97 protein-coding genes and 1 pseudogene (2 of these 98 cut by a window edge) are annotated in these 115,343 nt (G+C 56.0%); 42 read left to right on the top strand and 56 right to left on the bottom strand.

Features of this window, described 5'->3' with window-relative positions; translation table 11 throughout:
* The 13 genes from B3729_RS15590 to glnE form a co-directional block, all read right to left on the bottom strand.
* Positions 1-811: the 5' portion of a hypothetical protein gene (locus tag B3729_RS15590; RefSeq protein WP_019364016.1), read on the bottom strand. Its footprint begins 269 nt before the window's first position; the window shows 811 of its 1,080 coding nt (coding positions 1-811); its start codon is at positions 809-811; its stop codon lies beyond the left edge, outside the window.
* Between the two features lie 85 nt (positions 812-896).
* Positions 897-1,853, bottom strand: coding sequence for a glycosyltransferase (locus tag B3729_RS15585; protein ID WP_286788323.1), 957 nt, complete (start codon positions 1,851-1,853; stop codon positions 897-899).
* Positions 1,854-1,898: 45 nt separating this feature from the next.
* The gene (locus tag B3729_RS15580) at positions 1,899-3,050 is read right to left on the bottom strand and encodes a glycosyltransferase (protein ID WP_286788322.1); all 1,152 of its coding nucleotides are present in this window, start codon (positions 3,048-3,050) and stop codon (positions 1,899-1,901) included.
* Entirely contained in the window at positions 3,034-4,791 is a 1,758-nt protein-coding gene (locus tag B3729_RS15575) for a carbamoyltransferase family protein (protein WP_219650949.1), read from the bottom strand. Before B3729_RS15575 ends, B3729_RS15580 begins: the two co-directional genes overlap by 17 nt.
* A 4-nt stretch (positions 4,792-4,795) precedes the next feature.
* Positions 4,796-6,247 carry a lipopolysaccharide kinase InaA family protein gene (locus tag B3729_RS15570; protein WP_286788321.1) on the bottom strand — a complete coding sequence of 484 codons (1,452 nt, stop codon included), beginning with the start codon at positions 6,245-6,247 and terminating at the stop codon, positions 4,796-4,798.
* On the bottom strand, positions 6,244-6,999 hold the full coding sequence (locus B3729_RS15565; RefSeq protein WP_010797057.1) for a lipopolysaccharide kinase InaA family protein: 756 nt from the start codon (positions 6,997-6,999) through the stop codon (positions 6,244-6,246). The genes B3729_RS15570 and B3729_RS15565 overlap by 4 nt, the downstream gene beginning before the upstream one ends.
* Complete coding sequence (locus tag B3729_RS15560; protein WP_286788320.1) at positions 6,996-7,727, bottom strand: lipopolysaccharide kinase InaA family protein; 732 nt, start codon at positions 7,725-7,727, stop codon at positions 6,996-6,998. Before B3729_RS15560 ends, B3729_RS15565 begins: the two co-directional genes overlap by 4 nt.
* Positions 7,727-8,533 carry a lipopolysaccharide core heptose(I) kinase RfaP gene (gene rfaP / locus B3729_RS15555; RefSeq protein ID WP_286788319.1) on the bottom strand — a complete coding sequence of 269 codons (807 nt, stop codon included), beginning with the start codon at positions 8,531-8,533 and terminating at the stop codon, positions 7,727-7,729. Before rfaP ends, B3729_RS15560 begins: the two co-directional genes overlap by 1 nt.
* Positions 8,530-9,651, bottom strand: a complete 1,122-nt coding sequence (locus tag B3729_RS15550) for a glycosyltransferase family 4 protein (RefSeq protein ID WP_286788318.1) — start codon at positions 9,649-9,651, stop codon at positions 8,530-8,532. The genes rfaP and B3729_RS15550 overlap by 4 nt, the downstream gene beginning before the upstream one ends.
* A gap of 73 nt (positions 9,652-9,724) precedes the next feature.
* Positions 9,725-10,792, bottom strand: a complete 1,068-nt coding sequence (waaC, locus tag B3729_RS15545) for a lipopolysaccharide heptosyltransferase I (protein ID WP_286788317.1) — start codon at positions 10,790-10,792, stop codon at positions 9,725-9,727.
* Entirely contained in the window at positions 10,793-11,827 is a 1,035-nt protein-coding gene (gene waaF / locus B3729_RS15540) for a lipopolysaccharide heptosyltransferase II (protein ID WP_219650782.1), read from the bottom strand.
* Between the two features lie 59 nt (positions 11,828-11,886).
* Positions 11,887-12,810, bottom strand: coding sequence for a branched-chain amino acid transaminase (locus tag B3729_RS15535; protein ID WP_010797051.1), 924 nt, complete (start codon positions 12,808-12,810; stop codon positions 11,887-11,889).
* A gap of 22 nt (positions 12,811-12,832) precedes the next feature.
* A complete protein-coding gene (gene glnE, locus B3729_RS15530) occupies positions 12,833-15,793 on the bottom strand; it encodes a bifunctional [glutamate--ammonia ligase]-adenylyl-L-tyrosine phosphorylase/[glutamate--ammonia-ligase] adenylyltransferase (protein ID WP_286788316.1) in 2,961 nt (986 codons plus the stop codon).
* Positions 15,794-16,025: 232 nt separating this feature from the next.
* Here glnE and aceE point away from each other — a divergent pair, with 232 nt between their 5' ends.
* The 3 genes from aceE to B3729_RS15515 all read left to right on the top strand — a co-directional run bounded on the left by aceE (position 16,026) and on the right by B3729_RS15515 (position 23,730).
* Positions 16,026-18,671, top strand: a complete 2,646-nt coding sequence (gene aceE, locus B3729_RS15525) for a pyruvate dehydrogenase (acetyl-transferring), homodimeric type (protein ID WP_122043458.1) — start codon at positions 16,026-16,028, stop codon at positions 18,669-18,671.
* Between the two features lie 27 nt (positions 18,672-18,698).
* Complete coding sequence (gene aceF / locus B3729_RS15520) at positions 18,699-20,693, top strand: dihydrolipoyllysine-residue acetyltransferase (RefSeq protein WP_286788315.1); 1,995 nt, start codon at positions 18,699-18,701, stop codon at positions 20,691-20,693.
* 349 nt (positions 20,694-21,042) lie between these two features.
* Complete coding sequence (locus B3729_RS15515) at positions 21,043-23,730, top strand: putative bifunctional diguanylate cyclase/phosphodiesterase (RefSeq protein ID WP_286788314.1); 2,688 nt, start codon at positions 21,043-21,045, stop codon at positions 23,728-23,730.
* 56 nt (positions 23,731-23,786) lie between these two features.
* Here B3729_RS15515 and B3729_RS15510 read toward each other — a convergent pair whose 3' ends face one another.
* The gene (locus B3729_RS15510; RefSeq protein WP_286788313.1) at positions 23,787-24,632 is read right to left on the bottom strand and encodes a 23S rRNA (adenine(2030)-N(6))-methyltransferase RlmJ; all 846 of its coding nucleotides are present in this window, start codon (positions 24,630-24,632) and stop codon (positions 23,787-23,789) included.
* A gap of 154 nt (positions 24,633-24,786) precedes the next feature.
* Here B3729_RS15510 and B3729_RS15505 point away from each other — a divergent pair, with 154 nt between their 5' ends.
* The 3 genes from B3729_RS15505 (at position 24,787) to selO (ending at position 31,455) form a co-directional block, all read left to right on the top strand.
* Positions 24,787-26,523 carry a potassium/proton antiporter gene (locus B3729_RS15505; protein WP_286788312.1) on the top strand — a complete coding sequence of 579 codons (1,737 nt, stop codon included), beginning with the start codon at positions 24,787-24,789 and terminating at the stop codon, positions 26,521-26,523.
* Between the two features lie 93 nt (positions 26,524-26,616).
* Positions 26,617-29,940, top strand: coding sequence for a mechanosensitive channel MscK (mscK, locus tag B3729_RS15500; protein WP_286788311.1), 3,324 nt, complete (start codon positions 26,617-26,619; stop codon positions 29,938-29,940).
* A 54-nt stretch (positions 29,941-29,994) separates the two neighbouring features.
* Positions 29,995-31,455: a protein adenylyltransferase SelO gene (selO, locus tag B3729_RS15495; RefSeq protein ID WP_286788310.1), complete on the top strand. Its 1,461-nt coding sequence runs from the start codon at positions 29,995-29,997 to the stop codon at positions 31,453-31,455.
* On the opposite strand, the gene B3729_RS15490 is transcribed toward selO, so the two are convergent.
* Entirely contained in the window at positions 31,439-32,344 is a 906-nt protein-coding gene (locus B3729_RS15490) for a LysR family transcriptional regulator (RefSeq protein WP_010797042.1), read from the bottom strand. The two genes, selO and B3729_RS15490, sit on opposite strands and share 17 nt — an antisense overlap.
* A 160-nt stretch (positions 32,345-32,504) precedes the next feature.
* On the opposite strand from B3729_RS15490, the gene B3729_RS15485 reads away from it, so the two are divergent.
* Positions 32,505-33,821 carry an MFS transporter gene (locus tag B3729_RS15485; RefSeq protein ID WP_286788309.1) on the top strand — a complete coding sequence of 439 codons (1,317 nt, stop codon included), beginning with the start codon at positions 32,505-32,507 and terminating at the stop codon, positions 33,819-33,821.
* Positions 33,822-33,875: 54 nt separating this feature from the next.
* Here B3729_RS15485 and hemE read toward each other — a convergent pair whose 3' ends face one another.
* The 11 genes from hemE to B3729_RS15430 all read right to left on the bottom strand — a co-directional run bounded on the left by hemE (position 33,876) and on the right by B3729_RS15430 (position 49,484).
* Positions 33,876-34,943, bottom strand: a complete 1,068-nt coding sequence (gene hemE, locus B3729_RS15480) for a uroporphyrinogen decarboxylase (RefSeq protein WP_286788308.1) — start codon at positions 34,941-34,943, stop codon at positions 33,876-33,878.
* 135 nt (positions 34,944-35,078) lie between these two features.
* On the bottom strand, positions 35,079-36,497 hold the full coding sequence (locus B3729_RS15475; protein WP_286788307.1) for an FAD-dependent oxidoreductase: 1,419 nt from the start codon (positions 36,495-36,497) through the stop codon (positions 35,079-35,081).
* 103 nt (positions 36,498-36,600) lie between these two features.
* Positions 36,601-41,049, bottom strand: a complete 4,449-nt coding sequence (gene gltB, locus B3729_RS15470; RefSeq protein ID WP_122043466.1) for a glutamate synthase large subunit — start codon at positions 41,047-41,049, stop codon at positions 36,601-36,603.
* A gap of 214 nt (positions 41,050-41,263) precedes the next feature.
* On the bottom strand, positions 41,264-42,868 hold the full coding sequence (locus B3729_RS15465; RefSeq protein ID WP_286788306.1) for an SPOR domain-containing protein: 1,605 nt from the start codon (positions 42,866-42,868) through the stop codon (positions 41,264-41,266).
* Positions 42,869-42,878: 10 nt separating this feature from the next.
* The gene (aroB, locus tag B3729_RS15460) at positions 42,879-43,982 is read right to left on the bottom strand and encodes a 3-dehydroquinate synthase (protein ID WP_286788305.1); all 1,104 of its coding nucleotides are present in this window, start codon (positions 43,980-43,982) and stop codon (positions 42,879-42,881) included.
* A gap of 49 nt (positions 43,983-44,031) precedes the next feature.
* The gene (gene aroK / locus B3729_RS15455) at positions 44,032-44,550 is read right to left on the bottom strand and encodes a shikimate kinase AroK (RefSeq protein WP_037030744.1); all 519 of its coding nucleotides are present in this window, start codon (positions 44,548-44,550) and stop codon (positions 44,032-44,034) included.
* 5 nt (positions 44,551-44,555) lie between these two features.
* A complete protein-coding gene (gene pilQ, locus B3729_RS15450) occupies positions 44,556-46,682 on the bottom strand; it encodes a type IV pilus secretin PilQ (protein WP_010797034.1) in 2,127 nt (708 codons plus the stop codon).
* 9 nt (positions 46,683-46,691) lie between these two features.
* Positions 46,692-47,216 (bottom strand): type 4a pilus biogenesis lipoprotein PilP, encoded by a 525-nt coding sequence (gene pilP / locus B3729_RS15445; protein ID WP_010797033.1) that lies wholly within the window; start codon positions 47,214-47,216, stop codon positions 46,692-46,694.
* Complete coding sequence (gene pilO / locus B3729_RS15440) at positions 47,213-47,836, bottom strand: type 4a pilus biogenesis protein PilO (protein ID WP_010797032.1); 624 nt, start codon at positions 47,834-47,836, stop codon at positions 47,213-47,215. The genes pilP and pilO overlap by 4 nt, the downstream gene beginning before the upstream one ends.
* On the bottom strand, positions 47,833-48,420 hold the full coding sequence (locus B3729_RS15435) for a PilN domain-containing protein (RefSeq protein ID WP_010797031.1): 588 nt from the start codon (positions 48,418-48,420) through the stop codon (positions 47,833-47,835). The genes pilO and B3729_RS15435 overlap by 4 nt, the downstream gene beginning before the upstream one ends.
* On the bottom strand, positions 48,420-49,484 hold the full coding sequence (locus B3729_RS15430) for a pilus assembly protein PilM (protein ID WP_019363985.1): 1,065 nt from the start codon (positions 49,482-49,484) through the stop codon (positions 48,420-48,422). The genes B3729_RS15435 and B3729_RS15430 overlap by 1 nt, the downstream gene beginning before the upstream one ends.
* Before the next feature lie 181 nt (positions 49,485-49,665).
* Between B3729_RS15430 and B3729_RS15425 the strand changes: the two genes are divergently transcribed.
* Positions 49,666-52,092 carry a penicillin-binding protein 1A gene (locus B3729_RS15425; protein WP_286788304.1) on the top strand — a complete coding sequence of 809 codons (2,427 nt, stop codon included), beginning with the start codon at positions 49,666-49,668 and terminating at the stop codon, positions 52,090-52,092.
* A 46-nt stretch (positions 52,093-52,138) separates the two neighbouring features.
* Here B3729_RS15425 and B3729_RS15420 read toward each other — a convergent pair whose 3' ends face one another.
* Positions 52,139-53,407: a malic enzyme-like NAD(P)-binding protein gene (locus B3729_RS15420; RefSeq protein WP_150348047.1), complete on the bottom strand. Its 1,269-nt coding sequence runs from the start codon at positions 53,405-53,407 to the stop codon at positions 52,139-52,141.
* Between the two features lie 515 nt (positions 53,408-53,922).
* Positions 53,923-54,141, bottom strand: coding sequence for a 50S ribosomal protein L31 (gene rpmE, locus B3729_RS15415; protein ID WP_010797026.1), 219 nt, complete (start codon positions 54,139-54,141; stop codon positions 53,923-53,925).
* 161 nt (positions 54,142-54,302) lie between these two features.
* On the opposite strand from rpmE, the gene B3729_RS15410 reads away from it, so the two are divergent.
* From B3729_RS15410 to B3729_RS15385, 6 genes are all read left to right on the top strand, one after another.
* Positions 54,303-56,522, top strand: coding sequence for a primosomal protein N' (locus tag B3729_RS15410; protein WP_074823508.1), 2,220 nt, complete (start codon positions 54,303-54,305; stop codon positions 56,520-56,522).
* Between the two features lie 129 nt (positions 56,523-56,651).
* Positions 56,652-58,391, top strand: a complete 1,740-nt coding sequence (gene argS / locus B3729_RS15405; protein WP_286788303.1) for an arginine--tRNA ligase — start codon at positions 56,652-56,654, stop codon at positions 58,389-58,391.
* A 10-nt stretch (positions 58,392-58,401) separates the two neighbouring features.
* Complete coding sequence (locus B3729_RS15400) at positions 58,402-59,097, top strand: SPOR domain-containing protein (protein ID WP_074823165.1); 696 nt, start codon at positions 58,402-58,404, stop codon at positions 59,095-59,097.
* An 86-nt stretch (positions 59,098-59,183) separates the two neighbouring features.
* Entirely contained in the window at positions 59,184-59,711 is a 528-nt protein-coding gene (gene hslV / locus B3729_RS15395; protein WP_010797022.1) for an ATP-dependent protease subunit HslV, read from the top strand.
* A 19-nt stretch (positions 59,712-59,730) separates the two neighbouring features.
* Positions 59,731-61,074 carry an ATP-dependent protease ATPase subunit HslU gene (hslU, locus tag B3729_RS15390; protein WP_010797021.1) on the top strand — a complete coding sequence of 448 codons (1,344 nt, stop codon included), beginning with the start codon at positions 59,731-59,733 and terminating at the stop codon, positions 61,072-61,074.
* Positions 61,075-61,137: 63 nt separating this feature from the next.
* The gene (locus B3729_RS15385; RefSeq protein WP_286788302.1) at positions 61,138-61,509 is read left to right on the top strand and encodes a DUF971 domain-containing protein; all 372 of its coding nucleotides are present in this window, start codon (positions 61,138-61,140) and stop codon (positions 61,507-61,509) included.
* Between the two features lie 3 nt (positions 61,510-61,512).
* Here B3729_RS15385 and B3729_RS15380 read toward each other — a convergent pair whose 3' ends face one another.
* Positions 61,513-61,791, bottom strand: a complete 279-nt coding sequence (locus tag B3729_RS15380) for a polyhydroxyalkanoic acid system family protein (protein ID WP_019363978.1) — start codon at positions 61,789-61,791, stop codon at positions 61,513-61,515.
* Between the two features lie 192 nt (positions 61,792-61,983).
* Here B3729_RS15380 and ubiE point away from each other — a divergent pair, with 192 nt between their 5' ends.
* Genes ubiE through B3729_RS15335 form a run of 9 tightly spaced genes read left to right on the top strand, consistent with a single transcriptional unit; the run spans position 61,984 to position 67,920 of the window.
* Complete coding sequence (ubiE, locus tag B3729_RS15375; RefSeq protein ID WP_010797018.1) at positions 61,984-62,754, top strand: bifunctional demethylmenaquinone methyltransferase/2-methoxy-6-polyprenyl-1,4-benzoquinol methylase UbiE; 771 nt, start codon at positions 61,984-61,986, stop codon at positions 62,752-62,754.
* A complete protein-coding gene (locus tag B3729_RS15370; RefSeq protein WP_122043478.1) occupies positions 62,754-63,371 on the top strand; it encodes a ubiquinone biosynthesis accessory factor UbiJ in 618 nt (205 codons plus the stop codon). The genes ubiE and B3729_RS15370 overlap by 1 nt, the downstream gene beginning before the upstream one ends.
* A 3-nt stretch (positions 63,372-63,374) precedes the next feature.
* Positions 63,375-64,973, top strand: coding sequence for a ubiquinone biosynthesis regulatory protein kinase UbiB (ubiB, locus tag B3729_RS15365; RefSeq protein ID WP_010797016.1), 1,599 nt, complete (start codon positions 63,375-63,377; stop codon positions 64,971-64,973).
* A 55-nt stretch (positions 64,974-65,028) separates the two neighbouring features.
* Positions 65,029-65,430, top strand: coding sequence for a phosphoribosyl-AMP cyclohydrolase (hisI, locus tag B3729_RS15360; protein WP_197872141.1), 402 nt, complete (start codon positions 65,029-65,031; stop codon positions 65,428-65,430).
* Positions 65,423-65,755: a phosphoribosyl-ATP diphosphatase gene (locus tag B3729_RS15355; RefSeq protein ID WP_010797014.1), complete on the top strand. Its 333-nt coding sequence runs from the start codon at positions 65,423-65,425 to the stop codon at positions 65,753-65,755. Before hisI ends, B3729_RS15355 begins: the two co-directional genes overlap by 8 nt.
* A gap of 19 nt (positions 65,756-65,774) precedes the next feature.
* Positions 65,775-66,017, top strand: a complete 243-nt coding sequence (locus B3729_RS15350; RefSeq protein WP_019363975.1) for a twin-arginine translocase TatA/TatE family subunit — start codon at positions 65,775-65,777, stop codon at positions 66,015-66,017.
* Between the two features lie 9 nt (positions 66,018-66,026).
* Positions 66,027-66,428: a Sec-independent protein translocase protein TatB gene (tatB, locus tag B3729_RS15345; RefSeq protein ID WP_019363974.1), complete on the top strand. Its 402-nt coding sequence runs from the start codon at positions 66,027-66,029 to the stop codon at positions 66,426-66,428.
* A complete protein-coding gene (tatC, locus tag B3729_RS15340) occupies positions 66,425-67,216 on the top strand; it encodes a twin-arginine translocase subunit TatC (protein ID WP_010797011.1) in 792 nt (263 codons plus the stop codon). Before tatB ends, tatC begins: the two co-directional genes overlap by 4 nt.
* Positions 67,213-67,920: a 16S rRNA (uracil(1498)-N(3))-methyltransferase gene (locus B3729_RS15335; RefSeq protein ID WP_286788301.1), complete on the top strand. Its 708-nt coding sequence runs from the start codon at positions 67,213-67,215 to the stop codon at positions 67,918-67,920. The genes tatC and B3729_RS15335 overlap by 4 nt, the downstream gene beginning before the upstream one ends.
* A gap of 66 nt (positions 67,921-67,986) precedes the next feature.
* Here B3729_RS15335 and mdoH read toward each other — a convergent pair whose 3' ends face one another.
* From mdoH to pip, 4 genes are all read right to left on the bottom strand, one after another.
* A complete protein-coding gene (mdoH, locus tag B3729_RS15330) occupies positions 67,987-70,587 on the bottom strand; it encodes a glucans biosynthesis glucosyltransferase MdoH (RefSeq protein WP_286788300.1) in 2,601 nt (866 codons plus the stop codon).
* On the bottom strand, positions 70,580-72,079 hold the full coding sequence (locus B3729_RS15325) for a glucan biosynthesis protein G (RefSeq protein ID WP_100217696.1): 1,500 nt from the start codon (positions 72,077-72,079) through the stop codon (positions 70,580-70,582). The genes mdoH and B3729_RS15325 overlap by 8 nt, the downstream gene beginning before the upstream one ends.
* 231 nt (positions 72,080-72,310) lie before the next feature.
* Positions 72,311-72,748, bottom strand: coding sequence for a D-aminoacyl-tRNA deacylase (gene dtd / locus B3729_RS15320; protein WP_010797007.1), 438 nt, complete (start codon positions 72,746-72,748; stop codon positions 72,311-72,313).
* Positions 72,745-73,710: a prolyl aminopeptidase gene (gene pip, locus B3729_RS15315; protein WP_286788299.1), complete on the bottom strand. Its 966-nt coding sequence runs from the start codon at positions 73,708-73,710 to the stop codon at positions 72,745-72,747. The genes dtd and pip overlap by 4 nt, the downstream gene beginning before the upstream one ends.
* A gap of 102 nt (positions 73,711-73,812) precedes the next feature.
* Here pip and B3729_RS15310 point away from each other — a divergent pair, with 102 nt between their 5' ends.
* Positions 73,813-74,238: a hypothetical protein gene (locus B3729_RS15310; RefSeq protein WP_010797005.1), complete on the top strand. Its 426-nt coding sequence runs from the start codon at positions 73,813-73,815 to the stop codon at positions 74,236-74,238.
* A 67-nt stretch (positions 74,239-74,305) separates the two neighbouring features.
* Positions 74,306-75,130 carry an isochorismatase family protein gene (locus B3729_RS15305; RefSeq protein ID WP_286788298.1) on the top strand — a complete coding sequence of 275 codons (825 nt, stop codon included), beginning with the start codon at positions 74,306-74,308 and terminating at the stop codon, positions 75,128-75,130.
* Positions 75,131-75,177: 47 nt separating this feature from the next.
* On the opposite strand, the gene B3729_RS15300 is transcribed toward B3729_RS15305, so the two are convergent.
* The 8 genes from B3729_RS15300 to ftsY form a co-directional block, all read right to left on the bottom strand.
* The gene (locus tag B3729_RS15300; protein ID WP_073449575.1) at positions 75,178-75,687 is read right to left on the bottom strand and encodes a YbhB/YbcL family Raf kinase inhibitor-like protein; all 510 of its coding nucleotides are present in this window, start codon (positions 75,685-75,687) and stop codon (positions 75,178-75,180) included.
* 11 nt (positions 75,688-75,698) lie between these two features.
* Entirely contained in the window at positions 75,699-76,256 is a 558-nt protein-coding gene (locus B3729_RS15295; RefSeq protein ID WP_150348056.1) for a lipocalin family protein, read from the bottom strand.
* A complete protein-coding gene (locus tag B3729_RS15290; protein WP_019363965.1) occupies positions 76,253-76,510 on the bottom strand; it encodes a hypothetical protein in 258 nt (85 codons plus the stop codon). Before B3729_RS15290 ends, B3729_RS15295 begins: the two co-directional genes overlap by 4 nt.
* A gap of 38 nt (positions 76,511-76,548) precedes the next feature.
* Positions 76,549-76,845 carry a hypothetical protein gene (locus B3729_RS15285; RefSeq protein ID WP_139208711.1) on the bottom strand — a complete coding sequence of 99 codons (297 nt, stop codon included), beginning with the start codon at positions 76,843-76,845 and terminating at the stop codon, positions 76,549-76,551.
* A 113-nt stretch (positions 76,846-76,958) separates the two neighbouring features.
* On the bottom strand, positions 76,959-77,813 hold the full coding sequence (gene rpoH / locus B3729_RS15280) for an RNA polymerase sigma factor RpoH (RefSeq protein ID WP_010796999.1): 855 nt from the start codon (positions 77,811-77,813) through the stop codon (positions 76,959-76,961).
* A 189-nt stretch (positions 77,814-78,002) separates the two neighbouring features.
* Positions 78,003-79,013 carry a permease-like cell division protein FtsX gene (gene ftsX, locus B3729_RS15275; protein ID WP_010796998.1) on the bottom strand — a complete coding sequence of 337 codons (1,011 nt, stop codon included), beginning with the start codon at positions 79,011-79,013 and terminating at the stop codon, positions 78,003-78,005.
* Positions 79,010-79,681, bottom strand: a complete 672-nt coding sequence (gene ftsE, locus B3729_RS15270; RefSeq protein WP_010796997.1) for a cell division ATP-binding protein FtsE — start codon at positions 79,679-79,681, stop codon at positions 79,010-79,012. Before ftsE ends, ftsX begins: the two co-directional genes overlap by 4 nt.
* On the bottom strand, positions 79,678-81,174 hold the full coding sequence (gene ftsY, locus B3729_RS15265) for a signal recognition particle-docking protein FtsY (protein WP_286788297.1): 1,497 nt from the start codon (positions 81,172-81,174) through the stop codon (positions 79,678-79,680). The genes ftsE and ftsY overlap by 4 nt, the downstream gene beginning before the upstream one ends.
* 152 nt (positions 81,175-81,326) lie before the next feature.
* Between ftsY and B3729_RS15260 the strand changes: the two genes are divergently transcribed.
* From B3729_RS15260 to B3729_RS15235, 6 genes are all read left to right on the top strand, one after another.
* A complete protein-coding gene (locus B3729_RS15260; RefSeq protein WP_010796995.1) occupies positions 81,327-82,694 on the top strand; it encodes a M16 family metallopeptidase in 1,368 nt (455 codons plus the stop codon).
* Entirely contained in the window at positions 82,691-84,148 is a 1,458-nt protein-coding gene (locus B3729_RS15255; protein WP_286788296.1) for a M16 family metallopeptidase, read from the top strand. Before B3729_RS15260 ends, B3729_RS15255 begins: the two co-directional genes overlap by 4 nt.
* A gap of 2 nt (positions 84,149-84,150) precedes the next feature.
* Positions 84,151-84,723 (top strand): 16S rRNA (guanine(966)-N(2))-methyltransferase RsmD, encoded by a 573-nt coding sequence (rsmD, locus tag B3729_RS15250; protein WP_286788295.1) that lies wholly within the window; start codon positions 84,151-84,153, stop codon positions 84,721-84,723.
* A 10-nt stretch (positions 84,724-84,733) separates the two neighbouring features.
* Positions 84,734-85,759 carry a hydrolase gene (locus tag B3729_RS15245; RefSeq protein WP_286788294.1) on the top strand — a complete coding sequence of 342 codons (1,026 nt, stop codon included), beginning with the start codon at positions 84,734-84,736 and terminating at the stop codon, positions 85,757-85,759.
* A gap of 212 nt (positions 85,760-85,971) precedes the next feature.
* Entirely contained in the window at positions 85,972-86,457 is a 486-nt protein-coding gene (gene coaD / locus B3729_RS15240) for a pantetheine-phosphate adenylyltransferase (protein ID WP_010796991.1), read from the top strand.
* 116 nt (positions 86,458-86,573) lie between these two features.
* Positions 86,574-86,825: a YfhL family 4Fe-4S dicluster ferredoxin gene (locus tag B3729_RS15235; protein ID WP_010796990.1), complete on the top strand. Its 252-nt coding sequence runs from the start codon at positions 86,574-86,576 to the stop codon at positions 86,823-86,825.
* Positions 86,826-86,909: 84 nt separating this feature from the next.
* Here the strand turns inward: B3729_RS15235 and B3729_RS15230 are convergent, their stop codons facing one another.
* The 3 genes from B3729_RS15230 to B3729_RS15220 form a co-directional block, all read right to left on the bottom strand.
* Positions 86,910-87,272 carry a multidrug transporter gene (locus B3729_RS15230; protein ID WP_074823208.1) on the bottom strand — a complete coding sequence of 121 codons (363 nt, stop codon included), beginning with the start codon at positions 87,270-87,272 and terminating at the stop codon, positions 86,910-86,912.
* A gap of 88 nt (positions 87,273-87,360) precedes the next feature.
* Complete coding sequence (gene lgt, locus B3729_RS15225; RefSeq protein ID WP_286788293.1) at positions 87,361-88,173, bottom strand: prolipoprotein diacylglyceryl transferase; 813 nt, start codon at positions 88,171-88,173, stop codon at positions 87,361-87,363.
* Positions 88,174-88,197: 24 nt separating this feature from the next.
* A complete protein-coding gene (locus tag B3729_RS15220) occupies positions 88,198-88,980 on the bottom strand; it encodes a sulfite exporter TauE/SafE family protein (RefSeq protein ID WP_074823211.1) in 783 nt (260 codons plus the stop codon).
* 94 nt (positions 88,981-89,074) lie between these two features.
* Here B3729_RS15220 and B3729_RS15215 point away from each other — a divergent pair, with 94 nt between their 5' ends.
* Positions 89,075-89,821: an NRDE family protein gene (locus B3729_RS15215; protein WP_150348062.1), complete on the top strand. Its 747-nt coding sequence runs from the start codon at positions 89,075-89,077 to the stop codon at positions 89,819-89,821.
* 12 nt (positions 89,822-89,833) lie between these two features.
* Here the strand turns inward: B3729_RS15215 and ptsP are convergent, their stop codons facing one another.
* The 4 genes and pseudogenes from ptsP to ilvA all read right to left on the bottom strand — a co-directional run.
* Positions 89,834-92,113 (bottom strand): phosphoenolpyruvate--protein phosphotransferase, encoded by a 2,280-nt coding sequence (gene ptsP / locus B3729_RS15210; RefSeq protein WP_074823217.1) that lies wholly within the window; start codon positions 92,111-92,113, stop codon positions 89,834-89,836.
* A 294-nt stretch (positions 92,114-92,407) separates the two neighbouring features.
* Positions 92,408-92,881 carry an RNA pyrophosphohydrolase gene (locus B3729_RS15205; RefSeq protein WP_010796984.1) on the bottom strand — a complete coding sequence of 158 codons (474 nt, stop codon included), beginning with the start codon at positions 92,879-92,881 and terminating at the stop codon, positions 92,408-92,410.
* Between the two features lie 276 nt (positions 92,882-93,157).
* Positions 93,158-94,672 (bottom strand): MFS transporter, encoded by a 1,515-nt coding sequence (locus B3729_RS15200; RefSeq protein WP_286788292.1) that lies wholly within the window; start codon positions 94,670-94,672, stop codon positions 93,158-93,160.
* Positions 94,673-94,784: 112 nt separating this feature from the next.
* Positions 94,785-96,317: pseudogene (gene ilvA, locus B3729_RS15195) on the bottom strand (threonine ammonia-lyase, biosynthetic); the annotation flags it as partial.
* 136 nt (positions 96,318-96,453) lie between these two features.
* Between ilvA and rpiA the strand changes: the two are divergent.
* Positions 96,454-97,125 (top strand): ribose-5-phosphate isomerase RpiA, encoded by a 672-nt coding sequence (rpiA, locus tag B3729_RS15190; RefSeq protein ID WP_122043512.1) that lies wholly within the window; start codon positions 96,454-96,456, stop codon positions 97,123-97,125.
* Positions 97,126-97,352: 227 nt separating this feature from the next.
* Positions 97,353-99,290: an autotransporter outer membrane beta-barrel domain-containing protein gene (locus B3729_RS15185; RefSeq protein WP_286788291.1), complete on the top strand. Its 1,938-nt coding sequence runs from the start codon at positions 97,353-97,355 to the stop codon at positions 99,288-99,290.
* Positions 99,291-99,305: 15 nt separating this feature from the next.
* Here B3729_RS15185 and B3729_RS15180 read toward each other — a convergent pair whose 3' ends face one another.
* From B3729_RS15180 to B3729_RS15165, 4 genes are all read right to left on the bottom strand, one after another.
* Positions 99,306-100,223 carry an SdiA-regulated domain-containing protein gene (locus tag B3729_RS15180; RefSeq protein ID WP_286788425.1) on the bottom strand — a complete coding sequence of 306 codons (918 nt, stop codon included), beginning with the start codon at positions 100,221-100,223 and terminating at the stop codon, positions 99,306-99,308.
* Positions 100,224-100,307: 84 nt separating this feature from the next.
* Positions 100,308-101,207 carry an SdiA-regulated domain-containing protein gene (locus tag B3729_RS15175; RefSeq protein WP_286788290.1) on the bottom strand — a complete coding sequence of 300 codons (900 nt, stop codon included), beginning with the start codon at positions 101,205-101,207 and terminating at the stop codon, positions 100,308-100,310.
* Between the two features lie 70 nt (positions 101,208-101,277).
* Positions 101,278-101,943 carry a fumarylacetoacetate hydrolase family protein gene (locus tag B3729_RS15170; RefSeq protein ID WP_150348066.1) on the bottom strand — a complete coding sequence of 222 codons (666 nt, stop codon included), beginning with the start codon at positions 101,941-101,943 and terminating at the stop codon, positions 101,278-101,280.
* Positions 101,944-102,091: 148 nt separating this feature from the next.
* Entirely contained in the window at positions 102,092-103,483 is a 1,392-nt protein-coding gene (locus tag B3729_RS15165) for an FAD-binding oxidoreductase (RefSeq protein ID WP_219650829.1), read from the bottom strand.
* Positions 103,484-103,636: 153 nt separating this feature from the next.
* Here B3729_RS15165 and serA point away from each other — a divergent pair, with 153 nt between their 5' ends.
* Positions 103,637-104,866 (top strand): phosphoglycerate dehydrogenase, encoded by a 1,230-nt coding sequence (gene serA / locus B3729_RS15160; protein ID WP_037030737.1) that lies wholly within the window; start codon positions 103,637-103,639, stop codon positions 104,864-104,866.
* 55 nt (positions 104,867-104,921) lie between these two features.
* On the opposite strand, the gene B3729_RS15155 is transcribed toward serA, so the two are convergent.
* Entirely contained in the window at positions 104,922-105,413 is a 492-nt protein-coding gene (locus B3729_RS15155; protein ID WP_010796974.1) for a DUF523 domain-containing protein, read from the bottom strand.
* Complete coding sequence (locus B3729_RS15150) at positions 105,414-106,052, bottom strand: 2OG-Fe(II) oxygenase (RefSeq protein ID WP_286788289.1); 639 nt, start codon at positions 106,050-106,052, stop codon at positions 105,414-105,416.
* A 215-nt stretch (positions 106,053-106,267) separates the two neighbouring features.
* On the opposite strand from B3729_RS15150, the gene B3729_RS15145 reads away from it, so the two are divergent.
* Entirely contained in the window at positions 106,268-106,999 is a 732-nt protein-coding gene (locus B3729_RS15145; protein WP_286788288.1) for a DUF2059 domain-containing protein, read from the top strand.
* Positions 107,000-107,008: 9 nt separating this feature from the next.
* On the opposite strand, the gene B3729_RS15140 is transcribed toward B3729_RS15145, so the two are convergent.
* Positions 107,009-107,953 (bottom strand): alpha/beta hydrolase, encoded by a 945-nt coding sequence (locus B3729_RS15140; RefSeq protein WP_074823245.1) that lies wholly within the window; start codon positions 107,951-107,953, stop codon positions 107,009-107,011.
* 114 nt (positions 107,954-108,067) lie between these two features.
* Here B3729_RS15140 and B3729_RS15135 point away from each other — a divergent pair, with 114 nt between their 5' ends.
* The 5 genes from B3729_RS15135 (at position 108,068) to B3729_RS15115 (ending at position 113,522) form a co-directional block, all read left to right on the top strand.
* Positions 108,068-108,637 (top strand): DUF6436 domain-containing protein, encoded by a 570-nt coding sequence (locus tag B3729_RS15135; RefSeq protein WP_010796970.1) that lies wholly within the window; start codon positions 108,068-108,070, stop codon positions 108,635-108,637.
* Between the two features lie 192 nt (positions 108,638-108,829).
* Positions 108,830-109,300: a MarR family transcriptional regulator gene (locus tag B3729_RS15130; protein ID WP_074823248.1), complete on the top strand. Its 471-nt coding sequence runs from the start codon at positions 108,830-108,832 to the stop codon at positions 109,298-109,300.
* 4 nt (positions 109,301-109,304) lie between these two features.
* A complete protein-coding gene (locus tag B3729_RS15125; RefSeq protein ID WP_286788287.1) occupies positions 109,305-110,771 on the top strand; it encodes an efflux transporter outer membrane subunit in 1,467 nt (488 codons plus the stop codon).
* A gap of 10 nt (positions 110,772-110,781) precedes the next feature.
* Positions 110,782-111,981, top strand: coding sequence for an efflux RND transporter periplasmic adaptor subunit (locus B3729_RS15120; protein WP_219650839.1), 1,200 nt, complete (start codon positions 110,782-110,784; stop codon positions 111,979-111,981).
* A gap of 11 nt (positions 111,982-111,992) precedes the next feature.
* On the top strand, positions 111,993-113,522 hold the full coding sequence (locus B3729_RS15115; protein WP_010796966.1) for a DHA2 family efflux MFS transporter permease subunit: 1,530 nt from the start codon (positions 111,993-111,995) through the stop codon (positions 113,520-113,522).
* 62 nt (positions 113,523-113,584) lie between these two features.
* On the opposite strand, the gene B3729_RS15110 is transcribed toward B3729_RS15115, so the two are convergent.
* Positions 113,585-113,971: an MAPEG family protein gene (locus B3729_RS15110; protein WP_010796965.1), complete on the bottom strand. Its 387-nt coding sequence runs from the start codon at positions 113,969-113,971 to the stop codon at positions 113,585-113,587.
* A 280-nt stretch (positions 113,972-114,251) separates the two neighbouring features.
* Between B3729_RS15110 and B3729_RS15105 the strand changes: the two genes are divergently transcribed.
* Positions 114,252-115,343, top strand: partial view of a cation:proton antiporter gene (locus B3729_RS15105; protein ID WP_286788286.1) — the 5' portion only. Its footprint extends 171 nt past the window's final position; only the first 1,092 of its 1,263 coding nucleotides appear in the window; the start codon lies at positions 114,252-114,254; the stop codon falls past the right edge of the window.

Here is a 115,343-nt window from a genome sequence, read left to right as displayed (position 1 = left end):
AGAGCAATCGCTGCAAACCAGGCGGGCGCGGTAACTTATCCGAGACATTATCGATATCTGCTAGCGCAGCCTGGCCAAGCGGATCACTCCTGTGTTTGGCATACCAAGCGCAAACCTTAGCGCGAAAAAGCCGCTTGCGGCTCCAGTAGTGATGAATGATGTCGGTACACTCAGCCAGTCGGAGCTGCTTCTTACGCGCGGCCACTGCCAGCATGAACTCCTCTAGCGTGTATGCCTTAGGAGACTGGGCTCGGTAATGGTCCATTAGAAAAATCGAATGATCCAGCAAGTCAGCGTCGGAACGGCATAATCCTATAACGCCCGAGTTGGTCATAGGCATGTCATCATCGGCCAGCCCCTCCTGCTGCAGTGGACTTGCCAATGTCTGGTAAAGTAACCCTGACCGATCCTCGCCAAAGCAGGGACCGATGGCGTTACAGAGCAACGCTCCTGGCGCAACACGATCAAACAATGCCTGTGGAGATTGCCGAAAAAAGGTGTCTGTATCGATTAAGATGGCTTTCTCGCTTGTATCCAGCACTTGTCTCAGCAATACATGTTTGGCACGGAAGTGATAATCGATAGGACGCGCCCACTCAGCCAACTGCTCTGCTGAAATGATATGGACGGTAACAGGCAGCTCGTCATAGATGAATTCACGATCACTGTATACATGAATTGCCAGCTTCGACAGGTTCGTTTTATCAAGGCGAGACAATGCACTGACGATGCTGAAAAAGGCTTCCTGATGATAGTTTTCTGAGCCGAACGCCAGGTATACCAAGCGGTTGGGCTCGAAGAATGAGGACATAGAGGGCTCCAATTACTGTACCCGCAAATCTAGAAGCAGAACGCCGGTTCAGCGTTGAAACCAAGTCTAGAAGCAGAACGCCGGTTCAGCGTTGAAACCAAGGTAGCCAGCGATCGCGCCAGTTAGCTGGCTGCCGTTCACGCAACGGAGCTTCCAAAGCTTTGACAATATGCCTGCCTAAGGCCTGAAAACTGTAATGGGTTTGTGCGAGAGCCTGACCCTCTTGAGCAATACGCTCGGCAAGTTCGGCGTTTTGTCTAAGCAAGGCAAGCTTTTGTCTGAGCTCATCAAGGGATGAATACAGCACAACATTCTGCATGTCGACGAAACCAAGCGCATTGTTTTCTACGCTCCCCTGATCGTAAGCGAACAGAACACAGCCACACGCCATGGCTTCGAAGTTCTTGATCATGTATTCACCCATACCTACATCAGCACTGACGAAGAACCGGATGCGATTCAGCATTTCTCGATATTCATCGCCTGACTCGGTACGCGTAACGGTGAGCGGTTCAACCTTACCCAGCTCTTCCAAAAGCTGTTTACGTCCACTATAGGCAACGCTCTTAAGACTTCCGACAAAACCGAGCTCAATGTCCCTGGGCACACCCATATTCCAGAGTCCTGCTGCGTCATAGCCTTTGGGAGCAAAGACAGCATCTACATTTTCCTGTTGCAAGCGTTGGGTCACGCCAGCACCCGAGCAAAGTACCCGGACCCAGGGCATCCGCCGGTAATACGCGCTGAACTTGCCGGTGTACTTACAGCGAATATAGTTCTGGTAGGCGTCATGCTCCAGTTCGACAAGGTTGGGCAAAGTCCGGATAAACCCGACCTGCTTGAGTTGTTTTTTGAAGCGCAGAAAAAGAACTACCCGCTCATAGCGCGCCAGATCGACATGCTCACGGAAGTAGCGCTTGAGGTTGGCTTGCTCCTCACTGTCCAACCACCGTAGATCACAGTCGCACTGCTCGGCTATAGCCTGGTATAGCGCATCCAGGATGACACGCTGCTCTTTCTGTACAAGCATCAATACTTTCATACGAGAGCGCCGGTCAATGACTGTTGGCGATAAACAGAAAACACATCATGAGTGTATTGCAGCCAGTTCTATATCTTTTGAAAGCTGCCTGATCATAGGCAAACGCCAGAAAGCAGCCCTGCCCGCTTCGTCACTGAAACGATCCTCCAACCGCTCCCGCATATGCTGAACACATGCACTCTGCTGACTTGGGCTTAGACGGGACAAGTGCATCAACCCGTTACTCAGCGCTTCGGAATCCCGTAGCGGAAATAGCAAACCAACGCCATCAATGATTTCACGTGCACCGCCACAAGCGGTTGCAATAATGGGTACGCCTGCTGCCATGGCCTCCAGCAGCACCATTCCGAAGGGCTCATGATCAGAGCTCAAGGCAAACGCATCGAAGGCCTTGAAATAGCATCGCGCATCGGCCACTTGTCCTAAAAATACTACACGATCAGCGATGGCAAGCTCACGAGCCAGGTCCTTGAGCTCTTCCTCCAGTCGGCCTTTTCCTACGATGGCCAGCAGAGCGTGTGCTGGGAGCGAAGGAAGCGCCTGGGCAAAGCCTTTTAGGAGGGTAGCTTGATCCTTATCTGGATGCAGCCGTCCCACATTTCCTACAATCCAGGCATCCTGAGGCAACTTCAAAGCCTCTCGCGCCTGCTCACCATGTAGTAGCTGGCCCTGTATCGCAGCAACATCGATACGGTTGTATAGCGTTTCAATGTAATCGGCTGGCCATTTGGTCAAACGCTGTCGGAGCTCATCACGAACGGCATCGGAAACCGCCAGAAGTCTTAGCCGTTTGCTCATGGCATTGGCGAAGAGCCTACGCCCCAAGCGATCGTAATCTCCAAAGGCGTGATGGACGCCGATGACAGGCAGTTTGGTAGCCAGGCAGGCAATCCAGATCGGCTTGAAGCGATGGGCAATGATGAACCGTATGCCTCTGGAGCGAACAATCTCTCGCAGTGCACGGATAGCACCAAGCTTCAATCCACGAATATCCTTGGAGCTGTACTCCATGAACAGCACCTCATCCGAGGCGCACTGGGTGGCAACCTCGGCATCGGCAGCGCCGGTCAGAAAGACTGTCGTGACCCGATAGCCTGTTCCCTTGAACAGGCTTGCGTATTGCCGGGCACAATCCAGAAAGGGACCATCATAGCCATGGCAAAATTGTAAAACCCTTGGTTCAGCTGATCGAGTCATAGGCATCCGCACCGTCTTTGACTACGAGGATGTCTTCCATGATCAGGTATTGCAAATCCGATCCGTAGAACATATCGAGCGCATCAGTCGGTGAGCAGATCATCGGCTCACCACGACGATTCAATGAGGTGTTCAACGAAACGCCGTTGCCCGTCAGGTTTTCCAGCTCCTTCATCAGGTCATACCAGCGTGGATTGTGTCGACGCTCCAGCACCTGGGCGCGGGAAGTACCGTCCTCATGGACAACCTCGCCTACACGGTTTTTCCACTCTTCGTTGACCTCAAAGGTAAACGTCATGAAGGGTGAAGGATGGTCGACTTTGAGCATCTCATGTGCCACGGTGTCGAGCATCGAAGGGCAGAAAGGTCTCCACCGTTCGCGAAACTTGATCTGTTCATTGATACGATCGGCCACACCCGGAACGCTCGGGCAGCCAATGATGGAACGGCCGCCCAGCGCACGCGGGCCGAATTCCATGCGGCCCTGGAACCAGGCCACCGGATTGCCGTCCACCATGATTTTAGCGATACGCTGGGGGACGTCGTCGAGCTTGCGCCACTTGGGTGCATTAGGATGACGGGCACAGGCGGCAATCACGTCCTCGTTACTATAGGACGGCCCGAGGTAGACGTGTTCCATCTTCTCGACCGGCACACCGCGCTGGTGCGATACGTAGGCTGCCGCACCGACTGCCGTTCCTGCATCACCAGACGCCGGCTGAACGAACAGCTCCTTGACCTCTGGGCGCGCAATAATCTTCTGGTTGAGCTTGACGTTCAAGGCGCAGCCGCCAGCAAAGGCAATCTTGCCGGTTTCCTTGATGATATCGCCCAGGTAGTAATCCATCATCTCCAGCGCCAGCTTTTCGAAGAGCGCTTGCATGCTGGCTGCATAATGAATATAGGGATCATCGGCGATATCCCCTTCCCGCTTCGGGCCAAGCCACTCGATCAGCTTGGGCGAGAAGTAGTAGCCCTTGCCCTTTTCTTTATAGCGACGGAAGCCGATGACGTTAGCGTAATCGGTATTGATGATCAGCTCGCCGTTCTCGAATTTCGCCAGCCTGGAGAAATCATACTTGCTTGCGTCGCCATAGGGTGCCATCCCCATGACCTTGAATTCGCCATCAAGCATTTCAAAGCCGAGGAATTCAGTAATCGCACCGTAGAGCCCACCCAGGGAGTCCGGATCATAGAACTCCTTGATTTTGTGGATCCTACCGTTCTCGCCATAGCCAAAAAAGGTAGTCGCGTACTCACCCTTGCCATCAATGCCTAGAATGGCGGTCTTTTCAGTAAAACCGGAGCAATGGTAGGCACTGGAGGCATGGGCCAGGTGATGCTCGACAGGCTCGATCTTGATTTTTTTCAAATCAAAGCCCAACTGCTGCAGGCACCACTGGATGCGCTTGTGGTAGCGCTTGTAGCGGCGATTACCAAAGAGAATGGCATCCAGCGCGCGGTCAGGAGCATAGGCATAGCGCTTGGCATAATGCCAGCGAGCCTCGCCAAACAGGCTGATCGGCGCAAATGGAATAGCTACGACATCCACATCCTTTGGCTTGATACCGGCCTGCTCCAGGCAGAATTTGGCCGACTCATAGGGCATGCGGTTCTTGGCATGCTTGTCACGCACGAAGCGCTCTTCTTCAGCCGCCGCGATCAACTTGCCGTCGATATAAAGTGCAGCGGAAGGATCATGGCTCAGGGCGCCGGACAGGCCCAGAATCGTCAATGCCACAGGTTCAACCTCTAGAGTAATCATCCCTGCGCCCAGGCAGGGATGGAATGCGTTCATCAAGCAGCCGGTACAGGGCACTGCTCTTGGGCCAGTTCCGCAGAAAGCGCTCACGATCTCGTGCAAAGGCTTTCTCAAATTGCTGCTGGCTCGTGTGCTGAGTCATGGCATCCAGGTCGATCAACGACCAGTGATTGCCATTCCAGAGCACATTATTCCCTTTTAAATCGCCATGACTGATTCGTTCGCGAATCAGTCCCTCAAAAAGAACATCCAGCGCGGCCAAGTCTTGCTCAGGTGGGGCGCTATCCCGGTACGGCTCAAAGCGCGCCAGTATATCCTGCCCTGACGCATAATCGGTAATCAGGTAGGCACGCCGGCGCAAACCTAGCCAGCGCTTTTCCATTACGCCTAAGGGTTTAGGCGTGTCGATGCCCAGAAAGCGCAGGCGATTCCCCTGGATCCAGCTATGCCAGGCGCGGCTGGGCCGCCAAAAGCGCGTCAACCAATGCCCAAAGCCCTTGATGTTATAGCGCTTCAGAATATAAATATTCCCAGCATGCTCCACACGCGCCACCGTGGCGGCGCCGCCATCCTTGTAGCGGTGTCCCTGGGCAATGAAACGGTCTGGATCGGCCAACAGCGGTTCCACCACCGCCTCGCTGTCCCGGCGCATGGCCAGGATGCCTTCACTGGATCGGCTCACTTTGAACAGGCTGCAATCTCGTCCGGCTTTTTCCAGAAAGTCTTTTAGGCGCCACGTGCGAATACGGACCGCTTCCTGCTGGATCGCTTCCGGTCTCAGGGCATGCTCGCCATTCACCAGCAGGTAATGCACCAGCAACTCTTCGATATAGGCGTCAAACCGGGCAGGCAGCTGTCCGAAAAAGACGCCTAGGTTTTGCATAACCTGCTTTTGAGAGAGGGGCTTTCCCTGGGACTCGGCGTGGATGTCAGCCCCATCTATAACGTAGATGTTCCCGTCCTGTTGAAGAAGGTTGTCCAGATGCAAGTCGTCCTGCCAGAGACCCTTGGCATGTAACTCGCCAATGGCAGCCAGCGACATCCCCAAGACGTCCTGCTGACTGTCAGAAAGAGGAGGTTCCTGATCAACTCTTCGCCATAAGGCATCCAGGCTCACTGCGTTCTCCAGAAACTCAAACAGCAACCAGCCGCCCTTGTCGGCCTCGAAGCCTTCAGCCACAACAGCCGGCGTTGTCAGCTGGTTGTCGATCAGTAAACGGCAACCTTCACGCTCACGTGTATAGTGTCGCTCCGAGCGAGCGCCTACAAACAGCTTGGCCAGCACCGAGCGGCCCTGCCACCGAGCCTCACCTACATAGCGTTGTCCAGGTAACACGCGCAGGAGTGATATCAGAGTCAGCGAGCCCTCAGGCAATTCAATCTGAACAGGCAGCGCTGGGGCTCGCCCAGACCGGGCTAGCTCATCCAGTTTCATGGACGCGTTTCCTTGCTGCGACGACGCACGCTGAGCTTGCGTAACCAAGTATCGACTTCACGGCTATCAGGCGCCATCTGTAGATAAGCCGCCAGGAACAGCCGGACTTCCGCCTCGCTCCAGACCGGTGCGCGCCTTAGTAACGGCTCCAGGTCCTTAACCCTGTCCTTACGCCCTAATAGCAACAGGCGTGTTTTTTCAAGGTCAATTAGGCGCGTTAGAAACCCGCTTTCCTGCTCCTGAAGAAAGATGTGCTTGGGATAAAAACAGCCATGAATACGCCCCGCTGCATGCAGGGTTCTGGCAAGTACGCCTATAGCCGCCAGGAGCGTATGGCGTGTCCGCTCGGGTAGCTCTGGCCATTCGGCCAGCCAGCTATCCAGATCCCGCCATCCATCCAATGCTCGCGTCAGCAGAATGGCCTGCCGTTCATTCCCTACCTTGCGCTCGCCAAAGAACGAAGCTTCCAGTGCCGGAATACCGAGCGTGCTGTAACGCTGGATGTTACGAAACTCCCGAGCAAAGGTGGGCTCTCCCAGGGGGTGAAGCAGGTCATGCGTCAGGTAATTGCTTTGACGCTTGAGGAAATAGGACGCCTCGTCGAGATCGAGCCGGTAGACGGTGCTCCAGCCGCCACGCCTGGCGTTAGGCTCGTCGACCGCCTCCAGCTGAAGCGACCAGAGCGCTTCGAACGTTGAGAGCCCGTGCCGCTCTAGTATGGCGGCATCTTTGGCAGACAGGAAATCGCTCATTCGCGCCCCTTGAAGTAATTCAATACATGTACGATTCGCTCCTTGTCGGAGTCTCTTAGCCGCTGCCGCCCCTTGTAACGCAAGTAGAATCGCAGCCGCTGCGTACGTGAAAGCTTGTATTTAGCGACCTTATCCAGGCAGGCCAAATCCTTGATGATGCGTCGCCTGAGCCAGGAACCAAACCAGAAGGCCCCTGCCGGACAATCGATGAGGTACAGCGTACCGGCTTGATCAACCAGCAGATTGCGCCACTTCAAATCATTATGAGCGAAGTGATGGTCATGCATGGTGCGGGTAGCGCGTGCCAACTGCAGACTCAACTGATCGACCCAGGCCGGATCACTCAAGCGCGGATCATCGTGGTGGGCCATGACAGCTAGGTCATCGGTCTGGGGAATTTCACGGGTTATCATGGCGCCGCGGGTAAACTGCCCGCCCGAGCGCTCAAGTCCCCAGGCCACAACAGGCGCTGTCGGAATGCCCCACTTGTCAAAGCGTTTGAGATTTTGCCATTCAGACTTGACGCGTGGACGTCCCATATACCGGCGCAGGCCCTTTCCTGCTCCGGTGTAGCGCTTGACGTAATAGCGAATCCCCTCATAAGTGACACGTATCACTTCAGACAGAGGGTCATTGGTCAAATGCTCGCCTTGCAAGGTGAATACCCGCTCAAGGCTGGCAAACTCCGCTATATGCTCCACAGAGGGATCAATACGCCACTGGGCCATCAGAGCCTGTCTCCGTAACGCTGCTTGCGTTCGTAGAGCCGTTCGGCCTTGCGCTGCAATCGCTGCAGGAGCGCGGCCTCTTCTCGCAGAATCTGCCGCAATGGCCGCTGAAAATACACACGAAGAAACCTCAGGAAATCCCGCTGAGTCAGCCCGATACCCAGTGCAGAGAAATACAGACCAGCCAGGTCCTTGTCGCGCCAGCGTCTGGGCACTTGGTCTCGCGTATGAGCGCGATGCAGGTCGATGAGTGACAGCCTCAATGTACCCGGCTCAACGGGCCGATCGGTATGCAATAGAAAGTGACAGATGTAGCAGTCTCGATGGTTGACCCCTGCACGGTGCATCGTGCCTGTCATCCTGGCCACCTCATCGATCAGAGCCCATTTGGTACTCGCCTTGGGAGGCTGAACGGGCCAAGCCAGCGTGTAGTCTTCCAGGCTGACGGTAGGTGCCAATTCCTCCGTGATAATGAAAGAGTGCTGCTCGGCCGGGTTACTGCCTCGCTCACCAAAAGCCACGGCGTTCATGGTAGGCACACCAGCCTCATGCAGACGTTGCAAAGCCTGCCACTCCTGGCCTGCACCCAGTACCGGCTGTTTCAGCTGTAAGAGGTTTTTGGCAATCTCGCCCCATCCGATCCCTCGATGGATTTTGACGAAATACCCCTTGCCATTGACTTCGGTACGCAGGGTCCGTCGCCCTTCCAACTCCCGAAAAACTTCTCCCTGAAGCGCTTCTACCGCTTCAAAGGCATCGCGACCCGCCCACAGGGAGCGAAAAGGCTCTTCAAGCACAAGCTTCACAAGCGCGGCTCCAGAATCACATCAGCCGCCCGCTCGGGCATGCTGTACAGATCGGCAGTCTCGGCATAAGCGAGGGCATTACGGGACCATGCAGTGCGCTGCGAATCATCGCTGAGCATGTCGGCCAACAGGGTATTGAGCTGCTCCTGCTCAAATGGGCTAGGCACTACCCGGCCGCAGTCGGCGTCCGTGATGTAATGAGCATAGCCACAGACATCGGTCACCAGCACAGGCAAACCGGCCACCAAAGCCTCCAGCAGTACCGTTCCCGTGTTCTCGTTATAAGCTGGGTGAATCAACAGATCCGCCCCAAGAAGAAAACGCGGGATATCGCTCCGTCCCTTGAGGATATCCACTTGATCGGAAATGCCAAGCGCCTTGGTCTGCAACAGAAACGGCTTGGGATCGTCCTGCCCGATAACAATCAGGCGCACCCGTTTCTTGAGTGCCTTGGGGAGCGAAGCGACTGCTCGCAGAGAGCGATCCAGCCCCTTGGTCTTAAAGCCCGAACCGATCTGCACAACCAGCAGTGACGTATCGTCCAGACCGAACTCCTGGCGAAACGCCTTGCGTATTTCTTCGGCATTGGCCGGTGCGCGGCGGTCTGCTGCTATACCAGGCGGAAGCAGATGAAAACGCTCGGCCGGCGTCCCGTAGTGCTTGACGAAGAACGGCTGCTGGACCTCCGAGATCATCAAGACCTGGGTCTTGGACTCGGGCTCAAACACGGCCCGCTCGTACTCGGCAAAATGACGATAGCGGCTCCACTTTCGGTACAGGGGGTTACGCAGTGTCTGCGCCTTTTCTTCAAAGCAGGGATCAGCCGCGTAATACACGTCCAGGCCAGGCATCTTGTTGAAGCCAACAATGCGATCCACTGGATCACTAGCCAGATCGCGCTGGAACCAGGCCGTAAACTTTTCGTTGCGTTTGTGATTGAACAACGCCTTGGCTGATCCAACGCGCACGTCGAATCCTTCAGGTACTGGGCCTTCCCAGATCAGCGTATAGACACGAATAGAGTGACCACGACGCTGGCACTCCTGGGCAATACGCATGAAGTCACGCTGTAGCCCCCCGAAGGGAAAGTACTTGTAGAGAACAAAAGCCAGACGCATCAGCATATGCCCATAAAAAATAGCGGATCACCGTAGCAGGTGATGACGTTCAAACCTGTCGAACCATGATAACTCAGCACAAACGCTGTCCTTTGCTGGACAGCATCGCTTCCAGTGAGGCGAAAACCCGTGCCGGATTGACACGCGAGAAGCACAAGGGCTGCTCTTGGGAAACATCAAACAGTCTCCGGTCCTCCTCAGAGGGAGCGTAGGTACACTGCTTCTGCAGACAGGGCGCACAGACCCAATCGCTGGTGAGATGTACCTGGGAACGGCCATAAGCACCTGTCAGTCTGGCATCGGTCGGCCCGAACAATGACAATGTCGGCACATCCAGCGCAGCCGCCAGATGCCCCAGGCCTGTATCAACTGCCACGCAGGCGCTGGCGCCAGCCAGTACGCGGGACACCCCAGCCAATGACATCTTGGGGAGAACCGACACATGTTCAAGTCCTGAAGCGATACGTTCTGCTCTTTCGCGCTCGGGGTCATTGCCCCATGGTAAGCGCACCAGCACCCCAAGCTGCCGGGCCGCTTCAGCCAGCTCGCGCCAATAGCGCTCCGGCCAGTGCTTGGTCGCCCAGGTCGTACCATGCAGAAACAATACATAAGGTCCGCTTGCCTGGGGCTCGGCAAGACGTGTGCGATCCAATCCGTAATCGCCAGTAGATTCTGGCAAGGGATAGCTCAGGGCCTGAGCAAACAGTTGCCTAAGTCGTTCGACAGCATGCTGTCCCCAAGCAACCTGGCAGGTTCGGTCATAAAACCGGCTTGCCAGTGGCTCGCGGATCGACTCGCGCGAAAGCCCTACTACCGGCGCCTTGACGTACCGAGTCAACCATGCACTTTTCAAAAGCCCCTGGGCATCGATCACCACATCGTAGTGAGTATCTCGCAGACGCTCCTTGAAGCGCGACCACTCTCCGCTTTTCAGCGTCTTGAAGAGGTTTTTACGCCACCGGCGAATCGCTACAGGAATGACTTGAGACACCGCTGGGTGCCAGGATGGAATCTCGGCAAAGCCTTCTTCAACAACCCAGTCGAAGCGGATTCCCGGAAACGCACGACTGGCATCCGTCAGGGCTGGCAACGTATGAATCACATCGCCCAATGACGATGTCTTGATCAAAAGCACCCGCACTTATTCCACCTCGACCGGATCAGCAACCAGTTGATCCAGTGCACGTAGCACAGCAGCAGGCTCCAGAAGACGCATGCAGTTGTAGTGTCCGAATCGACAGGTCCGATCAAAACACGGGCTGCACTCAATACCCAACCGTACGACCTCAACCTCTTCGGCCAGAGGTGGCGTAAAGCCTGGGGACGTCGATCCATAGACCGCAACCAACGGGCGATCCAGTGCGGCGGCGACATGCATGAGGCCAGAATCGTTGCTGACTACTGCCGACGCGCAGGACATAAGGTCGATAGCCTCGGCCAGTGCCGTCTGACCCGCCAGGTTCGTGACCTCTTCGCGCAGGCCTGGAATCAAACGCTCACGGATTTCCTCGCAGCCCGCATTATCCTTTTGCGAGCCGAACAGCCAGACCTGCCACCCTGCCCTGATCTTTACATTGGCCACTTCGGCGTAGTGGGCTGCAGGCCAACGCTTGGATTCACCAAACTCGGCGCCTGGGCATAATGCCAACACCGGCCTGTCCAGCTCCAGGCCAAACTTGCCAAGTGCCGCGTCGCGGCTGGCAGACTCGATTCGCAGTTGGGGACGTGGATAAGGCTTGGGCAACTCAGCCCCAGGCGGATAGGCCAGTGCGATAAAGCGCTCAATCATCAGCGGGTAGCGCGCCTTATCGAGTGTTCGTATGTCATTGAGCAGGCCGAAACGCATCTCGCCGCGCCAGCCGGTGCGCTTGGGAATGCCCGCAAAATAGGGAACCAGGGCCGACTTGAGCGAATTTGGCAGCAGAATGGCCTGATCGTACTGACCGCGCAGACTACGACCGATACGCCGACGCGTTGCCAGCTCAAAAGCACCATGCCCAAGCGGAAAACTCAGCGCCGAGCGTACTTCGGGCATCCGCTCAAGCAGAGGACGGCTCCAATCAGGCGCCAGCACATCAATGGCACAACCGGGATGAAGCGCCTGCAGACTCTTGAACAGCGTCTGCGCCATCACCATGTCGCCGACCCAGGAAGGACCGATTATCAGAATTCTCATAGGCTCACGCTACAACGTACAAGGCTCATAGTATCTACCATGAGCCTTGTACGTGCGGCTTATTTCACTGCGGTACGCCACTCGGCATGGCTATCAGTCTTGCCGGTGACCAGATCGAAGTAGGCCTTTTGCAGCGTTTCGGTCACCGGACCACGGCGGCCGGCTCCGATGGTGCGTCCATCGACTTCACGGATGGGGGTCACTTCAGCGGCAGTACCAGTAAAGAATGCTTCATCCGCAATATAGACTTCGTCACGCGTAATACGCTTTTCAACCAATGCGTAGCCATGCTCCTTGGCCAGTGTCAGCACGGTGTTACGGGTGATGCCGTTGAGGCATGCCGTTACTTCAGGCGTGTAGATGACATTGTCCTTGATGATGAAGATATTCTCACCGGAGCCTTCAGCCACATAACCTTCCGGATCCAGCAGCAGGGCCTCGTCTGCACCGCCGGAAATGGCTTCCTGCAGTGCCAGCATCGAGTTGATGTAGTGTCCGTTGGCCTTTGCGCGGGTCATGGAGATGTTCACGTGGTGACGGGTATAGGAGCTGGTACGTACCTTGATGCCCTGTTCCAGCGCCTCCTCCCCCATGTAGGCGCCCCAGTGCCAGGCGGCCACGATCACATGCACCTTCAGACCGGTCGCACGCAGTCCCATGCCTTCCGATCCGTAGAACACCATCGGACGCAGATAGGCGCTTTCAAGGTTGTTATCACGAATCACCGCGCGGTGCGCTTCGTTGATCTCGTCTTTGGTGAAAGGCATCTTCATGCCCATGATGTGGGCGGAGTCGAACAGACGATCCGTGTGCGCCTGTAGACGGAAGATTGCTGTGCCCTGAGGGGTGTTGTAAGCGCGAACGCCTTCGAACACACCCATTCCATAATGCAGCGTATGGGTCAGAACATGGGTGGTCGCATCGCGCCACGGCACCATTTCACCGTCATACCAGATCACACCGTCACGATCGGACATCGACATAATTTGCAGCTCCTCAAGAATTCTATTCGTACTGCTGCGCAGCGAGTGGGTCGAGCGCAAGCGACTTCCAGATCCGCATGACGCCGTGTCGCTCGTCATGGAAGAGGCTGCCGTCCACTACGCCTGCCTGCTTCTGCAGGGCTTGGCGGTGTGCGGCAGCACGGTAGGCTTTGTAAGCCTCTTGCAACAGATGGACATCTGGACTCGAGATCAATCCAGCCCGCTCCAGTTCTTCCAGAATGCGGATATTGTCGGTGAAGCGCAGCAGATCAGGATGCTGCCAGGACCAGACAAGAACCGCATATTGCACCATAAATTCAATATCGACGATACCGCCTGCATCCTGCTTGAGGTCAAATGCCCTGCCCGCCTCGAAGGCAATCGGCGACGATCCCCCGGAGGTAGCCTTGGTTCCCAGGTTTTCCCGCATCTTCATCCGCATCTCGCCGACCTCACGACGCAGTGTAGCCTCATCGCGACGCCGGCTCAGGACAGCAGCCCGTACAGCCTCGAACCGTGCCGTGACGACCGGACAACCGGCCAGCACCCGCGCCCGCACCAATGCCTGGTGCTCCCAGGTCCAGGCCTCGTTCTGCTGGTAGTGCTCGAATGCCTTGATCGTACTGACCAGAAGCCCGGCAGCCCCGGAAGGCCTTAGGCGCATGTCGACCTCATACAGCGTTCCGGCGGTGGTCGATGTGGTCAGGAAGTGGATGATGCGCTGTCCGAGACGCGTGTAGAACTGAGCACCATCGATAGGCTTGCCGCCATCCGTCTCGGCTAACGGATCACCATCGTGAATAAAGACAAGATCAAGGTCAGAACCGTGCCCCAACTCAATACCGCCCACCTTGCCGTAGCCTACGATCACGAAGTCCGGATCACATGGCGACCCATCGGCACGTTGCGGACGGCCATGGCGCTGAACCATCTGTCGCCAGGCCAGCTCAAGCACTTGATCAAGAATCGCCTCCGCCATCCAGGTCAGGTAATCACTGACCTTCATCAAGGCCAGCGTGCCTGCAATCTCGGACGCTGCCACTCGCAGTCCATGAGCGCGCTTGAAATGCCGGAGCATTTCCATCTGCTGCTCCAGATCATCCTCAGGGATGCGCGCCATCCGCTCCCGCAGCTCAGCGACCAGCTCAGGCTTTTGAGGTGGGCGATACAAGCGGCCCTCGTTAAGCAACTCATCCAGCAAGGCGGGGAAACGCGTGATTTGCTCTGCAATCCACACACTTGCACTGCAGAGCTGGAGCAGACGCTCCAGTGCTCCGGGGTTTTCGGTGAGCAGCACTAAGTATGCCGAGCGTCTGGCGACGGCCTCGATCAATGGTAGAACGCGATCCAGGGCTTGGTCGGGCTCGTCATGAGAAACAATCTGAGTCAACAGCCGAGGCATAAAGGCATCCAACCGTTCTCGCCCCATTCTCTGCATGGTCCGAACCTGACTGCTGCTTCGTAGCGCACACAACCGTGACCAAGCTGACTCGGAACTGCTCAAGCCTGCCTCCTTCAACTGCTGGATAGCTGCTGCATCCTCAAGACTGCCTTCCCAGAGGGGTAGCCATTCCTGCCCAATTTCTGACTGACTGTCCGCTCCCTCGTCCGGGTCTGCAATAACCTGCTGAAAATGCCAGTTGATACGGGTGCGCCAGTGAGTCAGCCGACTCAAAAAAGCAGTCCAGCTATCGAAGCCCATCATGAAAGCTACCCGCTCACGATCCAGCTCGCTGTCAGGCAATTTCTGTGTTTGTCGGTCTCCAATCGCCTGTAGCGCATGCTCCACGTAGCGGAGAAAGCAGTATGCCTCTCGCATCTCCTCGGCTGCCTCGGCGGGAAGATAGCCCAGATCCTTCAGGACGCTCAGGATTACCAGCAATGGGCGCTGCTGCAGGCTTAGCTCCCGTCCGCCATGAATCAGCTGATAGGCCTGTGCAATAAATTCCACCTCTCGAATGCCGCCTGCGCCCAGCTTGATGTTGTCATCCATCTCACGGCGCCTGACCTCCTGCTGGATCAGCTGCTTCATGTTGCGCAGCGCTTCAATCGCCGAAAAGTCCAGGTAACGCCGGTAGACGAAGGGGCGCAACATGCTGAGCAGTTGTACTCCGGCCTGCTGATCGCCTCCCACAACGCGCGCCTTGATCATGGCGTAACGTTCCCAGTCCCGACCCTGGTCCTGGTAATACTGCTCCATGGCCGAAAAGCTCAGCGCCAGCGCGCCTGACGAGCCATAGGGACGCAAGCGCATATCAACCCTGAAGACAAAGCCATCTACGGTAATCGTATCAAGGGCCTTGATAAGCCGTTGGCCTAGGCGAATGAAGAACTGTTGATTGTCCAGTGCACGACGCGCCCCTACTGTCTCGCCACCCTCGGGGTAGGCAAAAATGAGATCGATATCGGACGAAAGGTTAAGCTCGCCCGCTCCCAGCTTGCCCATTCCCAAGATAACCATATGCTGCGGCTCTCCAGTCCGATGCCCCGTCGGGACCCCGGATTGACGGCATTGGTCCTTGTACAGCCACTGGTAGGCCTCATCGATACAGGCATCGGCCAGTTCGGTCAGGTCACGGCACGTCTCGAGCAGGTCGGCCTGACGTGTCAGATCGCGCCAGATAATGCGAACCTGGTGCCGCAGCCGAAAGCGGCGTAAGCGCTGTCCGAGTTGGTTTTCATCCGAACATCCGGCTAGACAGTCGGTCAGTTGTTGGTGAATAGTGCCGGCTGGCAGTGATCGCTCGAATAGGCCCTCGTCTGCCAGATCCAGCATTAATGCCGGATCGCGCTGAATCTGCTCAGCGACAAACTCGCTGGCCGCTATCACCCGTGACAGGTCGCTGCGCCGCGCTGGCGGCCATGCTGAAAAATATTGCAAACGTTCAGGCTGTGCGTTCAATGCCTCCATGAGGCGTGCCTGCGCACACCTTACAGGTTCGGCAAGTGAATCAGGAATAGCAGTGAGAGAAGGCAGGCTCATGGTCTATCCTGTGGAGTCAACGGCTGAGGAGAAGGTCAAACCGTGCGACAATTTGTCGTTGTTTTATAACGGACATTGACCTGAGCAGCTGAAACGACCGCCGTTTTGTAGTAAAACTACACGCCGGCCGGGAACCACCCGGTCATAATCCAAGAATTCACGCTGCCCCCAAGAGGATGGCGGCGATACCGAGGCAACCGATTCTGGAAGCCTTTCCGCCCTGGAGCAAGCCATGCAAGACCTTGATCCCGTCGAAACCCAGGAATGGCTGGACGCCCTGGAGTCCGTATTAGACTGCGAAGGTGAAGACCGAGCTCATTATCTGCTGACCCGTATGGGTGAGCTGGCCACTCGGACAGGTACACAGCTTCCCTACGCGATCACCACCCCGTATCGCAACACGATCCCGGTTACCAAAGAAGTCCAGATGCCGGGCGACCTCTTCATGGAGCGGCGGATTCGCTCGCTGGTACGCTGGAATGCGTTGGCCATGGTGGTTCGTACCAACCTCCGCGACCCGGACCTTGGCGGCCATATTTCTACCTTTGCTTCGTCCGCTACGCTATACGACATTGGTTTTAACTACTTCTTCAAAGCGCCAACCGAAGAGCATGGCGGCGACCTGGTGTATTACCAGGGCCACGCTTCTCCTGGCGTTTACGCACGTGCCTTCCTTGAGGGCCGCCTGACCGAAGACCAGATGAACAACTTCCGCCAGGAAGTAGATGGCAACGGTCTGTCGAGCTATCCGCACCCGCACCTGATGCCCGATTTCTGGCAGTTCCCGACCGTATCCATGGGTCTGGGTCCGATCACAGCGATCTATCAGGCACGCTTCATGAAGTACCTGGAAGACCGCGGCTTCATCCCGGCCGGCAAGCAGAAGGTCTGGTGCTTTATCGGTGACGGCGAGACTGACGAGCCAGAGACCCTGGGCGCCATCTCTCTGGCAGGTCGTGAAAAGCTGGACAACCTGATCTTCGTGATCAACTGCAACCTGCAGCGTCTGGACGGTCCGGTTCGTGGTAACGCGAAGATCATCCAGGAACTGGAAGGCGTCTTCCGCGGCGCCCAGTGGAACGTGAACAAGGTTATCTGGGGTCGCCTCTGGGATCCCCTGTTCGCCCGTGACGAAAACGGCCTCATGCAGCAGCGCATGGATGAAGCCATCGACGGTGAATACCAGAACTACAAGGCTAAGGACGGCGCGTTCGTTCGTAAGCACTTCTTCGGCGCCAACCCTGAGCTGCTGAAGATGGTTGAGGACATGTCCGATGAGGACATCTGGAAGCTCAACCGCGGCGGTCATGATCCGTATAAGGTGTATGCAGCCTACCATCAGGCGGTCAACCACAAGGGTCAGCCGACGGTCATTCTTGCCAAGACCATCAAGGGTTATGGCACCGGTGCGGGTGAAGCGAAGAACATCGCCCACAACACCAAGAAGATCGATGTGGAGAGCCTGAAGAAATTCCGCGACCGCTTCGACATTCCGCTGAACGATGATCAGCTGGCCGACCTGCCCTTCTTCCGTCCTGCCGAAGACAGCCCGGAAATGAAGTACCTGCGTAAGCGTCGCGAAGCGCTGGGCGGCTCGGTACCGCAGCGTCGCACTACCAGCATCAGTATTCCGACACCACCGCTGGAAACGTTGAAAGCTATCCTGGACGGCTCTGGCGATCGTGAGATCTCCACCACCATGGCCTTCGTTCGCATCCTGTCCCAACTGGTCAAAGACAAGGACCTGGGTAGCCGCATCGTCCCGATTATTCCGGACGAAGCCCGTACCTTTGGTATGGAAGGCATGTTCCGTCAGCTTGGCATCTACTCCTCCGTCGGTCAGCTCTACGAGCCTGTCGACAAGGATCAGGTGATGTTCTACCGCGAGGACAAGAAAGGCCAGATCCTCGAAGAAGGCATCAACGAAGCAGGCGCCATGAGCTCCTTCATTGCAGCCGGTACGTCCTACAGCACCTACAACCAGCCGATGCTGCCGTTCTACATCTACTATTCGATGTTCGGCTTCCAGCGTATCGGCGATTTGGCCTGGGCCGCTGGTGATAGCCAGGTGCGTGGCTTCCTGATTGGCGGTACTGCCGGTCGTACTACGCTGAACGGTGAAGGTCTGCAGCACGAAGACGGTCACAGCCATATCCTGGCAGCAACCATTCCGAACTGCCGCACGTACGACCCCACCTATGCCTACGAGCTGGCGGTTATCATTCGCGAAGGCATTCGCCAGATGACCGAAGAGCAGAAGAACGTGTTCTTCTACATCACGGTCATGAACGAGAACTACCAGCAGCCCGCGCTGCCTGAAGGTGCCGAGGAAGGCATCATCAAGGGTATGTATCTCCTGGAAGAAGAAACCGGTGACTTCAAGCATCGAGTTCAGCTCTTGGGCTCGGGCACTATCCTGCGCGAAGTTCGCGAAGCGAAGGCCCTTCTGCGCGAACTGGGTATCGGTGCAGACATCTGGAGCGTCACCAGCTTCAACGAGCTGCGCCGTGATGGCCTGGCAGTTGACCACTGGAACCGCTTGCATCCGCTGGAAGAGCCCCGCAAGGCCTATATCCAGCAGTGCCTGGAAGGTCGTGAAGGCCCGGTCATTGCCTCTACCGACTACATGAAGCTGTTCGCCGACCAGGTTCGCCAGTGGGTTCCATCCAAGGAATACCAGGTGCTGGGCACTGACGGTTTCGGCCGCAGCGACTCGCGCAAGAAACTGCGTCACTTCTTCGAAGTGGATCGCCACTGGGTCGCCCTGGCTGCTCTGCAAGCCTTGGCCGATCGTGGCGCTATCGAGCGTCAGGTCGTAGCGGATGCCATCACCAAGTTCGGTATCGATCCGCTCAAGCGCAACCCGCTTGATTGCTGATGCCGACGGTGAAAAGGAGAAATTATTGTGAGTGAAACCATTCGCGTACCTGATATCGGCAGTGGCGAAGGCGAGATCATCGAAATTCTGGTCAAGGTGGGCGACACCGTCGAGGCTGAGCAAAGCCTCGTCGTGCTTGAGTCCGACAAGGCCAGCATGGAGATTCCCGCGCCCAAGGCCGGCAAGATCGCTGCGCTGCACGTCAAGCTGGGCGATACGCTGAAAACCGGCGACCTGCTGCTGGACATGGAAGATGGCGCATCGGGTGAAACCGATGCAGCCGAGCCCATGGCTGTTGCTGCAGGCGCTGCTGACGATGAAGTCGAAATGCCAACGCCTCCAGGTGACGAGGATCCATCCGCGTCCGCCAAGGAAGACGATCAGGCAGGTACCGGCGCCGCCCAGGAAATCCATGTGCCGGATATCGGCACCAGTGGCAAAGCCAACATCATCGAACTTCCAGTCAAGGTTGGCGACCGGATCGAAGCCGAACAAACCTTGATTACGCTGGAATCCGACAAGGCCAGCATGGAGATCCCTTCCCCTGCCGCCGGCGTAATTGAAAGTATCGCCGTCAAGGTAGGTGATGAAGTAGGTACAGGTGACCTGATTCTGGTGCTCAAGGGAGGCGGCAACGCTTCCTCTGCACCGGCTCAATCCACCAGTGACAAGCCTGCCGTGCAGGCAGCCGAGCCTGAGTTGCACGAGACGGCCGACGAAGAGCCTGCCGGCGAGAGCACCGAAGAGATCAAGGTGCCTGACATCGGCTCGACCGGTAGCGCCAATGTGATCGAAGTGATGGTCAAAGCGGGTGACTCGGTAGAAGCGGACCAGTCGCTGATTACCCTGGAGTCGGACAAGGCCAGCATGGAAATCCCGGCGCCCAAGGCGGGCGTGGTGGAAAGCGTTTCCATCAAGGTAGGTGATCAGGCCAAAACTGGCGATCTGATCCTGACCTTGAAGGTTCAAGGCGCAGCACCGAAGAAAAAGGCTGAGAAGCCTGCACCGGCTCAGCAAAATGCAGCTCCGGCACAAAAGCAGGCGAGCCCAAGCCCAGCGCCGGCCAAGGCACCGCAAGCGCCCACGCCCACCGGCCAGCCTGGCAAGAAAGTGCATGCTGGCCCGGCTGTACGGATGCTGGCACGCGAGTTTGGCGTCGAGCTGAGCGAAGTGACGCCAACTGGTCCGAAAGGACGTATTCTCAAGGAAGACGTCCAGTCGTACGTAAAGGATCAGCTGCAAAAGAGCAAATCTGCTCCGGCCGCAGCGGCAGCTACCGGTGGCGCCGGAATTCCTCCGGTCCCGACCGTGGACTTCAGCAAGTTTGGCGAAATCGAAGAAGTTCCAATGACACGCCTGATGCAGGTAGGTGCTGCCAATCTGCATCGCAGCTGGCTGAACGTGCCTCACGTAACGCAGTTCGATCAGTCTGATGTCACTGATCTTGAAGCCTTCCGTGTGGGTCAGAAGGCTGTGGCAGAAAAAGCGGGCGTCAAGCTGACCATCCTGCCGTTCCTGCTCAAGGCCTGCGCCCATGTGCTCAAAGAGCTGCCGGACTTCAATGCCTCGCTCGCACCGAGTGGCAAGGCCATTATCCGCAAGAAATACGTGCACATTGGCTTTGCCGTGGACACGCCGGATGGGCTGCTGGTACCTGTCATTCGCAACGTCGATCAGAAGAGTCTTCTCCAGCTGGCTGCCGAAGCCGCTCAACTGGCCGAGAAAGCACGTAACAAGAAGCTTTCCGGCGACGACATGCAGGGTGCCTGCTTCACGATCTCCAGCCTCGGTCATATTGGCGGCACCGGATTCACGCCGATCGTCAATGCACCGGAAGTGGCGATCCTGGGCGTATCCAAGGCCACCATGCAGCCGGTATGGGACGGCAAGGCCTTCCAGCCGCGCCTGATGCTGCCGCTTTCGCTCTCCTATGATCACCGCGTGATCAATGGCGCTGCTGCGGCCCGCTTCACCAAGCGCCTGGGCGATCTGCTGGCTGAGATTCGCGGCCTGCTGCTGTAAAGAGACGATGCCGGCCTCTGCCGGCAACCGTCTGGCCGATGAAATGCTCGGTCATCTGAAACCCTGCCACCCCGGCAGGGTTTTTTTTAAAGAATTTGACTTGCTGGATCGATAAAGCTTCTTAGTAGAAAGCTGCTGTTTGTTTTATCGAGACGCTTGTCAGTGTGGTTGGCTTGATGCACCCTTGCTCCCTGAAAGGACTTATGGGTGCCTCGTTCTGGCGGAATCCAGAAGACAGTCACTGCAAATAAAACCGGATTGGCTTACTGTACGCCCTTTCGTTAAGTCGACTTGGCATAACCCATAAGTACGCGCCCCTTATCAAGGGCCGTTGGAAGCGAACCGCCGCATGAAGATTCATCCTGATGCTGCCAGTCTCTCAGTGGCCGAGGTTGCTACGCAGCCGCCTGTGCCCGCACAGCTGGGGATGTTGCGCTTCGAGCGGCTCAATGAGCCCAGCTGGGCGCTGCTGGATCTAGACCAGGCATGTGAAAAAAGTCTGGGGCTGCCTGCCTATGAGCTTTGCTCGCTTCTCGAGTCGCCTTACGCCAGCCTCATGGAGCCTGCGGCACGCTATCACCTGCACGATGCCATACAGCAGCAATTGCTCAAGCGCCGCCATTACGTCATTCGCTATACCCTGCACGCACCGGCAGGCGCGACGTCAATGGTTGAAATTGGCGAGGCAATCTCCCGCCATGGTCGTGAAATCCTGCACGGCTACCTGATTCCTGTAGAGCTGGCTTCAGAGGCCGAGCGACTGACTACCACGCTGATGGCGCAAAACAGGGATCTTAAAGCCTCGCTGGATCTTCTTGAGCAGTCCTGCGTACAGGAACAAGCTCGTGTTGATCGGATAAGAGCACACCGCAATCTTTTGCTTGAATTGACACAACACGCCTACAGCTCCAGCGACCCGCTTCAGGAAGCGGCCCAACTGATCACTCGTGCAGCCAGTGAAACCTGTAGCGTGAAACGAGCCAGTGTGTGGCAGGTGGGCGAAAACCATTTACGCCCTGTCTACACTCATGGCGAATCTCCTAATACGTCGTCTGTTTCCTCTTGGTCATTGGATGATTTTCCGGCGTATGTGGAGGCGCTTCATAAGGCCCGATCAATCGATGCGCAGGATGCTCAACATGATCCTCGTACACGCGAATGGACCAAGCCGTATCTGCTCGCCCATGACATTTGCTCGCTTCTGGATATCTGCATACGTGTAGATGGCCGGGTATTAGGCATCCTTCGCCTTGAGCAAACCGGCCAGCCCAGAATCTGGCAGAACGATGAAATTGCGTTTGCCTGCGAACTGGCCGATCAGTACGCCAAAGTGCTTGATAGCCAGGAGCGCCGCAGTGCCACCCATGCCCTGCATCTGTTCCAACGGGCGGTTGAGCAGAGCGCCAATGCTTTTCTGCTAGTCAATCGCAAAGGGGAGATCGAATACATCAACCCCAGCTTTACAACCATTACCCAGTACACTGCCGAAGAAGTCTGCGGTCAGCCCATCAGTGAGCTACCGGCATTGACCAACTGGTCGGAACTTCTACCCGACGCCTATGCGGCCCTGGAAAAACAGAACAGCTGGCAAGGCGAGCTTCGCTGCCAGCGCAAGGACCAGATCTCCTACTGGGGTCATCTTTCGCTTTCTAAAGTCTACTCAGATAACGGTGAACTGACCCACTACATTGGCATCTTCGAGGACATCACGCAGGCAAAGCTGACCCAGCAAAACATGGAAAAGCTGGCCTATCGTGACAGCCTGACAGGGCTGGCCAACCGTCACTATTTCATCGATCGCCTGGAAAAGCGCCTGGCAGGACGGGAAGAGATCCATAACTGCCTGATGCTGATCGATATCGATCATTTCAAGCGCATCAATGACAGCCTGGGCCATGAAGCCGGCGATAACCTGCTGGTCAGCCTGGCCAGGCGCCTGCAAAGCTCACTGGGGCAAAGTACGCTGATCGCGCGGATCGCCAGCAATGAGTTCGCCGTGCTGCTTGAGCAGATGGATGCCCAGGAAGGGTTGGATGTCGCGAGCGCACTGCTAAGCATGCTCGAAAAGCCCATCTATGTTGAAAGCCAGCCAACGCTGGTCAGTTGCTCGATTGGTTTGACCGTCACCCCTGATCACGGCAAGGACTCGCAGACGCTCATGAAGCATGCCGGCCTGGCGTTGCACAAGGCCAAGGCCAGCGGCGGAAATAGGGTACAGGTCTATACACAATCGCTGGTGACCGAAGCCAGTCACAAGCTTTTCATGCAAAATAACCTTCGCCGTGCCCTCGAGCTCAACGAACTAGAGGTTCATTATCAACCCAAGATCTGCCTCAAAAGCGCTCAGCTATTGGGACTTGAGGCGCTGTTGCGCTGGAATCATCCCGAACGGGGCATGATACGACCCGATCAATTCATCAGCGTGGCGGAAGAGACCGGCCTGATCATCCCGATTGGCAAGTGGGTCATTCGGGAAGCCTGCAGGCAAATCAAGGCGCTGGATGCCGCTGGCCTGGGCCATTTGCAGATGGCGATCAACCTTTCTCCCAAGCAGTTCACTGATCAGGAGCTTGTCAGCTCAATCAGAAGCATTCTGATTGAAGAGCGCCTCCCTCCTCATCGCCTTGAGCTTGAACTGACCGAAAGCCTACTCTTGGATGCAACCGATGAGACACGCCAGCAGCTAGAGGAGATGAAGCAAATCGGGCTCAGTCTGGCCATGGACGATTTCGGCACAGGCTATTCTTCACTCAGCTACCTTAAGAAATTCCCGATCGATGTCATCAAGATCGACCGAAGCTTTATCAAGGACATTCCAGCCAATCAGGATGATATGGAGATTACTTCGGCCGTAGTGGCCATGGCTCATAACCTACGACTCAAGGTTGTGGCTGAAGGTATCGAAACGACACAACAGCTGAGCTTTCTACGTCGCCATCATTGCGACGTAGGCCAGGGTTATCTGTTTGATCGTCCCATTCCTGGTAACGAGCTGCTTGATAGTCTTCGTCGCTATCTAAACCTCAACAAGATCTAGTCGCGCCGCCTGTTGTAAGGCCTTGGAATCGAGGAAGGTAGCCAACCCCGGCTACATCAGGTGCTTTTTTCCTCGATCAGCCAGTCCAGCTTCCAGCCAGGCTGGCTTTGTCCCAGTTGTTTGGCAAGCCAGGGCAAAACGCTTCTGAGTTCGTCTTCCAGACCCCACGGGGGGTTGGAAATCACCATACCAGAGCCATTGAGTCCCACCGGATTGTCGGCGGGATGTACCCAGAGTTCGGCACGCAGAAGTTTGGGTGCATTACTCTTTTGCAGACCTTGATAAAACCGCTTGAGCTGACGCTGATCCTTGATGGGATACCAGATAGCGGTCACGATCTGCCGCATACGGGCAATGCTTTCCTTTAATGCCATTGAACACCGCTCAAACTCGTCCACTTTTTCAAAAGGCGGATCGATCAAGAGCACAGCGCGTTTCTCCTGCACGGGCAGCAGTGCTTTGGGTAACAGCCAGCCGTCCCGATGATGAACAGCGATCCGTCTTTCTTGCCCCATGTTTTCCTTGAGCAGCAGAGCATCTTCAGGATGCAGTTCATTCAAGTGCAAACGATCCTGAGACCGGGAAAAGCGCCGAGCGATTTCGGGTGACCCTGGGTAGAAGCGCAACGCCCCATCACTATTAAGAGCAGCGACAGCCTCCTTGTAAGCGACAAGCGGATCAGGGAGGTCTTTCGCCTCCCAGAGTCGGCCTATTCCATCTTGCCATTCACCGGTACGGCTAGCCTGATCTCCCAGCAGATCGTAAAGCCCTATGCCCGAATGTGTGTCCAGATAAGCGTAGGATGTTTCCTTGCGCCCCAGTAACATCAATACGCGAGACAGTACAAAGTGCTTCAGCACATCGGCATGGTTTCCGGCATGGAAGGCGTGTCGGTAATTCATGATTCGCTCCTGTGAAGGCGCGCAGTGTACTGGAAGTCTCCTGTTCGTCGCATGGCTCAAAAGAATCTGGCATTAATTTTGACAGCTTGCCGAATCAACAGGTTAAATCAAGAATCCAGCGCATCGCGCCTACCCACTATGCAGGAGTTTCGATTTGGATGCCGTCACAATCAATAGCCTATTTTTGATTGGCGCGCTCCTGGTCGGTCTCTCCATTCTGGTCAGCTCGCTTTCCTCGCGCCTGGGCATTCCCATTCTTGTGATTTTTCTTGCAGTCGGGATGCTGGCAGGCGTAGACGGCCCTGGTCATATCAATTTCAACAACTACCCCCTCGCCTACCTCGTAGGCAATCTTGCCCTGGCGATCATTCTGCTGGACGGCGGTATGCGTACACGCGTATCCAGTTTCCGAGTGGCGCTCTGGCCAGCATTGTCCCTGGCAACCGTGGGCGTAATGATTACCGCCGGGTTAACGGGCGCCATGGCGGCGTGGCTTCTTGACCTGAGCCTGCTGCAAGGGCTGCTGATCGGCGCTATTGTCGGCTCAACCGATGCTGCCGCGGTGTTTTCACTACTGGGCGGACGCGGGCTCAACGAGCGTGTTACCGCAACCCTTGAAATCGAGTCAGGCAGCAATGACCCTATGGCGGTCTTTCTTACTGTCACGCTGATCGAGCTTCTGGCCAGCGGCCAGACAGGCTTCAGCTGGGGGCTCGTCTGGAACTTCGTACGTGAATTCGCCATTGGCAGCCTGCTTGGCCTGGGGGGTGGCTGGTTGCTGCTTCAACTTATCAACCGTATGCAGCTGGCCGATGGGCTCTATCCGCTACTGGCAGTCAGTGGAGGCTTGTTCATTTTTGCCATTACCAACGCAGCACATGGCAGTGGCATCCTGGCGGTGTATTTGGCGGGTCTGGTTATGGGCAACCGACCAATTCGGAGCCGCCACGGCATGCTACATATGCTGGACGGCATGGCTTGGTTGGCACAGATCGGCATGTTCCTAGTGCTGGGGCTCTTGGTAGAGCCGCACAATCTGCTCCCCATTGCCCTGCCCGCTCTGGGCCTCGCCCTTTGGATGATCGTGATCGCGCGCCCCCTGTCAGTCTTTGTGGGCCTGCTTCCCTTTAAAGCTTTCCATAGTCGCGAAAAACTCTTCATCTCATGGGTAGGGCTACGCGGAGCGGTACCGATCATCCTGGCTGTTTTCCCCATGATGGCAGGCCTGCCCCAGGCTCAGCTGTTCTTTAACGTAGCCTTCTTTATCGTTCTGGTTTCACTGCTGTTACAAGGTTCAAGCCTGCCGCTCGCGGCAAAGTGGCTGCGCGTCACCGTACCGCCAGAGCCTGTCCCTTTCTCGCGCTCCGGCCTGCAGGTGCATCCCACCAGTGAGTGGGAGCTTTTCGTCTACCGCCTGGGCAAGGAGAAATGGTGTATTGGCGCAGCGCTTCGCGAGTTGAAAATGCCGCCCAATACTCGTATCGCGGCGCTCTTCCGCGGGGAACAGCTCCTACACCCTTCCGGCAGTACAAAGCTGGAAGCAGGCGACATCCTGTGTGTCATTGGCCATGAGTATGATCTCTCGGCCCTGGGCAAGTTGTTCAGTCAGGCCCCAGAGCGAGGCCAGCGCTTCTTCGGTGACTTCGTATTGGAAGCCAATGCGGAGCTTAAGGCAGTGGCCTCGCTGTATGGTCTTAACCTTGGCGAGCTGGATGGGGAGCAGACGTTGGGAAGCTTTATTACCCAGCGCATTGGCGGTGAGCCGGTCATTGGTGACCAGATCGAATGGAGCGGCCTGACCTGGACAGTCGCTTCGCTTGAAGGCAATCGTGTGAGAAAAATTGGGGTCAAGTTCCCAGAAGGCCGTTCAGGACCTGCTCTTTTCCTCTGATTCGTGCGGTAGTCGGCTCGACCGACAAGAGCAGTTGCGTCAGCAAAGGCGGGGATTTAACCTCCTCGCCTTTCCTGCTGCCAAGATGTGATCATGCTCGCCTTGCGTATTCTGCTCAAGATCGTGTTGTTGGGCTTTTGTCTCAACTTTCCGCTCGCTTATTCACAAGAATCCAACCTGCCTGATGCCAAGCAGATTCAGCATAGTCTGGACACGTTGGCGGACCGGAAGCTTTCTGCCTCCGATCAGCAGACCGTTCAGGATATTCTGAAAAATACGCTGCAGCTACTGGACCAGAGGGATCAGCATGAGCAGGACCTAGCGGATGTAAAACGCAAGATCACACAAGCACCGCAGCTGATCAAGGATGCCCAAAAGGACCTAGCCAAGCTCCAGAGCGAGCAGGAAAAGCCCCCGGTTACCCAACGCTATGCCAACGCCAGTACCCAGGAGCTGGAGAATCTTCAAAGCCAGCGCAACTCACAGCTCAACGACTGGCAGAACGCCCTGAATGATGCCAATACACTGGTCATCACATCGCAAACACGACCCGAGCGTGCCCAGGTCGAAATCAGCAATGCGCAAATGCGGGTACAGACCATTGCCGACATTCTCAAGAGTGGCAAGGAAAGCGGTAAGCCCATTACGCCTGAACGTCGCAATCAGCTATTAGCCGAACAGGCGGAACGCAACGCACTGATTCAACTGCGCAAGCAGGAACTTTCGGGCAACAGCACGCTGCAAGATCTTGGCACCATTCAACGTGAACTCTACACGGAGCGTGTCAAACTGATCGAGAAAGAAAGTCTCGATCTGCAAGCCCTCATCAGCAGCAAACGTCGCCAGCAGTCAGAGGAAACCTTTGCCGCCCTGTCTCGTGAATCGCAGAAGACAGCAGGTAGTAACGATGTCCTGACCAGCGAAACAAATCTTAACCTCAAGCTTTCCGACTACCTCTTGCGTGCGACGGATCGCCTGAATGAACTCACTCGAAACAATCTTGAAATCAAGCAGCGACTTGATCAGCTCAAGCAGACCGGCGAGACCATGCAGCAGCAGATCAATGTCCTGAAAGGCAGCCTGCTGCTTTCCAAGCTGCTCTATCAACAGCGGGCCTCCCTGCCAACGGTCGAAGCAACCAAGGGACTGACGGACGAGATTGCCGATATACGTCTATACCAGTTCGACTTGAACCAGCAGCGCACGCAAATCGCCAACCCTTGGGATTACCTGGACAAGGTCATGGCTCAGATGCCACCCGAGCAGACGACACCTGAGCTTCGCAAGAAGCTACTGGAGCTGATCAGAACTCGAGCGGACCTGCAAGATCGCCTAAGTACCGAACTAAGTGCGTTGTTAAGCGAGTCAATCACGCTTCAGCTAAACCAGCAGCAACTGTTAGCGACCAGCGAAAGTCTCCGCTCAACGCTTGATGAGCAGATGTTCTGGATTCCCAGCAATCGCCCGCTGGATTGGGGCTGGCTCAAGGATGCGCCCAAATCGCTGGTCGAACAGATTGCAAATGTGCCCTGGCGCGCCAGTGCAGGCGAATTGTCAGCCGGTCTGGCCGAACGCCCCTGGCTGTTTCTGCCTCTCATTCTTGCTATTGCAACGCTGCTGTGGAAGCGTCGGTATCTTTACGAAAAACTCAATGCCTTGAACAAGGACATTGGGCACTTCCAACGTGACAGCCAGCTACACACGCCGCTTGCGATCATTCTGACCGTGCTGCTGACTCTTCCTGTCAGCCTGTCGCTAGGTTTGATCGGCGTTGCCCTTGAGGGCGACAAGCGGGGCGTGAACGCATCCATTGGCGCAGCGCTTATGGAGATGGCCGCCGGCTGGCTGGTGTTCTATACCGTTTACCGCCTACTGGAAGGTGGAGGTGTTGCAGAGACCCATTTCCGCTGGTCACGCGCGCAAGTAGATTCCATGCGCCGCCTGGTCAGGCGTCTAGGCCTTTTGGCCTTGGCATTAATGGCCGTAGCAGCCATTGCCCAACGTCAGCTGACAAGCCTGTCTGAAGACGTACTGGGTATCCTTATTGTTCTGATCTGCTATGCCAGCATGTCCTGGATGCTGGGTCGCTCCTTGCTTAACACGGCGGCTCGAGAACGTCTGCCCTTCTTCCGGCTGATGTTTGGACTGATCATTACCGCCATTCCGGCCGGACTGTTCCTGGCTGTTTGCCTAGGCTACTACTACACCTCACTGAAACTGACCGACCGGCTTATCGATACGCTGTATCTGCTGCTCTGCTGGGTCATTCTCGAAGCCGCCTTCTCGCGGGGCTTAAGCGTGGCTGCAAGGCGCCTCGCCTATCATCGCGCCCTGGCCAAGCGACAGAGCATGCAGGAGGCAGGTGAAACCGGTGAAGCCATAGAAGAGCCTGCACTGGATATGGAGCAGGTCAATCAGCAGTCCTTACGTCTAATCCGCCTTGCCCTATGGTTGGGCTTCCTGGGAGTGCTGTATTGGGTCTGGGTGGACGTGGTGGCAGTCTTCTCATACCTGGATAACGTCACGCTTTACCAGTACAGCAGCGGTACGGGTGAGTCGGCAACCATGATGCCGATTACCCTGCGAGACGTTATCAAAGCGGTCATCTTTGCAGGCCTCACCTTTGCACTGGCACGCAACCTGCCCGGCCTGCTTGAGGTTGTGGTGCTTTCCCGCCTGAGCCTGGCTCAAGGGACCGCGTATGCAACCACGACGCTATTGTCCTATGTCATCATCAGCGTGGGTGTTATCAGTTCGCTCTCCACGCTGGGCGTTAGCTGGGACAAACTCCAGTGGCTGGCAGCGGCCCTCTCGGTTGGTTTGGGTTTTGGCCTTCAGGAGATATTCGGTAACTTCATTTCCGGCCTGATCATCCTGTTCGAACGCCCTGTTCGAATCGGCGACCTGATTACCATCGGTAATGTTACAGGCACAGTCAAACGCATTCAGATCCGGGCGACCCATATCACTGATGCTGACAACAAATCCGTCATTGTGCCTAACAAGACGTTCGTGACGAGTCAGCTCATCAACTGGACGCTGACAGACACCATGACGCGTATCACGCTGCTGGTTAATGTGGCCAACGGCTCCGATCTGGAAAAAGTACGCGAGCTGCTCTATAAGGCCGCCTACGACAATCCCAGGGTTTTGCATGATCCAGAACCAATGGTCCTGCTACAGGCGTTTGGTGAGAACACACTGAATCATGAGTTACGCGTTCACGTGCGGGAGCTGGGCGATCGCGGCTTTGCTACTGATGAAATCAACCGCAGCATCGAGCGACTGTTCAGGGAGAACAATATAGAGATCGCCTTTCGCCAGCTGGAAGTGTCTGTAAAGAATAGGGAAGGATCTGAGCGCACCTTGAGCAAGGATGAAGTGCCTTCTCCGACCTACTCTGGACAGAAGGAATGATCAGGGCACGTTTTACGCTGTCTAGATAAATACATTTGCAGTCCGGAGAGTGCCGTGAAAACCCTTGAAGCGCTTGAGTTCGATAACCGCTTTGCCCGTCTGGGCGATGATTTTTCGACGGCCATCCAACCCAAGCCTATTGAAAATCCAAAGTTGGTGGTCGTCTCGGAGGCCGCCATGGCACTGCTGGATCTGGATGTTGCCGAGGCGCAACGACCGGAATTCACGGAAATCTTTTCCGGGCACAAGCTCTGGGATACAGCCGACTCACGCGCCATGGTTTATTCAGGCCATCAGTTCGGCTCCTACAATCCTCGCCTGGGTGATGGCCGAGGCCTTTTGCTTGGCGAGGTCATAAACGACAAGGGAGAGCACTGGGATCTTCACCTCAAGGGTGCCGGCATGACACCCTACTCAAGAATGGGAGACGGACGTGCAGTCTTACGCTCGTCCATTCGAGAGTTTCTGGCCTCAGAAGCACTTTATGCACTGGGTATCCCTTCAAGCCGCGCGTTGTGTGTGACCGGCTCCACTACAGAGGTCATACGCGAACGAGTCGAAACCGGCGCCATGCTGCTACGGCTTGCCCAAAGCCATATACGCTTCGGGCATTTCGAATACTTCTACTATACGCAGCGCAATGATTTGTTGGAAAAGCTTGGCCAGCATGTGCTTGAGGCGCACTACCCACAGTGCCTGGAGCAACCTGATCCTTATGCGGCTTTTTTCCGTGAAGTCGTCGAGCGCAACGCCGAGCTGATCGCCTACTGGCAGGCTTACGGCTTTTGCCACGGTGTGATGAACACAGACAACATGTCTATTCTCGGCATTACATTCGATTTCGGCCCTTATGCCTTCCTGGATGACTTTGACGCGCATTTTATCTGTAACCACTCTGACTACAGTGGCCGATACTCCTACAGCAATCAGGTCCCCATTGCGCACTGGAACCTGGCGGCACTGGCGCAGGCGTTGACGCCGAGGGTGCCTGTCGAAACGCTGAAAGGAATACTCGAATTATTTTTGCCGCTTTATGAGGCGCATTACCAGGCATTGATGCGACGTCGACTCGGCCTTATGACAGAGCAAGCGGCGGATAAGGAGCTGATCGAGCGGCTGCTCAGCCTGATGCAAGGCAGTGCCGTTGACTACTCACTCTTCTTCCGACGTCTGGGCGATGAGGTTCCGGAGCAGGCGATTGCGGCTCTTCGAAACGACTTTGTTGATTTGCCTGGATTTGATGAGTGGAGTCGCCAATACCTGAACCGCACCGAGCAGGAAGGCGGCGATCAACCGGCACGCCAGGAGCGCATGCACGCAGTCAATCCACTCTATGTACTGCGTAACTATCTGGCCCAACAGGCGATCGAGCAGGCTGAGGCGGGTAATTATGAAGAAGTTCGCCAGCTTCATAAGGTTCTGACCCGGCCCTTTGAAGAGCAACCGGGCAACGACCGATTCGCTCAACGCCCACCGGATTGGGGCAAACACCTGGAAATCAGCTGCTCTTCATAATACCGGCGCCTTGCGTCAACAACTCAATGAACGCACGTGCAAGTGATGAGCGCTCGTCACGACGATGAATAAGCCACAATGCGGAGGTGGCGCCCTCGTCCACCAGGGTTCTGTAGACAACACCTTCGATATGCATTCGCCGGTAGGTTGCTGGCAAAACCGAAACACCTAATCCGGCCGCCACCAGTCCAATAATGATCGTAGTTTCTCGAGCTTCCTGAACGATTCGCGGGCTGAATCCAGCTTGTTGAGACAAGCTGATCAATTGATCATATAGACCTGTACCGTAGGTACGAGGAAAGTAAACAAAGGGTTCCTCGGCCAACTGTTTGATAGCAATGCTTTCGTGGGTTTGTAGGGCCAAGGGATGGTCCGCCCGCATCACAGCGACGAGGGGCTCCCGAAACAGCTCTATCGAGACCAGCGCATCCGACATGGTAATAGGCCGGATCAGTCCTACCTGGAGCTTGCGATCCATCAGCGCCTCGGTCTGCTCTCGGCTGCTCATTTCCTGCAAAGCCAGATGTACCGCCGGAAAGCGCTGGCGAAAATTGAAAATAGAGCGTGGAACGGTAGCTATAAAGGGCGCGGAAACCGTAAAACCCACTTGCAACTCACCTAACTCTCCGCGTTGCGCTCGCCGTGCAATATCGGTGGCCTTATCTACCTGCGCCAACACCTGCCGAGCCTCATCCAGAAAGAGCCGGCCAGCCTCAGTCAATGCAACACGACGATTCGTGCGCTCAAACAGGCGTGCCCCCAGCTCCTCTTCCAAAGCTTGTATCTGCTGACTCAGTGGTGGCTGTGAAATACCCAGGAGTTCAGCCGCTCGACCAAAATGCAATTCATCTGCGACGGCTACAAAGTACCGTAAATGTCTTAATTCCATAGCGCCTCGATTGATATTTAATACATATCAAATCAGTCGAATAATATATTGGAAAGAATAAACATCAGCTCTTATTCTTTCAGTAACCAATAATAAATTTCAGATTGTGCAGCGCTTTCGCTGCGCCGTCCTTTCGTTCGTCCAGATTTTGAGGTTTAACGTGAGTAAGTCTGCTTTACCTGCTCGTCACGAGCATGCCCAACCTGAAGAAGAGCCTGCGCCTATTCAGGCAGCACGTGAAGCTGCCAACCAGGTAGTAGAAGATGCCGATTTGTACATTGAGAAAGGCACTCGCCAGTTCATCCATACAGCCCTTGCACTTTTCTGTGGCGGCTTCGCCACGTTTGCCCTGCTGTACTGTGTACAGCCCATGATGCCCATTTTTTCCGAAGCCTTTGGTATAACGGCGGCCAAAAGCAGCCTCGTGCTCTCCGTATCAACTGGGCTCATGGCGGTCGGGCTACTGGTTACAGGTCCTATTTCAGATGCCATCGGCCGCAAGCCGGTCATGGTGGTCTCACTCTTCGCCGCCGCTTTCTTTACGCTGCTTAGCGCCATCATGCCCACCTGGGAAGGTGTTCTCGTCATGCGGGCATTGGTTGGTCTATCGCTATCCGGTCTGGCCGCCGTTGCCATGACCTATCTGTCTGAGGAAATCCATCCCCAGCACATCGGCTTATCCATGGGGCTGTATATCAGCGGCAACGCGCTGGGTGGGATGAGTGGGCGCGTCATCAGCGGCGTTTTGGTGGACTTTGTCTCTTGGCGGATTGCTCTAGCAATCCTGGGCAGTCTGGCGCTGATTGCCGCTATCGTATTCTGGCGGCGTTTGCCGGAGTCACGTCACTTCCGCCCAACTCCCCTGAAGCCTCGCACACTGGTCAATGGCTTTACCCAACACTTTCGAGACGCTGGGCTACCTTGGCTCTTTCTCGAGGGCTTTCTGTTAATGGGCGCCTTTGTCACGTTGTTTAATTATATTGGCTATCGCCTGTTAGGTGAGCCTTATCATCTCAGTCAAGCCGTTGTGGGCGTCTTGTCAGTCGTCTACCTGTCGGGTATCTACAGCTCGGCCCAAGTAGGCTCATTAGCGGATAAACTTGGTCGCCGCCGCGTCTTTTGGGCTGTGATTCTTCTGATGCTGGGTGGCGTGGTGCTGACGCTATTCACCCCCCTGCCGTTGGTTCTGGTGGGCATGCTGCTGTTTACCTTCGGCTTTTTCGGGGCTCATTCGGTCGCCAGCAGCTGGATCGGTCGCCGTGCTCGGCAAGCAAAGGGACAAGCTTCGTCGCTTTACCTGTTCTGCTACTACGTGGGCTCAAGCATCGCAGGAACATTAGGCGGCGTGTTCTGGCACGAAGCGGGATGGAATGGTGTCGGACTGTTCATCGCCACACTCCTGGTCGGAGCACTGGCTGTTGCGTTACACCTGGCTCGCCTGCCAGCCCTCCCCTTGAATGTTAAAGCCGCTCGATGAGCGGCTTTGCCTTTTTAATGGATCGGGCGCATGGCCCGGTCTTTGTCGACCGCCTTATGCCTCGTGATAAGACGCCGAGAGCTCATGAACAGCTTCGATGAAGGCACCTGCATGCGCAGGGTCTACCTCCGGCGTGATTCCGTGCCCCAGATTGAAAACATGCCCGGAGCCTTTACCGTAGCGAGCCAGAATCCGCGCCACCTCTGAACGGATCGCGTCAGGCTTGGCATACAGTACCGCCGGGTCCATATTGCCTTGTAGCGCCACCTTGTCACCTACACGGCTACGGGCATCGCCAATGTCGCATGTCCAATCCAGTCCCAATGCGTCTGCGCCAGAGGCCGCCATGCTCTCCAACCAAAGACCGCCATTCTTGGTAAACAGGATGACAGGAATCTTGCGGCCTTCACGCTCACGAATCAGGCCATCAACAATCCTGCGCATGTAGGCGAGAGAAAACTCCTGATAAGCCGCCGAAGACAGATTGCCTCCCCATGTATCAAAGATCTGTACCGCCTGGGCACCTGCCTGAATCTGACCATTCAGATAGGCGGTTACCGAGCGGGCCAGTTTATCGAGCAGGTTGTGCATGGCATGCGGATTGTCATAAAGCATCGCCTTGCTACGACGAAAGTCCTTGGATGAGCCTCCCTCGACCATGTAAGTCGCCAACGTCCAAGGGCTTCCCGAGAATCCGATCAGAGGTACACGCCCATTGAGCTCACGGCGAATGGTACGGACCGCATTCATGACATAGCCCAGATCCGCTTCCGGATCCGGTATTGGCAAGGCCTCGATATCCGCAGCGGACTCAATACGCTTTTTGAAGCGGGGCCCCTCACCTGTCTCGAAATAGAGGCCTAATCCCATGGCGTCCGGGATGGTCAGAATGTCTGAAAAGAGGATGGCGGCATCCAGCGGATAACGCTCGAGCGGCTGCAGTGTGACTTCGCAGGCCAACTCAGGATTCATGCACAGACTCATGAAGTCACCGGCACGGCCACGCGTAGCGCGATACTCCGGGAGATAACGACCGGCCTGCCGCATCATCCAGACGGGCGTCACATCAACGGGTTGCTTGAGCAAGGCACGGAGAAAACGGTCGTTCTTCAAAGCAGTCATGGAAAATATCCGTCAAGAAAGTACTGTCATTTTCTCAGACACAAAAATAAAAGGCACGGAGAGATCCGTGCCTTTTATCTATCGAGCCCTTAACCGCTTTGCCCTTGAACTGCAAAGCAGCTTATGGCTGGTGCTTCAAACGCCCAGGTAATCCAGGATACCTTCAGCTGCAGTACGACCTTCGAATACTGCAGTCACCACCAGATCCGAACCTCGCACCATATCGCCGCCCGCAAAAATCTTGGGGTTGCTGGTTTGATGCTTGAACTGACCGACAGAGGGAGCGACTACACGGCCCTGATTATCCATTGCAATCGCATGTTGCTCGAACCACTCTGCGGGGCTTGGGCGGAAACCGAAAGCGATGACTACCGCATCTGCCGGCAGGATCTCTTCGGATCCCGGAATCGGTTCAGGGCTGCGACGGCCCCGGGCATCCGGCTCGCCCAGACGCGTTTCGACAACCTTAACGCCTTCCACCTTGTCTTCACCAATGATCGCAATCGGCTGGCGATTGAAGAGGAACTTAACGCCCTCCTCCTTGGCATTCTTCACCTCACGACGCGAGCCCGGCATGTTCTCGGCATCGCGACGGTAAGCACAGGTTACGCTCTTGGCACCCTGGCGAATCGAGGTGCGGTTGCAATCCATCGCGGTATCACCGCCGCCCAGAACCACAACGCGCTTGCCTTTCATATCGACAAACTCGTCAGCAGACCTCTCGAAGCCCAGGTTACGGTTGACATTAGCCACCAGAAAATCCAGGGCATCGTGCACACCTGGCAAATCTTCGCCAGGGAAACCGCCTTTCATATAGGTATAAGTTCCCATCCCCATGAAGAGCGCATCGTATTCCTCAAGCAGCTGCTCCACTGTGATGTCCTTGCCTATCTCGGTATTGAGGCGGAACTCTATCCCCATACCGGTAAAGACCTCGCGGCGGCGCGCCATCACGCTTTTCTCAAGCTTGAACTCGGGAATGCCAAACGTTACCAGACCGCCAATTTCCGGATTCTTATCGAACACAACAGGCGTAACGCCGTTGCGGACGAGAATATCGGCGCAGCCAAGACCCGCAGGACCTGCACCAATGATGGCAACCCGCTTGCCGGTTGGCACTACCTTGGACATATCCGGCCGCCAACCCATGGCAAAAGCGGTATCAGCGATATATTTCTCTACCGAACCGATGGTAACGGCACCGAAACCATCGTTCAGGGTGCATGCGCCCTCACACAAGCGGTCCTGCGGACACACACGACCACAAACTTCGGGCAGCGTATTGGTCTGATGGACCAGCTCGGCTGCAGCCAGGATATTGCCTTCCGAAACCAGCTTCAGCCAGTTTGGTATGTAGTTGTGAACCGGGCACTTCCACTCGCAGTAAGGGTTGCCGCATCCCAGGCAGCGGTGCGCCTGCTCAGATGCCTGCTGCGGCTTAAACGGATCGTAAATCTCAACGAATTCTTTCTTGCGCTGACGCAGGAGTTTCTTCTTCGGGTCCTTGCGGACGACCTCTATGAACTGGAAGTCGTTATTCAGACGTTCAGCCATTACCTAAACCTCATCACGGCAGCGTTCATGTCTCGCTGCTGCAGGAAAACTCACGGTCGCAACCAGCGCCTGACAAAGTGTCAGGCGCTGGTTGCCTATAGCATTACTGCGGATTTGCCCGAGTAGTGGATAGCAGTGAGGCCAGGCTGGCAGCCTTGGGCTTCACCAACCAGAACTTGCGGAAATAATCATCCAGGTTTTCGAGCAGATAGTGTCCCCACTCACTGCCCGTTTCCTCGGCGTACTCGGTCAGCACGCGGCTCAGGTGACTGCGATAAGCCTCCATGGCCTCGTTGCTGATACGCTGAATTTCCACGAGTTCATGGTTAACACGGTCAACAAAGCTGTTATCCATGTCCAGCACGTAGGCGAAGCCGCCTGTCATACCGGAGCCGAAGTTGTAACCCGTCTTGCCCAGAACGCAGATGAAGCCACCGGTCATATATTCGCAGCAGTGATCACCGGTTCCCTCGACGACCGCATGGGCACCAGAGTTACGAACACCAAATCGCTCGCCCGCGGTACCCGCCGCAAACAGTTTGCCACCCGTGGCACCGTACAAGCAGGTGTTACCAATGATGGCCGACTCCTGACTCTTGAAGGCGCTACCCTTGGGCGGAGTGATGACCAGCTTGCCGCCTGTCATACCCTTGCCCACATAATCGTTGGCGTCACCCTCAAGATAGAGGTTCAGGCCACCGGCATTCCATACGCCAAAGCTCTGCCCTGCCGTTCCTGTAAAGCGGAACGTGATAGGCGCCGACGTCATACCCTGGTTGCCATGCTGACGAGCAATCTCACCGGATACACGTGCGCCAATGGAGCGGTCACAGTTGCTTACCTTCAGACTGAACTCACCGCCCGTCTTACCTTCGATAGCTGACTGGGCCAGGCGGACCATTTCCTCAGCCAGGAGACCCTGGTCAAATGGCGGGTTCTTCTCAACAAGGCAGTGCTGGGGCTTGTCTGCCGGAATATGGTCGCTACCCAGAAGTGGCGTCAGATCAAGGTTGTGCTGCTTGGCCGTTTCGCCAGGCAGGATCTCTAACAGATCGGTACGGCCGATCAACTCACCCAAGCTTCTTACACCCAGGCGCGCCAGCCACTCGCGTGTTTCTTCTGCCACAAAGGTGAAGAAGTTGGTCACCATCTCAACGGTACCGATGAAATGGTTCTTGCGCAGCTTATCGTTCTGGGTCGCCACGCCGGTAGCGCAGTTGTTCAGGTGACAGATACGCAGGTACTTACAACCCAATGCAATCATCGGCGCGGTACCAAAGCCAAAGCTTTCTGCACCTAGAATCGCCGCCTTGATCACGTCAAGGCCGGTTTTGAGACCGCCATCGGTCTGTACGCGAACCTTTCCACGCAGGTCGTTGCCACGCAATGTCTGATGCGCCTCGGCCAGTCCCAACTCCCAAGGACTGCCCGCGTACTTGATAGATGTCACTGGTGATGCACCTGTACCACCGTCATAGCCGGAGATGGTAATCAGATCGGCATAAGCCTTAGCGACACCGGCCGCTACCGTACCAACGCCAGGCTCCGATACCAGTTTAACGGACACCAGCGCCTTTGGATTGACCTGTTTGAGATCAAAGATCAGCTGGGCCAAGTCTTCAATCGAGTAGATATCGTGATGGGGTGGTGGGGAGATCAGAGTGACGCCCGGTACGGCATAGCGCAACTGAGCGATCAGGCCATTCACCTTCCCGCCCGGCAGCTGCCCGCCTTCGCCCGGCTTGGCGCCCTGGGCCACCTTGATTTGCAGGACTTCAGCATTGACCAGGTATTCTGGCGTCACACCGAAACGTCCTGTGGCTACCTGCTTAATCTTGGAGCTTTTCAGCGTGCCGTAACGCGCCGGGTCTTCACCGCCCTCACCCGAGTTAGAGCGGCCGCCCAAGCGGTTCATTGCCTCGGCCAGTGCCTCATGCGCCTCTGGAGACAGGGCACCGAGCGAGATACCGGCGGCATCGAAACGCTTGAAAATGCTTTCCAGCGGCTCGACTTCTTCAAGCGCCAGCGGCGTGTCGCTGACCTTAACCTTGAGCAGGTCACGAATCATGGCTACGGGACGCTGATCAACCAGGGCGGAATACTCACGGAACCGTGCATAGTCGCCTTGCTGAACAGCTGCCTGGAGCAGATTGACAACATCCGGGTTATACGCGTGATACTCACCACCGTAGACATACTTCAGCAGGCCGCCCTGCTGGATCGGCTTACGGTTGCTCCAGGCTTCGTTTGCCAGCAGCTTCTGCTCGACTTCGATGTCGGCAAAGCGGGCGCCCTGTATGCGGCTGGTAACGCCCGGAAAGCATAGATCCGTCACCTCGCTGGACAAACCAACCGCCTCAAACAACTGGGCGCCACGGTAGGAAGCCACAGTGGAAATACCCATCTTGGACAGGATTTTCAGCAGCCCTTTGGTAATTCCCTTGCGGTAGTACTTGAAGACCTCATAAAGATCACCCAGGACTTCGCCCGTACGGATCAGGTCACCCAATACCTCATAGGCCAGGAAGGGATAAACCGCTGTCGCGCCAAAACCAATCAGCACCGCAAAGTGATGAGGATCGCGGGCAGTTGCGGTTTCAACCAGGATGTTGCAGTCGGTGCGCAGTCCGGTATGCACCAGGCGGTGATGAACAGCACCTACTGCCAGGGACGCATGCACAGGCAGCTTGCCCGGCTCGATTGCACGGTCCGACAGTACAATCAAAACTTTTCCTGCACGAACCGCTTCCTCGGCCTGATCGGCAATATTTCGTACCGCCGCTTCCAGCCCCACGCTTTCATCATAGTTGAGATCAATGACGAAACGATCAAACCCGGGACGCTCTAGCGTCATCAGGGTACGCCACTTGGCGGGCGATATAACCGGCGAACTCAGGATTGCGCGGTTGGCATGTTCGGCCGTCTCCTCGAACACGTTGCGCTCGGCACCTAGACAAGTCTCGAGCGACATGACAATGGCTTCACGCAGCGGGTCGATAGGCGGGTTGGTCACCTGCGCAAACTGCTGACGGAAGTAGTCATAGTTCGAACGGATACGCTTGGACAGCACGGCCATCGGTGTATCGTCACCCATGGAACCGACGGCTTCCTGCCCCTGCTCGGCCAATGGACGCAGCACCTGATCGCGTTCTTCGAACGTGACCTGGAACATTTTCATGTACTGACGCAGACGATCCGAATCGTAAAAAGGCGATCCATGATCCTTATCGTCCAATGTAGCCTGAATACGCAGGGCATTCTTGCGCAGCCACTGCTTGTAAGGATGGCGTGATTTCAGACGGTTATCGATATCATCTGCCTCAAGCACCTGTCCGGTTTCGGTATCGACCGCAAGGATCTGACCCGGACCGACACGCCCCTTGGCAATCACGTCACTGGGTTCGTAATCCCAGACACCCACTTCCGAGGCCAGGGTGATATAGCCATTCTTGGTTGTTACCCAGCGGGCAGGACGCAAGCCGTTGCGATCAAGCAGGCAGACGGCATAGCGCCCATCTGTCAATACAACTCCAGCCGGACCATCCCATGGCTCCATGTGCATGGAGTTGAATTCATAGAATGCGCGAAGCCCTGAGTCCATCGTTTCGACGTTCTGCCAGGCTGGCGGAATGATCATGCGCACGGCACGGAACAGGTCCATTCCGCCGGTCACCAGCAATTCGAGCATGTTATCCATGCTTGAGGAGTCGGACCCTACGGTATTGACCAAATCACCCAGGCTATCCAGGTCAGGAAGCAGCTCATTGACGAACTTGGTACGCCGCGCTCGGGCCCAGTTACGGTTGCCCGTGATGGTATTGATCTCACCATTATGCGCCAGATAGCGGAATGGCTGCGCCAACGGCCACTTGGGCAGCGTGTTGGTCGAAAAGCGCTGATGGAACACGCAAATGGCAGTCTGCAAACGTTCATCGCCGAGGTCCGGGAAAAACGCAGCCAGATCTGCTGGCATCATCAAGCCTTTATAGATGATGACCTTACTGGACAAACTGCAGACATAATGCTCCGCATCGTTCTTGTTCAATACTGAAGAACGGCGGCGGGATGTGAATAACTTTACGGCGAACTGCTGATCATCGAGACCTTCACCGCTAATGAATACCTGCTCGATCTTAGGTAGGCGCTCAAGCGCCAAAGGTCCTAATACAGAGGTATCCACGGGAACCTTGCGCCACCCGACCACGGTAAGGCCAGCAGCAGCAAATTCGGAATTCATGTGGTTTCTGGCCACATCGGCCTTTTGGTCGTCCTGATTGAGGAAAACCATGCCAACGGCGTATTGGGCGGGTAGCTCAACGCCGAATGTTTCTAAAGCGACAGCGCGAAGGAACGCGTCGGGCTTTTGTATCAACAGACCGCAACCGTCGCCGGTTTTGCCGTCTGCATTGATACCGCCGCGATGCGTCATGCAGGTCAGGGCCTCGATGGCCGTTTGCAGCAAATGGTGACTCGCCTGGCCCTGCATATGGGCAATCAGGCCGAAGCCGCAGTTATCCTTGAACGTTTCAGGATTGTACAGGCCTGCTTTCATGGGAACTCTCACCGGCAATCTATTTCTAGTCAATCCACTTGTCACTGCCAGGCGCTTGGGCACGCTACTTTTACGGCAGGCAAAGGGATGACATTGTATACCGGATATCAGAACAAGACAAAGTTTTTGTCGCGATCCTGAATCTTAGAGTCCTAAAAATGAAATACGCCCATGTCGCAAAATGATATATGCAACATGGGCGCTGTCTAAAGAATTATCGCGTTGAAGCGATATCCTGCTGGATGCTGGCAAACGTGCGAGGCCATGGCTTGGCCGACTGAACCTTGGCAGGCAATTGTTTCACAGCTGCCTCAGCTGCCGCACGGTTAGCGAAACTACCATAGGTCACAACATAAAGCGCCTTACCTTGGTACTGCTTTTTGAAATAACGATAATTGGCGCTATCGCTTTGCTGCTGAATAAAGGCTTGCGCACTGCTTTCAGAGCTGGTTCCTAACACCTGAAGCGCATAGTGCGTTCCACCCTGAGTGCTGTACCAGCCACCGCCATTGCCCTGAGCTGTCTTGGGTGTTTCCTGAGCTGCAGACTTTGCCGGCGCAGGCTTGGGCTCAACCTTGACTTCAGGCTTGACCGGCGCAGAAGCAACCTGTCTGGGTGTTGTATGTACAGGCTCGGCTGGAGCAGGCGTTGCGGCCGGCGCCAGGGGACGCGTTGGAGCCGTTACACTGACAGGCGCCTGGGCAGAAGGCATCTCAGCTGGCGTTGAGGAAAAATCGTCTTCGCCAGACTGAATAGAGCCGCTCACGCCATTGCCTTCAGACTCCTCCTGCCCTGCTGCCTGAGCCAGCGGCTCACGGATGACGGGCTGAGCCTCACCGACCAAAGGCAACGGCAAAGGCTGGGAAGAACCATCGAACTTAATTGCCGTTCCCGACTTGCCATCCCCTTGGGATTGTTCGGTCCCGTCAGTCGAGGCCATCTTGGGCGATGAATCATTACCCTTCATGAGCAACGCCGCCAAGACACCGACAGCGATGACTGCCACAATGATCAGGTGCTTGCGAGGCAGGTTAGCCAATAGCTGTTGACCACCCTTGAATTTGCTACCACCACCGCCACGCTGACTCAGCATGCCGCTGATCAACACGTCTCGCGCAGCTTCGTTGATCTCCCCCGGCCATCCACCGGAGGTCTGGTGAATGGTCTCGATCTGCTCTGGCGTAAAAATATCAATACTTTGGCCAGCACCTTCCAGGCGCTGCGCCAGATACCCTTGAGTTTCCTCTTCGGTATAAGGCAAAAGCTCGATGGCGTGGTAGCGCTCCTCGCCTTGCGCAAGGCTTTCCAGCTTACCTGTCAGCTCGGCGTCCCCAAACAGGAATACATGAGGGCGATTCTTCTCATCACCTTCTGCCAATGCCAACAGGGCTTCCAGTGCGTCATCATCCAACTCATGGGCATCGTCGACCAGAAAATAGACTTCCTGGCCAGTCAATGTCACTTGACCAACCTGAGATAGCACCGCTTCGATGCTCGCTTGAGGCGTGCCCAATCCCTGACTTAACTTGCGCAATAGTGTGTTCTTGTCCTGCACCTCACGTGCCGACACGACAACATTATGGACCGCATCCTTTTTGGTACTGGCAACAAGCGCCTGTCTCAGCAAGGTTTTCCCGCTTCCGGCAGGCCCTGTTACCGCAAGCAGAAGATGGCTATAGCGAGCAAGATGATGTAGCTGCCCGAGAACCGTTTTGCGCTGGGCAGGATAAAACTTGAATCCTGGCACGCGTGGCGCAAAAGGATCGTGAGTAAATTCGTAATGGCCGAGGAAGGCCTCGTCGGCATGCAGACTGGACATAAGACTTCTTTCAATCTCCGAGCTGTTCCGCCAAAGCCTGATAATCGGCACTTAGCGTCTGCTTGAGGGTGTCATAAGGGAAATCACTGGTTACCACGGCCTCGCCCAACCGCTTGAGCAGCACAAGGCGTAACTGGCCATCCAGAACCTTTTTATCAACCGCCATGTATTTCATGAAATCGTCAGGCGACATGCTAGCAGGAGGAACGACAGGAAGCCCCGCACGCTTGAATAACCGTAGGGCTCGAATCTGATCATCACGGCTCAGCCAACCCAGACGACAAGACATTTCCAGCGCCATCGCCGTACCGGCAGCAACCGCCTCACCATGCAGCCATGAGCCATACCCCTGGTGCGCCTCGATTGCATGCCCAAACGTATGCCCCAAGTTCAGCGTGGCTCGAATGCCGGACTCCCGCTCATCCGCGCCAACCACATCAGCCTTCGCTGCACAGGAGCGCTCTATAGCCTCGCTCAGCCTGGATTGATCCAGCAAGCGTAATTGATCGATGCTTTCTTCCAGCCATACCAGGAAAGGCTCATCGCAGATCAAGCCATACTTGATGACTTCAGCAAGCCCAGCTGACAGCTCACGTTCAGGTAACGTAACAAGGCTGGAGGTATCGATCACTACAGCCTTAGGTTGATAGAACGCGCCTACCATGTTCTTGCCAAGCGGATGATTGATTCCGGTTTTACCCCCCACGGAGGAATCAACCTGTGACAACAGAGTGGTTGGAACCTGAATGAAATCAACGCCCCGTTGATAACATGCAGCTGCAAACCCTGCCATGTCACCGATCACACCCCCGCCCAGGGCAATGATAGTGGTGGCACGGTCATGTTTGTCCTCAAGCAAGGCATTAAAGATTTTTTGTAGAACTTCCCATGTTTTATAGCGCTCTCCATCAGGCAGCACGACAGCGGTTACTTCTTTACCCTGCAGTGTGGCTTTGAGCTTTTCCAAATAAAGAGGCGCTACCGTCTCGTTGGTAACGACGGCGACCTTTCGGCCTTTTATGTAAGGCAGAATGTACTGCTGCTGGGACAGCACGTCCTGACCTATGAAGATGGGATAACTACGCTCGCCCAAATTGACGTTTAGTGTTCGCATAAATCCCCCCAATGAAAGGCCGCTAGGATAACGCAGAACGCCAGAGCCTTTAACGAGGGATGAGTGCTTTTAAACGCTCAAGTATTTGCTGAACGACCAGTCGAGGGGGCCGCTCGTCCGTTTCTATGATGGTGGCCGCTATCTCACGGTAGAGCGGATCGCGAACAGCCATCAGATTACGCAAGACCTGTGCAGGATCGGGCGTCTGCAAAAGGGGGCGGTTCCGATCACGGGCCGTTCTTTCGATCTGCTGCTCGACGGAGGCATGTAAATAGATCACATGCCCGCTTGCTTTCAGGATGCGCCTGTTATCTTCATGCAGTACCGAGCCGCCTCCGGTAGCAAGCACCAGCCCTGATGATTTACAAAGGTCCTCCAGAACCAGGCGTTCCCGCTCACGAAAGCCCTGCTCCCCCTCAACATCAAAAATCCAGGGAATATTAGCTCCGGTCCGCTGCTCGATTTCTCTGTCAGCGTCTTTGAACGGGAGATGGAGCTCTTTAGCGAGCAGGCGTCCGATGGTGCTTTTACCAGCACCCATCGGACCCACGAGAAACACATTCAGCACTTCAATCAACGACCAACGGCAATAGCTTGGTTGTTCATGATACGCGGAGTGAGGAAGACAAGCAGCTCTACTTTTTCATCCGTAACCGAGTCGCGTCTAAATAGGCGACCGACATAGGGAACATCGCCCAATAAAGGTACTTTACTCGTCGACTTGCTTTGAGTATTCGAGAAAACGCCCCCGATTACGATAGTTTCACCATCAGCCACTAGTACTTTGGCATTCACCTCGTTTTTTGAAATAGGCGGAGCGCCATTATCCAGGCGATTCTGATAGTCAGGTGCATCCTTATTCACCTTAACTTCCATGATAATTCGATTATCAGGCGTGATCTGAGGCGTTACCTCTAACGAAAGCGCCGCTTCCTTAAAGGAGGTACTTGTTGCACCGCTCGAACTGGCCTCCTGATAAGGAATCTCGGTACCACGCAAGATTTTTGCTGTTTCTTTATCAGACGTTACTACCTTTGGTTGAGAGACTATCTCACCATTACCAGTAGCCTCCATGGCAGACAACTGAAGATCCAAAGTAGTACTGCCCGTCAAGAACCCGATCCCAATACCGGACGTTGCACTACCTACACCCAAATCTACAAAAGGTGAAGACGTCCCAGTAGTAGAGCCAGCGCCTCCACTGATAGTAAAGTTGCCATTGCCAGACCGAGAACCTGACCAGTTAACACCTAGCTGTTTGTTGTAGTTGACGTTTGCCTCAACGATCCTCGCCTCGATCATCACCTGACGAACCGGAATATCGAGCTGAGAGACAATTCGTCTTAGCTCATCCAGGCGATCTTGGGTCTGGTAAGCAATGATGCTATTGGTTCGATCATCGACAGTGATAGAGCCACGCTCGCTTTGTCCGGCATCAGCCTTAGTAACCGACTGGAACAGCTTGGCCATATCGGCAGCCTTGGCGTAATTAACCTGGATCAGCTCTCTGCGTAGCGGCGCCAGCTCCTGAATCTGCTTTTGTGACTCCAATTCCTGGCGCTCACGCGCCGCAATCTCATCCGCTGGCGCAATCAACAGCACGTTGCCTATTTGTCGCTTGTCGAGTCCCTTGGTTTTCAGAACAAGGTCAAGCGCTTGATCCCACGGCACGTTCTGCAGGCGCAGCGTGATGTTGCCTTGTACAGTGTCACTGGCCACCAGGTTCAAACCGGTGAAGTCAGCAATTAACTGAAGGACCGAGCGAACATCGATATCTTGGAAATTCAAAGACAATTTTTCACCGGTATAGGTGAAACGCTCAGCGGCACGCTGTTCCTTTTCCTTGGCAGTCAGTGGCTTGACGCTAATGGTCAGCTTGTTATCTGTCTGGTAGGCCAGATAGTCATATACGCCTGTAGGCTCAATTGTAATGACCGTGTCACCAGCCTGACTTGAGGCGTTTACAAACTGTACTGGCGTAGCAAAGTCTTTGACGTCAAGCCGAACACGTAGAGCATCAGGGAGCTGCGTCTTGCCGAAGTTAAGACGAATCTTTCCACCCTGCTCCTGTATGTCAGGGCTGATACCTGTTTCTGAAAGGTCAATGATAACGTTACCTTCTCCGTCATCACCTCGCTTGAAGTCGATATTCCTGATGGCTTTCCCAGCCAATCTCGGCACGCTGGAAAAGACACGGCCGGCAGGGTTGGTTGCAGGCGCTGGGGCTTGCGCAGCACCGGAGCGCGGCAAGGATGGTGCCGGGACAGAAGCACTAGTCGTGCGAGCAGCCTGGTCGCCGCCAATGACAACGAACAGGTCGTTACCCTGAACGCGGGTCGAGTAAGGCGCCAATGCAGTCAGATTCACGATAAGACGCGTGCGGTCACCCGCCTCGACTACGGTAACGCTTCTGGCATTCCCCGATCCCAACTCCTTGTTGCGAACGCCTAGCTTGTTATTAACGCCAGGCAGATCCAAAGCGATGCGCGCAGGTTGCTCAATGGTATAGCCCTTGGGGGCTGTTACTGGCTGATCGAACGATAGTTTGAGTTCGACTCTGTCGCCCGGCAAAGAGGCCACGTTCAAGGCCTTGAGATCTGCCGCCAGCAGCAAAGAGGGACAGATTCCGCTCAAGAGTATGGCCAGCGTGAGGGCGCTCTTCCCTGAGACCCTTTGTAGAATAGTTTTGTGCAACATCATGCCCCGTCCTTAAGAACTCTCTATTAGCGAAAGAGTACGGGGTCTTTCGAGCCAGCCGCCCTCTCCATCAGGAACGATCTCAATCACATCAATCTGACTTTCGGTAATAGAAACGATACGCCCATCGTTTCTACCCAGATAATCACCCACCTTGACGCGGTGAACTCCTCCAGCTCCCTTGATCAAGGCAAAACGACCTGATGCATTGGAAAGCGTGCCCACCATCTGGAAGGTTTCAATATTGAAGCCTTCCAGAAATTGTTTCGGCCTGGTTTCATCAGGCTTGATGTTCTTTGATCCTCTTTGCTTCGCCGTTAAATCAATTTTTATAGGTGGCTGGAATGGGCTGCGCATATCAGCCGCGCCATAAGCAAATGGCTCATAAGGCTGAAACTGAGGCAATGGCTCTATACTCCCCTTCGGCCTTGCCCGAACTTCATCCATATAACTTTGAAGATCGGACACATCATCCCCGCCACCGCACCCTGACAGCGCAGCAAGCAAAAGCCCACACATCAGAATTCGGGCTCTCATTGGTGCAATCCCTTGTCGTTATAGCGATACGTCTTGGCCAGAATGTTCATTCGCAGCTGCGCTCCGCTGTCAGGCGATACACGGCTGATATCGAAATCATGCAACGTCACGATACGCGGCAGGCTTGAGGCACTGCTGACAAATGTCGCCAGATCGTGATAGCTCCCCACCACCGTAATCTGGATGGGCAACTCAACGTAGAACTGCTGTACGTTTTCAGGAAGCAAACGAATCTGCTCGAACTCAAGACCGCTTTTCAACCCGGTACGCGTAATATCTTCGAGCAGTGCAGGTACCTCTGTATCGCTGGGCAACTGACGCAGCATGGCACCAAATGACTCCTCCATTTCAGTCATCTGAACCTTGTAGGCATCCAGGTTAGCGGCTTGAAATGCCTTGCTCCCAAACTGCTGCTTGAGGGTTTCTTCCTGAGCCTGCTTGCTTTCCAGCTCTGTCTGCATGTCCTTCAGATAGAAGTTATAGCCTAGCGCCAGCACCACAGCGACAATCAGAATGCAGGTAATCACCTTGGCTGCTGGGGGCCATGCACCCAGGTTATCCATATCAAGATCATTCAGATCGATCTTGCGAAGGCTTGCCAGAGTATCGGCCAAACTCATGACTTACCTCCTTGTGCGGGCACCGCAGGCGTTGGCACAGCCGGCTTTGTCTGTTTTACCGTCATTTGGAAGGCATTGTTCTGGTCAACTGCACCTGACGTCAGCGCCTTGACCTCTGTCAGATTAGGCGAAGCCAGCCATTCGGAATTTTCGAAGTTACGCATAAGGTTGGAAACACGGTTGTTGGACTCCGCTTCACCAACAATGGAAATGGTATCGCCCTGCATTTTAAGACCAGTAAAATACACGCCATCCGGCAACGTACGTACCAACTGATCAAACACATGGCCAATGACAGGCCTGTTGCCCTGCAAGTCCTGAATGATCTTCATTCGCTCAAGGAGCTGCTGTCTGCGTGTTTTCAGCTCACTGATTTCCTTAATGCGAGAGTCCAGAACGGCAATTTCGCCTTGTATATAGGCATTACGGGCGTCCTGGTTCTCAATTGCAGAGGTAAAGTACTTATCACCTAGAAAGATGATTGCGGCCGACAAGACAAACATCCCGCCAATAACCACCAGAAAGCGCTTCTTGCGCTCTTCCCTTAGCTGTTCACGCCAAGGTAACAGGTTAATATGGGCCATCAGTCGAAGCTCCTCATAGCCAGACCGCAGGCAATCATGAGCGCCGGAGCGTCGCTGGCCAGAGCACTTGCATTGACTTTGCTATTTAGCGTCATATCAGCAAACGGATTAGCAACTAGGGTCGGAGTGCCAATTTTCTGTTGGATCAGCCGATCCAGGCCGGAAATTGACGCGGTTCCTCCCGCAAGCAAGATATAGTCCACATCATTGTATTGTCCGGCTGCAAAGAAGAATTGCAGTGAGCGGGCAACCTGCTGGACAACCGCATCCCGGAAGGGGGTCAATACTTCGACCTGATAATCATCAGGCAGTCCACCCTGCTTTTTGGCAAGACCGGCTTCCTCGATGGAGAGTCCGTAACGACGCTGGATTTCTTCGGTCAGCTGCCGTCCGCCAAAGAGCTGCTCGCGCGTATAAATGGTACGGCCATTATGCAGAACGCTAAGGGTAGTCATCGTGGCGCCAATATCAACAATCGCAACCGTCAATTCATCGACATTACCGCCTAGCTGCCCGGCCATTAGCGTATAAGCACGCTCAAGAGCATAAGCTTCTACATCAATAACCTTGGCAGAAAGCCCGGCCAACGCTAACGCAGCCTCACGGACTTCAACGTTCTCCTTGCGACATGCCGCAAGGAGCACTTCAACACGGCCTGGATTACGCGCCGACTGGCCTTGAACCTCGAAGTCAATCGCCACTTCCTCAAGGGGATAAGGAATATACTGATCCGCCTCAAGCTTGATCTGGTTTTCAAGCTCGTCATCCGAAAGACCCGCATCCATTTCGATGGTCTTTGCAATAACAGCCGAACCCGCTACCGCCACTGCTGCATTTCGAGCATTCGTTCGAGCCTTGGCCAGAACCCGGCCCAGCGCTTGCCCTACGCCTTCAAGCTCGGCAATGTTCTTTTCCACCACGGCGTTCGGCGGCAACGGCTCAACGGCATAGGCTTCGACCCTATACCGTCCACCAGCACGACTCAGCTCAAGCAACTTGACAGACGTTGAGCTGATATCGATTCCCAGTAGCGTATTCGTCTTCTTTTTGAATAGCCCTAGCACAACAGTTTCCCTATCTGTATTCGCCACGCATTGGGCGATTCGTATTCATCGGCATTAGCTGGCAGACTTGACATACGCGCAAATAGCGATCTGTCCCAAAAACTGCCTATAATGCGCCTACTTCTTGGCTCGCAAAATTGTTGCCAGATTCACTTCTTTATAGCTGAAAAAGCCATATCCAATGCGTTTGTTAAAATTTATCTGGTGGTCTTGCCTTGGCATCGTCTGCAGCGTCTTTCTTGGGCTTAGCGGCGCCTTCCTCTACCTTAGCCCGAGCCTACCCTCGGTAGATGCCCTGCGGAACGTGCAGTTGCAGATCCCCCTTCGCATTTACAGCGCAGATGGAAAGCTGATTGCTGAATTTGGAGAAATGCGGCGCTCGCCTTTACGTTTCTCCGAAATCCCTCCAGATTTCATCCATGCGCTGCTTTCGGCTGAAGACGACAATTTTGCCAACCACTACGGTGTAGACGTTAAAAGTCTGATGCGTGCCGTAGCACAATTGGTCAAAACAGGTCACATTCAGACCGGCGGCAGCACCATCACCATGCAGGTGGCCAAGAATTATTTCCTGACCAGCGAACGCAGTTTTTCACGTAAATTCACCGAGATACTGTTGGCCTTGCAAATTGAGCGCCAGCTTACAAAGGATGAAATTCTGCAGCTCTATGTCAACAAGATTTATCTGGGCAACCGCGCCTATGGAATCGAGGCCGCTGCACAGGTGTACTACGGCAAATCAATCAATGAGCTGACGCTAGCCCAGAAAGCGATGATTGCCGGCCTGCCAAAAGCACCGTCACGCTATAACCCGATCGTAAACCCCGAGCGCAGCAAGGAGAGACGAAACTGGATTCTCGAGCGAATGCTAAAGCTGGGTTATATCGATCAGCGCGCCTACGAAACGGCCGTGGCTGAACCTATCGACGCCTACCATCACGTCGCCGTACCGGAGCTCGCAGCGCCCTATGTCGCTGAGATGGCTCGAGCGGAAATGGTCGGACGGTATGGTAGCGATGCCTATACAGAGGGTTATAAGGTTACGACGACTATCGATAGCCACCTGCAGAACGTTGCCAATGCCGCCGTGCGCAACGGCTTGATCGACTATGACCAGCGCCACGGCTATCGTGGAGCTGAAGCGCATTATCCGAACAAGTCGCGCAGTGAATGGTTAAACCTGCTGCAATCCCATCGTACTGTTGGAGGATTGGAGCCAGCCATCGTCACCCAGACCGAAAAAAGCGGCATATTGGTCCTGACAGCAAACGACAAGGAAGAAGCTGTAGCCTGGGAAAATATGAAATGGGCTCGCCCTTATATTAGTGCCAACAGCATGGGGCCTAAACCGAATGCGCCTGGCGATGTCGTCAAAGTAGGTGACCTGATTCGTATTCTGCGTCAAGAAGATGGCAGCTTGCGATTTGTCCAGGTGCCAAAGGCTCAAAGCGCGCTGGTATCGCTTGATCCACAAGACGGTGCCATTCAGGCCTTGGTGGGTGGGTTCTCGTTCGAGCAAAGCAACTACAATCGCGCCACCCAGGCTCGTCGTCAGCCGGGCTCGAGCTTCAAGCCATTCATTTATAGTGCCGCCCTGGATAAAGGCTATACCGCAGCCTCGCTCGTTAATGACGCGCCTATCGTGTTTATGGACAGCAGCATGGACGAGGCGTGGCGTCCCAAGAACGATACGAACACCTTCTTGGGCCCTATACGCCTGCGTGAGGCACTGTATCGCTCGCGCAACCTGGTCTCCATTCGCCTTCTGCAGGCCATTGGTATCGATTATGCGATTAACTATGTAACCCGCTTCGGCTTTGAAAAGGACCTTCTGCCACGCAACCTTTCGTTGGCGTTGGGTACACCCGGCCTTACGCCAATGGAAATTGCCAATGGCTGGACAGCTTTTGCAAACGGCGGCTACAAGGTCAACTCTTACATTATCTCGAAGGTTGAGAGTCGCGACGGACAACTGCTTTATCAGGCTAATCCGCCACGTGTTCCGCAGAACACAAATACTGCGGCAGCTGCCCCGGAGAATGTTCAGGTAACACCTGCCAGCGTAACCAACGCCGACGGCACGATGAGTCAGACACCTGCCATTGCACCGCAAATCATTGATCCGCGTAACGCCTATATCATGACCAGCATGCTGCAGGATGTGATCAAGCGCGGCACGGGTCGTCGAGCGCTTGAGCTGAAGCGCGGGGACTTAGCAGGTAAAACCGGAACGACAAACGACTCAAAAGACACATGGTTCTCCGGCTATAACGCTGATTACGTTACTACGGTATGGGTAGGCTTTGATCAGCCTGACACGCTGGGTCGTCATGAGTTTGGCGGTAATGTGGCACTTCCTATCTGGATGCAGTACATGGGCAGTGCTTTGGAAGGTAAACCCGACCACCTGCCAGCGGAACCACCGGGAATTGCCACGCTGCGCATTGATCCTGTCAGTGGCCGAGCGGCTCCGCCTGGTACCCCTGACGCGTACTTCGAGCTGTTCAAGAATGAAGACACACCGCCGCCCATGGATGAGCTAGGCCCAGGCAGCTCGCCTGGCACGCCACTTCCGTCCGATGAGTCTGCCCCAATGGACCTATTCTAAAGGACAATAAAAAACCCCGCCTAAGCGGGGTTTTTTATTGTCCTGGTTAGTGACTAAAAACGTCACTAACCGACTTGAGCGGATAGTGTGCCGGGTATGCACGGGTCGCTACGCCCGACTCGATAGCCGCCTTGGCGACTGCATCGGAGACCACTGTGATCAGACGAGGATCCATGGGCTTTGGAATGATATATCCACGGCCAAAGCTCAACTCATCAACACCATAGGCCTCACATACCTCCTTCGGCACTGGAAGCTTGGCAAGATCCCGTAGCGCATGAGCCGCTGCAATCTTCATTTCTTCATTGATAACCGTAGCCCGCACATCCAGTGCGCCTCGGAAAATGAAGGGGAAACCCAACACGTTGTTCACCTGGTTCGGATAGTCGGAACGGCCAGTGGCCATAATGACATCTGAACGGGTTTCATGAGCCAATTCCGGCTTGATCTCCGGATCCGGGTTAGAGCAGGCGAATACGATGGGATTCGGCGCCATGCGCTGCAAATCCTCAGCGCTCAGCAGGTTCGCACCAGACAGACCAACGAAGACATCAGCGCCATCCAGCGCGTCAGACAAGGTACGCTTGTCAGTCTCGGTCGCAAAGATAGCCTTGTACTGGTTGAGATCGGTACGACCAGAATGGATCACACCCTGACGATCCAGCATGAAAATATTTTCGACCTTGGCGCCCATGCTAATTAGCAGCTTCATGCAGGAAATGGCTGCTGCACCTGCCCCCAGGCAAACGATCTTGGCATCTTCTAGATTCTTGCCAGCAATCTCCAACGCATTCAGCATGCCGGCCGCAGTCACGATAGCCGTACCGTGCTGATCATCATGAAAAACCGGAATATTGCACTGCTCGATCAGAGCCTTTTCGATCTCGAAGCACTCAGGCGCTTTGATGTCTTCCAGGTTGATACCACCGAAGGTAATGGAAATGCGTTTTACGGTATCAATGAACGCCTGCGGACTTTCGGCATCGACTTCGATATCGAACACGTCGATACCGGCAAAGCGCTTGAACAGGACACCCTTGCCTTCCATAACCGGCTTTGACGCCAATGGTCCCAGATTACCCAGACCAAGGATGGCTGTACCGTCAGAGATCACAGCAACCAGGTTACCTTTACCGGTGTACTGGTAGGCGAGCTCGGCATCACGAGCGATTTCGCGGACAGGCTCTGCTACACCCGGGCTGTAAGCCAGAGACAGATCACGAGCGGTAGCGGTAGGCTTGGTCAGTTCAACGCTCAACTTACCTGGACGGGGTTGAGCATGGTATTCGAGAGCGGCTGTTTTCAAGTCAGACATTATAAGTATCCGCTATGGCGTGTTGGGTCAAAAGTGGATGGAGGATACGCAAGAAGATTACGCCCCACAAGCAATGGCCCCAATAGTCAATAGCTGTTGTATACGACTTTAGGCCAATCCTGTGTAGCCTTCATCCACATGTAACGAGACGAACCGCCTTGAGGCTAAAACGTGCCTTGCAAGACAGGCTCAGGTAGATCGGAACATCGATAACAGGCGTGAACGGTTTGTCCTGCCAGCAGCGCATTGCAAGGGTAACAGCCAGCATTTCAAACCTGACTGCGACAATGCCCCATCGCGTATATGTTCTCATTGTGTGAGGTTGCAGAGCGGCTACGGGATAGGTGAGCCAAGCCCCTGAACTGATTATGCGTCATCAATGCGGATTTGACACCTGCCTCAATGTCACAGCCGACCTTGACGATACGATTCGTCTTTTGCAAGGCAATAAAAAAGGCGTCCATATGGACGCCTTTTAGTCGATCGCTCAGGTACGACATGAGCGATCAAACGTATTACTTCTGAGCAGTACCGAAAACACCGAAGCGCTGCTTGAAGCGATCGATACGACCACCTGCATCCAGCACCTTCTGCTTACCTGTATAGAACGGGTGGCATTCAGAGCACACGTCCAGGTTGATGTTCTTAGCCAGTGTGGAGCGCGTCTTGATGACATTGCCACAGCTGCAGCTTGCTTCGATATTAGTATACGTAGGATGAATATCGGCTTTCATTACGAAATCCTCGAGTTCGTGCCGTGCCGCCACCCGGCGTCATTGCCGAATACCGCACGGATAATAGGCCGCGCATCATAACAGAGGCTTACGACGATGCAAGCCGTTACGTCTACCAATGGTCTGCTAATATCTGCCTCTTTTTGCCTCCGAGTCCAGACGTGTCTGAAGTCCTGCTGCGCCTTGCGCTGCCCTCTCCTTTACGCCGGCTATTCGACTACCGAGCGCCAGCCGGCGTCGATGCCTCGGAACTGATCCCAGGTGTTCGGCTACGCGTACCCTTTGGGCGCAGGGAGATCGTGGGTATTCTGGTGCAGATCGTGTCCGAGACCGATGTTCCGCGAGATAAACTAAAGCCCGCCATTGCGCTGTTGGATACCACCCCCCCAATGCCGGCTAGCCTGATCGAGCTTTGCAAGTGGACAGCCCAGTATTACCAGCACAGCCTGGGCGATACCTTTACGTGTGCCCTGCCAGGACTCCTGCGACAGGGCGACCCTGCCGAGCGGCGGGTCCAACGGTTCTGGATAGCCAGGCCCGAAGCTGATGTATCAGACCCACGTCTCGTACGAGCGCCACGCCAGCGCGAAGCCTTGAAAGTCGTCAAACAGCATCCACATGGTGTTGCCCATGAATTGCTCAGCCAGCTCGGCCTTGCCAAGGATGCACTCGATACCTTGCAGGCAAAGGGACTAGTGGACGTCGAGTCCCGCCAAATCATGCCAGCCAAGCATCACGGCGCTTGGCTGGCACAAGCAGAGCTCCCGTTTAACCATGAGCAGCGTATTGCCTACGAAGCGGTCAAAGCGAGACTTGGCAGCTTTCACTGCTTCTTATTGGATGGTGTGACGGGAAGCGGCAAAACCGAGGTTTATCTTCAGCTCATACGCCGGACACTCGAAACAGGACGGCAGGCCTTGGTCCTGATCCCGGAAATCAACCTGGGACCACAAACACTGTCCCGCTTCGAGAAACGTTTCAATGCCCGTATCGTGCTGATCCACTCGGCGCTGACCGACCGGGAGCGCACGGACGCCTGGTTGGCTGCACGCGACGGCGATGTCGATATCGTCATAGGTACACGCTCCGCCCTTTTCACTCCGCTGAAAAACCCAGGCCTTATCATTGTCGATGAAGAGCACGATGCGTCTTATAAACAGCAGGAAGGCTTGCGCTACCATGCCCGCGACCTGGCTGTCGTCAGGGCTCGACTTGAAAGAGTCCCGCTGCTTCTAGGCTCTGCTACTCCCTCCCTGGAAAGTCTTCATAACGCTGAAATCGGTCGCTATGGCCTGCTTCGCCTCACTCAGCGTGCCGGCAGTGCTACTGCCCCGAAGTTTCAGCGCCTGGATGTCAGGAGCCGCCCTCTTGATTCAGGTCTCTCACAGCCATTGGCGCAAGCGATTGGCGACACGCTGAGCAAGGGCCAACAGGTCCTGGTCTTTTTAAATCGCCGTGGCTTTGCGCCTACGCTGCTGTGTCATGACTGCGGCTGGATCGCCCAGTGTCCACGCTGCGATGCCCGTATGACCATTCACCAGCGGTCAGGCGAGCTGCGTTGTCACCATTGCGATCATCGTCAACGCCCGTCACAACACTGTCCTGCCTGCGGCAAGTTGGATCTACGCCCATTGGGTGCGGGTACGGAGCGTGCGGAAGAGCGGCTTCGGATTCTCTTCCCGCAATTTCCAGTGTTGCGTATCGATCGGGATAGCACCATGCGCAAGGACGCCATGGCCAATATCTTCTCCATCATTCAGCGCGGCGAGCCCTGCATCCTGGTAGGAACACAAATGCTGGCCAAGGGACATCATTTCCCCCGCGTCACGCTGGTAGCCATCCTGGATGCCGATGGGGGCCTCTTTTCAGCAGATTTTCGTGCCAGCGAGCGCATGGCCCAACAAGTGGTTCAGGTAGCCGGTCGCTCAGGCCGTGCAGAAGTACAGGGCCAAGTGTTGATTCAGACTCATCTGGCAGATCATCCCCTGCTGGTACAGCTAACCGAGCAAGGGTACGTTGCCTTCGCTCAGCAAGCCCTGGCAGAACGTCGTGCAGCTGGCCTTCCCCCGTTTACTCACCTGGCGCTGTTACGTGCCGAAGCTTACAAGCCTGGTCAGGCAGAAGAGTTCCTGGAGCTGGCCTATGCTGAAGCTGATCAGCTGGCAGCAGAGCTGGACTTGCCCCATATTGAGCTTCTCGGTCCTGTCCCCGCACCCATGGAACGTCGGGCGGGCCGCTTTCGTGCACAGCTTTTATTACAAGCATCACTCCGGGCCCCGCTTCACCGGTTACTGACCAGCTGGGTCTTACGTCTGGAAAGTCTGCCAGCGGGAAGGCAGGTGCGTTGGTCACTGGATGTTGATCCCATAGACCTTTATTAGGACTTTTTTCACCTTAATTTCGGGCTCCGCAGGCCTCAATGACGTCTACACGTTGGCAAGTGATCCTAGCCTGCGGATAATGCAGGGTTTTCATTACGCGCCCAGGCGCGAGCCAAAGGCCAGACGATCATGAAAGACACTATTCGACAGCTTATTCAGAACGCCTTGGAGCGCCTTACTGCCGAAGGCATCTTGCCAGATGGTCTGACGCCGACCATCCAGGTCGAAAATACCAAGGACAAAAGTCACGGCGACTTTGCGAGCAATATCGCCATGATGCTGGCAAAACCTGCCGGCATGAAGCCCCGTGACCTTGCAGAAAAACTGATTGCAGCCCTGCCTGCCGACCCGAGCGTCAGCCAGGTGCAGATTGCGGGCCCGGGTTTTCTGAACTTCTTCCAGAATCACGAGCAACTGGCCCAGCGCCTGGATGATGCGCTGGCTGATACGCATCTGGCCATTCAGAAGGCCGCGCCCAAACAGCGGGTTGTTGTAGACCTCTCCTCTCCCAACCTGGCCAAGGAAATGCACGTGGGTCATCTGCGCTCCACCATCATTGGTGACGCCGTTGCACGTGTACTCGAATTTCTAGGGGATGATGTTATCCGGCAAAATCATGTCGGCGACTGGGGAACCCAGTTCGGCATGCTTCTCGCCTATCTTGAAGAACAGCCTGCGGCAGCTGAAAGCGAGCTTTCCGACCTGGAAACATTTTATCGAGCCGCTAAGAAGCGCTTCGATGAGTCTCCTGAATTTGCCGATCGCGCTCGCGAGCTGGTCGTCAAGCTGCAAGCGGGCGATGAAGCCTGCCTGAAACTATGGCACCGCTTCAATGAGATCTCCCTGAGTCATTGCCAGAAGGTCTATGACCGTCTGAACGTCAAACTCACACCTGCGGACGTAAAAGGAGAGAGTGCTTACAACAGCGAGCTACCTGGTATCGTGACCGAACTCGATGCCAAGGGCCTGCTTACCGAAAGCGATGGCGCCCGCTGCGTTTTCCTTGAAGAGTTCAAGAATGCGGAAGGCAATCCACTTCCGGTGATTGTGCAGAAGGCAGGAGGCGGCTACCTGTACGCCACGACCGATCTGGCAGCCATGCGTTACCGTAGCCAGGTTCTGAATGCCGATCGCGTCCTTTACTTTGTCGACCAGCGCCAGGCACTGCACTTCCAGATGGCCTTTGAAGTTGCTCGTCTGGCTGGTTTCGTTGCTCCATCCATGAGTCTTGAACATATGGGGTTCGGGACCATGAATGGCGCAGATGGCCGCCCTTTCAAGACGCGCGACGGCGGCACGATCAAGCTGATCGACCTGCTTGATGAAGCAGAAGATCGCGCCTACACCTTGGTCAAGGAAAAGAATCCCTCCCTGGAAGAAACCGAGCTGCGTGAAATTGCTCGCGCGGTGGGTATCGGCGCCGTCAAATACGCTGACCTGTCCAAGCACAGAACAAGCGACTATAGCTTCAACTTCGAGCTGATGCTTAGCTTTGAAGGCAATACGGCACCCTATCTGCTCTACGCCTATACCCGCGTCGCCAGTATCTTCCGCAAGCTTGGCCAGGGGTACGATGAGGTCGAAGGCCAGATTCGCCTGGAAGCTCCTCAGGAGCAAGATCTGGGTGCTCGTCTGGCCCAGTTTGGCGAAACCCTGAATTCGGTAGCGGAGAAAGGTGTGCCGCATCTTCTATGCGCCTATCTCTACGACATTGCTGGTCTCTTCTCCAGCTTTTACGAAAACTGTCCCATTCTCAGCGCAGAAGATCCTGCTCAACGGCAAAGCCGCCTGCGCCTGGCCGCCCTGACCGGACGCACCCTCAAACAAGGTCTCGAACTGCTAGGCCTGAATACACTGGAACGTATGTAAACGGACGTATATGGCAAAGAAAGCAGCACCTAAACGAGGCGCAAGCCGAAATCAGCCAGCCGCCAAGAAGCAGCCTATTCCCGGTTGGGTATGGTTGGCTTCAGGTCTTGCCATTGGTGGCTTCGTGGTCTTTCTGATGAAGCTTGAGCCGGGCAACGATGCCGTTCGTCGCTCCAAGGGTGAGGAGGCACAAGTTGCGTCCAAGACCAAGCAGGAGGCTCCTACTACGCCAACCCCGGTCAAGCCCAAGTATGACTTCTACACACTGCTACCGGAGTCCGAAGTAATCGTGCCTCCGGACGCCGTGCCGCAGACGAGCCCAACCCCTACTCCGCCCAAGCCTGAAACGTCGCCTGCGACGACAGCGCAGCTGCCTGCAGGCTCGCCACAGCAAGCTCAGACACCTGCGCAGGCTGCTGCGCAGACACCTGCTCAACAGCCCAAGACAGCAGCACAGCCACCTGTGACGCTGTTCTTCCTCCAGGCAGGCTCGTTTAGAACACAGGCTGACGCTGATCGGGTGCGAGCGCAGATCATCCTGATTGGTCAGGATGTGCGGGTAGAGTCAGGCAAGGTCAAGGATGACACATGGTATCGTGTCCTGGTCGGTCCCTTCAGAGATCGCAACCAACTGACCCAAGCCCAGAGCCAGCTGGCCAGCAACGGTTTCAAGAACCTGCTGCTCCAGCAACGCCAAGGTCGATGACACATGGCGGCCGGAAAAGGCTTGAAGCCTTGGAAGGCCGTCCCCATATCTCCGGCAATCGCTTAAGGCATAGCAGGAGAACACCCTTGACCACTATCGTTTCAGTGCGTCGCAACGGCAAAGTCGTCATTGGCGGCGATGGCCAGGTATCCCTGGGTAATACCGTCATGAAGGGTAACGCACGTAAAGTCCGTCGCCTTTACCACGGCCAGGTGCTGGCAGGTTTCGCCGGCGGCACCGCGGATGCGTTCACTCTGTTCGAGCGCTTCGAGCAGCAACTCGACAAACATCAGGGCCATCTGGTCCGTGCCGCGGTAGAACTGGCCAAAGACTGGCGTACCGATCGTGCACTTCGCCGCCTGGAAGCCATGCTGGCAGTAGCCAACAAGGATGCCTCGCTGATCATTACCGGTAACGGCGATGTCGTCGAACCAGAAGAAGGCCTGATTGCCATGGGCTCCGGTGGCCCCTATGCACAAGCGGCCGCTCGTGCCCTGCTCACGCATACCGAGCTGAGTGCTCGAGAAATTGCCGAGACTGCGTTGAACATTGCGGGAGACATTTGTGTCTTCACTAACCGTAACCTGACTATTGAGGAGCTGGACGCTTCCTGAGTCCGGCCGGAATAACGACATGTCTATGACTCCACGTGAAATCGTTCACGAACTTAATCGCCATATCATTGGCCAGGATGATGCAAAGCGCGCCGTAGCCATCGCTCTGCGTAATCGCTGGCGTCGCATGCAGCTTCCACTGGAGCTGCGCGCTGAGGTCACACCCAAGAACATTCTGATGATTGGCCCGACAGGTGTAGGTAAAACCGAAATCGCCCGTCGACTGGCCAAACTGGCGAATGCACCCTTCCTGAAGGTAGAAGCCACCAAGTTTACTGAAGTGGGCTATGTAGGCCGCGACGTTGAGTCCATCATCCGCGATCTGGCTGATGCTGCCGTTAAAATGCTGCGTGAGCAGGAAATCGTCAAAGTTCGTCATCGTGCTGAAGATGCTGCCGAAGAGCGGATTCTTGACGCACTGCTACCGCCTGCACGTGCAGTAGGTTTCAGTGAAGAACCGACTCGCAGCGAAGACTCCAACACGCGTCAACTCTTCCGCAAGCGACTGCGTGAAGGCCAGCTGGATGACAAGGAGATTGATATCGAAGTGGCTGAAGCGCCAGCAGGTATCGAGATCATGACTCCGCCCGGCATGGAGGAAATGACCAGCCAGTTGCAAAACCTCTTCTCCGGCCTGAACAAAGGCAAGATGAAGGCTCGCAAGCTCAAGGTTAAAGAAGCCTTCAAGCTGATCCGTGACGAGGAAGCTGCTCGTTTGGTCAACGAGGAAGAACTCAAGGCACGTGCCCTGGAAGCGGTCGAGCAGAACGGTATCGTCTTCATCGACGAGATCGACAAGGTTGCCAAGCGTGGCAACACCAGTGGCGCTGACGTATCCCGCGAGGGCGTACAGCGCGATCTGCTGCCACTGATCGAAGGTTGCACGGTAAATACCAAGCTGGGTATGGTCAAAACCGACCACATCCTGTTTATCGCCTCGGGCGCGTTCCACTTGTCCAAGCCCAGCGATCTGGTACCTGAGCTTCAGGGACGTCTGCCAATCCGTGTAGAACTCAAGGCTCTAACACCTCAGGACTTCGAGCGCATTCTCACTGAACCGCACGCTTCACTGACAGAGCAATACCGTGAACTGCTCAAGACTGAAGGCCTGGACGTCGAGTTCACGCCTGAAGGGATCAGCCGCATTGCGGAAATTGCCTGGCAGGTCAATGAGAAGACGGAAAATATTGGTGCGCGCCGCCTGCATACGCTATTGGAGCGATTGCTGGAGGAAGTCTCGTTCAGCGCTGCTGATCTGGCAGGCCAGCAGAATGGCGAGCCTATTCGGATCGATGCTGCCTATGTCAACGGCCACCTGGGCGAGTTGGCACAGGACGAGGATCTGTCGCGCTATATTCTGTAAGGACGTCGACAACCTATCGCTCGCAGCCTCAAGGCTGCGAGCTTATCAGCGAGACCTATTGCCATGCGTTTGCCCACGGCCATCCAGCTGCACAAAGCATCCAAAGCCCTCACCGTTCAATACGATACCGAGTCCTTTACGCTGCCTGCTGAATTTCTGCGCGTTCACTCGCCTTCTGCAGAAGTACAGGGTCACGGCAACCCCGTCCTGCAATTTGGCAAGAAGAACGTAGGCATCAGCCAAATCGAGGCAGCCGGTCAGTACGCATTGAAAATTACGTTCGATGACGGTCACGACAGTGGCTTGTTCACTTGGGAATACCTGTATGAACTCGGCCGCAATCAGGAGCAGATGTGGGCCGAGTACCTGTTTGCACTGGCCCGGGAAGGCAAGTCCAGAGATCCGGATGTATCCGTCGTCAAACTGATGCTATAACGCTCAAGCCTGTAGCGCTTTATCCAGCTTCTTCTCGATTTCATGCTCAATCTGTGAGCTCAGGGCCGAGAAGAAGAACCCCAAGGTTGCGTCGACACGCACCTTGTCTTCGCCTACCTCGATACGCCCATCAACACCTGTACGGGAAAATTGCAGCGTATCACCCTCCCAACGGCACTCCACACCGTAATCACGCGTTAGCTTTTCGGCCAGCGCCCCCGCCTTGGCACGCGCAGTTTCAAGGCCTAGTGAATGGGAACGTTCGACACTGATTTGGGACATAGGAAGTACTCCAGCGAATTCGCCTGCGACTATAGCGGGGGCTGTCATGCACGAAAAGCACGAGAACTACCAAGTCAGGATGACCCATCTCATGGAATACCTATTTTCTAATGACTTTATCCGGCAAGAATGGACATCTCAGCGCATCAGCACTGCTAGAATGGTCGCTTATTCAAATGCAGGTGAAGCGTCATGAGCGATCAGCGCAAGGGCCCGGAGGCCGATCCCGTCACTCATTTCGGCTACCAGAGTGTGCCGGAAAGTCAGAAAGCTCAAAAAGTGGCCGAAGTGTTCCACTCGGTTGCAGCCAAATATGACGTGATGAATGACTTGATGTCTGCAGGCGTTCATCGCTTGTGGAAACGTTTCACGATCGAACTGTCCGGGGTTCGAAGTGGTAACCGCGTGCTGGATATCGCCGGCGGCACAGGCGACCTGACTAAACAGTTTTCCCGCCTGGTGGGCCCACGTGGTGAGGTCGTGCTGGCAGATATCAACGACTCGATGCTAAAGGTCGGTCGTGATCGCCTGATGGACGAAGGTATTGCCAACAATGTCAGCTTCGTACAGGCAGACGCTGAAAAGCTGCCCTTCCCAAACAATCACTTTGATTGTGTGACCATCGCCTTTGGATTGCGTAACGTGACCCACAAGGAAGCCGCTATCGCATCCATGCTACGCGTACTCAAGCCGGGCGGGCGTCTTCTGGTACTGGAGTTCTCCAAGCCGACCAGCCAGCTCCTGTCCAAGGCCTATGATGCTTACTCCTTCAGCCTTCTGCCGTTCATGGGCAAGCTGATCGCCAATGATTCGGCCAGTTACCGTTACCTGGCGGAGTCGATTCGCATGCATCCTGATCAGGACACGCTTAAAGCCATGATGGAAACCGCTGGATTTGAGCGCGTGACCTACCACAATATGACAGGTGGCATTGTTGCCCTGCACCGTGGCATAAAACCCTGATGATCCTACTGACCCAGGCCGTACTGGCTGCGCTGGAGCGCGGCCTGAATCCCTTACTGGCAATGGACGCTGTGGCGGGCCGCCGTCTTGCACGCCTGCAAGGCAAGGTCATTGCCATAGATTGTGCGGCTCCCCGTTTCACGCTGTTCATCCTTCCGGCCTATGATGGTCTGCATTTTGCCGCCCACCATGAAGCAGAAGTCGACTGCACGCTCAAAGCACCTGCGTCTCGATTGGCTCAGCTGGCCTTGAGTCAGAACAAAACAGCGATCTTGCACAGCACCGATGTAACGCTTGAGGGGGATAGTGCAGCACTGATAGAACTATCCGATATCCTGCAGAGCCTGGAGCTGGACTGGGAATACGAGCTCTCTCGCTGGCTGGGTCCAGTGCCTGCTGCACTGCTTGGACAATTCGTCCGAAAAGGGCGCGGGTGGACGGATCAAAGTCACGAGAGTTTGCGTCAAAGCCTGTCTGACTGGCTAGCTGAAGAAAGTCGCACCCTGGTTGGACGTCGGGAAGGTGATGCTCGCTTTGCGGAAATCGATGCCTTGCGTCTAACTGTAGATCGTCTCGAGGCGCGTATCGACCGCCTTGCTCAACGCAGACATAAATAACCAATGAAGCTGTTTGCTGCCCTTCGACGCCTGCTGCGTATTTTCCTGGTTGTTGTTCGCTACCGCCTGGATGATCTGGTTTATGCGCTTCCACTGCCCTGGTATTTACGTCTGACAGGTTACTTTCTGCCATGGCGTTGGTTGCCTCGCCCTCGCAAGTCGCTGTCCCGAGGTGCTCGGTTGCGCCTTGCGCTAGAAGGTCTGGGCCCTGTTTTCATCAAGTTTGGCCAGATCCTTTCTACGCGCCGCGATCTTTTGCCGGAAGACGTGGCCAATGAGCTTATGTTTCTCCAGGACAAGGTTCCTCCCTTTCCTGGGGAGAAAGCCATTGCGCTGATCGAGTCTCAACTGGGCGCGCCCATTGCCCAGGTTTTCAGCCGCTTCGATATCACGCCGCTGGCCTCCGCTTCCGTCGCTCAGGTACATGCAGCACAGCTCCGAACAGGTGAAGAGGTAGTCGTCAAGGTCGTGCGACCAGGCCTGAAGCCTGTCATTTCTCAAGACCTGGCCTGGCTGTTTCTGCTGGCACGTATGGCAGAACGCGTTTCGGCCGAAGCGCGCCGTCTGCACCCCGTCGAAGTCGTCACGGATTATGAGAAGACCATCTACGATGAGCTCGATCTCTTACGTGAAGCAGCCAACTCCAGTCAGCTCAGAAGAAACTTCGAAGACTCTTCTCTGCTTTACGTTCCGCAGGTTTACTGGGACTGGTGCCGCCCTCGGGTACTGGTCATGGAGCGCATCTATGGCATCCCTGTGACTGACCTGAATGCCCTGCGAGACCAAGGCACAGATTTCAAGCTCCTGGCCGAGCGAGGGGTCGAGATCTTTTTTACCCAGGTGTTTCGCGACAGCTTTTTCCACGCGGACATGCATCCTGGCAATATCTTTGTCAGTACGGCGCACCCCTGGGATCCGAAATACATCGCGGTAGACTGCGGCATCATCGGGAGCCTTACACCTGAGGATCAGAATTATCTGGCCAGAAACCTGATGGCGTTCTTTCAGCGCGACTACCGCAAGGTGGCCCAGCTCCATATCGATTCAGGCTGGGTGCCGGCAACTACACAGGTCAACGAGTTCGAAGCAGCGATTCGAACTGTGTGCGAGCCGATTTTTGAAAAACCACTGAAAGATATTTCGTTTGGCCAATTGCTACTGCGTCTGTTCCAAGTGGCACGCCGGTTCAACATGGAGATTCAGCCTCAGCTGGTACTGCTTCAAAAAACGCTTCTGAATATTGAAGGGCTTGGACGCCAGCTTTATCCTGATCTGGACCTGTGGGCGACAGCCAAACCTTATCTTGAGCGCTGGATGCGCCAGCGCATGGGACCTACCCAGGTATTACGCAATATCCAGCAGCAGATCGAGCAGATCCCGCACCTGGCCCAGATGACCCGTGACACACTGGAGCGAATCACCCAACCCCACCGCAATGATCCACCCAACCCGTGGGGAAGACGAGACAACGCCTGGTTGCCCCGGCTATTTGGAGTCCTGCTGATTGGCGGTGCCTTCCAGACTGGATTTCAGTCCACGCCTGAAGGCTGGCCCGCCTGGATCATGCTGGTAACAGGCATCTATCTGGTCATTCGTGGCTAGGCAGGTCGTGCCAGCGCTGTCAGACTAATAATGTGTGTAATTTGCCGGGTAGACCATGAAAGACTGGCTTGAAGAAATCAACTGGAACAGTGACGGACTCGTACCGGCAATCGCTCAGGATTATCAGAGCGGGCGCGTCTTGATGATGGCCTGGATGAACCGTGAGTCCCTCGCTTTGACTGTAACTGAGAATCGTGCCATCTATTGGTCACGTTCAAGGCGTAAGCTATGGCGTAAGGGGGAGGACTCGGGTCATGTACAGAAGCTGCATGAGCTGCGTCTGGACTGCGATGCTGATGTCGTCATCCTCATAGTTGAGCAGTTAGGTGGTATTGCCTGTCACACAGGACGTGAAAGTTGTTTTTATCGTCGGCTTGAAGAGGGAGCCTGGAAAACGATTGACCCGGTTCTGAAAGATCCCGACGCGATATACACGCCAGGTCATAGCCATGAGTGATACGCTAAACAAAATTGCAGAGGTGCTTGAATCCCGCAAGGGCGCAGCGCCTGAAAGCTCCTATGTCGCCAGCCTCTATCACAAGGGGCTGAACAAGATCCTTGAAAAGGTAGGAGAAGAATCCATAGAAACCATCCTGGCGGCCAAAGATGCGGCCAGCAATGGAGACTCGACGGACCTTATCTATGAAACAGCAGATCTCTGGTTTCATAGTATGGTCATGCTGGCTGCGCTAGGCCAACATCCGCAGGCAGTGCTTGATGAATTGGATCGCCGCTTTGGGCTATCTGGACACGCTGAAAAAGCTGCTCGATCCGAATCCTGATTCTTGATGAGGTAATGTTATGGGTATTTTTGACTGGAAACACTGGATCGTCATCCTGATCGTTGTGGTACTGGTATTTGGTACCAAACGCCTTAAAACCCTAGGCACCGATGTAGGCGAGTCGATCAAGGGCTTCCGTAAGGCGATGAATACGGAAGAAGAGGAGAAGCCTGCGCAAGATCAGCAGAAGCCTCCACTCAATCAGCCCCATACGATTGACGCTCAACACCACAAGGTTGAAGAGCCCGTCCGTAAGGATTGAGTACCTATTATGTTTGGCATCAGCTTCAGTGAGTTAGCCCTGATAAGCCTGGTCGCCTTGCTGGTTTTAGGCCCAGAGCGCCTGCCAGGCGCTGCACGCACTGCAGGCCTGTGGATCGGTCGTCTCAAGCGTAGCTTCAATAACATACGGCAAGAGGTGGAACGTGAAATTGGTGCCGACGAAATACGGCGCCAGCTTCACACTGAGAATCTCTTGTCCTGGGAGCAACGCGACAAGGCCCGGCAGGAGACAGGTAATCCAGCACCGTCGGCTGAAACACCTACGCCGCCCAGCGATGACTCATCTGTCGTCAAGGATGACTTACCTGTCGTCAAATCGGCTCCGCCCAGTAACGTGACTCCGCCCCCCAGCGAGTCAAAGGATCAGCCTTCTCCACCGCGAGCCCCATGAGCGAAAAAAAACCTGAATATGAAGACCAGGAAATGCCTCTGGTCTCTCACCTGACTGAACTGCGGTCACGCTTGCTGCGCTGTGTGCTGGCGACGTTCCTGATTTTCGCCTGTCTGTTCTACTTCGCCCAGAAGATCTACGCTTTCGCGTCGGAACCTATCCGCAGGTTTCTGCCCGAAGGCGCCACGATGATCTCGACAGACGTCACGTCGCCGTTCCTTGCGCCCTTCAAGTTGACGCTTATTGTTTCCCTGTTTCTGGCCATGCCCGTCATCCTTTATCAGGTCTGGGGATTCATTGCGCCAGGTCTTTACAAGCATGAAAAGCGTGTCGCGCTTCCCTTGCTGATTTCAAGTATTTTGCTGTTTTACGCTGGAATGGCGTTTGCCTATTTCCTGGTCTTCCCGCTGATTTTCCACTTTTTTTCAAGCATCACGCCGGAAGGCGCCATGATGATGCCGGACCTGAACAGCTATTTGGATTTCATCCTGACGCTATTCTTTGCATTTGGCGCTGCCTTTGAAATCCCTGTCGCAACCGTTCTGCTGATCTGGATCGGTATCGTCGATGTGGCCTACCTCAAGAAGGTACGTCCGTACGTCATTATCGGATGCTTCGTAGTAGGCATGATCCTGACGCCACCGGATGTGCTTTCCCAGACCATGCTGGCGATTCCCATGTGGCTCCTGTTTGAAATTGGCCTCCTGTTTGGACGCTTCGTTCGAAAACGTGAGCCACACGAAGAAAAGACCTCGCACGAGGATCAGCCACCAGCGACTCATTCGTGAATCTGCTGCTGCTAGAACAGGAGGACTTCGTCGGAGACAATGAAGTCCTCCTTAAAGACCGGCGCTTTGCCCACCTGAAAGACATTCACCAAGCTGAGCGTGGTGATTCACTGAGGGTCGGCATGTTGAATGGTTTGATGGGCGAAGGCGAAATTCTTGACCTCACGCCTGATTCAGCGCGCATCAAACTCCAGCTGCACCAACCTGCCCCGCCTAAACTGCCCATAACACTCATTTTGGCGCTGCCGCGACCCAAGATGCTGCGTCGAGTATTGCAAGGCATCTCCTCCATGGGTGTAGCCCGGTTGGTTCTTATCAACAGCTATCGGGTTGAAAAGAGCTTCTGGCAAACCCCCTTTCTTGACCCCTCCGCTATTCGAGAGCAGCTGATTCTTGGCTTGGAGCAAGCACGAGATACCGTTTTACCTGAAGTCATCATAGAGAAACGGTTCAAGCCCTTTGTCGAGGATCGTCTTCCATCATTGGCGAAAGGGACGATTGGGCTGACAGGCCATCCTGGCAACTACCCACCCTGCCCTCGTGAAGTAAAAGGCCCCGTAACGCTGGCAATCGGCCCGGAAGGCGGCTGGATCCCTTATGAGGTGGATAAGCTGCAAGAGGCAGGGCTTGACGCTGTTCAACTGGGTGAACGTATCCTGCGTGTAGAAACAGCCGTTACAGCGCTCCTGGCCCGCCTGTTCTAACTTCTGTCGCCAATAAAAAAGCCCCAGCCATATTCTGACTGGGGCTTTTCATATGCCTTCTCAACCTTAGCGAGCAGGATTCACTGCAAGTGAAGCACTGTCTGCGTCAGGAAGCGCACTTGTTTCGGCAAATGCAGGTACGGGCAGAATGCGTCGGTACGCCTCCACCCAACGATCACGTGCTTCACCTGATTGCCACACCTGCAGATGCAGACGCGACATTCCAACGGGATCGCTCAAGATAGCCCACTGTGCATCTGAGTACTTCTCGGGGCCGTCTGCTAGCACTTTTTCCAGGCGCTGCTGACGTAGTGCTTCGGCCTGAGGCACAACCTTGGCATGTCTTGCCTTGGCCATTCCACATGCCAGTGCGTTGATCAGCGGATCGACTACGGCCTGCAGGAAACCATGACGAAGAACGGTTTGGTTGTTCTGCTGCAAGTACTCGTCGGTCGCCACCAGCTCACGAGGCGGATTGTATTCTTCCGGAATCAGGAAGAAGCTGGAACGACGCGCCGCCATGCCGTAATTGGTACGGCTTGAGATGACTGACACCGGAGCGGAAAGCATCAGTGACACCACAATAGGCGATAGCCACCAGAGGAAACGTGGGTCCAACCAGGCTACACCGGCCGTCCAGATAATACCTAGCAGCATTTGTGAGCCATGACGCTTGAAGGCCTCGCTCCAAGGCGTGGCATCATCGTCACGCTGAGGCGAATTCCATTGCACTGACCAGCCCAGGAAGGCAGCAGTCACGAATACCGTATGGAACAGCATGCGTACAGGCGCCAGCAGAACCGAGAACAGCATTTCCAAGAGCATCGAACACAGCAACTTGAAACCGCCGCCGAATTCTTTTGCCCCCTTGGCCCAGATCAGGATGACGCTGAGCAGCTTTGGCAGGAACAACAGAATCAACGTGGTCGAGAACAAGGCAATTGCCTGCTCGGGATGCCACTGTGGCCAGACTGGGAACAACTGCCTTGGCTGCAGGAAGTACTGCGGCTCCATGAGCTTGTGTACGGCTAGAAGTGCAGTGGATAGCACCAGGAACAGGAACCAGAGCGGTGCCGACAAATAAGACATCACACCGGTCAGGAACACGGCCCGGTGTACCGGGTGCATACCCTTTACCAGGAACAGCCGGAAATTCATCAGGTTGCCATGGCACCAACGGCGGTCACGCTTGAGCTCATCCAGCAGGTTAGGCGGAAGCTCTTCGTAGCTACCGGGCATGTCGTATGCAATCCAAACTCCCCACCCTGCACGACGCATCAATGCAGCCTCAACAAAGTCGTGGGAAAGGATAGCACCTGCAAACGAGCCTTTACCGGGTAGAGGCGCCAATGCGCAATGCTCGATGAACGGCTTCACGCGAATGATTGCGTTATGTCCCCAATAGTGGGATTCACCCAGCTGCCAGAAATGCAGGCCCGCCGTGAAGAGCGGCCCGTACACCCGGGTAGCAAACTGCTGGAGACGCGCATAGAGCGTATCCATACCTGAAGCTTTGGGTGCGGACTGGATGATACCTGCTCGCGGATTAGCTTCCATCAGGCGCACAAGGCCCGTGAGACATTCACCGCTCATGACGCTATCAGCATCCAGCACGACCATATAGCGGTACTGGCTGCCCCAACGGCGGCAGAAGTCATCGATATTACCGCTCTTGCGCTTCACACGGCGGCGACGACGGCGATAGAAAATCTTGCCGTAACCTTTTACCGCATGGCAGAGCTCAAGCCAGGACTTCTGCTCGGCAACACATTTGTCCGGATTGTTACTGTCACTCAGGATAAAGAAGTCGAAATGCTCAAGCTGCCCGGTCGCCGCTACAGACTCATAGGTCGCACGCAAACCGGCAAACACCCGAGCGACGTCTTCGTTGGCGATCGGCATGACAATGGCGGTACGCGCCTCAGGCGCAATCACTTCGTCCCCGACAGTACTGGCGGAAATACTGTACTTATCCCGTCCGGTCAGTAGCTGCCAGAAGCCCATCAGGGCCGTCCAAAAACCGGCAGAAACCCAGCAGAACAAGGTTGCAAACAGCAGAAGGATACTGGTCTGCAACACATAGGGAAGCACTTGTCTGGCAGACTCCAAAAGCCCTTGGTCCCAGACCTCTCCAAGATCGACCAGTGACCACCCTTGATAAGGCAGAACAGCTTTCATGTACCAGGTAGCGATACCTGTCTGAAGGAGCATGAGCACCAGCAGAATGAAGCGACGGAAAGCCCCTACCTTGCGCCAGTGAGCGTGTGCGTCCGCCTCCTCATCAGGTACCTGACGAGCCTCCTGTTTGCGACCCAGCAGACGATGCCATATACGTACCACGGGATTAGTACGCCATGGCTCTGGCAACATCTGGGACCGCGTGATGGCAGGCATGGTACGGATATTGGTCCGCCCCTGAGCATCAACGGTAAGCAGGTCACCTTCGGACAGGGCATCACCCCAACCCATTTTCAAGCGTGCTTCTACAGAACTCAGTGCAGGATCATTTCCAACAGACTCAGTGGACGCAAGCTTTCCATGCAGGGAAGCCAGGCCCTCAGCGTCGGTACTGCCTACACCGCTCGCGAGTTGCTGCCGCTCGGCCTCCCCGAGCGGCAAGCGCTCGAGGTAGTCCTGAACGGGTGTTGTTTCTTTACGGTTATTCATTGGCAGGCAACTGATAGCTCCAGGTTTCGGTCAGCGTCTTATCGCCTTCCGCCAACGCAGCACGTATCTCTACGGGCTTGGTAGCGTCCTTGACCTTCAGACGCAGCGTCAAACGCCAGCCTTTGGTGACAGGGTTATAACGAACATTGTTTTCAATCAGATCACCATTGTCGTTAAGGCTGACCTGCGAGGCCACCTGTGCACTTTCCGGCAGGTTCTTGAGAACCGGGCCTTCAAAGTCAATGATGAAAGCGGTGCTTCCATCTGCCTGGCGAACCAGATTGGGCTGCTTGACGTCGCCGGTCGAGAGGCGAGTTTGCTGAACCCAGGCCACATCAGGCGAGTGCAGTGCAGGCTCGTCCATGGTGAAATGCAGACGATAGCTCAGATCAATCGGCTCACCGGCCTGAGGTATAGTGTCTGGTGTCCAGAAGGCAACGATGTTGTCGTTGGTTTCGTCTGGTGTCGGTATCTCGACCAGCTCGACTTTGCCCTTGCCCCAGTCACCCTTGGTTTCAACCCAACCGCTTGGCCGCAGATCGTAACGATCATCTAGATCTTCGTAACGGCTGAACTCACGGCCGCGCTGTAGAAGACCGAAGCCCTTGGGGTTTTCGACTGTATAGGTGCTGATGGAAAGACGCTTGGGATTATTCAGCGGACGCCAGATCCACTCGTCATTACCCGCATGAATGGCTAGGCCATTAGAATCGTGCAGGGCTGGACGATAGTTGACTTGCGGGCTTGGCTGATTGGGTCCGAACAGGTACATGCTGGTGAGTGGCGCAATACCCAGCTTGCCTACATTATCGCGCAGGTAAACGCGCGCCTGCACATCAACTGTGCTGTCGCTACCAGGGGTAACGACCATCTTGTAGGCACCCGTAGCCCGGGGAGAATCCAGCAAGGCGTAAATCACCAGGTTACGGCGGTCCGGCTGTGGGTGCTCGACCCAGAACTCACGGAAGCGAGGGAATTCTTCGCCGGACGGCAGGGCGGTATCGATCGCCAGGCCACGCGCAGACAGGCCATACACCTGATCCTTGCCTACTACACGGAAATAGCTGGCGCCCAACATGGTCACAAACTCATCCTGCTTGTCGGGCTTGTTCAACGGATAGGTGATGCGGAAACCGGCAAATCCCAGATCCTTGAGGGCAGCCTGATCCAGCTGCAGATTGCCGAAATCGAAATAGGATGGATCGTACTTGACCTCGTTGACACCCGTTGCCGTGACTTCATTGATCTTCACTGGCACGTCGAAATGCATGCCCTGATGATAGAGGTTCAGCTGGAACGGTGTTTTCTCTCCAGACCAGAGCGCCTTGTCCTGGCGGAAACGGATCTGCTGGTAATCAGCGAACTTCATGTCACGGAGAACGGCAGGCAGATTGCTCTTGGGCGCAGCGAATTTTTGTTCGGCAAGGCTTTTGGCCTGCACTGATACGTCATCGAGGCTAAACGCCCAGGCCTTGGCCCCAAACATTGCCATGATGGCCGTAAAACTCAGCACGATGGCCTTAGCCTTACCTGGCTTGGAATTAGTATTCAAATACAACGCAGCCCCCTTAATCAGCGTACGAATCGTTGAACGACGCATGGCCATTCACGGATAAGCAGTCGTCGGACTGACAAGATCGCGAATGATTCCGCACAAAGCGTGTCGGTCGTTCCAAACTGCGCAATCATAGACACTTCCAGAAAACCTGTAAGAGTCTGTTGCTCAAATAGATAATAAAAATGTTACCGGACCATCATTGGTCAGTGAAACTTGCATATCGGCCCCAAAACGACCTGTTGCCACATGGGCATGGCGGTAACGCGCAAGTCCTACCAGATGCGAGAACACCGCCGCGCCCTGTGCAGGTGGCGCTGCGGTCGAGAAGCTCGGACGCAAACCACTTTGCGTATCCGCCACCAGCGTAAACTGCGAAACCAGTAGCAACCCACCTCCTGCATCCGTAAGCGAGCGATTCATTCGCCCTTCCGCGTCCGAAAAAACCCGGTAATTAAGAACCTTGTGCAGCATTTTTTCGCAAGTTACTTCATTGTCCGTCGGCTCTATGCCCACCAAGGCCAGAAGCCCCTGGTTGATCTCACCGACTATCTCACCGTCTACCTCTACACGCGCCTGCGTGACGCGCTGTATAAGGACTTTCATTCAGCCTCCGGGGGAACATCGAGCAACTGTCGTGCCATAGCATCGGTTGCGCGTACCAAGGCATCACAGATGCCCGGTTCGCCACCGGCATGACCAGCGTCGCGCACGATTTGCAGCTCACTATTAGACCAGGCCTTGTGCAAGGCCCAGGCATTATCCAGCGGACAGACCACGTCATATCGTCCATGAACGATGACACCGGGAATATGGGCGATCTTGGGCATATCCCTGATCAATTGGTTGGGCTCAAGAAACGCATCGTTGACAAAGTAGTGGCACTCTATGCGCGCAATGGACAATGCGTGCTCTGAAAATCGCTCGACCACATCAGGATTTGGTCGAAGCGTCGCCGTGCGCCCCTCCCAACAGGACCAGGCTCTGGCAGCGCCCATCTGGGCAATTTCATCAGGGCAACTGAGCCGCTTGTAATAGGCCTGCATCAGGTTGCCTCGCTCCTGTTCAGGAATCGGTGCGAGATAGTCTTGCCAGTAGTCGGGGAACAGACGGCTCGCCCCATCCTGATAGAACCAATGGAAGTCCTCAGGCCGACATAGAAAGATGCCTCGAAGGATCAGGGCATGTATACGATCCGGGTGCGTCTGCGCATAGGCCAGCGCCAGAGTCGATCCCCAGGAGCCGCCAAAAAGTACCCATTTTTCAATTCCCAGATGCTCACGGATACGTTCCATATCAGCAACCAGGTCCCAGGTTGTATTGCGCTCCAGACTGGCATAAGGGGTTGAGCGCCCGCACCCACGCTGATCGAATGTGACAATCCGGTAAAGACCTGGATCAAAGAACCGCCGGCTCAACGCGTCGCAGCCTGCACCGGGTCCTCCATGAATGAACAGCACAGGCAGGCCATCCGGTGAACCGCTTTCGTCCAGATAAAGGACATGAGGATCATCTACAGCAAGTGTGTGGCGGGCGTATGGCTTGATTTCCGGATAGAGGCTGTGCATGTTACTCCCCTTCGGGCTTGTCAGTGGCGATAAAGCATCGTCGTATTTGTCCGTGCTATAGCCATCATAGCGCTAACCTAACCAGGAAAAGGAATTCTCGTGATGCGTTTGACCACCTGTCTGCTCATTTCTTCACTTCCGTTATTTATCGTGGGCTGCAAAAGCGATCCTCAGCAAGCACTCGACAAGGCAGCTGATCAATTGCAAGCCAGCCTGGAAGCCAAGAAAACCGGAGCGGTATATGAACAACTGCACCCACAGTTTCTGGCCCAGCAACAGAACGATCGTGCGTGGGCCCGCCAAACCATGGCAGGTATGTTTCTAAAATATCGCAATATCCATATCGTTACCTTCCGCAAACACAGTCAGATCGATGCCACTTACCAGAACAAAGGCTATACGGATGCCGAGGTAGGCATGACAGGGGCTGAAGGCCTTCTGCCTGATGCGGCCCGCCACTACAGTGTAAGGCTGGAGTGGTGGAAAGAAGGCGACGACTGGAAGCTGGCGCGAGCGGATTGGCAGTAAATGATTGTTATACCCCACGTGTACACTCACGTACGAGACACACTCATTCTCTGATCGGAACGTTTCCATGTCTTCAGCCGACTCTGTACACCTGCTGATTATCGATCCACAAAATGACTTTTGTGATATTGCGGATGCTGCGCTTCCTGTCCCAGAGGCAAGTGCTGATCTCCGAAAGGTTGCCAGCTTAATCCACATGTGGGGACACAGGCTGGACGCCATTCATGTCACGCTGGATTCTCACCAACCCTTGCACATAGCGCATCCGTCCTGGTGGCAGGATGCCAAAGGGCACTCCCCTCCTCCGTTCACGGTTATTTCTGTGGATGATATCGAGCAGGGCCGCTGGACAGCCTGCGTGTCGGAAAAGCAGAGCTATAGCCTTGAATATGTGAAAGCTCTGGCCGAGCGTGGGCGATATCAGTTGACCATATGGCCGGAGCATTGCCTGATCGGAAGCTGGGGGCATAATGTCTATACGCCCCTGCTCAAAGCACTCAATGAATGGGGCAGGACGCGCTTGAAGACGGTCCATTACATTCCGAAGGGCAGCAATCCCAACACAGAGCATTACTCCGCTATTGCCGCTGAAGTGCCAGATCCTGACGATCCAGGTACACGATCCAATACCCATCTGTTGAATCAACTGGAACAGGCTCAGACTGTACTGATCGCCGGCGAAGCCCTCTCTCACTGCGTCGCAGGAACCGTAAGAGATATCGCGGATCACTTGGGCGAGACCAATCTTCACCGCCTCGTGCTGCTCACCGACTGCTCGCATGCAGTACCCGGCTTCGAACATCTGGCGGAATGCTTTATTGAAGAAATGAAGACCAAGGGCGTCAGATGCCTAACCAGCAAAGAGGCTGAGCCCCTACTCGCCGCGTCATAAGACGTACATAACGATCGGCCATCGCTTTGTGCAATGGCCGATACGCTTTATTTCAACTCATACAGACCGGTATAAGTTGCGGAGGCGATCTGGTTCAGATGCGTCATGAACCGTGCTACTGCATTGGTAGCCTCTGCCGGCACTGGCAGGCTTTCGACTGCCAGCGCATGGATTTGAAAGATATACCGGTGCGCTTTATCGCCTTTTGGCGGCGCGGCACCACCAAATCCAACGGTCCCATAGTCATTGCGCAGCTGTAGAGCCCCTTTTGGCAGCAGGCTTCCATCCGCGTAGCCTGCGCCTTCCGGCAAGTTTGTGACATCGGCAGGTATGTTCACCACAACCCAGTGCCAGAACCCGCTGCCGGTTGGAGCGTCGGGATCATACACCGTCAAGGCGAAACTCTTGGTTCCCGGCGGAGGATTCTCCCACATGAGCGCAGGTGAAATATTTTCACCCGATACGCCAAAGGCCTCAACATCAAATTCCTGGCGCTTTGACATCAAACCATTATCAGCGAACGCATCGGTCCACAGGCGAAACTCCGAATCGGCCATGCTTGCCCCCTTTAGTTGGATGACTGGCCTCGCCAGACCAGCCTGGATGTATCAAATCCTTTGGCTTTAGCAATGCCAAGGAAGGTATCGCGCTGCTGCTGGGTGATCTCGGCTGAGCGAGATAGGAACCAGAGATACTTGCGATCAGGGCTCCCTACCACGGCATTATGGTATTCAGGGTCAATATAAAAGACCCAATAAGGGCCCTTGGCTATATTGGGAAATACGCCGCTGAACCAAGTATCGAAGCGCACTTCCAGTCGGTCCGTTACACCAGGCTTCATTGGCGAGGCAACACCGGTCGCCTGATCCCAGTCGCCAGACTTCGTCAGACAGCGATTGAGCACCGCAACATTCCCATCGTCACGCAGATGGTAATGCGCCTCGGACTGAACGCAGCTGCGCTGGAAAAACATGGGCAGGCGCGCCTGCTCATACCATGTCCCCTGATAGCGCTTCAGATCAAGCGAACCGACGGTTTCAGGCGGTGGTGTCTTGGTCGAACTGGCACAGGCGACCAACAATCCTGCCGCGCCAGCCAGTAGTAAAAGCTTGGTAGATGTTTTCATCGCAACCCCTGTCCTGCATACATGACAACCTTGTCGTTGACATACTGCACGCTGATGAACGCGGAAGACTGATCACCCCATGTGCAGCTTGATAACCCCAACGCACCGGAACACTCTGTAGGCTTGCCCAATAGTTCTTCGACTTCGGCCTTGGTTTGGCCAGCCTTGAGCCGATTGTAATTTTCCTGATTGATCTTGCTGCAGCTGATCAGCCACAAGCAGCTCAGCATCACTGCGAACACGCGAAACTTCATTCTGACTCCTAACCTGGACCGGAGGGCTGACACCATCCTCACTCTCTGATGAACTCCTGACCAAGCCCTTTCAAATGCCCGTTGTCATCTATGGTCCAGACTTCAGAAGTAGGCGGCATATCGACGCGCAGCCCCTCATCGACCAGGGTAGCACCATAGGTTTGCGGGGAAAGCGCATCGCCCGTGACCGTCACACGCCATGCGACTTCCTCCGGCGCGATTTGTAACTTGACCTGACCTGTATTGAGACTTTTCCACTTGCCTTCAAAATCGTCATGACTGCCACAACCGGCGAGAAGAACCGATGTAAAAAGCATCAGTAAGAATGATTTCATAACAGTCCCCATCTCCCTCAGCAGCATTTAGAACCTAACCTTATACAAGGGGTTCGGTATTTCCGGGCAATAAAAAACCCCGCTTGAGGCGGGGTTCGCTTTTGAAGCAACCCTTAGGCAGCGATCTTGCCCTTGAGCTTGTTCATTGCATTTTTTTCGAGCTGACGAATACGCTCAGCCGATACGTTGTACTTGGCAGCCAACTCGTGCAGTGTAGCCTTGTCTTCAGCCAGCCAGCGCTGGTAGAGGATGTCACGGCTACGCTCATCCAGGCCTTCCAACGCCTCATGCAGATTGGCCGAAGAGTTATCGCTCCAGTCGGACTCCTCCAGCTGACGAGCCGGATCGTAGCGATTGTCTTCAAGATACTGCGCGGGCGATTGGAACGCCGTATCGTCGTCTGCATCGGAAGCCGGATCAAAAGCCATATCCTGGCCCGTCAGACGACTTTCCATTTCGCGTACTTCACGCGGCTCGACGCCCAGCGTGCTGGCAACCGCCTGAACCTCGTCATTGTTCAGCCAGGCAAGACGCTTCTTTTGGCTACGCAGGTTGAAGAACAACTTGCGCTGGGCCTTGGTAGTAGCCACTTTCACGATGCGCCAGTTACGCAGGATGAACTCGTGTATCTCAGCCTTGATCCAGTGGACGGCAAACGATACGAGACGGACACCCATTTCAGGGTTGAAACGCTTTACAGCCTTCATCAGGCCGACGTTACCTTCCTGGATCAGATCTGACTGGGCCAAACCATAGCCCGAATAACTTTTGGCAATATGTACGACAAAACGCAGGTGCGCGAGCACCATTTGCCGTGCCGCCTCTAAATCCTGGTTATAGAAGAGGCGTTCGGCCAGTTCGCGCTCCCGCTCCGGCGTCAGCATGGGAATGCTGTTCACAGAGTTGACATAGGCCTCCAGGCTAGCGCCAGGAACCAATGTTGGAACAGGTTGCAGAGAATTGGTCATGCGAATCCTCCGATTCACTTATGCACAGGGCAGTGTATCACTGAAGAATCAGACAGAAAACAAGACTAACAGTTCCCCAAAAAAGAACCTATAGCCTTTAAAATCAATCACTTAAATAGTCACTATCAATCAAATCGATAGCTTTACATCATAATTTGAGACAGTTGTTTGATTCATGAATCGGCGCCCTTATCGGGGCGCCAACTCTCTCAGATGGCGAGCCACCGCCAGCCAGGCGCCAATGTAACCCAGCAGTATTGCACCAATAAGTAACTGGATGCCTTCATCCATGGACACGCTGGCCAGCGCAAAATCGCTGCCGTAAAGACCGGCCAGCTCGATGACAGCCTCGTTAAGCCAGTTCAAGCCAAAAGCCAGTAGTGCCCAGGCTGCAATACCGGCGCCTATCCCATACATGGCGCCCATGTACAGGAAAGGTCGCCGCACATAACCGTCAGTACCGCCTACCAACTTTATGACCTCGATTTCGGTCCTGCGGTTTTCGATGGCCAGACGAATTGTATTCCCGATGACGAGTAGCAGGGCTACGATCAGAACGATTGTAAGCCCAAACACGAACCGCTCACCCAGCTTCAGAATGGCGGTCAGTCGCTCGACCCATTGCATATCGAGCTGTACCTGCTGTACGCCAGATAGCTCAGCCAGACGACTGCGCAGCATGTCCAGCCGACCTTTATCAATCTCCTGCGGCGTCACGGAGATCACCGAAGGCAACGGATTTTCTGGCAGTTCCTTCAAGGCTTCGCCCAGACCAGCCTGCTGTTGAAGCTCTTGCAGAGCCTCGTCACGTCCGATCCAGTGCACCTCACTGACATCAGGTAGCGCTGCAATCTGTTCCTGTAATTGCTTGCCTTGAGCTTCGTCCAGATTAAGGTCAAGAAAGACAGAAATTTGGGCCGCGCGCTGCCATGAGCCGCCGAGCCGCTCCACATTGTTCAGCAGCAGCGATACACCCATCGGCAGCGCAAGGGCAATTCCCATAACCAGGCAGGTCAGAAAGCTTCCGATCGGCTGTCGGCCCATCCGCCACAGACTGTCACGCAAGCCAATAAGATGCGCTTCGAAATAGGCATGTAACGGGCTGCGCCAATCCTGCTTCGGCTTGGCTGTCTTGCGACGTTTGGGCTTTTCCGGTTTTTCACCCTGTACGTCGCCGCGTGGAAGTTCCTTGGCACTCATGTAGGACTCTCCTCATCCCCGATCAGACGGCCACGCTGCAGCGTCAGCATACGATGACGCAGGCGTGCGATCAGGGCATGGTCGTGGCTGGCAATCAGTACAGTGGTGCCAAGGCTGTTGATGTCCTCGAACACACCCATGATTTCGGAGGCAAGCCGCGGATCGAGGTTACCGGTTGGCTCATCCGCCAGCAGCAAGGCTGGTCGATGTACGACAGCCCGCGCGATCCCGACGCGCTGTTGCTGGCCGGTAGACAGGTCCGACGGATAGTCTTCGAGCTTGTCCTTCAGGCTGACCCGCTCCAGCGCCATGGTCACACGTTTGGCAATCTCGGCCTTGGACAACCCCAGGATCTGTAGAGGCAAGGCTACATTGTCGAACACGGTACGGTCGAACAGGAGCTGGTGGTTCTGAAACACCACACCAATCTGACGACGCAGGAATGGAATCTGCGCATTGCTGATCCGCGAAATATCCTGTCCAGCCAGCGAAAGCTTGCCACTGGTGGGTCGCTCCATCGCCAGGATCAGGCGCATCAGGGTGCTCTTGCCGGCACCGGAGTGACCGGTAATGAACAGGATCTCCCCGCGCTCCGCACGGAACGATAACTCATGCAAACCGATATGCCCGTTCGGGTAACGTTTACTGACCCGATCGAAATGAATCATGTCGTCTCCCGCTCAGCGAACAACGCTCGAACGAAGGGCTTGGCTTCGAACTCACGCAGATCGTCAATGCCTTCACCTACACCGATGTAACGGATAGGCAGGCTCATCTGCTTGGCCAGCGCGAAAATGACGCCACCCTTGGCAGTACCGTCGAGCTTGGTCAGCGCAAGGCCGGAGAGCGGAACGGCAGCATGGAATTGCTTGGCCTGATTCATGGCGTTCTGGCCGGTACCTGCATCCAGCACCAATAAAGTCTCATGCGGGGCGGATTCGTCCAGCTTGCCAATGACGCGGCGCACCTTGCGCAGCTCTTCCATCAGGTTGTCCTTGGTGTGCAGACGACCGGCCGTATCGGCAATCAGAACATCGACACCGCGAGCCTTGGCAGCTTGTACAGCGTCATAGATCACCGAGGCGGAGTCAGCGCCGGTATGCTGTGCAATCACTGGAATGCGGTTACGCTCCCCCCAGACCTGTAACTGCTCGACCGCTGCGGCACGGAACGTATCGCCAGCGGCCAGCATGACCTTCTTGCCCTCAAGCTGGAGCTTTTTAGCCAGCTTGCCGATGGTCGTGGTTTTGCCAACACCGTTCACGCCAACAACCAGAATAACGAAGGGTTGAGTAGCCTTATCGATAACCAACGGTTGCTCAACAGGCGTCAACAAGCCAGTTAACTCTTCCTGCAATGCCTGATAAAGCGCCTCGCTGTCAGCAAGCTGTTTACGCGCTACCCGCTGGGTGAGGTTTTTCATGATGGTGGTCGTCGCCTCGACACCCACATCCGCCATCAATAGCCGGGTCTCCAGCTCATCGAGCAAATCATCGTCGATAGCTTTCTTGCCCAGAAACAGGCTGGCCATCCCTTCGCCAATGCTGGCGCTGGTCTTGCTCAGCCCTTGCTTGAGGCGAGCAAAGAAGCCCAGTTTTGTCGGTGCCGCGGGCTGTGGTGCCTGCTCCGGTTCCGGTTCTGCGTCTACTCCTGGTTCTGGCTCAGGCTCCGGCTCTGCAATCGACACGACAGGCTCGGCTACTGGCTCAGGCTCAGGCTCAGGCTCAGGCTCAGCAACAGGTTGGAGCTCAGCCGTCCTCGATTCATCCAGCCGCTCGGGCTCAATGAATACAGGCTCAACAGGCGCCAGCATAGCAGGCTCAGGCTCTGGCTCAACTGCAGGCGCTTGCAGAGAAGGCTGCACCGTTTCAGGCTGGCGTGGCGGCTCAACCGGCTGCGCCTGAATCGGCTCCGGCTGAAAGGTTTTTACGCTTTCGTCCTGCTCGGCTACCGGTGCGGGTGCCTCGGTTTCCTCAGCAGGAGGTAGCTGGGTTGAAGGAATAGCGTCAGCCGGCTCGGGGACCGGCTCCGGGTGTACTACCGGCTCGACAGCCGTTTCTGGCTTAGCCTCGGTTGTCTCCTGCGGCTTCTTGCGAAACCAACTGAAGAACCCTTTCTTTTCCCCTGCGGGAGGGGACTTTTTATCGTCGGAACCAAACATGCAAAGGTCTATCTCAAGGGGCGGGCACGCTGTGGCAAATCCATAAAGATGTGCTGCCAGGCGTGGCCGGCATGAAAAGGGATGCGTATCCTAGCACCTCATCGCTTGCTGGCGCTAAAGACCGGCAAGCCCTGGAATGAGTTCATAGATTGATGACAGTCTTCTCTCGACGTACTACTGGTCTGCTGTTCAGCCTGCTCTGCGCGCCGCTTACCGTCCTGGCCGCCGAGACCCAACCCACGCACGAATACACACTCGACAATGGTTTGAAAGTCGTTGTTCGGGAAGATCATCGTGCTCCTGTCGTGGTTTCACAACTCTGGTACAAGATCGGCTCAAGCTACGAGACGCCCGGATCGACCGGCCTTTCCCATGCCTTGGAACACATGATGTTCAAGGGCAGCAGCAAGATGGGTCCTGGAGAGGCCTCCCTGGTTCTGCGTGATCTCGGAGCAACCGAGAATGCCTTCACCACGGACGATTACACGGCCTATTACCAGGTGATGGCCAAGGATCGTTTGCCTGTGGCGCTTGAGCTCGAAGCCGATCGCATGGCCACCTTACGCCTACCTGCCGATGAATTCAGCCGCGAGATAGAAGTCATCAAGGAGGAGCGTCGCCTGCGCACTGACGATCAGCCAATGGCACTGGCCTACGAGCGTTTCAGCGCGGCGGCCTACCCGGCCAGTGGCTACCGCACGCCAACCATTGGCTGGCCTGCTGATCTTAAACGCATGAACATCGACGATCTGCGGCACTGGTATCAATCCTGGTACGCGCCCAACAATGCGACCCTGGTTGTAGTGGGCGATGTGACCGGAGAAGACGTAAGACAGATGGCTCAACAGTACTTTGGCCAGATTCCCAAGCGGGACCTGCCACCTGCCAAGCGCCCGCTTGAACTCCAGGCACCAGGTGAGCGCCGTCTGATCCTTCCCGTTCGTACGCAAATCCCCAGCCTCATGATGGGATTCAACGTGCCCGGTTTTGCCAGTGCAGAGAATCAACGGGATGTGCATGCCTTGCGCCTGATCTCAGCGCTGCTCGATGGTGGCTACAGCGCCCGTCTCTCCACTCAACTGGAGCGTGAGCAGGAGCTGGTTACCGGCGCCTCGGCCTCATACGAGTCCTACACTCGCGGCGACAGTCTGTTCATGCTCAGCGCCATGCCCAACCTGCAAAAGGGCAAGACCCTGGCAGATGTCGAAGCCGGCCTTTGGGCGCAACTGGATGCGCTCAAGCAAACGCCACCGAGCACTGCCGAACTTGAGCGCGTCAGAGCGCAGGTGATCGCCAGCCTTGTCTATGAGCGCGACTCAATTACAGCCCAGGCCAGCAATATTGGTCAATTGGAAAGCATCGGCGTGTCCTGGCACGAGATGGATAACGAGCTTGCAGATTTGCAATCTGTCACTCCGGCTGATCTACAGCGTGTTGCACGCACTTACTTCACTCGCGATCGCCTGACAGTTGCCCACGTGATTCCCGAGACCCAGACACAGCAGGAGGCTCGCCCATGACCGTCCGCTTTCCTTATGCATGGGGCACCTTGCTCAGCCTGACGCTGCTTGGCGGCTGCCAGAACACTTCTCCTGTGGCAGACAGTGCAGCGGCTCATCCCAAATTGGAATCACTGCAGGCGCTGAGCAAGACAGCTCCGGTTGCCCGCAAGCTCGATATCCAAAGCTGGAGAACTCCAGAAGGCGCGCGCGTTATGTTTGTGGAAGCCAATGAGCTGCCCATGTATGACCTCCGCCTGACATTTGCAGCCGGTAGCAGCCAGGACGGCAACACACCAGGCATCGCCACGATGACCAATGGCATGCTCAACGAAGGCATTGCCGGCATGGACACCACCGCGATAGCCATCGGCTTCGAAAATCTGGGTGCCAATTTCTCAAACGGTGCCTATCGCGACATGGCCGTTGCCGGGCTGCGTACCTTGTCCGACCCGACTAAAAGTGACCCGGCGCTCGATCTCTTCACCAAGGTGGTAGGTCATCCTACGTTTCCTGCCGCCCCGCTGGAGCGTATTCGCAATCAATTGTTGACCAGCATCGAATACAAGAAACAGGACCCCGGTGCTCAAGCGGGTGATGCGCTGATGAAACAGCTCTACGGCAGTCACCCCTATGCGCACCCCAGCATGGGTACGGCTGAATCACTGAGGTCGATCACACCTGCTCAGTTACGCGCCTTTCATCAGCGTGCGTATACAGCAGGCAATGTCGTCATCGCGCTAACAGGTAATCTGACCCGCCCCCAGGCCGAAGCCATTGCCGCCAAGGTATCCCGCGCTCTACCCAAGGGCCCTGCCCTGCCGTCGGTAGCCAAGCCGCAACCACCTAAACCGGGCGTTACGCATATCGAGTTTCCCTCGCAACAGACGCACCTTATGCTGGCCGAGCAGGGAATTGACCGCCGGGACCCTGACTACGCCGCGCTATATCTGGGTAACCAGATCCTGGGTGGGGGCGGGTTCGGCACTCGCCTGATGACAGAAGTCCGCGAAAAGCGTGGATTGACCTATGGTGTTTATTCCGGCTTTACGCCGATGCAGGTCGCGGGGCCCTTCACGATCGGCCTGCAAACCCGAGCCGAGATGAGCCAGAACACATTGGGGCTTGTGCAGAACATCGTCCGCCAATACCTCAAGGAAGGGCCGACACAGAAGGAGCTGGATGATGCCAAGCGTGAAATATCAGGCAGCTTCCCGCTCTCGACCGCCAGTAACAGTGCGATCGTCGCCCAGCTCGGCATGATTGGCTTCTACGACCTGCCACTCGACTTTCTGGACACCTTTATGAAGCAGACGCAAGCCGTGACTACGGATCAGGTGCGCGAAGCCATGGCCCGGCATTTGAATCCTGATGGCTTTGTCATCGTGACGGCAGGCCCAACCGTTGCTCAGCAACCCTTGCCAGCGCCGGTTGAGCGCGGCAATACACCGCCTCCCAGCGTACCGGAGCATTGAGCATGGCGCAGAGTAAAGGTAGCAGCCAGCTGCGTATCATTGGAGGCGACTGGCGCAGCCGACGCTTCAGCTTTCCAGAAGCACCAGGGCTCAGACCTACGCCTGACCGGGTTCGCGAGACGCTGTTCAACTGGCTGATGCCCCATGTACCCGGCGCACGGGTACTGGATCCGTTCCTGGGCAGTGGTGCGCTATTGCTTGAAGCGCTGTCCCGGGGTGCCAGTCAGGCGCTGGGACTGGACTTGAATCCCGCAGCGGTAGGCTCGCTGCGCGGTCATCTGGCGTCACTCGGATGCACCAATGTCCAGGTCGTACAGAACGATGCCCTGCACTACCTTCAGCACAATGAGGCCACGCCTTTTGACGTAGTGTTCCTTGACCCGCCCTTCCAGAAAGGTCTGCTGGAGCCCGCCTGCCAACTGCTCGAGGAGCAAGGCTGGCTGGCTAGGGATGCATGGATTTACACTGAAAGCGAAAGTCAGCCCTCATCGCTTCCCATGCCCGCCAACTGGCACCTGTACAGGGAAAAGAAGGCGGGAAGCGTGCATTACGCGCTCTGGCATCGAACCGCGTAACGGGATGCCCATGCACCCTATCGTGGAGGACCTATCAGCTCAGGCAGATGCTTTCCGGCCCGCTTGGTGGCTGCCAGGTCCTCACTTGCAGACTTTATGGGGATCACTCTGGCGTCGTCTTCCCCTGATGACGCGCCCACGCGAGCGTATCTGGCTGGACGACGGTGACTTTCTCGACCTTGACTGGTACGGACCGGAAGATCCTTATGCGCCGCTGGTACTGGCTATCCACGGACTGACAGGCAGCTCTTCGTCACACTATATTCTGGGTTTGCAACTGGCACTTGCCGAGCATGGCTGGGCCAGCGTTGGATTGAACTGGCGAGGGTGCTCAGGCGAGCCGAACCTGTTACCGCGGGGCTACCACTCAGGCGTCACCGAAGACCTTGCCGCTGTTATCGCCCACCTTCAGGCCAAGCGCCCTTTGGCACCGCTCTATGCTGTTGGCTACTCGCTTGGCGGTAACGTGCTGCTCAAGTACCTGGGCGAAGCAGGCTTGAATTGCCCACTCCAGGCGGCTGCCTCCGTGTCGGTTCCTTTCCGGCTCGACCTTTGCGCAGACCGTATCGCCATTGGATTTTCCCGCGTGTATCAGGCGCACTTCATGCGAGAACTGGTGAGCTATGTAAAGCGCAAGCGAGAGGCTTTGCAGCAGCGCCAGCAACACGACCATGTAGCCTCGCTGGATGCCTTGGGTAACCTGGAGGACATGAAGAGCTTTTGGGATTTTGACGGGCGTATCACCGCCCCGCTCCACGGATTCAAGGATGCTCACGATTACTACCGGCAGGCATCAAGCCGTTATTACCTGAAAGACGTCCGAATACCGACCCTCATGATTCAAGCGGAAGATGATCCTTTCATTGGACGCGAAAGCCTACCAACCCCAGGAGAGCTATCTAATACGATATGCTTCGAGCGCCATGCTCATGGAGGGCATGTAGGCTTTGTCGCAGGTACATGGCGAAACCCTGATTACTACCTGGAGCGCCGCATACCGCAGTGGCTCTTGTGGCAGCAGGAGAGACTGACATAGACGTGGCGGCTATAGCCGATCAGCGAACGCTATCCGCGTCAGATGAAAACAGGCAACCCGAGAAGGCTGCGTTTTTCGACAATTTTTTCTACACTCCTCAACGCTTAAAGCTCACCTTTGATGAATACCAGGCCACTTATCCACCTTTCGACTTGGACATCTGATCTGGCTGAGCTACCATCCAAGCCCCCACGGACCGTAAGGACGCCGCGATGAATCGAGTGCTGTACCCGGGAACCTTCGACCCGATCACCAGGGGTCATGGTGATCTCGTCGAACGCGCCTCACGTTTGTTTGAGCATGTCGTCGTCGCCGTAGCAGCCAGTCCGAAGAAAAATCCGCTGTTTCCGCTGGAAAGGCGGGTAGAGTTGGCTCGAGCGGTTACGGCACACCTGCCTAATGTCGAGGTCATTGGCTTTTCTTGCCTGCTGGCCAATCTCGTCAAGGAGCAGAAAGCCACGATCCTCCTGCGAGGATTGCGTGCTGTTTCGGATTTCGAATTCGAGTTTCAGTTGGCCAACATGAACCGTGTGCTGGCGCCTGACGCAGAAAGCATGTTTCTTACTCCGTCGGAAAATTACTCCTACATCTCTTCGACGCTGGTACGTGAAATTGCAGCACTGGGTGGCGACGTCACCAAGTTCGTGCACCCGCTTGTCAAGGAAGCGCTGGCCGAACGTTTCAAGCCAGCCCCTTGAAATTTTGCCGTTAGGGCACATATATCGGCGCAGACGTGCACCACGCGCGCCGATAAGGCACAATTCGCGTTTACCTTTTCTGTATCGCCGTCATCCGTGAGCGGCGGGAGCAATTCATGTCCCTCAAGATTACTGAAGACTGCATCAATTGCGATGTATGTGAGCCTGAGTGCCCTAATGGTGCCATCTCTCAGGGCGAAGAGATTTATGTGATCGACCCGAACCTCTGTACCGAGTGTGTAGGCCATTACGACGAGCCGCAGTGTCAGCAGGTTTGCCCGGTGGATTGCATCCCGCTCGACCCGGAAAACGTCGAGAGCAAGGAAAAACTGCACGAAAAGTATCTGAAAATCAGCGGTCAGGCCTGATCCAGGCTATTGGCAGCGCGACACTATCAGGTATTTACAGGCGCCATAAAAAAGCCGGTCAATTGACCGGCTTTTTTATGGGATTCAGTCCGACTGGCCATATCCTGTGCGGGTACAGCCCAGGCAACGAACAAAAGCAGCCTTACCCGGCTCAACGACCAAGGCCCTGCCCGCCTCGCCTACATTACCGCCTGCAGCGGTAAAGGGCAGACTGACCACAAAGGCACCCGCGCCAATAACAGTGGCAGCAATCAAAAGCGGCCGGGCAATCAGCAGATCACCGATCATCGAAAAGGCTTTTGGTGCATTAGCTTGGTAGTTCGGATCGCCACTGACATTGTTAACGGTTTCCGTCTCATAACCCGAATCGGCTAGTGCCGGTGCGGCAGCACTCCATAAAGCCATGGAGAAGGCCAACGTGGTGGCCAATGCGCGGAACGGGCTCATACTTCTGTCCTTTAAGTGAGAGGCGATTAACCATTAACTATAAGCACCACCTCTCGACTTGTCAGTGACCTTTCACCTGAAGATCAGGTCATTCCGTCAGAGTTCTGGTCTTTCCCTTATGCCGATAGGCCAGAACCATCAGGAAGGCCCCACCCAGAATCATCGGTACGCACAAGACCTGTCCCATCGTGAGCCAGCCCCAGGCCAGATAACCCAGCTGCGCATCCGGCATGCGGACGAATTCCACGAGGAAACGGAAAATGCCGTAACACAGGACGAAAAGCCCTGATACCGCCATTGTTGGACGTGGCTTGCGTGAGAAGAACCAGAGAATAACGAACAAGGCGACTCCTTCCAGCGCAAACTGATAGAGCTGGGAAGGATGGCGCGGCAACTGGGCCGGATCGCTGAAGGGCGGAAAAATCATTGCCCACGGCACATCGCTCGGCTTGCCCCACAGTTCGGCATTGATGAAGTTACCAATCCGCCCGGCGCCCAGGCCGATTGGAACCAGCGGGGCGATGAAATCCATCAGCTCGAAAAAGCTCTTGTTGTTGCGGCGACCAAACCACCACACCGCCAGAATTACGCCCAGCAGGCCGCCATGAAAGGCCATGCCGCCCTTCCAGACCTCAAAGATCAGCGTGGGATTGGCAAGGTACTCATCCAGGTTATAGAAAAGGACATACCCCAACCGTCCCCCGATGATGACGCCGCACGCCACCCAGAAGACCAGATCCGAAAGTTTGTCTTTGTTCCAGGTGGGATCGAATCGGTTCAAGCGACGTGAGGCCAGCAGCCAAGCCCCGCCAATACCAATGAGGTACATCAGACCGTACCAATGAATCTTGAGTGGACCGATCGCGACCGCTACCGGGTCGATCTGTGGATAAGGCAGCATTACGACTCCTTGATAAAAGGGTTCTCAGACCAGAAAGCTGAGCCCTACACTGAACAACAACAACGCAAATAGCCGCTTGAGCAGCCGTGGAGAAAGCGTGTGCGCCAAACGCGCACCAAAACGGGCAAAGAACATGCTGGTCAGCGCAATACCTACCAGGGCCGGCAGGTAGACATATCCCAGACTCCACTCAGGCAAGCCAGGCTCACTCCAGCCCACCACCATGAACGAAAGGGCTCCGGAGAGCGCGATCGGCAACCCACACGCAGATGAGGTTGCCACCGCCCTTTGCATACTGACGCCTCGCCAGGTCAGGAAAGGCACAGTCAGCGAGCCGCCTCCGATGCCGAAAATGGCAGACGCCCAGCCAATGACCACACCGGCGAGCGTTAGAACCGGCTTGCCCGGTACCGGTCTGCTGCTTTTGGGACGAAGGTCAAGCACCATCTGTAGCGACACGAGGATGGCAAAGGTACCGATTATTTTCTGCAGAATTGGCCCCTGAATATAAGATGCCGTAACCCCGCCGACAAAGCTGCCCAGGATGATGCCAACCGTCATCCACACCACGAGTGGCCACTGGACCGCTCTCTGGCGATGATGCGCCAGAATGGAATTGATTGACGTAAAGACGATTGTTGCCAGTGAAGTACCGACGGCCAGATGCGTCAGCACATCGGTATCCATTCCATGGGCAGTGAAGCTGAACACCAGAACCGGTACGATGATCAATCCGCCCCCGACGCCGAACAGACCCGCCAGAACACCTGCACATGCGCCAAGAATCAGATAGAGCACGAATTCCATATCGAATCCTGCCGAACAAAACGGCAATGGTAGCCCAATCGGCCAACGCAAACGAGCGAACCCTCAATGATCAAGGCCTTACGGAGCCCAACTGATGTGTCTGATTGTCTTTGCGTGGCGCCCTGAAGATAACGAGTCACTTATCCTGGCCGCCAACCGTGACGAGTTCTATGCACGCCCCAGCGCTCCGTTGGATACATGGGACGATCAACCAGACATTATTGGAGGAAGAGACCTGACCGCAGGTGGGACCTGGCTCGCGGTAGGAAGGGATGGTCGCTTTGCCACCGTGACCAATATCAGGGATCCTGGTCAGCCGGTATCCGACCGCTCACGGGGCGAACTGCCTGTACGCTTTCTGGAACGTGATATCTCGGCCGAAGAGTATGTACATGAAGTGGCTCAACGTAGCGATGAATACACAGGGTTCAACCTGCTTCTAGGCGATCGCCAGTCGTTATGGCATTTGAATGCTCGCAGCCGAAAACCGCATCGACTGCCGCCTGGCGTTTACGGCGTATCCAATGCCGATTTGAACACGCCATGGCCCAAGTTGCTCAGAGCCAGAGCAAGTCTCGAACAGGCCCTGGAAACCCCTTCGGACGAGGCTTTATTTGCACTATTGGCCGACACCTGGCGACCTGATCCCGTAACGCTTCCGCATACCGGCATCAGCCATGAACTGGAAATGCTCTTGTCCAGCGTTTTCATCTCCAGCGAACACTACGGCACACGGGCCAGCACTGTGCTGCGGCAACAGGTAGACGGACAGACCGTCATTACGGAACGTCGCTTTGGAGCCTACGGCAAGTCGCTTGGAGAAAGCCGCCGGACGCTGTAGTCCGGCGTGCTGTCAGCTCTGGACGGTGGAAGCCGGGTTGATGACGCGCCCTAGCCCCAGGTTACGCAAGGCCAGATGCAGCGCACTGTGCACCACTTGCGGATTGTCAATCTTGAGCAGCTGATCCAGGAGCTCCTTTGCCTTGGATAGGCTCATCTGACGCAGCAACCACTTCACCTTAGGGAGGTTGGTTGCATTCATGGAAAGGGAGTCGTATCCCATGGCCATGAGCAATACCGCTGCGGCCGGATCGCCTGCCATCTCGCCACAGATACTCACCGGAACGTTTTCCGCATGAGCATCCTCCACCACGCTCTTGAGTGCTTGCAGCACGGCTGGATGGAAGTAGTCATACAGGTCAGCCACGCGTGGGTTATTACGATCTACCGCCAGCAGATACTGGGTCAGATCGTTGGAGCCCACCGAGATAAAGTCCACCTCACGGGCCAGATCCCGGGCCTGATAGACCGCCGAAGGCACCTCTACCATCACACCGACAGGCGGCATGGGGATATTGACCCCTTCATCACGCACTTCGCACCAAGCGCGATGCAGGAGATGCTGAGCCTCGTCCAGCTCGTGTACCCCCGAGATCATGGGTAGCATAATTCTCAGGTTATCCAGACCTTCACTAGCCTTGAGCATGGCTCGCGCCTGTACCAGGAAGATTTCCGGATGGTCCAGCGTGACACGAATCCCGCGCCATCCCAGGAAGGGGTTGTCTTCCTTGATGGGGAAATAGGACAGGGATTTATCTCCGCCGATATCCAGCATGCGCATGGTGACTGGCTGGGGATGGAACGCCGCCAGTTGCTCCCGGTAGATGGACAGCTGCTCCTTCTCACTGGGGAAGCGGTCGTTGATCATGAACGGGACCTCAGTCCGATACAGCCCCACGCCTTCCGCGCCACGCTGCTGCGCCCGGGCAACATCGGCCAGCAGCCCCGTGTTCACCCAGAGCGGCATACGATGGCCATCCAGGGTTTCGCACGGCAGGCTGCGCAGGGCTTCCAGCCCCTGGGTCAGCTGACGCTCCTCCTCGACCACAGCGCTGTACTGCTTGAGCAGCTGAGGTGATGGGTTGGTAAAGACTTCGCCGTGATAGCCGTCGACAATCAACGAAATGCCATCGACTTTTGAATAAGGCAGGTCTACCGCGCCCATGACGGTGGGAATACCCATCGCGCGCGCCAGGATGGCAACGTGGGAGTTGCCAGAGCCGAGCACGGAAATCATGCCGGCCAGCTTGCCTTCAGGCACCTCGCCCAGCATGGCGGGTGACAGCTCTTCACTGACCAGGATGGTCTGGTCGGGATAGACCAGACATTGTTGCCGTGCCTGCTGCAGATAAGCCAGCAATCGACGGCCAAGGTCCTTCACATCAGCGGCACGTTCGCTCAGATAGGCATCGTCCATCATCTCGAAACGACGAACATGCTCGGTCACGACCTGACGCAGTGCCCCCTGTGCCCACTGCCCTTTCTTGATGATTTGAGTAACCTCGTTACCCAATGCCGCGTCGTCGAGCATCATCAAATAGACGTCGAACAGGGCGCGCTCTTCCTTGCGCAGCTGGGTCGAAAGACGCTCTGACAGCTGGCGCATGTCCTCACGTACAGACTCCAGCGCGTGCTGGAACAAGGCCAATTCTGCCTCGATGTCCGTAACGGTCTTGTCAGGAACGACTTCCAGATCAGCTGGAGGCAGCACGACTACAGCCGTACCCACACCAACACCGGGAGCACCGGGAATACCTACGAAACGAGCCTCCTGGATACCCTTACCCTGCCGTCCGAGCCCACGAATGGTACCCGTGGCTTCAGCATGTGCGATAACGCCGGCCAATTGGGCGCTCATGGTCACAAGGAAGGCTTCTTCACCTTCGTCGAACTGGCGCCGCTCCTTTTGCTGAACAACCAGAACCCCCATCACACGACGATGGTGAATGATTGGCGCCCCCAGGAAAGAGGCATAGCGCTCCTCGCCCGTTTCGGCGAAATAGCGAAAACGCGGATGACTGGAGGCATCCTCAAGGTTGAGCGGCTCTTCGCGCGTGCCGACCAGGCCGACCAGGCCTTCATTGGGCGCCATGCTGACACGCCCGATGGAGCGCTTGTTCAGGCCCTCTGTCGACATGAGAACAAATCGATTGGTTTCAGGGTCCAGCAGATAGACCGAGCACACCTGAGTGCCCATGGCCGCCCGAACGCGCTGAACGATGATCGATAACGCTGTCTTGAGATCCTTGGCGCCGTTTACTTCTTGAACGACCTTACGCAGCGTATTCAGCATGCTAGAAGCCCTGGGCTCTGGTGACGTTGGACGACATCCTGGTAAAGGATTTCGAGGCGCGAGCAAATTGAGTTCCGGTCACCGACCTGATAGCCACGATCGATGAAGGTGGACAGCAACGCCTATCTGACAGCGTATTGCCACTCAACGTCACAAATCGTTCATCCAGCATGGCCACAGCATTTCCTCCGTCCACGGCAGGCCCGGCATAACCGGGCGGGCCGGTGAGGCAATGTAAACGGTGCCTCTTCCGTCTTCCATACGTACACGTATGGTACAGGCTTAACATATCGATCAGGCGAGCAGGCGCGGGGCCAACTCCTTGAGGGCTCGACGATACACTTCCCGCTTGAACGTCACCACCTGCCCTAATGGGTACCAGTAGCTGACCCAGCGCCAACCGTCGAACTCCGGCTTGCCTGTTACATCCATGCGTACCCTCTGATCCTCAGACATCAGCCGGAGCAGAAACCATTTCTGCTTTTGACCGATGCACAGGGGCCTACTATGCGTACGCACCATGCGTTGGGGCAAGCGATAACGCAACCAACCCCGCGTACAGGCCAAAATCCGGACATCATCCGGACTCAGACCCACTTCTTCGTTCAATTCGCGATAAAGCGCTTCTTCCGGCGTTTCACGATCATCGATACCTCCCTGTGGAAACTGCCAGGCGTCCTGGTTGATGCGCCGAGCCCACAGCACTTGGCCAGCGTCATTCGCGAGGATGATGCCGACATTCGGGCGAAAACCATCAGAATCGATCACGGCTGACACCCCTGGAAAGTCAATAGACTTGCATTGTTCCATAAAGCTTGTTGGAGCGGCAACGCAGCTCCCTGCCTGTATTTTTGCCGTCTGTGGCAATACGCTGGCAAGTGCCACTCCTGCCTGCTTGTCCATATGGACATTACATTGGGGTAATCCCGCCGGAGCGCCTGAAAATCCGCGAGCAGTATCCTCAGCCCTTGCTGAACAAAAGCTTACATAGCCAAGCAATCAATGGATTCTGACGGGTAAAGCATGACCCGTTTCCCACTCCTATCAGCGAAAGTGCCGCTGCAGAAGCATGTAGATAGCCAGAATCACGCCTACCCAGCCGATCAGGTAGAAATAGTCCAGGAAGCCCAGGATCGCAGCCTGACGATTGACCAGCGAGGCCATCTGGCTCATGGAGGCATGCCCCATCGCCTCGTTCAGCTGTTCCCTATACTGCTGATAGAGTGGATTGAATGAGGTGATGTGACTGCGCAGGACATTGGCGTGGAACGCATCGCGCCATTGCAGAAAGACGTTGGCCATGACGATTCCCAGCGGCATGACGATCTGCTGCGTCATGTTCTTGACCTGATATGCCTGGCTGAAATAACGCGGAGGAATAGTCATGAAGGTGTACATGATGATCACGGCAAAGGTCGAGATCAGGAACACACCATGCATCATGAGCGCAGGCTGAAGCTGCTGCACAAGCGGCACCTCGCCATTCTGGCTGGACATCCAGAAGCCATAGCCGGCCAGCAGCGAATAGCCGAGCACCAGAAACTTCTTGAAGCCACCCCACGGGAAATACCGCTTGAGCGTGCCAGAGGTAATGGCCATGAGCGGCACTATCCCACACAGCCAGCCGATAGCCATGACCGTTCCAGCAGTGTAGATCGGTACCTGCAGGGCGTTCAGGACATATTGGGGAATGACGTAGTTGTAGGCACCAAGCATGAAGTAGTTCAGCATCATGAACAGCATGCCGAGCAGAAAGGCCGGATTGATGGCGTTACGAAAGTCGAGGGTTGGCCGCTCCCGCTGCCGCTCACAATAGATGAAGACGGCCATGAGGCAGATACCCAGCAGAAAGAGTCCGAGCAGCTCCCAGGTATCGCTATAGAAATCAAAACTCATCCGCTGGATAGTGGTTTCGACAATGATGCTTCCAACCAGCAGGATAGCCGTGGGCAGCAGTGCTGGTCTGGCCGACAACTTTTCGGGTATGACGCGCGAGGGAATGGCCATCCAGATGCACACGGCCATGACCAGACAGACTACCAGCGGCACGGCAAAGATACCGCGCCACTCCTCATGCGCCAGCAGTTGCGCCGTACAAAAAGAAGCCATCGCCGCGCCAAGCGGCACGCCGCTGGCAAAGGCTCGTATGCCTGTGGGGGTTTGCGGCCCCGGGAAGAACATGAGCACCAGCACCCGCGCACCGGCAAAAAAGGTCGCGGCGGCCGCCCCCATGAAGACTCTGCCCGTGGCAAAGACCCACAGGTGGTCGCCGGCCAGGCAGAGCAGCTGACCTATGGTATGGACAACTGTCGCCGCCATCATCAGGTGCCGATACCCCAGATGCTGCACAAACCACTGGTGAGGCGCCGTGAAGACGATGACCGCGACGCTATAGGCTGCCGTGGCATACACATAGCTGCGCTGATCAGCACCCAGGCCGCCGGATACATAGCGGTTGGCCAGCGCGATGGAGAGGCTGTCGAGAAAATAGACGGTGACCATCAGCGTGATGCTGAGCATCAGCAGGCCACGGTGATGTGGAAACGTAGGTGAAGACATTCCGACTCGGTTCGATGACTGGTATCAGCTGGCCAGTAAACGTGGCCAGCCTTTCATCGAACACGGCCCGGGCGCTTGGTTCCCGACCAGACGCCCGCCGCCACCCTAAGCGTTAACTCAGAAACAGTTTATACGCAGGGTTATTGGTCTCATCCCAATAGCGATAACCGATCTCTGCCAGCGCTTCGGGCACACGGTGCCGCTCCTCTTCCGGAACCTCAAGCGCCGCCAATACGCGGCCATCAGCCGAGCCGTGATTGCGATAGTGGAACATGGTGATATTCCACCGCCCACCCAGGCGATTGAGGAAGTTGAACAATGCGCCAGGCCGCTCGGGAAACTCGAAACGGAAGACCTGCTCGGTATCCACATGGGCCGCATGTCCACCTACAGTGTGCCGTATGTGCAGCTTGGCCAGCTCATTGTCGGTCAGATCCAATACGGGAAACCCTTGCTCACGCAGGCTTTCGATGAGCTTGCCGCGTGGATCGGTTTCCGGATGAGTCTGTACGCCGACAAAGATATGGGCTTCCCTATCCGTGTTATAGCGATAGTTGAATTCGGTGATCTGGCGCTTGCCCAGTGCCTCGCAGAACGCTTTGAAACTGCCGGGACGCTCAGGAATGGTCACGGCGATGATAGCCTCACGCTGTTCCCCCAGCTCGGCACGCTCTGCCACGTGACGCAGGCGGTCGAAGTTGACGTTGGCACCCGAGTCGATGGCAACCAGGGTCTCACCTTTCACGCCGCGGGTGGAAACATACTTCTTGATCCCCGCCACGCCAAGGGCACCAGCCGGTTCGGTGATAGAGCGCGTATCGTCGTAGATATCCTTGATAGCTGCGCAGATCTCATCGGAGCTGACGGTAATCACGTCATCCACATAGTGTCGGCAGATCTCGAAGGTGTGATGACCGATCTGCCCGACCGCCACGCCATCGGCAAAGATACCTACTTGACTCAGTACCACCCGGTCGCCTGCCTGCATGGCGGCCTGGAGGCAATTGGAGTCGTCTGGTTCAACACCAATAATCTTAATGTCAGGACGCAGGTACTTGACGTAGGCAGCGATCCCCGCGATCAGCCCTCCACCGCCTACCGGCACGAAAATGGCGTCCAGCTGACCTGGCTGCTGGCGCAGGATTTCCATGGCGACAGTACCCTGCCCGGCAATCGTATCCGGATCATCGTACGGGTGAATAAAGGTGTATCCCCTTTCCTCTACCAGTTTCAGCGCATGAGCCAGCGCCTCAGGAAAGGCATCGCCGTGCAGGACAGCCTTGGCACCACGGGCACGTACCGCCTTGATCTTGATTTCTGGCGTCGTCTTGGGCATGACGATCACGGCTTTGATACCCAGCTTCTGAGCAGCTAAGGCCAGGCCTTGGGCATGGTTGCCGGCGGATGCCGCGATCACGCCGCGAGCCTTTTCCTCGTCGGTGAGCTGGGCCACCTTGTTGTAGGCGCCCCGGATCTTAAACGAGAAGACGGGCTGCAGGTCTTCGCGCTTGAGCAGAATCCGGTTACCCAGACGCCCCGACAGGCTGTGTGCGGGATGCAGGGGTGTTTCGACGGCCACGTCGTAGACGGGCGAGGTCAGCATTTTCTTGACGTACTGTTCGAGCATCGACTTTTCTCGGCAGGGCTTTTGCGGGGAACAGCCAGTCTACTGCGCAAGCAGCACGACAAGCCACCCACAATGCGTCAACCACCCTGTTCACCGCTGATAGGGTCAGCCCGGCTATAATCGAACCTCTACTTCTCCTTTGCCGGAATCGATCATGAACCAGGATCAGCTCAAGCAAGCCGTGGCGCAGGCCGCGGTGGACTATATTCTCCCGCACCTCTCGCGTGACAGCGTCATTGGGGTCGGCACCGGCTCCACCGCCAACTTCTTCATCGACCTGCTGGCCCAACACAAAATGGAATTCGACGGCGCAGTAGCCAGCTCCGAGGCAACGGCCGAGCGACTCAAGAAACATGGCATTCCGGTGTATGACCTCAATGGCGTCAACTATCTTGAGTTCTACATCGATGGCGCCGACGAGGCCAACGAGCACCTGCAACTGATCAAAGGGGGCGGTGCAGCATTGACGCGTGAAAAAATCGTAGCGGCCGTGGCACAGACCTTTATCTGCATTGCCGACGGCAGTAAACGCGTGGATGTGCTGGGCGAGTTTCCGCTCCCCGTCGAGGTCATCCCCATGGCACGCAGCTACGTAGCCCGCGAGTTGGTCAAGCTGGGCGGCGATCCGGTCTACCGTGAAGGTGTTAAAACCGACAACGGCAACGTGATCCTGGACGTGCATAACATGCATATCCTTGACCCGGTCGATCTGGAGTCCAAGATCAATAACATCGTCGGCGTAGTCACGGTTGGCCTGTTCGCGGCTCGCTCGGCGGATGTCCTGCTGCTGGGAACCGCCGAAGGCGTTCAGACGCTCAAGCGTTAAGCACCTACGTCCCACGACGAGACACGCACTTCAGGCGGTGCACGAACACAGTGCACAGCCTGCCCCGCATTTTTTCCATCCCCATCTATAGTTACGCTCTGGCAGCGCTGTCAGTCTGCCAAGCGTCGCCTGCCTGTCCGCTTTTCAAGTCGGCACGCTATCTGCTCCATGCAGCTCCGCACTACCCATAACTACAACACAACAAACCATAACAATGAGGATCGCCTGTGCATTCCTTTTCCAAACTAGCGCTTGCAGTCGGCTGTATTTTGATAGGGGGTACCGCGGGTGCCTATGACTTTGGTGAATACGCCGACGAGACACTGGACGTTCTGATTAATGAGTATCCGGGTCGTTATCGAGGCACTACGAGTTTTGAGGGCGCCTCGGCCTGGATGCAGCAGCGTATAGGTAACAACGCCACTCTCCAGTCCTTCACCTGGAACGGAAACCGGAACTCACAGAACGTAGTGGCTCAGCTGGCAGGCACCAGCGGCAACACCCTTGTACTAGGGGCACACTTTGATACCTACTTTGGCCGCCCGACACTCCAAGGCCTGGATGACAACGGTTCCGGTGCCGCCGTCCTTACGGAGATCACGCGCAACCTCAGCGGGATCGCGCTGGAAAATGGTATCAATGTGGTTGCCTTCGGAGCTGAAGAGGAAGGCCTGCGCGGCTCACGCGCCTATGTAGCCGGCTTGAGCGATAGCGAGCGGGCCAGCCTGCTGGGCATGATCAACCTCGACAGCCTGATCACGGGCGACCTGATGTATGCCCATGCCGGTGCCAACAGCGTCGATAATCCCGCCCTGGCGTCCATACGCGAGCAGACGCTTCGTATCGCACAGGAACTGGGGATCGATCTGCGCACGAATCCCGGGCTGAATTCGGAATACCCTGCCGGCACCGGCTGTTGCAGTGATGCAGCAAGCTTCGAGGCGCTCGGTATTCCGGTGCTGTTCGTCGAAGCGACCAACTGGGAAATCGGCGAGTTGGACGGCTACGAGCAGACCACCAATCCAGCCATTCCTGGCGGCGCCACCTGGCATACACCATCACTGGACAACGAGACGGTGCTGACCGGCGCCTTGGGTGCAGAGCACATCCAGCAGCGCCTTCGTGATTATTCACGTCTACTGACGCGTCTCCTCCTGGAGCTGACAAATGCCGACCTGCTCGCCTCCACCGCCTCCAGCGGTGCGCTGGCACGAGCCATGGAGGACAACCTGCGCAGCCAGCATGAAACCCTGACCCGCCTGCATGATCGCCGTTGGCTAGGCCTTCAGCTTGCTCCACTTGCACCCAACCAATTCACTGGCAGCGTGGGAGTCGAGGGCGAGTACCAGCCTGAGCATGGGTTTGATGTAGATCCGAGCCAGCGCTCCAAGCGGGCCACCGCCTATGCCATTGGCGATTATCGGGCCAGTGAATGGCTGACCGTAGGCGGTAGCCTGAGCATTCAGCGTGGCAAGGATGACCTGGAGCATTCTGGCAAGGTTCGTAACGAGACATGGCAGGCCGGGCTGTATGGTCTGGTCAGCAACGGCGGGCCGCTTTGGGCTGCAGGTGAGCTGAGCGCGGGTCACACCCGCTTCGATACAGATCGCTCCGTGTTCCTTCAGGCCAGTGGCGGGCCGGTTCTTCTGAGCCAGACGTTATCTGGCGATACCAGGGCCCGCTTCTTCGGTGCTCGCCTGACCGGGGGCTACGACATGACGGTCGGTCAGCTGCGAACCGGTCCTCAGCTGGGACTGGACTATACCCGTTACCACATCGATAGCTTCGATGAAGACGACAGCCGCCGGACCGCCATGTCATTTGATGATCAGACCTATGACTCCATTCAGGCAAGCCTGGGTTGGCGGGTCTATGGCGATCTCCCCATGAGCCGTGGCATGGCCCTACAACCCTATGCTCATGTCGCCTGGGTCGAAGAACTGGGTGATGGCCGCGAGAGTCGGCTGGATGTTATCAGCCGTGGAGATGGTCGGCTGCGTACGGCAGCGCTGGATTCGGTAGACAAGCACTTTGCCCGCGCTCAGATCGGGGCTCAGTGGGCGATCACACCGGAGATTGGCGTCTATGCTGAGGTCAACAGTCGCCTGGGCCATTCCGAGGGCAGCCAGACCGGATACAGCCTGGGTGCCCAGTGGCGGTTCTGATCCGTATAACGCAGTTTAGTTACGCTTGAATCGATAAAAGAGGTTCGGTTCGCTCACGATATACAGCGTGCCCTGGTCGTCCATGGCCAGGCCCTCGGCCTGCGGCACGCTTTTCGTCAGACCCTGCCGCCCGGCATCGAGCGGCAGGGTGCTCAAGGGCTTCCCCTCGCTATCCAGCTCAATAACCAGCCTCGACTCATCCGAGAGCGCCAGCAGGTGATTCGTGCTGGCACTAAAGTGGAGGCTCGACAGATCGTCGACAAACAGGCCCCTGTCACGCAGCACATTGGACCTAACCGTAATATTGGCCGGTGCGCCGGGCTCAGGGTCGGCAAAACCATCGATCTCGTAGATCTGCACAGGGTCCTTTTCTTTAGCTACATAGAGTCGCTTGTGTCGACTGTCATAGGCGAGCCCTTCGAAACCCCGATTATCGAACGCAGCCAATTCCAGAGAGAGACGTGTCTGATTGCGAGGGTCATTCGCATCGATGACGCGCGTTGTGTCATCGACATGAATCTGAACCAACCGTTGCCGGCCCTCTTCTGCCACGACGAAAACGCCCGGGCGAATGTACTCAATCGCCTCGGGGTCATCGAATCCCTGCATAGGGATTTGCCGAAGAATTTCACCGTCGAGTGATAGCTCGATGAAATGGGATGACTTGTTGGTTAGGCTCGCAAGCGTGCCCCGGCTCGGGTCATAGGTCAGTGCCGACAAATCCGCGTGCCCTGGCACAGGCTTGGCCTCGATATCGACATGATAATCAGGAAGCCAAACCGAGACCTCACGGCGCTCATCGGCATGCCAGTGCTGCTGAACGCCATACCAGAGACGCGCCAGGAGCGGGGTCTGCTGGCTGGCTATGGTTGCGATGAGCACTGCCATCAGCAGGCCAGCCAGAGGAATGCGGTAAGGATAGATACGCTGCATGGGTAGGCCCGTTGCCGTCGAGGGATCGATCATCCGGGCGACCTGCATGCCCGCGCTCGACGACAAGCCTACGGATATTTTATGTCAGTCAGATTTCCGGAAGACATAGAACAGGTTAGGCTCGCTCACGATGTAAACGGTTCCTTCTTCATCAATCGCAACACCTTCAGCCTGAGGGATGTTTTTACTGAGTCCATTGAGCCCCCCGATCAGACTGATGAAACTGACCGGCTTTCCGCTTTCGTCCAGTTCAAGCAACAGGTGCGACTCATCCGAGAGCACCAGTGTATGGCCGGTACGGGGATCGATGCTTAGCGCAGAATAATCATTCATCAGGTCGGGCTGATCGGGAAGATCCGTCATCTCACCCAGGATCTGATCACCATCGCTGGACAGGCTGAACAGTGCTGCAGGATCTCGCTCCTTGCTGAGCAGTAGACGTTGCTGTCGTGCATCCCAGGCAACGCCTTCGAACCCCTTGTTGCCGGCATCGGCAAAGCCCAGGTCGAAAAACTGGAAATCTGCGGGCTGCAGCTGGCGGGTCTCGGGGGTCAGATTGAACAGGGCCAGCGTACGCTGACGCTCATCGACAATACCCATGCGATTTCCATCCAGGACCACTAGGCCCTCAGGGTTGGAAAGCCCGGTTATGGGAATCTGCCTGAGAATATCACCGCTCAGGTTGGTTTCCACCAGCAAAGGCTCCTTGCCCATAACAATGAACAGGGTGCCGGTCGCCGGGTTATAGGCGATGTCCGATGCCTCGGCCTTTTCCATGCCGGGCAAGGGCTTGGCCTGAATGACCGCGGTATAGCCTGGAAGCCAGATATTGTCCGCATGCTGGTTGGCAGGCGTGTTACGTTCCTGCCACCAGAGCCGGGCACGCTGGTCCCAGTGAAACAGGTATGTGAGCGTGGCGGCGACGACCAGCACGAAGCCGGCCAGCCACCATTTGAGGGATCGACGTTGTAATACTTTTGCCATGACGACGGTTTCGACTGCTTAGCGGTTTGGATCCGTCGCCTGATGCTTCCGGATTACTCAAGGGTGGATGTTAGAGAACACGACTCGTAAAGCGGCTTTTGCCAGGCAACTCCAGGACCAGTTCCTCACCTTTGTTCAACGCGCCGACTCCCTTGGGCGTACCGGTCAGTACCACATCGCCGGGTTGCAGGGAGAAGTGTGTGCACAGGTGCTGGATCAACGGGATGATCGGGTTGAGCATGTCACGGCTGTTACCGTCCTGGCGTACCTCGCCATTGATGGTGAGGCGAACATCGATATCAGCCAGATCGCTGTAGGCATCACCCGGCACGAAAGGCGCCAGGACACAGGCGCCGTCGAACCCCTTGGCGATTTCCCAGGGATAACCCTTTTCCTTCAAGCGGGCTTGCACATCACGCAAGGTCAGGTCCAGCGCCGGCGCGAAACCCGAAATGGCATCCCGGACCTCTTCTTCGCTTGGCGTGCGTGACAGGGGCTTGCCGATCAATACGGCGATTTCCGCCTCGTAATGCACCGTACCGCGGTCTTCAGGAATACTAAAGCCACCTTCAATCGGCACGACCGAACTGGCCGGTTTGATAAAGATGAGCGGCTCGGTGGGTACAGGGTTGTTCAGTTCCTTGGCATGCTCAGCATAGTTGCGGCCAATACAGACCACCTTGCCCAGCGGGAAGTGGATCTTCGTACCATCGACGTACTGGTGTTGGTAGCTCATGGTGAACCGACTCCGAAAGAGGAAAAGTCCCGTTTAATCCTTTATAACCAACAGCTTGGCCGCATTACCAAGGCAGGCGGCCAAGCATAACGACACGAACCTGAACGTTAGCGGAACGGTCGATTCATCGCCTGATTCTCAAGGGCTATCAGGCGATGACCTTGCCCGGATTCATGATGTTATTGGGGTCGAAGACTGCCTTGACAGCCTTCATGTAGGCGATTTCGGCTTCTGAGCGGGAATAGGTCAGGTAATCCCGCTTGGTCATGCCCACGCCATGCTCGGCCGAAATGGAGCCGTTGTATTTCGCAACGGTCTCGAATACCCACTTATTCACGACCTTGCACTTGTCAAAGAACTCATCCTTGGAGAGATCATCAGGCTTGAGAATGTTCAGGTGCAGGTTGCCGTCACCGATATGGCCGAACCAGATGATCTCGAAATCCGGATAGTGCTCGCCCACGATGTCGTCGATATCACGCAGGAAGGATGGTACGTTCGAAACCGTTACAGAGATGTCATTCTTGTAGGGCGTCCAGTGGGAAATCGTCTCGGAGATGTCTTCTCGCAGACGCCACAGGTTTTGCAACTGCTGATCGCTCTGGCTCATGACGCCATCGAGCACCCAGCCTTCATTGACACAATGCTCGAAGGTAGCTAGAGCCTGATCGGCGCGCTCGTCCGTTGTTGCTTCAAACTCCAGCAGTGCATAGAACGGGCAGCGGGTATCGAACGGCGCAGGCACGTCACCACGGGCCAGGACCTTGTCCATGGCCTTGTCGGAAAAGAACTCGAAGGCCGTCAGGTCCAGCTTGTCCTGGAAGGCATGCAGTACCGGCATGATCGAATCAAAATCCGGCGTACCCAGTACCAAGGCGGTCAGATTAGTTGGCTGACGCTCCAGCCGCATCGTAGCCTCGACCACGAAACCCAGCGTGCCTTCGGCACCAATGAAAAGATGACGGAAATCATAGCCGGTCGCGTTTTTCATCAGGCCCTTGTTCAGCTCGAGCAGCTCGCCCGTACCGGTCACGACCTTGAGGCCGGCTACCCAGTTACGGGTCATGCCGTAGCGGATCACCTTGATGCCACCCGCATTGGTACCGATGTTGCCACCCAGCTGACTGGAACCGGCCGAGGCAAAGTCGACGGGGTAATAGAGACCTTTGTCTTCAGCAAAGGCCTGCAACTGCTCGGTGATCACGCCCGGCTGGCAGACCACGGTACGATCGAATGTGTTGAAGTCGAGAATCCGGTTCATGTAATCGAATGCCACGACGACTTCGCCATTAGCTGCGACCGCTGCCGCCGAAAGACCGGTACGGCCACCAGAAGGCACCAGGGCCACCCGATGTTCATTGGCCCATCGCACGATGGCCTGCACCTCTTCTATCGTCTTGGGAAAGACAATGGCAGACGGTGCCGGGGCAAAGTGCTTGGTCCAGTCCTTGCCGTAAGACTCCAGCGAGGCCGCATCCGTGAGCACCTTTCCGGGCTCGACCAGGGTTTTCAGCGATTCGATCAAAGCAGCGTCAATCATGTTGAAACTCTCGTGGCATTCATGGTCGTCCTGAGAACCGCTCAGGTCGTATCCGGGCAAGGAAAAGGGAGAACATGCTAGCATATGCCTACCCTTCGGCGACGCCAGCCGGCAGCCGATTCACACTTCCTCGGGACTACGGGTTCAACGCAGATGAGCAAGACCTCACTCGACAAGAGCAAGATCAGATTTCTTCTTCTCGAAGGCGTACACCAATCGGCAGTAGACACGCTGAAAGCGGCTGGCTACTCCAACATCGAGTACATCTCCAAAGCGCTGCCCGAGGCTGAGCTTAAAGAGAAGATCGCCGATGCGCACTTTGTGGGCATTCGCTCCCGTACTCAACTGACCGAAGAAGTGTTCGACTGCGCCAAGAAGCTGATCGCCGTTGGCTGCTTCTGCATCGGTACCAACCAGGTGGACCTGAACGCCGCCCGTGAACGCGGTATCGTCGTGTTCAATGCGCCCTACTCCAATACCCGTTCGGTCGCTGAACTGGTATTGGCTGAAGCCATTCTGCTGCTGCGTGGCATTCCTGCCAAGAACGCTTCCTGCCACCGTGGCGGCTGGCTCAAGAGCGCCAACAATTCCTTTGAGATTCGCGGTAAGAAGCTGGGCATCATCGGCTACGGTTCCATCGGTACGCAGCTGTCCGTCCTGGCCGAAGGCCTGGGTATGCAGGTCTACTTCTACGATGTAGTTACCAAGCTGCCGCTGGGTAATGCACAACAGGTTGCTTCCATCACCGAGCTGCTCGGCATGGCCGACATCGTAACGCTTCACGTACCGGAAACGCCCTCGACCAAACTGATGATTGGCGAACGTGAAATCCGCGCCATGAAAAAAGGCAGCATCCTGCTTAACGCTGCACGTGGCACTGTAGTTGATCTTGAAGCGCTGGCAGCAGCCATCAAAGACGAACATCTGCTGGGTGCTGCCATCGACGTGTTCCCAGTCGAGCCGCGCTCCAACAATGACGAGTTCGTCAGTCCGCTACGCGGCCTGGACAATGTCATCCTGACCCCGCATGTAGGCGGCTCCACCATGGAAGCCCAGGCCAACATCGGTCTGGAAGTGGCCGAGAAGCTGGTGAAGTACAGCGACAACGGTACGTCCGTGTCTTCCGTCAACTTCCCGGAAGTGGCGTTGCCCTCCCATCCGGGCAAACATCGTCTGCTGCACATTCACCAGAATGTGCCGGGCGTACTGTCTGAGATCAACCGTGTGCTGTCCGAAAACGGCATCAACATTTCCGGTCAGTACCTGCAAACGGACGAAAAAGTCGGTTATGTGGTAGTCGACGTAGATGCCGCCTACTCTGACATGGCTCAGGAGAAGCTGCAGAACGTCAAGGGCACCATTCGCTGCCGCGTGTTGTTCTAAGCGTTCATCCAACAAAAAGGAGGCTTTGGCCTCCTTTTTGTTTTGTACATGAATACTATTTCGCTTCGAGCGCCTGCAGGTAGGCTACAGCCTCGTTCAGCTCGCTTTCATTGAAGACCTTTACACCGGCACGCCGCAAGGCTGCAGCTGTTACGCCCTCACCCGGGACTCGGTGTCCGGAAAAGGTGCCATCGTAATTCTCATGATTGCCGCACGAGGGGCTACGCGCCTTGAGCACCGCCATCTGGATACGATGCTGCCTGACCAGCTCAACAGCCTGACAGGCTCCAGCTAGAAATTCCGCACTGACGTCCTCACCGGTATCGGTCATCACGGGCTGGTAGCCGTCCAGTACGGCAGCGCCTTGTCCGCCAGGGATTTCAGCCGGCGGCCGAGGTGTAGGCAGGCCACCAGCAACCTCTGGACACACGGCGACGACACGTCCTTCCGCCAGCCAGGAACTCAACTGATCATAGGGGCCATGAGCGCCCCCGTCATAGCGGACCCGGTGGCCCAGCAGGCAGCGGCTGATCAGTATCTTTTCCATTTACAAAACGTTTTCCAGTACGTTTTCACCCCGCCGGCGAAACCAGCCCGTTAATGACATACGCTCACGCGTCGCAGGCAGGACTTCATGGGGCAAATCGCCAGATATGAAGCAGACCAGGCTGCCACCAGCAGGCAATACATCGCGGGTCTGTCCGTCAGGCAGGTGCATGCGCAGTGCGCCCCCATGCTCGGGCAGCCACGCCTCATTCAGGTACAACACCAGAGATACCATACGCCTGTCGTCATCCTTGAAGCGATCCAGGTGAGTGGCATAAAAAGCCCCTGGCGGATACATTGCAAAATGGCTTTCATAGTCTTCGAGACCCATGAAGAGGCTCTGATTGAAGGCCAGCCGGAGCGCATCCATAAGCGCCAGATAGCGGGCAATAGCAGGCGAAGACTCATCGCCCTCTAACCAGGCAATCTGATCACCACGGACACCTTCGCGAATGACCTGGCTGTCGCCACGCCCGATAGCGGCTGGAGCCAACAGTCCGTGCTGCGCACGTTTGTGGCACTCTTGCGCCAGCGCACGGGTCAGATCATCGGGTAGAAACACCGTCTGATGGGACCAGCCGACATCGGCCAGATCATCGACGATACGCTGCAACAAGGGATGATCAGGGCGAATGGGCATATCGAATTCCTGCGAGACATCGCAACGAGATAACCAGCATAGACAAGAGCGGCTGGCGGCGTCGGCATTGTAATAAGTCGTCAACGCTTCTGCTCAAATTTATACGCTCCGACGAATCGGCCCTTTCCAACCTCGACAGCAACGTGATACCTACCCAGAATACTGTCTTTTTTCTGGCATGCTGCAGCTCAAGGCATGCCCTTGCAGGAGAGTTCATGCGCGTTTTTATTGCTGGTCTGCTACTCGCCATCGGTCTTCCCGCGCTGGCCGATAATTATCAAACCCTTTACCAGACCGCGGGCTGGCCCGAACAGCGCAGCCACTTCCGCGATGCGCTGCAAGCGGCACAGCAGCGCTACCAGAACAGCCTACCGCCAGCGTTGTACCAGACGCTGGTGGATAACAGTAACCGCCGCTTCTCGGCCGATGCCATCGACCAGCGTGCCATTGGTCAACTGCGCCAGTCGCTGCCGGAGACCAATCCTGCCTTGCAGTTTTTCCAATCGCCTGTAGGCCAGAAGGTCGTCGCGGCGGAGGTCAACGCCACCCGTAGCGATCAAATCGCCCGCAGCTCGGGTGGCCTGCCCAAGATCCAGGCCAGCGCCGCCCGTCAGACACAAATCAAACGAATCGCTGCCGTGATTCCAGCTCGTGAAGCCGGCGCGGAAGTCAGCATGGCGTTGGCAGGTCTGGCGGCTGACAGCCTGAGCCAGATGCTCCCTGGTCTGATGGGTCAGGCTCAGGGCATGATTGGCCAGCAACGCGAGCGCATCATGCAGCAGATGAACAATGGCGACCTGGAAAACACGTTGCTCTACGTTTATCGCACCCTTTCCGACAACGAGCTGACCCAGTTTGCCGACTTTGCCAGCTCGCCTGAGGGCCATCGCTATTACCAGGCCGCCCTGGCCGCGCTGCGAGCAGGCCTTGGCTCAGGCAGCAACTAAACCCTTCCTCTACGCCAGCCGCTCCCTTAGAAAATCAAAGTAGCGCTGGCGTAACGCTTCGGTTTCGTTGACCAGATGGTGCCGCGCTTCAGGCAGGCGCAGCACCTCTGGCTTGTCGAACTTCTGTTCCAGCACCTGCAGATTGTGTCGCCAATCCACAGTGAAGTCCTGCTCACCCTGGATGATGATGGGCCGATGCAGACTGGGCGAAGCCTTTTCAATACGTGGAATCCAGCGGGCTAGCGCTCCTACCCAGCGACTGGGCAGCTCGCGCGGTTGCAGCAGGTCATGATGCTGTAGAAAGGTAAGAAACGCTTCGTCACCGGAGTTGGCCGAAAACCGCCTGGGCAATGCCCGGACAAAGGGGCCAACCAGCCGGTAGGTCAGATGAGACATCTTCCAGCTGCAGGGGCGAACCAGCGGCGCCAGCAGGATCGCTTCGCCTATCTCCGCACCGGGCTGCCCGTTCAACAAATGGTCCAGTACAATCGCACCTCCCGTGCTCTGCCCCAGCAGATGCCAGGGCTGCGGCAGGTCAAGGCGTCTGGCCTGATCGAGCAGAGCCTTTAATACCGCTTGATACTCGGCAAAATCATCGATACTTGCGCGCGGACCGCTGGATAACCCGTGCCCCGGCAGGTCGCAAGACAGCACGGCGAAATTCATCGACAGCGCCCAGTCGATTGCATGGCGATACAACCCCATGTGGTCGTAATAGCCATGGAGTACCAGAAGCGTGGCCCGCGGCTGGTCATGCCACCACCCTTGCACGGCGATCTCGTAATCAGCCACGCGCATGCGGCCCAGGCGAGCCTGGACGCCTGGGTGCTGCTGGCTCATGTCGAGTCCATAAAAGGACTGATACGCCAGAATGGCCGGGCCAGACTCGCCAGGATCGAGGGACAGTTCCGCCAATAGCGGTCGCAGTTGTTCTGGATGAAACGGCGTGGTCATGGTCGTCACACTAAAAAGAGAGGCCTGCCCATGTAAAGCTTGGACACTTAATCATGTTCTGCTTCACGCCCTGGCGTGGCAAGCTATGTCTTCTTTTGCATTAACAGTCATGCCATGCCCTCTCGTCGATTCACTATTCTGCTCTGCCTGTTCACCATCCTTGTCATTGCTGGTTCGGGTGCTGCCTACTGGTGGTTCGAGCTGCGCTATCTACGGTCGTTTGCCGAGCAGACCGCTTTTTTTGATGGCAGTCATCTACAACTCCCGCCCGAGCTTGCGGGCCCGGGACCGATCCGGCTGGTGCACTTCTGGGACCCGGACTGCCCATGCAACGAAGGCAACCAGGCGCACCTGCGTAACCTGACGGCGCGCTTTGGTGATCGGGGCGTCGAGTTCTACAGCGTGCAGAAACCAGGGAGCGAAGGAAAGCTGCCGTCCATGCTGGATGGACGTCTGAAGGCCCTATCGACGATTCCTGGAGCCGATACGCTGCCCGCCAGCCCGGCCGTGGCCATCTGGGATAATGCTGGCAAGCTGGCTTATGTCGGCCCCTATAGCGAGGGCATGATCTGTACAGCTGGTAACAGCTTTATCGAGCCTATTCTCGAAGCGCTCGTGTCAGGGCGCAGCGTACGGTCGACCAATACCTTGTCGGTAGGCTGCTATTGCAACTGGCAGGGCTGACCCTTTTCTAGTAACGCCAAAGGCCGGGCATCGCATCGACTGCCCGGCCTTTTCGTTTTCACTGTTCTTCCTCTCAGGCACTTCTAATCATTGTTGCGCTCTTAGCAACATAGACTTTTGCAAAATGTTGCTAAACAGATAGCTGCCTAGGCAGTATTCTACTCAGACTTAGCTGCCTGGGCAGATACTGCCATGACACGTTTCAAACCAGATAATTTTTCGCTGCGTTACTCGCTCGGCCATCTGATCCACTTGGTTAATTCGCTCAAGGATCGCCTGCTGGACAAGCACCTTGTCACTTATGACATCACGGCTGCCCAGTTCAAGGTGTTGCTGATGCTGGCACGCAATACGGCGGATACGCCTGCAGAGCTGTGCCGTTGCCTGTCCCTCGACAGTGGCGCCATGACCCGCATGATCGACCGGCTGGAAAGCAAGGACCTGATTGCTCGGGTGCGCAGCACCACCGATAGACGGCAGGTTCGCCTCGAGCTCACCGAGCAAGGCCACAGCTTGAGCAAACAGATTCCGCAGATTGCAGCTGACGCCATGAACGACCTGACCGGCGAGCTGACCCATTCCGAGATCGATGAACTGGAGCGCCTGCTCAAGAAGATATTGGTTCCGGCCGGCCTGGTCCCGGCCAATGAAGGAGAACAATAACGCCATGTGCCTTAAATACCCTCTCTCAGCCCTGGCCATTGCCCTGGTGCTGTCGGGTTGCGCGTCACCCATAGGCCTGCATACAGAAGGCCGGGCGCTTGACGCAGCGAGCCTGCACAGCGAGCAGACCGTTGCGGGTTCTGCCCTGTCACCGGCTGCCTGGCCGAAAAGCGACTGGTGGAACACCTTGGGAGATCGCCAACTCGACAGCCTCATCCGTGAGGCGCTGCAATCGAGCCCGGACCTCCAGGTGGCCGATGCCCGCTCCCGTCAGGCCAATGCAGCGGTGATTGCTGCAAACGCCGATCGCCAGCCGACGCTCGATGGCAACGCCTCGATAACCCGCTCCCGGCTGTCACGTCGCGATGATCCGACCGGCCAGGGCGGGCGCTATAGCACGCTGCGCGAGCTATCCGTTAATGGCAGTTATACCTTCGACCTCTGGGGTGGCCAACGTGCCGCCTGGGAAGCCGCTTTGGGCCGCGCCCGCGCCAGCGAGGTAGACCGCAAGGCCGCTGAGCTGACCGTGGCCGCCAACGTTACACGCGCCTACAACCAACTGGGTCAGGCTTACGTCATGCTCGACCTGGCCGAGCAAGACCTCAAGCGTACCCGCGGCATGCTCGATCTTGCCCAGCGGCGTGTCTCGGCGGGCCTGGACAGTGAGTTCCAGCTGCAACAGACCCAGAGCCTGGAAGCCGCCTCGGAGGCGCAGCTCACTGCTGCCAAGCAGTCTGTAGAAAGTGCGCAGATCCGTCTGGCCGTCCTGTTGGGTAAAGGTCCTGACCGGGGTGCCAGCATTGGTCGTCCACAACTGATTGCACCCAAGACAATCGCACTGCCCAGCCAACTGCCTGCCGAGCTGATCGGTCGTCGTCCCGACCTGGTAGCCGCACGCTGGCGTGTGGAGGCCGCTTCGCAGGACATTGATTCAAGCCGGACCAATTTCTATCCAAACCTCAACCTGGTCGCCGCGGCCGGTACCGATGCCCTGCTGGGCGACGCCCTGTTTGGAGCACCCAGCCGCTTCTTCAATATCGGTCCGGCCCTGTCGCTGCCGATCTTTGACGGTGGTCGCCGCCGGGCTGATCTGGCCAGCCGCAACGCCGATTACGACCTGGCCGTCGCCCAGTACAACCAGACGCTGGTCAATGCTCTTGGTGATATCGGCGACAGTATTTCCCGGCTGCGCTCGCTGAATCAGCAGATTCAGGAACAGCAGCGTGCCCGCGACATTGCTCAGGCGTCTTTCGACATCGCGATGCAGCGTTACGGCGCCGGTATCGGCAGTTATCTCGATGCGCTGAGTGTCGAGCAACAACTGCTTCAGGCAGACCGCCAACTGGCCAGCCTCGCGACGGAGCGTATTGATACCTCCGTCCTGCTGATGCAGGCGCTAGGTGGTGGCTTTGAACCCTCTTCTGACACACCGGCTCTGCAACCGGGCCCACGTGTAACTTCGGATCGCTGAGACGTAAGACATGGCTGAATCAAACGCACAAACCGCCACTAACGAGAACAGCAAGCCCAAATCCGGCAAGCGCAAGTTCTTTCTTTTGCTCCTGCTTCTGCTCGTCATCCTGGGAGCAGTGGGCGCTTACTTCTATCACACACTCTATGGCCGTTTTCATGAGGGCACCGATGATGCCTATGTGAGCGGCAACGTTGTCCAGATCATGCCGCAGGTGACCGGTACGGTTGTCAGCATTACCGCTGACGATGGTGACTTGGTGCATGAGGGTCAGGTCCTGGTGAAGTTCGACCCGAGCGACACCGAAGTCGCGCTGCAGAGCGCTGAGGCCAATCTGGCCAAGACGGTTCGTCAGGTCCGCGGCCTGTACAGCAATGTGGACAGCTACAAGGCCCAGGTAGCTTCACGCAAGGTCGAGCTGGAACGTGCACGATCCGACTACAAGCGTCGTCAGGATCTGGCACGCGGCGGTGCGATCTCGCAGGAAGAACTGTCCCACGCCCGTGATACGCTGAACGCAGCCGAAAATGCACTGACCAGCGCCGAGCAACAACTCAGCACCAGCCGCGCGCTGGTAGACGATACGGTGATCGCGTCCCATCCCGATGTGAAAGCCGCCGCCGCCCAGCTGCGTCAGGCCTATCTGAACAATGCCCGCAGCACCATCATCGCACCGGTGACAGGCTATGTAGCCCAGCGCTCGGTACAGGTTGGCAGCCGCGTACAGCCGGGTACAGCGCTGATGGCCGTGGTGCCACTGGATCAGATCTGGATCGACGCCAACTTCAAGGAAACCCAGCTCAGCGACATGCGCATCGGTCAGCCGGTTGAAATTCATTCCGACCTGTACGGTGAAGATGTGAAGTATCACGGTACGGTAGAGAGCCTGGGGGTCGGCACCGGCAGCGCGTTTTCCCTGCTGCCCGCCCAGAATGCCAGCGGCAACTGGATCAAGATCGTGCAGCGCCTACCTGTGCGGATTCGCCTGGATCAGGATGCGCTGGAAAAGCACCCGCTGCGCATTGGCCTGTCGATGAACGTCGACGTCGACCTGCATGATCTGGACGGCCCGGTCCTGGCGCAAAAGCCGCTGGCCCAGCCCCGTTATGCTACCGACGTCTATACCCGCCAGCTGGAGGATGCCGATCGCCTGATCGAGCGTCTGATCCACGAGAACGGCCCGGCCTCCCGTGATGTAGCCAAGCGCTAATCGGAGATCACATGAGCGATTCTGCATTCCGCCCGGCGAGCCTGGTGCTCGCCACGGTCGGCCTGTCGCTGGCCACCTTCATGCAGGTGCTGGATACCACCATTGCCAACGTGGCCCTGACCACGATTTCAGGCAATCTGGGCGTAAGCTCCGAGCAGGGTACATGGGTAATCACATCGTTTGCTGTCAGCAACGCGATTGCCCTGCCCCTGACCGGCTGGATGGCACGTCGCTTCGGTGAGGTAAAGCTGTTCCTTGCTGCGGTGGTGCTATTCGTCATCACTTCGTTCCTGTGTGGCATCGCGCAATCGATGCCACAACTGGTATTTTTCCGGGCGCTGCAAGGGTTCGTGGCCGGGCCGCTATATCCCATGGCCCAGACGCTGCTGCTATCAATCTTTCCGGCTGCCAAGCGAGGGATGGCCCTGGCGCTCCTGGCCATGGTCACGGTGGTGGCTCCCATCATCGGCCCGATTGCCGGTGGCTGGATCACGGATAACTACACCTGGCCCTGGATTTTCTTTATCAACGTTCCCATCGGTATCTTTGCCACCCTGGTGGTTTGGGCACAGCTGGGCAAAAAGCCGGAGCAGATCATTCGGCAGCCGATCGACTATGTGGGCCTGACGCTTCTGGTAATCGGTGTCGGTGCCCTGCAGGTTGTACTGGATAAAGGCAACGACCTGGACTGGTTCGAATCAAACTTCATTGTCATTGGCAGCTTGATTGCCGTCATCGCGTTGATAGCCTGTGTAATCTGGGAGCTGACCGATAAGCATCCCATCGTGAATCTTCGGCTATTCAAATACCGTAACTTCACATTCGGAACGCTGGCCCTGGTACTGGGCTATTCAGGCTTCTTTGGCATCAACCTGCTTCTGCCCCAGTGGCTGCAAACTCAGTTGGGTTATACGCCGGTCTGGGCGGGTCTTGCCGCTGCGCCAATGGGATTTTTGCCTGTGTTCCTGTCGCCGCTGGTTGGCCGGTTCGCCCATAAGACAGACCTGCGCCTGCTTGCCGGTGGCTCCTTCCTGGTGATCGGTGCCTCGTGCTTCATGCGTGCCACGTTCAATACCGAGGTTGATTATCGCCATATCGCTGAAGTGCAGATGTTCATGGGGCTGGGAATTGCGCTGTTTTTCATGCCTACAACCAGCATTCTGTTGTCCAGCCTGCCGCCTAAAGACATTGCGGACGGCTCCGGGCTTGCGACATTTTTACGGGTGCTGGGCGGTAGTTTCGCGTCGTCACTGACGACCTGGATCTGGGCACGCCGCGCCACGTTCCACCATGCTCAGCTGACCGAGCAGGTAACGGTGTATGACCCAGCGACACGGGACTACATTTCGATGCTGGGGGGTCCTTCTCACGCCACGTACGCCCAGCTCGATCGCGTGGTCGAAAGTCAGGCCTATATGCTGTCCACCATTGATTATTTCACGTTGCTCGGCTGGATGTTCATGGGCCTGTTCCTGATCATCTGGCTGGCCAAGCCACCTTTCGGCGCCAAGGGCCCCGCTCCTGCAGGCGGCGATCACTGACCAAAAGGCCGGCATGGAAACATGCCGGCCTTTTGTTTTGGCGATTGATCAGTCGACGCAAATCAGACCGCAGCGAAGAAAAGAAAAACAATACACAGCATGCCGAGGGCCCATACCTTGGAGCGCTGGGTTGCACGGTCCTTGATATACAGCCAGGTATAAATGATACGGCTGACCACGAACAGGAGCGCCAGGAAATTGATCGTTCCCTGAGCCGCACCTCCGGTGACATGCGCCACGATCACGGCAGCGGCAAACAGCGGTGTAATTTCAAACGCATTCTGCTGCGCTGCGTTAGCACGTGCCTGAGGCCCTTCCAGCTTGGCAAGGAAATCACGTGGATGCCGGTTGTTATCCGGCGTAAAGCCACTGCCGGTAAATTTTGCGTACGCCGCGGCGCCATAGGGAATGAGGTAGGCGAATAGGATGCACCAGTAGCCGAACGTCATGGGAATTCCTTGAATTGGCAGACCTGATAGTGACCTGTTTATAAGCCAAAGGTTAGGGCTTTTCCAGACTCTGCACGCTTGATATCCGCTTTCCAGCGAGACGGACATATCAACAAGATGATCCAGGCACCCTCATGGCCTTGGCTACCGTTGTGACTTTTGTCCGCAGCCGGTGCCCTAAAAAACTGTAACTTTCCGCGTCTATAGGTGTTCTTAATGAGAATTACCTAATGGCCATCATGGCCTCTACTTTCTATCCGCTGTACTGAAAGGATGTTCAATGCTTGAACTCGCCGCTGCCTTTATCTGTTTTACTGCGCTGCTCACTTATGTGAACTACCGGTTCGTCGGTCTGCCGCCCACGATCGGCGTCATGGTGATTGCACTGGTGTTCAGTGTGCTGCTGCAAATTGCGTCGGCGCTGGGGTTTCCCATGCTGGAGGAAACCATTGAAAGGCTGATCCAGCGAATCGACTTCAACGAATTGTTGATGAACTGGATGTTGTCATTCCTGTTATTTGCCGGCGCCTTGCACGTCAATGTTCAGGATCTTCGCAGCTACCGCTGGCCGATCGGCCTTCTGGCTACCCTGGGCGTTCTCGTTTCTACCGCCCTGATCGGCGGAACGGCCTATTACGTCTTTCCCTTGCTGGGCTGGCATGTAGACCTGGTGTATTGCCTGCTGTTTGGCGCGCTGATTTCTCCAACCGACCCGATTGCCGTTCTTGGAATACTGCGTTCAGCCAAGGCGCCAAAATCACTGGAAATCACCATCGTGGGTGAGTCCCTGTTCAATGACGGCGTTGCTGTTGTGGTGTTTACCGTGCTGCTCGGCATTCTCGCCTCCGGCGAGACACCCTCCGCCGGGCACGCTGTCATGCTGTTTGTCGAGGAAGCCTTGGGCGGCATCCTGTTCGGCTCGGTGATCGGCTATGTCACCTACCGGATGCTCAAAAGCATCGATCAGTACCAGATCGAGGTGCTCCTGACGCTTGCGCTGGTTATTGGCGGCGCTGCCGTGGCTCCCCACCTGCATGTATCCGGTCCGATTGCAATGGTCGTGGCCGGCCTGTTCATCGGCAATCGTGGCCGTGAAAAAGCGATGTCCGATACCACACGCCGCTATGTGGACGGCTTCTGGGAGCTGATCGACGAGATCCTCAATGCCATGCTGTTCGTGCTCATCGGCATGGAGCTTTTGCTGCTGCCTGTGACAGGACTGCACGTGGCCGCCGCTGTGGCCTTTACCCTGGCCATCCTGCTTATCCGCTGGATCAGCGTGACACCGGTCGTGATGCTGACGCCGCACTGGCGACACATGGCCAGGGGCACCATGGGCATTCTGACCTGGGGCGCACTGCGGGGCGGGATT

Origin of the sequence: Pseudomonas sp. UBA3149 (assembly GCF_002364655.1) — a bacterium.
Taxonomy (GTDB): Bacteria; Pseudomonadota; Gammaproteobacteria; order Pseudomonadales; family Pseudomonadaceae; genus Chryseomonas; species Chryseomonas luteola.
The sequence above is the reverse complement of the archived record's forward strand: the minus strand, read 5'-3'. Positions and strand labels throughout refer to the sequence as shown.

Excerpts from the sequence above, each read along its gene's own strand:
- B3729_RS15585 (WP_286788323.1), bottom strand. The coding sequence starts at position 1,853 with ATGAAAGTATTGATGCTTGTACAGAAAGAGCAGCGTGTCATCCTGGAT.
- B3729_RS15580 (WP_286788322.1), bottom strand. The coding sequence starts at position 3,050 with ATGACTCGATCAGCTGAACCAAGGGTTTTACAATTTTGCCATGGCTAT.
- B3729_RS15570 (WP_286788321.1), bottom strand. The coding sequence starts at position 6,247 with ATGAAACTGGATGAGCTAGCCCGGTCTGGGCGAGCCCCAGCGCTGCCT.
- B3729_RS15565 (WP_010797057.1), bottom strand. The coding sequence starts at position 6,999 with ATGAGCGATTTCCTGTCTGCCAAAGATGCCGCCATACTAGAGCGGCAC.
- B3729_RS15560 (WP_286788320.1), bottom strand. The coding sequence starts at position 7,727 with ATGGCCCAGTGGCGTATTGATCCCTCTGTGGAGCATATAGCGGAGTTT.
- B3729_RS15550 (WP_286788318.1), bottom strand. The coding sequence starts at position 9,651 with ATGCGTCTGGCTTTTGTTCTCTACAAGTACTTTCCCTTCGGGGGGCTA.
- waaF (WP_219650782.1), bottom strand. The coding sequence starts at position 11,827 with ATGAGAATTCTGATAATCGGTCCTTCCTGGGTCGGCGACATGGTGATG.
- B3729_RS15535 (WP_010797051.1), bottom strand. The coding sequence starts at position 12,810 with ATGTCGATGTCCGATCGTGACGGTGTGATCTGGTATGACGGTGAAATG.
- glnE (WP_286788316.1), bottom strand. The coding sequence starts at position 15,793 with ATGAGCCTGCCTTCTCTCACTGCTATTCCTGATTCACTTGCCGAACCT.
- aceE (WP_122043458.1), top strand. The coding sequence starts at position 16,026 with ATGCAAGACCTTGATCCCGTCGAAACCCAGGAATGGCTGGACGCCCTG.
- B3729_RS15515 (WP_286788314.1), top strand. The coding sequence starts at position 21,043 with ATGAAGATTCATCCTGATGCTGCCAGTCTCTCAGTGGCCGAGGTTGCT.
- B3729_RS15510 (WP_286788313.1), bottom strand. The coding sequence starts at position 24,632 with ATGAATTACCGACACGCCTTCCATGCCGGAAACCATGCCGATGTGCTG.
- mscK (WP_286788311.1), top strand. The coding sequence starts at position 26,617 with ATGCTCGCCTTGCGTATTCTGCTCAAGATCGTGTTGTTGGGCTTTTGT.
- B3729_RS15490 (WP_010797042.1), bottom strand. The coding sequence starts at position 32,344 with ATGGAATTAAGACATTTACGGTACTTTGTAGCCGTCGCAGATGAATTG.
- hemE (WP_286788308.1), bottom strand. The coding sequence starts at position 34,943 with ATGACTGCTTTGAAGAACGACCGTTTTCTCCGTGCCTTGCTCAAGCAA.
- B3729_RS15475 (WP_286788307.1), bottom strand. The coding sequence starts at position 36,497 with ATGGCTGAACGTCTGAATAACGACTTCCAGTTCATAGAGGTCGTCCGC.
- gltB (WP_122043466.1), bottom strand. The coding sequence starts at position 41,049 with ATGAAAGCAGGCCTGTACAATCCTGAAACGTTCAAGGATAACTGCGGC.
- B3729_RS15465 (WP_286788306.1), bottom strand. The coding sequence starts at position 42,868 with ATGTCCAGTCTGCATGCCGACGAGGCCTTCCTCGGCCATTACGAATTT.
- aroB (WP_286788305.1), bottom strand. The coding sequence starts at position 43,982 with ATGCGAACACTAAACGTCAATTTGGGCGAGCGTAGTTATCCCATCTTC.
- pilQ (WP_010797034.1), bottom strand. The coding sequence starts at position 46,682 with ATGATGTTGCACAAAACTATTCTACAAAGGGTCTCAGGGAAGAGCGCC.
- pilP (WP_010797033.1), bottom strand. The coding sequence starts at position 47,216 with ATGAGAGCCCGAATTCTGATGTGTGGGCTTTTGCTTGCTGCGCTGTCA.
- pilO (WP_010797032.1), bottom strand. The coding sequence starts at position 47,836 with ATGAGTTTGGCCGATACTCTGGCAAGCCTTCGCAAGATCGATCTGAAT.
- B3729_RS15435 (WP_010797031.1), bottom strand. The coding sequence starts at position 48,420 with ATGGCCCATATTAACCTGTTACCTTGGCGTGAACAGCTAAGGGAAGAG.
- B3729_RS15425 (WP_286788304.1), top strand. The coding sequence starts at position 49,666 with ATGCGTTTGTTAAAATTTATCTGGTGGTCTTGCCTTGGCATCGTCTGC.
- B3729_RS15420 (WP_150348047.1), bottom strand. The coding sequence starts at position 53,407 with ATGTCTGACTTGAAAACAGCCGCTCTCGAATACCATGCTCAACCCCGT.
- rpmE (WP_010797026.1), bottom strand. The coding sequence starts at position 54,141 with ATGAAAGCCGATATTCATCCTACGTATACTAATATCGAAGCAAGCTGC.
- argS (WP_286788303.1), top strand. The coding sequence starts at position 56,652 with ATGAAAGACACTATTCGACAGCTTATTCAGAACGCCTTGGAGCGCCTT.
- B3729_RS15400 (WP_074823165.1), top strand. The coding sequence starts at position 58,402 with ATGGCAAAGAAAGCAGCACCTAAACGAGGCGCAAGCCGAAATCAGCCA.
- hslU (WP_010797021.1), top strand. The coding sequence starts at position 59,731 with ATGTCTATGACTCCACGTGAAATCGTTCACGAACTTAATCGCCATATC.
- B3729_RS15385 (WP_286788302.1), top strand. The coding sequence starts at position 61,138 with ATGCGTTTGCCCACGGCCATCCAGCTGCACAAAGCATCCAAAGCCCTC.
- B3729_RS15380 (WP_019363978.1), bottom strand. The coding sequence starts at position 61,791 with ATGTCCCAAATCAGTGTCGAACGTTCCCATTCACTAGGCCTTGAAACT.
- ubiE (WP_010797018.1), top strand. The coding sequence starts at position 61,984 with ATGAGCGATCAGCGCAAGGGCCCGGAGGCCGATCCCGTCACTCATTTC.
- B3729_RS15370 (WP_122043478.1), top strand. The coding sequence starts at position 62,754 with ATGATCCTACTGACCCAGGCCGTACTGGCTGCGCTGGAGCGCGGCCTG.
- ubiB (WP_010797016.1), top strand. The coding sequence starts at position 63,375 with ATGAAGCTGTTTGCTGCCCTTCGACGCCTGCTGCGTATTTTCCTGGTT.
- hisI (WP_197872141.1), top strand. The coding sequence starts at position 65,029 with ATGAAAGACTGGCTTGAAGAAATCAACTGGAACAGTGACGGACTCGTA.
- B3729_RS15355 (WP_010797014.1), top strand. The coding sequence starts at position 65,423 with ATGAGTGATACGCTAAACAAAATTGCAGAGGTGCTTGAATCCCGCAAG.
- B3729_RS15350 (WP_019363975.1), top strand. The coding sequence starts at position 65,775 with ATGGGTATTTTTGACTGGAAACACTGGATCGTCATCCTGATCGTTGTG.
- tatB (WP_019363974.1), top strand. The coding sequence starts at position 66,027 with ATGTTTGGCATCAGCTTCAGTGAGTTAGCCCTGATAAGCCTGGTCGCC.
- tatC (WP_010797011.1), top strand. The coding sequence starts at position 66,425 with ATGAGCGAAAAAAAACCTGAATATGAAGACCAGGAAATGCCTCTGGTC.
- mdoH (WP_286788300.1), bottom strand. The coding sequence starts at position 70,587 with ATGAATAACCGTAAAGAAACAACACCCGTTCAGGACTACCTCGAGCGC.
- B3729_RS15325 (WP_100217696.1), bottom strand. The coding sequence starts at position 72,079 with ATGGCAATGTTTGGGGCCAAGGCCTGGGCGTTTAGCCTCGATGACGTA.
- dtd (WP_010797007.1), bottom strand. The coding sequence starts at position 72,748 with ATGAAAGTCCTTATACAGCGCGTCACGCAGGCGCGTGTAGAGGTAGAC.
- pip (WP_286788299.1), bottom strand. The coding sequence starts at position 73,710 with ATGCACAGCCTCTATCCGGAAATCAAGCCATACGCCCGCCACACACTT.
- B3729_RS15310 (WP_010797005.1), top strand. The coding sequence starts at position 73,813 with ATGCGTTTGACCACCTGTCTGCTCATTTCTTCACTTCCGTTATTTATC.
- B3729_RS15305 (WP_286788298.1), top strand. The coding sequence starts at position 74,306 with ATGTCTTCAGCCGACTCTGTACACCTGCTGATTATCGATCCACAAAAT.
- B3729_RS15300 (WP_073449575.1), bottom strand. The coding sequence starts at position 75,687 with ATGGCCGATTCGGAGTTTCGCCTGTGGACCGATGCGTTCGCTGATAAT.
- B3729_RS15295 (WP_150348056.1), bottom strand. The coding sequence starts at position 76,256 with ATGAAAACATCTACCAAGCTTTTACTACTGGCTGGCGCGGCAGGATTG.
- B3729_RS15290 (WP_019363965.1), bottom strand. The coding sequence starts at position 76,510 with ATGAAGTTTCGCGTGTTCGCAGTGATGCTGAGCTGCTTGTGGCTGATC.
- B3729_RS15285 (WP_139208711.1), bottom strand. The coding sequence starts at position 76,845 with ATGAAATCATTCTTACTGATGCTTTTTACATCGGTTCTTCTCGCCGGT.
- rpoH (WP_010796999.1), bottom strand. The coding sequence starts at position 77,813 with ATGACCAATTCTCTGCAACCTGTTCCAACATTGGTTCCTGGCGCTAGC.
- ftsX (WP_010796998.1), bottom strand. The coding sequence starts at position 79,013 with ATGAGTGCCAAGGAACTTCCACGCGGCGACGTACAGGGTGAAAAACCG.
- ftsE (WP_010796997.1), bottom strand. The coding sequence starts at position 79,681 with ATGATTCATTTCGATCGGGTCAGTAAACGTTACCCGAACGGGCATATC.
- ftsY (WP_286788297.1), bottom strand. The coding sequence starts at position 81,174 with ATGTTTGGTTCCGACGATAAAAAGTCCCCTCCCGCAGGGGAAAAGAAA.
- B3729_RS15260 (WP_010796995.1), top strand. The coding sequence starts at position 81,327 with ATGACAGTCTTCTCTCGACGTACTACTGGTCTGCTGTTCAGCCTGCTC.
- B3729_RS15255 (WP_286788296.1), top strand. The coding sequence starts at position 82,691 with ATGACCGTCCGCTTTCCTTATGCATGGGGCACCTTGCTCAGCCTGACG.
- rsmD (WP_286788295.1), top strand. The coding sequence starts at position 84,151 with ATGGCGCAGAGTAAAGGTAGCAGCCAGCTGCGTATCATTGGAGGCGAC.
- B3729_RS15245 (WP_286788294.1), top strand. The coding sequence starts at position 84,734 with ATGCACCCTATCGTGGAGGACCTATCAGCTCAGGCAGATGCTTTCCGG.
- coaD (WP_010796991.1), top strand. The coding sequence starts at position 85,972 with ATGAATCGAGTGCTGTACCCGGGAACCTTCGACCCGATCACCAGGGGT.
- B3729_RS15235 (WP_010796990.1), top strand. The coding sequence starts at position 86,574 with ATGTCCCTCAAGATTACTGAAGACTGCATCAATTGCGATGTATGTGAG.
- B3729_RS15230 (WP_074823208.1), bottom strand. The coding sequence starts at position 87,272 with ATGAGCCCGTTCCGCGCATTGGCCACCACGTTGGCCTTCTCCATGGCT.
- lgt (WP_286788293.1), bottom strand. The coding sequence starts at position 88,173 with ATGCTGCCTTATCCACAGATCGACCCGGTAGCGGTCGCGATCGGTCCA.
- B3729_RS15220 (WP_074823211.1), bottom strand. The coding sequence starts at position 88,980 with ATGGAATTCGTGCTCTATCTGATTCTTGGCGCATGTGCAGGTGTTCTG.
- B3729_RS15215 (WP_150348062.1), top strand. The coding sequence starts at position 89,075 with ATGTGTCTGATTGTCTTTGCGTGGCGCCCTGAAGATAACGAGTCACTT.
- ptsP (WP_074823217.1), bottom strand. The coding sequence starts at position 92,113 with ATGCTGAATACGCTGCGTAAGGTCGTTCAAGAAGTAAACGGCGCCAAG.
- B3729_RS15200 (WP_286788292.1), bottom strand. The coding sequence starts at position 94,672 with ATGTCTTCACCTACGTTTCCACATCACCGTGGCCTGCTGATGCTCAGC.
- rpiA (WP_122043512.1), top strand. The coding sequence starts at position 96,454 with ATGAACCAGGATCAGCTCAAGCAAGCCGTGGCGCAGGCCGCGGTGGAC.
- B3729_RS15180 (WP_286788425.1), bottom strand. The coding sequence starts at position 100,223 with ATGCAGCGTATCTATCCTTACCGCATTCCTCTGGCTGGCCTGCTGATG.
- B3729_RS15175 (WP_286788290.1), bottom strand. The coding sequence starts at position 101,207 with ATGGCAAAAGTATTACAACGTCGATCCCTCAAATGGTGGCTGGCCGGC.
- B3729_RS15170 (WP_150348066.1), bottom strand. The coding sequence starts at position 101,943 with ATGAGCTACCAACACCAGTACGTCGATGGTACGAAGATCCACTTCCCG.
- B3729_RS15165 (WP_219650829.1), bottom strand. The coding sequence starts at position 103,483 with ATGATTGACGCTGCTTTGATCGAATCGCTGAAAACCCTGGTCGAGCCC.
- serA (WP_037030737.1), top strand. The coding sequence starts at position 103,637 with ATGAGCAAGACCTCACTCGACAAGAGCAAGATCAGATTTCTTCTTCTC.
- B3729_RS15155 (WP_010796974.1), bottom strand. The coding sequence starts at position 105,413 with ATGGAAAAGATACTGATCAGCCGCTGCCTGCTGGGCCACCGGGTCCGC.
- B3729_RS15150 (WP_286788289.1), bottom strand. The coding sequence starts at position 106,052 with ATGCCCATTCGCCCTGATCATCCCTTGTTGCAGCGTATCGTCGATGAT.
- B3729_RS15145 (WP_286788288.1), top strand. The coding sequence starts at position 106,268 with ATGCGCGTTTTTATTGCTGGTCTGCTACTCGCCATCGGTCTTCCCGCG.
- B3729_RS15140 (WP_074823245.1), bottom strand. The coding sequence starts at position 107,953 with ATGACCACGCCGTTTCATCCAGAACAACTGCGACCGCTATTGGCGGAA.
- B3729_RS15135 (WP_010796970.1), top strand. The coding sequence starts at position 108,068 with ATGCCCTCTCGTCGATTCACTATTCTGCTCTGCCTGTTCACCATCCTT.
- B3729_RS15130 (WP_074823248.1), top strand. The coding sequence starts at position 108,830 with ATGACACGTTTCAAACCAGATAATTTTTCGCTGCGTTACTCGCTCGGC.
- B3729_RS15125 (WP_286788287.1), top strand. The coding sequence starts at position 109,305 with ATGTGCCTTAAATACCCTCTCTCAGCCCTGGCCATTGCCCTGGTGCTG.
- B3729_RS15120 (WP_219650839.1), top strand. The coding sequence starts at position 110,782 with ATGGCTGAATCAAACGCACAAACCGCCACTAACGAGAACAGCAAGCCC.
- B3729_RS15115 (WP_010796966.1), top strand. The coding sequence starts at position 111,993 with ATGAGCGATTCTGCATTCCGCCCGGCGAGCCTGGTGCTCGCCACGGTC.
- B3729_RS15110 (WP_010796965.1), bottom strand. The coding sequence starts at position 113,971 with ATGACGTTCGGCTACTGGTGCATCCTATTCGCCTACCTCATTCCCTAT.